This is a genomic window from Anaerostipes hadrus ATCC 29173 = JCM 17467, from assembly GCF_030296915.1.
In the GTDB taxonomy this organism is placed as follows: Bacteria; Bacillota; Clostridia; order Lachnospirales; family Lachnospiraceae; genus Anaerostipes; species Anaerostipes hadrus.
This window is the reverse complement of sequence record NZ_AP028031.1, coordinates 822,401-937,743: the sequence shown is the minus strand read 5'-3', so window position 1 is coordinate 937,743 and position 115,343 is coordinate 822,401. Positions and strand designations below refer to the sequence as shown.

The 115,343-nt window shown below is 37.0% G+C and carries 104 protein-coding genes, 24 tRNA genes, 1 pseudogene, 1 riboswitch and 3 other annotated features (2 of these 133 running past the window's edge); of the genes and pseudogenes, 12 read left to right on the top strand and 117 right to left on the bottom strand.

The features are described from left to right. The 22 genes from QUE18_RS04565 to licT form a co-directional block, all read right to left on the bottom strand. A protein-coding gene (locus QUE18_RS04565) for a C40 family peptidase (RefSeq protein ID WP_009202824.1) crosses the window boundary here: on the bottom strand, positions 1-847 show its 5' portion. The gene continues 278 nt to the left of window position 1, outside the view; the window shows 847 of its 1,125 coding nt (coding positions 1-847); the start codon lies at positions 845-847; the stop codon falls past the left edge of the window. 509 nt (positions 848-1,356) lie between these two features. Beyond that, positions 1,357-3,033: an aryl-sulfate sulfotransferase gene (locus tag QUE18_RS04560; protein WP_009202809.1), complete on the bottom strand. Its 1,677-nt coding sequence runs from the start codon at positions 3,031-3,033 to the stop codon at positions 1,357-1,359. Positions 3,034-3,142: 109 nt separating this feature from the next. Further along, complete coding sequence (locus tag QUE18_RS04555; RefSeq protein WP_237967950.1) at positions 3,143-3,814, bottom strand: hypothetical protein; 672 nt, start codon at positions 3,812-3,814, stop codon at positions 3,143-3,145. A 190-nt stretch (positions 3,815-4,004) separates the two neighbouring features. Next, a complete protein-coding gene (locus QUE18_RS04550; RefSeq protein WP_009202807.1) occupies positions 4,005-5,243 on the bottom strand; it encodes a leucine-rich repeat protein in 1,239 nt (412 codons plus the stop codon). Positions 5,244-5,312: 69 nt separating this feature from the next. Further along, positions 5,313-6,470, bottom strand: a complete 1,158-nt coding sequence (locus tag QUE18_RS04545) for a helveticin J family class III bacteriocin (protein WP_009202806.1) — start codon at positions 6,468-6,470, stop codon at positions 5,313-5,315. 177 nt (positions 6,471-6,647) lie between these two features. Continuing rightward, positions 6,648-7,094, bottom strand: coding sequence for a hypothetical protein (locus QUE18_RS04540; RefSeq protein WP_009202805.1), 447 nt, complete (start codon positions 7,092-7,094; stop codon positions 6,648-6,650). Between the two features lie 28 nt (positions 7,095-7,122). Beyond that, a complete protein-coding gene (locus QUE18_RS04535; protein ID WP_226797185.1) occupies positions 7,123-8,502 on the bottom strand; it encodes a M56 family metallopeptidase in 1,380 nt (459 codons plus the stop codon). Positions 8,503-8,513: 11 nt separating this feature from the next. Beyond that, positions 8,514-8,891 carry a BlaI/MecI/CopY family transcriptional regulator gene (locus QUE18_RS04530; RefSeq protein WP_009202803.1) on the bottom strand — a complete coding sequence of 126 codons (378 nt, stop codon included), beginning with the start codon at positions 8,889-8,891 and terminating at the stop codon, positions 8,514-8,516. Between the two features lie 217 nt (positions 8,892-9,108). Beyond that, positions 9,109-10,434 (bottom strand): sodium-dependent transporter, encoded by a 1,326-nt coding sequence (locus QUE18_RS04525; RefSeq protein ID WP_009202802.1) that lies wholly within the window; start codon positions 10,432-10,434, stop codon positions 9,109-9,111. 23 nt (positions 10,435-10,457) lie between these two features. Continuing rightward, the gene (locus QUE18_RS04520) at positions 10,458-11,306 is read right to left on the bottom strand and encodes a hypothetical protein (protein ID WP_009202801.1); all 849 of its coding nucleotides are present in this window, start codon (positions 11,304-11,306) and stop codon (positions 10,458-10,460) included. Continuing rightward, positions 11,299-11,523: a helix-turn-helix domain-containing protein gene (locus QUE18_RS04515; RefSeq protein ID WP_009264431.1), complete on the bottom strand. Its 225-nt coding sequence runs from the start codon at positions 11,521-11,523 to the stop codon at positions 11,299-11,301. Before QUE18_RS04515 ends, QUE18_RS04520 begins: the two co-directional genes overlap by 8 nt. Positions 11,524-11,537: 14 nt before the next feature. After that, positions 11,538-12,509 (bottom strand): hypothetical protein, encoded by a 972-nt coding sequence (locus tag QUE18_RS04510; RefSeq protein ID WP_009202800.1) that lies wholly within the window; start codon positions 12,507-12,509, stop codon positions 11,538-11,540. A gap of 190 nt (positions 12,510-12,699) precedes the next feature. After that, entirely contained in the window at positions 12,700-15,120 is a 2,421-nt protein-coding gene (gene pheT, locus QUE18_RS04505) for a phenylalanine--tRNA ligase subunit beta (protein WP_009202799.1), read from the bottom strand. Between the two features lie 56 nt (positions 15,121-15,176). Continuing rightward, positions 15,177-16,196 carry a phenylalanine--tRNA ligase subunit alpha gene (pheS, locus tag QUE18_RS04500; RefSeq protein WP_008391788.1) on the bottom strand — a complete coding sequence of 340 codons (1,020 nt, stop codon included), beginning with the start codon at positions 16,194-16,196 and terminating at the stop codon, positions 15,177-15,179. Between the two features lie 91 nt (positions 16,197-16,287). After that, positions 16,288-16,518 (bottom strand) — a binding site (T-box leader). Positions 16,519-16,555: 37 nt separating this feature from the next. Further along, positions 16,556-17,437 (bottom strand): DMT family transporter, encoded by an 882-nt coding sequence (locus tag QUE18_RS04495; protein WP_009202797.1) that lies wholly within the window; start codon positions 17,435-17,437, stop codon positions 16,556-16,558. 166 nt (positions 17,438-17,603) lie between these two features. Next, complete coding sequence (locus QUE18_RS04490) at positions 17,604-19,694, bottom strand: PTS sugar transporter subunit IIABC (RefSeq protein ID WP_009202796.1); 2,091 nt, start codon at positions 19,692-19,694, stop codon at positions 17,604-17,606. A 58-nt stretch (positions 19,695-19,752) separates the two neighbouring features. Beyond that, complete coding sequence (manA, locus tag QUE18_RS04485; RefSeq protein WP_039862186.1) at positions 19,753-20,688, bottom strand: mannose-6-phosphate isomerase, class I; 936 nt, start codon at positions 20,686-20,688, stop codon at positions 19,753-19,755. 36 nt (positions 20,689-20,724) lie between these two features. After that, a complete protein-coding gene (locus QUE18_RS04480; RefSeq protein WP_009202794.1) occupies positions 20,725-21,111 on the bottom strand; it encodes a DUF956 family protein in 387 nt (128 codons plus the stop codon). 167 nt (positions 21,112-21,278) lie between these two features. Further along, the gene (locus QUE18_RS04475) at positions 21,279-22,193 is read right to left on the bottom strand and encodes a PTS system mannose/fructose/sorbose family transporter subunit IID (RefSeq protein ID WP_009264439.1); all 915 of its coding nucleotides are present in this window, start codon (positions 22,191-22,193) and stop codon (positions 21,279-21,281) included. Between the two features lie 20 nt (positions 22,194-22,213). Then, a complete protein-coding gene (locus QUE18_RS04470; RefSeq protein WP_009264440.1) occupies positions 22,214-23,011 on the bottom strand; it encodes a PTS mannose/fructose/sorbose transporter subunit IIC in 798 nt (265 codons plus the stop codon). A 32-nt stretch (positions 23,012-23,043) separates the two neighbouring features. Further along, positions 23,044-24,027, bottom strand: a complete 984-nt coding sequence (locus QUE18_RS04465; RefSeq protein ID WP_008391780.1) for a PTS sugar transporter subunit IIB — start codon at positions 24,025-24,027, stop codon at positions 23,044-23,046. A gap of 224 nt (positions 24,028-24,251) precedes the next feature. Next, positions 24,252-25,082: a BglG family transcription antiterminator LicT gene (gene licT / locus QUE18_RS04460; RefSeq protein ID WP_008391774.1), complete on the bottom strand. Its 831-nt coding sequence runs from the start codon at positions 25,080-25,082 to the stop codon at positions 24,252-24,254. 416 nt (positions 25,083-25,498) lie between these two features. Between licT and QUE18_RS04455 the strand changes: the two genes are divergently transcribed. Then, positions 25,499-26,368, top strand: a complete 870-nt coding sequence (locus QUE18_RS04455) for a YihY/virulence factor BrkB family protein (protein WP_009202791.1) — start codon at positions 25,499-25,501, stop codon at positions 26,366-26,368. 35 nt (positions 26,369-26,403) lie between these two features. On the opposite strand, the gene QUE18_RS04450 is transcribed toward QUE18_RS04455, so the two are convergent. Then, entirely contained in the window at positions 26,404-27,624 is a 1,221-nt protein-coding gene (locus QUE18_RS04450; protein WP_008391771.1) for a 6-phosphofructokinase, read from the bottom strand. 218 nt (positions 27,625-27,842) lie between these two features. Here QUE18_RS04450 and QUE18_RS04445 point away from each other — a divergent pair, with 218 nt between their 5' ends. Then, on the top strand, positions 27,843-29,615 hold the full coding sequence (locus QUE18_RS04445; protein WP_009202790.1) for an aminopeptidase P family protein: 1,773 nt from the start codon (positions 27,843-27,845) through the stop codon (positions 29,613-29,615). A gap of 80 nt (positions 29,616-29,695) precedes the next feature. Here QUE18_RS04445 and QUE18_RS04440 read toward each other — a convergent pair whose 3' ends face one another. Then, complete coding sequence (locus tag QUE18_RS04440; protein WP_015530555.1) at positions 29,696-30,526, bottom strand: substrate-binding periplasmic protein; 831 nt, start codon at positions 30,524-30,526, stop codon at positions 29,696-29,698. 145 nt (positions 30,527-30,671) lie between these two features. Here QUE18_RS04440 and sigG point away from each other — a divergent pair, with 145 nt between their 5' ends. Further along, a complete protein-coding gene (gene sigG / locus QUE18_RS04435) occupies positions 30,672-31,448 on the top strand; it encodes an RNA polymerase sporulation sigma factor SigG (RefSeq protein ID WP_015530554.1) in 777 nt (258 codons plus the stop codon). A gap of 12 nt (positions 31,449-31,460) precedes the next feature. Here the strand turns inward: sigG and QUE18_RS04430 are convergent, their stop codons facing one another. From QUE18_RS04430 to rpiA, 3 genes are all read right to left on the bottom strand, one after another. Further along, positions 31,461-32,408, bottom strand: a complete 948-nt coding sequence (locus QUE18_RS04430; protein WP_015530553.1) for a magnesium transporter CorA family protein — start codon at positions 32,406-32,408, stop codon at positions 31,461-31,463. Between the two features lie 127 nt (positions 32,409-32,535). Next, positions 32,536-33,501: a Gfo/Idh/MocA family protein gene (locus QUE18_RS04425; RefSeq protein ID WP_009202789.1), complete on the bottom strand. Its 966-nt coding sequence runs from the start codon at positions 33,499-33,501 to the stop codon at positions 32,536-32,538. Positions 33,502-33,519: 18 nt separating this feature from the next. Further along, positions 33,520-34,137, bottom strand: a complete 618-nt coding sequence (gene rpiA, locus QUE18_RS04420; protein ID WP_009202788.1) for a ribose 5-phosphate isomerase A — start codon at positions 34,135-34,137, stop codon at positions 33,520-33,522. Positions 34,138-34,277: 140 nt separating this feature from the next. Here rpiA and QUE18_RS04415 point away from each other — a divergent pair, with 140 nt between their 5' ends. After that, on the top strand, positions 34,278-34,601 hold the full coding sequence (locus QUE18_RS04415) for a hypothetical protein (RefSeq protein ID WP_009202787.1): 324 nt from the start codon (positions 34,278-34,280) through the stop codon (positions 34,599-34,601). A gap of 60 nt (positions 34,602-34,661) precedes the next feature. Here QUE18_RS04415 and QUE18_RS04410 read toward each other — a convergent pair whose 3' ends face one another. From QUE18_RS04410 to addB, 8 genes are all read right to left on the bottom strand, one after another. Continuing rightward, a complete protein-coding gene (locus QUE18_RS04410) occupies positions 34,662-36,173 on the bottom strand; it encodes a fibronectin type III domain-containing protein (RefSeq protein WP_009202786.1) in 1,512 nt (503 codons plus the stop codon). 62 nt (positions 36,174-36,235) lie between these two features. Then, a complete protein-coding gene (gene hslO / locus QUE18_RS04405) occupies positions 36,236-37,117 on the bottom strand; it encodes an Hsp33 family molecular chaperone HslO (protein WP_009264451.1) in 882 nt (293 codons plus the stop codon). Between the two features lie 11 nt (positions 37,118-37,128). Next, on the bottom strand, positions 37,129-37,863 hold the full coding sequence (locus tag QUE18_RS04400) for a class I SAM-dependent DNA methyltransferase (RefSeq protein ID WP_009202785.1): 735 nt from the start codon (positions 37,861-37,863) through the stop codon (positions 37,129-37,131). Between the two features lie 9 nt (positions 37,864-37,872). After that, positions 37,873-39,435, bottom strand: coding sequence for a cardiolipin synthase (cls, locus tag QUE18_RS04395; RefSeq protein WP_008391756.1), 1,563 nt, complete (start codon positions 39,433-39,435; stop codon positions 37,873-37,875). Between the two features lie 69 nt (positions 39,436-39,504). Continuing rightward, a complete protein-coding gene (locus QUE18_RS04390) occupies positions 39,505-40,062 on the bottom strand; it encodes a thiamine phosphate synthase (RefSeq protein ID WP_008391754.1) in 558 nt (185 codons plus the stop codon). Between the two features lies 1 nt (position 40,063). Continuing rightward, a complete protein-coding gene (locus tag QUE18_RS04385; protein ID WP_015530552.1) occupies positions 40,064-40,282 on the bottom strand; it encodes a small, acid-soluble spore protein, alpha/beta type in 219 nt (72 codons plus the stop codon). A 59-nt stretch (positions 40,283-40,341) separates the two neighbouring features. Then, complete coding sequence (gene addA, locus QUE18_RS04380) at positions 40,342-43,908, bottom strand: helicase-exonuclease AddAB subunit AddA (protein ID WP_009202784.1); 3,567 nt, start codon at positions 43,906-43,908, stop codon at positions 40,342-40,344. Beyond that, positions 43,874-47,230, bottom strand: coding sequence for a helicase-exonuclease AddAB subunit AddB (gene addB / locus QUE18_RS04375; protein ID WP_242852682.1), 3,357 nt, complete (start codon positions 47,228-47,230; stop codon positions 43,874-43,876). The genes addA and addB overlap by 35 nt, the downstream gene beginning before the upstream one ends. 112 nt (positions 47,231-47,342) lie before the next feature. On the opposite strand from addB, the gene QUE18_RS04370 reads away from it, so the two are divergent. Beyond that, complete coding sequence (locus QUE18_RS04370; protein ID WP_009202782.1) at positions 47,343-47,774, top strand: hypothetical protein; 432 nt, start codon at positions 47,343-47,345, stop codon at positions 47,772-47,774. A gap of 18 nt (positions 47,775-47,792) precedes the next feature. Here the strand turns inward: QUE18_RS04370 and QUE18_RS04365 are convergent, their stop codons facing one another. From QUE18_RS04365 to pcrA, 25 genes are all read right to left on the bottom strand, one after another. Continuing rightward, the gene (locus tag QUE18_RS04365) at positions 47,793-48,278 is read right to left on the bottom strand and encodes a hypothetical protein (RefSeq protein WP_008391747.1); all 486 of its coding nucleotides are present in this window, start codon (positions 48,276-48,278) and stop codon (positions 47,793-47,795) included. A gap of 113 nt (positions 48,279-48,391) precedes the next feature. After that, the gene (locus QUE18_RS04360) at positions 48,392-49,054 is read right to left on the bottom strand and encodes a methionine ABC transporter permease (RefSeq protein WP_008391746.1); all 663 of its coding nucleotides are present in this window, start codon (positions 49,052-49,054) and stop codon (positions 48,392-48,394) included. 1 nt (position 49,055) lies between these two features. Then, positions 49,056-50,066: a methionine ABC transporter ATP-binding protein gene (locus QUE18_RS04355; protein ID WP_008391745.1), complete on the bottom strand. Its 1,011-nt coding sequence runs from the start codon at positions 50,064-50,066 to the stop codon at positions 49,056-49,058. Between the two features lie 197 nt (positions 50,067-50,263). Next, positions 50,264-51,106 (bottom strand): MetQ/NlpA family ABC transporter substrate-binding protein, encoded by an 843-nt coding sequence (locus QUE18_RS04350; protein ID WP_009202781.1) that lies wholly within the window; start codon positions 51,104-51,106, stop codon positions 50,264-50,266. 171 nt (positions 51,107-51,277) lie between these two features. Then, positions 51,278-52,108, bottom strand: coding sequence for an Ig-like domain-containing protein (locus tag QUE18_RS04345; RefSeq protein WP_009202780.1), 831 nt, complete (start codon positions 52,106-52,108; stop codon positions 51,278-51,280). Positions 52,109-52,266: 158 nt separating this feature from the next. Then, positions 52,267-52,339, bottom strand: a tRNA-Lys gene (locus QUE18_RS04340). 40 nt (positions 52,340-52,379) lie between these two features. Then, a tRNA-His gene (locus QUE18_RS04335) sits at positions 52,380-52,453 on the bottom strand. Between the two features lie 49 nt (positions 52,454-52,502). Next, positions 52,503-52,576 (bottom strand) — tRNA-Arg (locus tag QUE18_RS04330). Positions 52,577-52,606: 30 nt separating this feature from the next. Further along, a tRNA-Gly gene (locus QUE18_RS04325) sits at positions 52,607-52,677 on the bottom strand. 6 nt (positions 52,678-52,683) lie between these two features. After that, positions 52,684-52,758, bottom strand: a tRNA-Pro gene (locus tag QUE18_RS04320). A gap of 109 nt (positions 52,759-52,867) precedes the next feature. Then, a tRNA-Leu gene (locus QUE18_RS04315) sits at positions 52,868-52,948 on the bottom strand. A gap of 339 nt (positions 52,949-53,287) precedes the next feature. Continuing rightward, a tRNA-Lys gene (locus tag QUE18_RS04310) sits at positions 53,288-53,360 on the bottom strand. A gap of 18 nt (positions 53,361-53,378) precedes the next feature. Next, positions 53,379-53,450, bottom strand: a tRNA-Gln gene (locus QUE18_RS04305). Between the two features lie 24 nt (positions 53,451-53,474). After that, a tRNA-His gene (locus tag QUE18_RS04300) sits at positions 53,475-53,548 on the bottom strand. A 42-nt stretch (positions 53,549-53,590) separates the two neighbouring features. After that, positions 53,591-53,664 (bottom strand) — tRNA-Arg (locus QUE18_RS04295). 30 nt (positions 53,665-53,694) lie between these two features. Then, positions 53,695-53,765: transfer RNA gene (locus QUE18_RS04290), tRNA-Gly, on the bottom strand. Positions 53,766-53,771: 6 nt separating this feature from the next. Next, positions 53,772-53,846, bottom strand: a tRNA-Pro gene (locus QUE18_RS04285). Positions 53,847-53,924: 78 nt separating this feature from the next. Continuing rightward, positions 53,925-54,005: transfer RNA gene (locus QUE18_RS04280), tRNA-Leu, on the bottom strand. Between the two features lie 4 nt (positions 54,006-54,009). Further along, positions 54,010-54,082 (bottom strand) — tRNA-Lys (locus QUE18_RS04275). A gap of 48 nt (positions 54,083-54,130) precedes the next feature. Further along, positions 54,131-54,204, bottom strand: a tRNA-His gene (locus QUE18_RS04270). A gap of 13 nt (positions 54,205-54,217) precedes the next feature. Next, positions 54,218-54,291, bottom strand: a tRNA-Arg gene (locus QUE18_RS04265). A 5-nt stretch (positions 54,292-54,296) separates the two neighbouring features. After that, a tRNA-Gly gene (locus tag QUE18_RS04260) sits at positions 54,297-54,367 on the bottom strand. Between the two features lie 6 nt (positions 54,368-54,373). Continuing rightward, positions 54,374-54,448, bottom strand: a tRNA-Pro gene (locus QUE18_RS04255). A 281-nt stretch (positions 54,449-54,729) separates the two neighbouring features. Next, complete coding sequence (locus QUE18_RS04250) at positions 54,730-55,011, bottom strand: hypothetical protein (RefSeq protein WP_008392446.1); 282 nt, start codon at positions 55,009-55,011, stop codon at positions 54,730-54,732. A gap of 66 nt (positions 55,012-55,077) precedes the next feature. Next, positions 55,078-57,279 carry a DNA helicase PcrA gene (pcrA, locus tag QUE18_RS04245; RefSeq protein WP_009203049.1) on the bottom strand — a complete coding sequence of 734 codons (2,202 nt, stop codon included), beginning with the start codon at positions 57,277-57,279 and terminating at the stop codon, positions 55,078-55,080. A gap of 142 nt (positions 57,280-57,421) precedes the next feature. Between pcrA and QUE18_RS04240 the strand changes: the two genes are divergently transcribed. Beyond that, the gene (locus tag QUE18_RS04240; protein ID WP_009203050.1) at positions 57,422-58,033 is read left to right on the top strand and encodes a DUF1836 domain-containing protein; all 612 of its coding nucleotides are present in this window, start codon (positions 57,422-57,424) and stop codon (positions 58,031-58,033) included. Positions 58,034-58,041: 8 nt separating this feature from the next. On the opposite strand, the gene QUE18_RS04235 is transcribed toward QUE18_RS04240, so the two are convergent. After that, positions 58,042-58,329, bottom strand: a complete 288-nt coding sequence (locus QUE18_RS04235) for a YerC/YecD family TrpR-related protein (RefSeq protein ID WP_015530549.1) — start codon at positions 58,327-58,329, stop codon at positions 58,042-58,044. A 74-nt stretch (positions 58,330-58,403) separates the two neighbouring features. Beyond that, on the bottom strand, positions 58,404-59,831 hold the full coding sequence (locus QUE18_RS04230; protein WP_009203051.1) for an alanine/glycine:cation symporter family protein: 1,428 nt from the start codon (positions 59,829-59,831) through the stop codon (positions 58,404-58,406). A 120-nt stretch (positions 59,832-59,951) separates the two neighbouring features. After that, positions 59,952-60,046, bottom strand: a riboswitch (glycine riboswitch). Between the two features lie 272 nt (positions 60,047-60,318). Between QUE18_RS04230 and QUE18_RS04225 the strand changes: the two genes are divergently transcribed. Continuing rightward, positions 60,319-61,686 (top strand): sodium-dependent transporter, encoded by a 1,368-nt coding sequence (locus tag QUE18_RS04225; RefSeq protein WP_009203052.1) that lies wholly within the window; start codon positions 60,319-60,321, stop codon positions 61,684-61,686. Between the two features lie 76 nt (positions 61,687-61,762). Here QUE18_RS04225 and purD read toward each other — a convergent pair whose 3' ends face one another. From purD to QUE18_RS04100, 25 genes and pseudogenes are all read right to left on the bottom strand, one after another. Further along, a complete protein-coding gene (purD, locus tag QUE18_RS04220) occupies positions 61,763-63,034 on the bottom strand; it encodes a phosphoribosylamine--glycine ligase (protein WP_009203053.1) in 1,272 nt (423 codons plus the stop codon). A 33-nt stretch (positions 63,035-63,067) separates the two neighbouring features. Then, positions 63,068-63,691 (bottom strand): phosphoribosylglycinamide formyltransferase, encoded by a 624-nt coding sequence (gene purN, locus QUE18_RS04215; protein WP_009203054.1) that lies wholly within the window; start codon positions 63,689-63,691, stop codon positions 63,068-63,070. Continuing rightward, entirely contained in the window at positions 63,685-64,710 is a 1,026-nt protein-coding gene (gene purM, locus QUE18_RS04210) for a phosphoribosylformylglycinamidine cyclo-ligase (protein WP_009203055.1), read from the bottom strand. The genes purN and purM overlap by 7 nt, the downstream gene beginning before the upstream one ends. An 18-nt stretch (positions 64,711-64,728) precedes the next feature. Continuing rightward, positions 64,729-65,439 (bottom strand): N-acetylmuramoyl-L-alanine amidase family protein, encoded by a 711-nt coding sequence (locus QUE18_RS04205; protein WP_009203056.1) that lies wholly within the window; start codon positions 65,437-65,439, stop codon positions 64,729-64,731. Further along, a complete protein-coding gene (purE, locus tag QUE18_RS04200) occupies positions 65,432-65,935 on the bottom strand; it encodes a 5-(carboxyamino)imidazole ribonucleotide mutase (RefSeq protein ID WP_008392456.1) in 504 nt (167 codons plus the stop codon). The genes QUE18_RS04205 and purE overlap by 8 nt, the downstream gene beginning before the upstream one ends. Before the next feature lie 75 nt (positions 65,936-66,010). Then, positions 66,011-68,014: an aminopeptidase gene (locus QUE18_RS04195; protein ID WP_009203057.1), complete on the bottom strand. Its 2,004-nt coding sequence runs from the start codon at positions 68,012-68,014 to the stop codon at positions 66,011-66,013. Between the two features lie 30 nt (positions 68,015-68,044). After that, a complete protein-coding gene (locus tag QUE18_RS04190; RefSeq protein ID WP_008392458.1) occupies positions 68,045-68,383 on the bottom strand; it encodes a DUF6142 family protein in 339 nt (112 codons plus the stop codon). Then, positions 68,380-68,865 carry a VanZ family protein gene (locus tag QUE18_RS04185; RefSeq protein ID WP_009203058.1) on the bottom strand — a complete coding sequence of 162 codons (486 nt, stop codon included), beginning with the start codon at positions 68,863-68,865 and terminating at the stop codon, positions 68,380-68,382. Before QUE18_RS04185 ends, QUE18_RS04190 begins: the two co-directional genes overlap by 4 nt. A 2-nt stretch (positions 68,866-68,867) precedes the next feature. After that, positions 68,868-69,551 carry an orotate phosphoribosyltransferase gene (gene pyrE, locus QUE18_RS04180; protein WP_008392460.1) on the bottom strand — a complete coding sequence of 228 codons (684 nt, stop codon included), beginning with the start codon at positions 69,549-69,551 and terminating at the stop codon, positions 68,868-68,870. A gap of 20 nt (positions 69,552-69,571) precedes the next feature. Beyond that, the gene (locus QUE18_RS04175; RefSeq protein WP_009203059.1) at positions 69,572-69,991 is read right to left on the bottom strand and encodes a CBS domain-containing protein; all 420 of its coding nucleotides are present in this window, start codon (positions 69,989-69,991) and stop codon (positions 69,572-69,574) included. Positions 69,992-70,013: 22 nt separating this feature from the next. Next, positions 70,014-70,916 carry a dihydroorotate dehydrogenase gene (locus tag QUE18_RS04170; RefSeq protein WP_009203060.1) on the bottom strand — a complete coding sequence of 301 codons (903 nt, stop codon included), beginning with the start codon at positions 70,914-70,916 and terminating at the stop codon, positions 70,014-70,016. Beyond that, on the bottom strand, positions 70,916-71,683 hold the full coding sequence (locus tag QUE18_RS04165; RefSeq protein ID WP_040343958.1) for a dihydroorotate dehydrogenase electron transfer subunit: 768 nt from the start codon (positions 71,681-71,683) through the stop codon (positions 70,916-70,918). Before QUE18_RS04165 ends, QUE18_RS04170 begins: the two co-directional genes overlap by 1 nt. Positions 71,684-71,737: 54 nt before the next feature. Further along, a complete protein-coding gene (pyrF, locus tag QUE18_RS04160; protein ID WP_009264467.1) occupies positions 71,738-72,661 on the bottom strand; it encodes an orotidine-5'-phosphate decarboxylase in 924 nt (307 codons plus the stop codon). 142 nt (positions 72,662-72,803) lie between these two features. Continuing rightward, a complete protein-coding gene (locus QUE18_RS04155) occupies positions 72,804-73,463 on the bottom strand; it encodes an HAD family hydrolase (RefSeq protein WP_008392465.1) in 660 nt (219 codons plus the stop codon). A 22-nt stretch (positions 73,464-73,485) separates the two neighbouring features. After that, positions 73,486-74,132, bottom strand: a pseudogene (locus QUE18_RS04150) (family 1 glycosylhydrolase). Positions 74,133-74,322: 190 nt separating this feature from the next. Next, on the bottom strand, positions 74,323-75,489 hold the full coding sequence (gene thiH, locus QUE18_RS04145; RefSeq protein ID WP_009203064.1) for a 2-iminoacetate synthase ThiH: 1,167 nt from the start codon (positions 75,487-75,489) through the stop codon (positions 74,323-74,325). A 2-nt stretch (positions 75,490-75,491) separates the two neighbouring features. Continuing rightward, on the bottom strand, positions 75,492-76,262 hold the full coding sequence (locus tag QUE18_RS04140) for a thiazole synthase (protein ID WP_008392470.1): 771 nt from the start codon (positions 76,260-76,262) through the stop codon (positions 75,492-75,494). A 58-nt stretch (positions 76,263-76,320) separates the two neighbouring features. After that, entirely contained in the window at positions 76,321-76,515 is a 195-nt protein-coding gene (gene thiS, locus QUE18_RS04135; RefSeq protein WP_015530548.1) for a sulfur carrier protein ThiS, read from the bottom strand. Positions 76,516-76,909: 394 nt separating this feature from the next. Beyond that, positions 76,910-76,981, bottom strand: a tRNA-Glu gene (locus QUE18_RS04130). A gap of 77 nt (positions 76,982-77,058) precedes the next feature. Next, the gene (locus QUE18_RS04125; protein ID WP_009203066.1) at positions 77,059-77,643 is read right to left on the bottom strand and encodes a cytidylate kinase-like family protein; all 585 of its coding nucleotides are present in this window, start codon (positions 77,641-77,643) and stop codon (positions 77,059-77,061) included. Positions 77,644-77,660: 17 nt separating this feature from the next. Further along, positions 77,661-78,353, bottom strand: a complete 693-nt coding sequence (locus QUE18_RS04120; protein ID WP_009203067.1) for an LrgB family protein — start codon at positions 78,351-78,353, stop codon at positions 77,661-77,663. Then, on the bottom strand, positions 78,346-78,705 hold the full coding sequence (locus tag QUE18_RS04115; protein ID WP_009203068.1) for a CidA/LrgA family protein: 360 nt from the start codon (positions 78,703-78,705) through the stop codon (positions 78,346-78,348). The genes QUE18_RS04120 and QUE18_RS04115 overlap by 8 nt, the downstream gene beginning before the upstream one ends. Positions 78,706-78,850: 145 nt before the next feature. Next, on the bottom strand, positions 78,851-81,937 hold the full coding sequence (locus QUE18_RS04110; RefSeq protein ID WP_286259230.1) for a glycosyl hydrolase 53 family protein: 3,087 nt from the start codon (positions 81,935-81,937) through the stop codon (positions 78,851-78,853). A 14-nt stretch (positions 81,938-81,951) separates the two neighbouring features. After that, the gene (locus QUE18_RS04105) at positions 81,952-85,041 is read right to left on the bottom strand and encodes a glycosyl hydrolase 53 family protein (protein WP_286259225.1); all 3,090 of its coding nucleotides are present in this window, start codon (positions 85,039-85,041) and stop codon (positions 81,952-81,954) included. Between the two features lie 42 nt (positions 85,042-85,083). Further along, entirely contained in the window at positions 85,084-86,397 is a 1,314-nt protein-coding gene (locus tag QUE18_RS04100; protein ID WP_022091543.1) for a hypothetical protein, read from the bottom strand. Positions 86,398-86,468: 71 nt separating this feature from the next. Here QUE18_RS04100 and QUE18_RS04095 point away from each other — a divergent pair. Then, positions 86,469-86,541, top strand: a tRNA-Thr gene (locus tag QUE18_RS04095). A 60-nt stretch (positions 86,542-86,601) separates the two neighbouring features. On the opposite strand, the gene QUE18_RS04090 is transcribed toward QUE18_RS04095, so the two are convergent. From QUE18_RS04090 to QUE18_RS04055, 8 genes are all read right to left on the bottom strand, one after another. After that, positions 86,602-87,204 carry a sigma-70 family RNA polymerase sigma factor gene (locus QUE18_RS04090; protein WP_009204155.1) on the bottom strand — a complete coding sequence of 201 codons (603 nt, stop codon included), beginning with the start codon at positions 87,202-87,204 and terminating at the stop codon, positions 86,602-86,604. Between the two features lie 3 nt (positions 87,205-87,207). Next, complete coding sequence (gene rlmB, locus QUE18_RS04085) at positions 87,208-87,948, bottom strand: 23S rRNA (guanosine(2251)-2'-O)-methyltransferase RlmB (protein WP_008391852.1); 741 nt, start codon at positions 87,946-87,948, stop codon at positions 87,208-87,210. Next, entirely contained in the window at positions 87,938-88,393 is a 456-nt protein-coding gene (locus tag QUE18_RS04080) for a Mini-ribonuclease 3 (protein ID WP_008391851.1), read from the bottom strand. Before QUE18_RS04080 ends, rlmB begins: the two co-directional genes overlap by 11 nt. Then, positions 88,378-89,781, bottom strand: a complete 1,404-nt coding sequence (cysS, locus tag QUE18_RS04075; protein WP_009204156.1) for a cysteine--tRNA ligase — start codon at positions 89,779-89,781, stop codon at positions 88,378-88,380. Before cysS ends, QUE18_RS04080 begins: the two co-directional genes overlap by 16 nt. Beyond that, on the bottom strand, positions 89,778-90,470 hold the full coding sequence (gene epsC / locus QUE18_RS04070) for a serine O-acetyltransferase EpsC (protein WP_172622401.1): 693 nt from the start codon (positions 90,468-90,470) through the stop codon (positions 89,778-89,780). The genes cysS and epsC overlap by 4 nt, the downstream gene beginning before the upstream one ends. A gap of 105 nt (positions 90,471-90,575) precedes the next feature. Next, positions 90,576-90,831 (bottom strand) — a binding site (T-box leader). 71 nt (positions 90,832-90,902) lie between these two features. Next, the gene (locus QUE18_RS04065) at positions 90,903-91,460 is read right to left on the bottom strand and encodes a biotin transporter BioY (protein WP_009264478.1); all 558 of its coding nucleotides are present in this window, start codon (positions 91,458-91,460) and stop codon (positions 90,903-90,905) included. A gap of 150 nt (positions 91,461-91,610) precedes the next feature. Next, positions 91,611-91,790, bottom strand: a complete 180-nt coding sequence (locus QUE18_RS04060) for a hypothetical protein (RefSeq protein ID WP_009264479.1) — start codon at positions 91,788-91,790, stop codon at positions 91,611-91,613. Further along, on the bottom strand, positions 91,747-92,352 hold the full coding sequence (locus QUE18_RS04055) for a sugar O-acetyltransferase (protein ID WP_009204158.1): 606 nt from the start codon (positions 92,350-92,352) through the stop codon (positions 91,747-91,749). Before QUE18_RS04055 ends, QUE18_RS04060 begins: the two co-directional genes overlap by 44 nt. A gap of 118 nt (positions 92,353-92,470) precedes the next feature. On the opposite strand from QUE18_RS04055, the gene QUE18_RS04050 reads away from it, so the two are divergent. Next, the gene (locus tag QUE18_RS04050) at positions 92,471-92,707 is read left to right on the top strand and encodes an HPr family phosphocarrier protein (protein WP_009204159.1); all 237 of its coding nucleotides are present in this window, start codon (positions 92,471-92,473) and stop codon (positions 92,705-92,707) included. A gap of 119 nt (positions 92,708-92,826) precedes the next feature. Here the strand turns inward: QUE18_RS04050 and QUE18_RS04045 are convergent. The 5 genes from QUE18_RS04045 to QUE18_RS04025 all read right to left on the bottom strand — a co-directional run bounded on the left by QUE18_RS04045 (position 92,827) and on the right by QUE18_RS04025 (position 93,717). Then, a tRNA-Lys gene (locus QUE18_RS04045) sits at positions 92,827-92,899 on the bottom strand. Positions 92,900-92,903: 4 nt separating this feature from the next. After that, positions 92,904-92,974: transfer RNA gene (locus QUE18_RS04040), tRNA-Gln, on the bottom strand. Between the two features lie 90 nt (positions 92,975-93,064). Continuing rightward, positions 93,065-93,137 (bottom strand) — tRNA-Lys (locus QUE18_RS04035). A gap of 4 nt (positions 93,138-93,141) precedes the next feature. After that, positions 93,142-93,212 (bottom strand) — tRNA-Gln (locus tag QUE18_RS04030). Between the two features lie 73 nt (positions 93,213-93,285). Next, positions 93,286-93,717 (bottom strand): hypothetical protein, encoded by a 432-nt coding sequence (locus tag QUE18_RS04025; protein ID WP_009204160.1) that lies wholly within the window; start codon positions 93,715-93,717, stop codon positions 93,286-93,288. 99 nt (positions 93,718-93,816) lie between these two features. Further along, positions 93,817-94,061, top strand: a binding site (T-box leader). 138 nt (positions 94,062-94,199) lie between these two features. Between QUE18_RS04025 and QUE18_RS04020 the strand changes: the two genes are divergently transcribed. Then, the gene (locus tag QUE18_RS04020; protein WP_009264481.1) at positions 94,200-95,861 is read left to right on the top strand and encodes a 2-isopropylmalate synthase; all 1,662 of its coding nucleotides are present in this window, start codon (positions 94,200-94,202) and stop codon (positions 95,859-95,861) included. 705 nt (positions 95,862-96,566) lie between these two features. Here QUE18_RS04020 and QUE18_RS04015 read toward each other — a convergent pair. The 5 genes from QUE18_RS04015 to QUE18_RS03995 form a co-directional block, all read right to left on the bottom strand. After that, the gene (locus QUE18_RS04015) at positions 96,567-98,942 is read right to left on the bottom strand and encodes a homocysteine S-methyltransferase family protein (RefSeq protein WP_009204162.1); all 2,376 of its coding nucleotides are present in this window, start codon (positions 98,940-98,942) and stop codon (positions 96,567-96,569) included. Then, the gene (locus tag QUE18_RS04010) at positions 98,924-99,580 is read right to left on the bottom strand and encodes a Vitamin B12 dependent methionine synthase activation domain protein (RefSeq protein WP_009204163.1); all 657 of its coding nucleotides are present in this window, start codon (positions 99,578-99,580) and stop codon (positions 98,924-98,926) included. The genes QUE18_RS04015 and QUE18_RS04010 overlap by 19 nt, the downstream gene beginning before the upstream one ends. A 1-nt stretch (position 99,581) precedes the next feature. Further along, on the bottom strand, positions 99,582-100,469 hold the full coding sequence (gene metF, locus QUE18_RS04005) for a methylenetetrahydrofolate reductase [NAD(P)H] (RefSeq protein WP_009204164.1): 888 nt from the start codon (positions 100,467-100,469) through the stop codon (positions 99,582-99,584). 100 nt (positions 100,470-100,569) lie between these two features. Continuing rightward, complete coding sequence (locus QUE18_RS04000) at positions 100,570-101,226, bottom strand: YigZ family protein (protein ID WP_008392150.1); 657 nt, start codon at positions 101,224-101,226, stop codon at positions 100,570-100,572. Then, on the bottom strand, positions 101,207-101,506 hold the full coding sequence (locus QUE18_RS03995) for a DUF6514 family protein (RefSeq protein ID WP_009204165.1): 300 nt from the start codon (positions 101,504-101,506) through the stop codon (positions 101,207-101,209). The genes QUE18_RS04000 and QUE18_RS03995 overlap by 20 nt, the downstream gene beginning before the upstream one ends. 128 nt (positions 101,507-101,634) lie before the next feature. Between QUE18_RS03995 and QUE18_RS03990 the strand changes: the two genes are divergently transcribed. Then, positions 101,635-104,172, top strand: a complete 2,538-nt coding sequence (locus QUE18_RS03990) for a transglycosylase domain-containing protein (RefSeq protein ID WP_009204166.1) — start codon at positions 101,635-101,637, stop codon at positions 104,170-104,172. An 84-nt stretch (positions 104,173-104,256) separates the two neighbouring features. Here QUE18_RS03990 and spoVAE read toward each other — a convergent pair whose 3' ends face one another. The 6 genes from spoVAE to QUE18_RS03960 form a co-directional block, all read right to left on the bottom strand. Continuing rightward, positions 104,257-104,613 (bottom strand): stage V sporulation protein AE, encoded by a 357-nt coding sequence (gene spoVAE, locus QUE18_RS03985; protein ID WP_008392146.1) that lies wholly within the window; start codon positions 104,611-104,613, stop codon positions 104,257-104,259. 2 nt (positions 104,614-104,615) lie between these two features. Beyond that, complete coding sequence (locus tag QUE18_RS03980; RefSeq protein WP_009204167.1) at positions 104,616-105,629, bottom strand: stage V sporulation protein AD; 1,014 nt, start codon at positions 105,627-105,629, stop codon at positions 104,616-104,618. Further along, entirely contained in the window at positions 105,626-106,099 is a 474-nt protein-coding gene (gene spoVAC / locus QUE18_RS03975) for a stage V sporulation protein AC (protein WP_008392144.1), read from the bottom strand. Before spoVAC ends, QUE18_RS03980 begins: the two co-directional genes overlap by 4 nt. 12 nt (positions 106,100-106,111) lie before the next feature. After that, positions 106,112-106,435: a stage V sporulation protein AB gene (locus tag QUE18_RS03970; protein ID WP_286259201.1), complete on the bottom strand. Its 324-nt coding sequence runs from the start codon at positions 106,433-106,435 to the stop codon at positions 106,112-106,114. Positions 106,436-106,515: 80 nt separating this feature from the next. Beyond that, entirely contained in the window at positions 106,516-107,139 is a 624-nt protein-coding gene (locus QUE18_RS03965; protein WP_207641998.1) for a stage V sporulation protein AA, read from the bottom strand. After that, the gene (locus QUE18_RS03960; protein WP_022091448.1) at positions 107,084-107,272 is read right to left on the bottom strand and encodes a hypothetical protein; all 189 of its coding nucleotides are present in this window, start codon (positions 107,270-107,272) and stop codon (positions 107,084-107,086) included. The genes QUE18_RS03965 and QUE18_RS03960 overlap by 56 nt, the downstream gene beginning before the upstream one ends. 122 nt (positions 107,273-107,394) lie before the next feature. Here QUE18_RS03960 and QUE18_RS03955 point away from each other — a divergent pair, with 122 nt between their 5' ends. After that, positions 107,395-107,928: a DUF4364 family protein gene (locus tag QUE18_RS03955; protein WP_008392139.1), complete on the top strand. Its 534-nt coding sequence runs from the start codon at positions 107,395-107,397 to the stop codon at positions 107,926-107,928. On the opposite strand, the gene yihA is transcribed toward QUE18_RS03955, so the two are convergent. The 6 genes from yihA to QUE18_RS03925 all read right to left on the bottom strand — a co-directional run. Continuing rightward, positions 107,929-108,531: a ribosome biogenesis GTP-binding protein YihA/YsxC gene (gene yihA / locus QUE18_RS03950; RefSeq protein WP_009264492.1), complete on the bottom strand. Its 603-nt coding sequence runs from the start codon at positions 108,529-108,531 to the stop codon at positions 107,929-107,931. It lies immediately after the preceding gene. A gap of 57 nt (positions 108,532-108,588) precedes the next feature. Next, positions 108,589-109,359 (bottom strand): polysaccharide deacetylase family protein, encoded by a 771-nt coding sequence (locus tag QUE18_RS03945; protein ID WP_009204170.1) that lies wholly within the window; start codon positions 109,357-109,359, stop codon positions 108,589-108,591. 172 nt (positions 109,360-109,531) lie between these two features. Further along, positions 109,532-111,649 carry a glutamine synthetase III family protein gene (locus QUE18_RS03940; protein ID WP_008392136.1) on the bottom strand — a complete coding sequence of 706 codons (2,118 nt, stop codon included), beginning with the start codon at positions 111,647-111,649 and terminating at the stop codon, positions 109,532-109,534. A 199-nt stretch (positions 111,650-111,848) separates the two neighbouring features. Then, a complete protein-coding gene (locus QUE18_RS03935; RefSeq protein WP_242852741.1) occupies positions 111,849-113,654 on the bottom strand; it encodes a PQQ-binding-like beta-propeller repeat protein in 1,806 nt (601 codons plus the stop codon). A 20-nt stretch (positions 113,655-113,674) separates the two neighbouring features. Beyond that, the gene (locus QUE18_RS03930) at positions 113,675-114,307 is read right to left on the bottom strand and encodes an ECF transporter S component (RefSeq protein WP_009204172.1); all 633 of its coding nucleotides are present in this window, start codon (positions 114,305-114,307) and stop codon (positions 113,675-113,677) included. Beyond that, positions 114,301-115,343 carry the 3' portion of an ABC transporter ATP-binding protein gene (locus tag QUE18_RS03925; RefSeq protein WP_009204173.1) on the bottom strand. The gene runs 511 nt beyond the window's last position, so the window shows 1,043 of its 1,554 coding nt (coding positions 512-1,554); the start codon falls outside the window, past its right edge — the gene reads right to left on this strand; its stop codon occupies positions 114,301-114,303. The genes QUE18_RS03930 and QUE18_RS03925 overlap by 7 nt, the downstream gene beginning before the upstream one ends.

Here is a 115,343-nt window from a genome sequence, read left to right as displayed (position 1 = left end):
AACAGTCAATTCCGCTGGTTAAGCTATTTCCACCATATCGGTATGGATTTCCAACAAACTGCTGCGCATAACTTACGATCCTGCTTCCTGTTGCTGATGAGCCACTAGATGATACGGATACGGAAGCTTTCTTTGTTGTCTGTGTGGAACCTGTTGTACTTCCAGATGTTGTTCCAGTATTAGAAGTATGACTGCTTGATGTTGTGGATACTGGCTTATTTCTGGCTGCTTCTTCTGCTCTTTTCTTCGCCTCTTGTTCTGCCTGAATCTGCTTCATGGATTTCGCTTTTCCAAAAGAGTATGTTACTTTGGCATAATCTTTTGACACATATCCTGTCTGGCCATCAACCTTGACTTTTGCCCAGTCATCGGTCTGTTTCTTCACTTTTAATTTATCATCTTCAGATACCAATGTAACAATCTTTGAATCCGTAGATGCTTTCTTACGAACTCTTAATGTTTCCGTCTGAACTTTCGCCACCTTTTTCACATTTTGTTTCGCAAAGTTTTCAATCTCATCGCCAAATACAAGATACTGATTTTTTACATATCCTGTAACATTTCCTGATCTTACTTTTGACCATTCAGATCCTTTCTTCAGCACAGTTGCAATATTACCCTTTTTCATTTTTCCTACGATCTTTGCATTTATACTACCCTTTTTTCGGATATTTAATGTTGTTGTAGAATAAATATCTGCAACTGCTTTATTCGCATATTTACTTTCCGTTGCTGTATTTGTTTCTTTTGTTGTATCTTTCTCATCTGCTTTTATATTTCCTGTCGTCAACACACTCGCAGCAATCGTAAGCATCGCCATCGACAGTCTCATTTTCCTCGTTATCATAATGTCCCTCCTGTAAATGTTACAATTTTGTTAACTCGAGTATGTGTGTATTATAGCACTTATATGTAGTATGTCAATACTTTCGATTATTATTTTGTAATATTTTTGTAATATTTAGTCTATTTTTGTAATATTATGTCGAGGATTGTTTTTTCTTGATACTTATACTCCGACAGAACCGATAACATTCAACATACACACTCACTTAAATTGTCCAATCTTGTAATTGTCCACACTCCAGACTTCAGGTATATGATAAAAATTAAATAAGCAACCGAAAACGCAGCATTGGAATTTTGCCATATTTTGAACAAATTCGCAGCCCAATTGGACGAATGTCTGAGCTTCAAAGACTTTTGTCTAAAACAAAACTTCAGAGCGAGTTCTCGTAGGAAATTGGGCGGATAAGCGATTTGTTCAAAATGTGAGCAAAATTCCACCGCTGCGTTTTCGGTTGCTTATTTAATTTTTATCATATACTGAAAGACTATAGTTGGCCAACTTACAACTTAAAATTCATACTTCATCACGCGATATGAATATTTATCTGCTTCATATTCAAAGGACTTGATCAGTTTTCCATCTTTATCATACTCTCCAAATGTCTTACTCATTCCACTACTAAACGGAATATTCCCCCCTAAATGCTGCACACTGCTTACGATTGCCGAATAAGGCAAACTAAATTGCTGTGCAAGTTTATAAGTCCTTGTCTTCTCATCTACAAGAAATTTTGAGTAATAAGAAGTTCCACTTTTAAAGTTTCCCACATTCGGATACATACTCCAGTCAAAAGTTGGAATAGATGTTGCCTTTCCATAGTTGTTATTAAACATATATAAATAATATTGTCCTTCTGGAAGGGAATCGTCATATTCTACAGTGATCATATGCTGTCCTGCATTTGCAACGAAGTCTCCTTCTCGTTTTAACTGATATTTGGCAATATCTGTTCCATTATAGATTGTTCCACGATGGATCACATAGTCTAATTCTGGTTTTGTGTAAATATTTTTAATCTTAAGGATTGAACTTTGTTCTCTGCTGCTTAAGACCAAACTATTACCATCATCTAGAAAATCAAAAGAATTAATGTGTATCCAGTCTAGTTCAGTTCCTCCATAAGTATTTCTACCACCTTTTCTCTGGATCGCCAGTTTTCTCATTAACGGCAGAATTTTTTCACAGTCAAAGAGCATACTTGTCTTTCCTGTCTTTACATCCACCTGTACGATCGTATCTTCAATCGTATCTTTGTCCAGATTATTTACCAGACAAATGATCTTATCGTGTTTCTTGTCATAACGGAAATCGTGATGAAATTGATAATTCCCAATATCAATGGTCCTTGTCACTTTTCCTATACAATTCGTAAATGCAATTTTATTATAGTCATAAGAATATACCAGCTGTCCTTTGATAAATAAAAAGCGGTCTGTACGATATTTGTTCAAAGGCATTCTTCCCCTGCTCACTCCATTATTATCATACAGATAGATGTTTGACACATCCGCTTTATCATGTCCAAACAGGCAAAACAGGCCATCGCTCATCTTTGCTTTGCTTGTCCCTGTATTCTTCTTAAGAATTGCAGGAATGACATCATCTTTCAGTGCTGTCACGTAGAAATGTGTTTTCCCGACAGCTCTTCCATTTTCATTAAAGAATTGCATTGTGATCTTATTCTTCGCTCCTGGAACAAGTCCTTTGATCTGATATTCATGTGTTGTCACATATTTCTTTCCAGATACAGATTTCAATGTACGTTTGTATGGACTCGCACCTGCTTCGCTGGCTTCTACAGTACATACTGCATAAGATGCACGATCATTTTTTGCATAATAGTACAAAGATGTTGTGTATGTTCCATATGCATTCCAGACGATTAAGGGCTTATTGAAAGTATAATTTTTGCCTTTCTTTAATGCTTTCAACTGATCATCCGTTTCTTTTTGATAACTTTGTGTAAAGATATCTGTCTGTTTGTGCGTTATGCTTTTTGGAGTTACTTTGATTTCTTTTTCTTTCACACTCTTGAAGAATTCCTCTTCCTTGTAATTGTGATAAGCTTTGGTTCCAAAGAAAATTGCTGTTGCACATAAAGCGATCAATACGATCATAATCCCCACACGTCTTCTTCTCTTTTGACGTTCCCTCTTTACAATTTCCTTTACAGTTTTCATCATGTTGTCCTCCTTAAAGTTATTTCTATGGTATTATGTCATATTTTTGTAATATTTGCAACTTTTTTGTTATATAATGAAAAAATTTCCTGTATTTGTATGTTATCCAAACTTAGATTTTAAATACACCTACTGCGTTTTCCAAAAAGAAAAGAAGATCTTCCACGTCAAAAACTCTCACGTTCTTTACTGCATCTTTTGGTACTTTCATATATGTTTTTAATTCTTTTAACACCTGCTTTACATCCTCATAATCAACTTCTTTGATCCCAGGATTTGATATATTGGGATCAAGTGTTGTCGGAATCTGATAACGATTTACAAGGTACATATTCATCTTTGTGTAGTCCCCATAGTAGTATTTCTCTGAGAAAAAATCCTGCTTTGATAATCTTTGTCCTGTCCGTTTTAATAAGACATCTTTTACCATATCTCTTCTTTCTTCTCTCTCATCTTGTGCATTTCGAAACTCTACGATCCTTGGCATATAGTATTTGAAAAATCTTCGATCGATGTAGAGATGAAAGAGATATCCGACCACACTGCTGTTTGATAGAAGATGCTTATATTTCTTGATAAACCAGCTTGTTTCCGGGTATTCTATCATGCGATCGTGATATTTTGGATCTCTGAAATGGGATCTTGCTTTGATCTTTGTTGTATCTGGCAGAAGATTTCCGATCAGAAAATTATTTTTATCTTGTTTTGTCTTTAAAAATTTCTGTCCTTTTTGTGTCTTTAGAAACATCTGGGCAGCAGTTAAATGTAAAATGTATCCTGGCATGATTGTTTCGTTTCTCCTTTGTTGTATCAGTTTGTTTTCCATTCCATATTACAGATTGATTCACTTTGAATATTCCTAATTCTACCATTTGATATTGCAAATAACAAGGAATGCTGCATAAGAAAACACAGGACATCCCTGCTTTCGCTGGAATGTCCTGTTCTACCATGTATCTTTACTTTATTGTTTCCTATTTTACTTTCACGTTCACTTTATATGTCTTTCCTGTTGTACGAAGTTTTACTGTGACCGTTGCTTTTCCTTTCTTCAAGCCTTTGATCGTTCCTTTTGAGGATACTTTCACTACTTTTTTATTGGATGTTGTGAATTTTAAGATCTCTGGATCTAAGTATCCTTTTTTCAGTTTCTTGGAAATGTATACTCTAGTCTGTAGTTTTGTTGTCTTTCCTTTTTGGATCGTTACTTTGCTTGTTTTTGCTTTAATCTTTGTAATTCTGGATGCTTTGTATGTGACAGCTTTTTTGCCAGATGCTTTGATTGTGGCTCTTGCTTCGTAATAAATAGCACCTGAGTCTCTTTTGAATTTCTTCAAATAAGATGGTTTACTTAATTTTATACTCTTGTCAATTACATCAATTTTTACAACAGATCCAGGGATTGTCAGCTGTTTAATTCCTGTTCTATAAAATACTCCTACTCCAATACTTTGAAGTCCTTCTGGCAGTTTGATTTCTTTTAATGCTTTACATTCAAAAAATGCATAATCATTAATAAATCTCAGACCTTTTGTAATTGTAACTTTATTTAATTTGTTGCAATTTTCAAAACTGCTTTCATCAATACCGCCTATCTGGCCCGGAATTGTTACAGATTCAATACTACTGTCATTACAGCTTGGTGTTACTGATAAATTCTTTGATAATGTAAGATTCTTTAAATATTTAAGATTTATTAGGGCATTGAATTCTTCTACTTTTTTTACAGAAGCAGGCATGTTATATGTTTCGGACTTTTTAGATTTTGGATAGCTAAACAATTGTTTCTTATCTTTGCTATATAAAACTCCATCTTGTGCCTGATAAGACAGATTATCTTTTGCTACACGAATCTCTTCCAATGTTTCAATTTCATTTAGCACTTCCAAATCTCTGTGTGTTTCTTTTGCTGGTGCAATATTTTTTGATAATATAATACTTTTTATTTTCAGATTTTTTTCAAATCCCTGTGAAATTGCTTTTACCTGTAATCCATCCAGTTCTTCTGGAATGACAAGATTTGTCTCACTTCCTCTATAGCTTGTAAGCACTGCATAGGAAGTCTTTCCATTGCTTTCTTTCACATAAGTATAATCCCCACTTGTTATCTCTTTATCTGCTGCCTTTACATTGTTAGTCACTGGAACTGTCGTCAGTACTGCTGCTGCCATCATTAAGCTCATGACTGTTGATACCATACGTTTTCTTACCATCTTGCTACCTCCTTATAATTTTAATTTATTAATGTTTATATTATATATTTTAACATAGCCAGACTTAAATTAAAACGCACTTTTTGGAATAGAATAAATACAGGCTTTATCGCTACTTTGTTTATCACTAATCCCGAAATATACGTAATCTCCCTTTAATTGAATTCCTTCAGATTCCGCATTACCTCCAAAATTATTATGTGTAGCTGTAACAAGGCAAGAATATTTATAACTTGATCCACTTCCTGTTAACTTTGCTATTCCCGGTTTTTGTCCGGCAGCACCTCCAATAATATAAATAGAATCTCCATCAGAAAATTCTAATCCCTGACATGAATCATTCGGTAATACACGATTACTTCCAGATTGTCTAAACGATCCATAACAAGCTGATTTTACTGCACTTGATGTACATGGAACAAATTTAGATTCTTCAGATTCTTTTTTATCCAATTCAGCATTTAATTTTTCCGCATTATAAAAACTATATTGAATTTCTCCTGTATTATCCATTACCCAGAAAAATACTTTTTTCCTATCACTAGACAATGCTGCATCTACACGTTTCACTTCTCCAATCGATGTCCCACTTTTATTTGCATAACTCATATGAGAAAATCTTGGGATTTCTGTATAATCTACACTTCCTTTAGCTTTATATTGTATTCTTCCAATTTGAGTTCCCCATTTAAATTTATACGCTTCATTTGCTTTACATGTAACCCAGAAATATGCTTTAGAATTATGTTCAAACCATTCCAAAGTCTGTCCATGACCAAAGTTTTTTAATGTCATATGATCTTGATATGTAGCTGTTGACCCATTAATCAAACATCTTGATAAACGTGAGTCTGAGCCAATTCTCTGAATCACATAAATATATGTAGATCCAATATATGTTTTTTGAATTGCAGCTGTATTTGTTAATCCTTTAATTTTATATCTTAAAGTAGCTGCTGCTTTTACATTTTTATTCGCTGATACACGACTTTGCCGTGTCTGTACTTTTGGGTGTGTCTCTAAATATTTCTGATATTCTTCTAGTGTATCAAAATCATCTTGTTCCAAAATACCCGCAACACCATCGTCATCATGTGTATCTAGTGCTACTGTACTTTCTGTTGCTTTCGTATCTGCCTTAACATTCACTGAAACTACAGTTGTTCCAATAATCATAGCACACATTGCAATACTTGCTGCTTTACATACAAATTGTTTTAATTTCATAAACTTTTTCCTTTCATTCTTTTATTTTCCCTCATTTTCTGCTATCATTATTGTATCCATGTGATACAGCTATCTGTATATATTACAGATAGGTAGGTGGCAGCCATTCGTATTACATGGATTTTTTAATTGTTCATATTGCATCACCTCTTATAAAATACATTTATAAATAAAATATTACTTAGTATAAGTTCCACTTGCCGTTACAGTTTTTCCACTACTATTTTCAACAAACACCTCTATATATCCTGTTTTTTGTATTATAAAATTGTGATTGATTTCTGCTTTAACAGTTTTATAATGTTTTACTTTATCTGCATCTAAATATCCTACTTTGACACTTTTTGTTTTTGGAGCTATCTGTAACCTAATATTGATACTACTTCCTTTCTTTTTATAAAATTCTTTAGTTTTCTTTCTAACTCCATTTTTCACTGTCCAATTAACTGTTATCGAATTAGACAACAGTTCAAAGTCTTCCTCTCCAACTTCATCAATAATATTTTCTGATATATCTATCTTTTCTTCTATAACATCATTCGTATCACTTGCAAATATATTTGTCACTGAACAACTAATTAAAAGTGTAAATACTGTTACCATTATTTTTATATATTTTATCATCGTTTTCTCCTCCTATTCCTCCATCTCTTTAATCATCATCAATATTAATCATTCCAACAATTTTTACATCTTTCTTATCCTCCATTTCAATAAACACATCATATTTCCCCTCTTTTTCTATCTTAAATCTATGTTCAACTAAATCTCTCCCTCTGTCCTGTATGTATCTAATCCTATTCTGTGAATCAATAATCCCAACTTTTATCCCCTTAAAATTTTTTTGACTTGTTATAAAAATTTCTATATTTTCATTTCGTTTCGGAGTTAATCCTTTATATCGAAGCCTTTTTCCTGCCTTTACATAAGTCTCCAATGTCATCGCATCCATCTTTTTAAAATTTATCTTCTTTATCGTTTCACTCTTATCATTTCCCAAAACTCCCGTTTTTTCTTCATACGATATTCTCTCCTCTTCCTCATCATCTGGTTCTTCTATTTCTACTTCCGTTTCTTGTACCCATTTTGTATACGCCTTTTGATATCCCTTACTTGCAGCCAAAATACTGGTTACACTCATTCCACAAAATATCACGGTCATTGCAATCACCGCAGCATATTTTATCTTCTTTTGTTTTCGATACATCATTGCATAGTAGATTCTTTGTTCTAAACTATCTCGGCTTTCAAACAGACATGCTGCCCGATATGCTTTGATTCCCTGACTTTTCTGACTCATCTCAAAAATCGTTGTAAAATAACGCTTCGCTGATCCTACATAACCAATCGCTGATAGATCACAGATCACCTCGCTCCATTCATCGTTCTTACGAAATACAGTTCTGATCCATGGGCAATACCAGTGAATACATACCATCAGACATGCTATATAATTCCAAAATATATCGTGCTTCTTATAATGTGTGAGTTCATGGTAAATACACGTTTTTAATTGTTCTTCTTCCATATCTTCCACAGGTAAAAACACACATGGTTTTAATATTCCTGCTGTCATTGGAATCTGAATGCGATATCCTTGTAATACTTCTATTGATCTGCGAATTCCAAGCTCTCTTTTACAATCTTCAAAGATCTTTTGCACATACATCTTGCATGGAAAGCATCTTTCTTTTTCTCTTCTAATTCGAAAAGTTCGTTCTCCAAACTTCAGAACTGTTGCAATTGCTCCAGCCAGCCAGAACAACGATATAGCATAAAAAGCCTTGATGATAGTACCTGTAAAATCAAATACATACCCATTATCAAAAAAAATATTTACCAACAGATATCCTGCCGGAACATAGTAAGCAATTAGAATGATCTTTAATATCAAATCATAGACTTTTGGACGAATCTTATCTGCAAAAAACTTTCTTAGTGCCATCCAGAAAACAAACATACAGCTTCCAGTGCACATGGATAAAAATATCGCACTAAATATCCTAACCAATATCTCTCTTATGTCTATCATATCTTCTCCTGTCAATCATCGATTTCTTCTAACAACTTTTTGAGTTTCTTTAGTTTCCCCTCATTTAATTTTCCTTTATATAATGTCTTCACCAGATCAAATCCAGATTCTTTGTACCAGAAATTCTTTGTCTTTTCCAATTCCTGTTCTTTATAATCCTGCTCTTCGATCAGATAATTAATATAAGAATATTTCCCAATCTGATATGTTGTCACATATCCTTTCTCTTCTAAATGAAGGACAAATGTACGGATCGTTGTTCTTTTATAATCTTTTCCGTAATCTTGTTTTAGATTTTCAATCAGCTGCTGTAATGGCATATCCTTTCCATAATCCCAGATACATTTCATCACAACCTGTTCTGCACTTGTTAATTCTTTTAATTCCATAGCTAAATCCCCTTTATCTTTGTTATTTATTCTATATTTATAGTCATATCATATTCGATGATACTTCTACTTTGATAGTTATATCATAACAAAAATCTTCTTAAATGTAAATATCCTTTTCTTGCAATTTCGTATGATTTCTTGGAACTTAATTTGTTTACTTTCATATAAGAAAAAATCGCAGCCAAGATATACCTTAACTACGATTCTTCATTCCTCACCCAATTCCGCCTAACGCAATCCCAAGCACCAATACCAAAATACAAATTGGTACATAAATATATTTGCAGATTGGATAATACATCTTTGTAAATTTTGTTTCTCTTCCTTTGTTTATCTGTGTTTCTACATATTTCTTTCCGGCGATCCAGAAAAACATGATTCCTGCGAGTCCTGCTCCTAGTGGGCAGATGTAAATGGATAGGATATCCATCCAGTCAGATACGATGCCCTGGATCAATAAGGAGACGATCACGCCGATCACTGCGATGATCACGCAGGCGGTCTTTCTTCCTACATGAAGCTTTTCCTGTACGGTTGCAATTGGTGCTTCGTAGAGATTGATCAGTGATGTCATTCCCGCAAAAAGCACTGCAACGAAAAAGATGATCGCGATGATCGTACTTCCTGGCATGGAGCTGATCAAGTTTGGAAGATAGATAAATAACAGCCCCGGTCCTCCTTGATCCAGTGTTGCTCCAGTTGTTGCCATAGCTGGGATGATCACGAGTGCTGCAAGCATCGCAGCGAGCGTGTCAAAAAATGCAACTCTTGCCGCAGATGATGGGATGTCTTCTTCATCGGATAAATACGATCCATAGATCAATGTTCCATTTCCTGCGACGGATAAGGAGAAGAAGGCCTGTCCTAGTGCAAAGATCCATGTCTTTGGATCTAAGATGGCCGCCTTATCGACTCTGAAAATATATTGATATCCCGTTGCTGCCCCTGGCTGAAATGCCACATAGATTCCAAGGATCACAAACAGCGCAAAGAAAATTGGCATTAAAATCTTATTGGCTTTCTCGATCCCTGCTCCTACACCAAAGATCAAAATACACATACATAAGATCAAAGCAAGAATCTGCCAGATGTTATTTCCAAATGCAGATGCCATTGTTCCAAAACGTCCACCAAATTCTTCGATCGTCTTTGGTGCAAGTGTTGCCCCTGTGAAAGTTCCAACAGCATATTTTAAGATCCACCCCATCACAACTGTATATCCGATTGCCATAGCAAGAGAACCAAGAACTGGTATCATTCCTAACCCTTCCCCGACTTTTCTCTTTCCTTTCTTCTCACAGACCATCCCAAATGCATCAATCGGTCCAGACCTTGCCGCACGTCCAAAACTCATCTCTCCGATCACACCAGTGGATGCGATCACAACGACAAAGATAAAATATGGGATCAAAAAGGAACCCCCTCCATACAAAGATACCCTTGTCGGAAACATCCATATATTTCCCATACCAACTGCCGAACCAATGCAGGCGAGGATAAATCCCCACCTGCTGTTAAATGATTCTCTTTTATCTTTCATATTTTAATTTTATCCTCCTGATTTTACTTTTTAAACTTCAAGTCTGTCGGTGTCAATACTCCATTATCTCCAAGCTGCTTCCATTTATATGTGAAATTCTTCTTTGCTGAATGTATCTTCTGTCTGTTGATCGTTTGACCTTTCATACCGATCAGCTGTTCATTTATAATAACATATGCTGTATCTTTTTGCATCTGGTATTGTTTTATTTTAGGTGAAATATAGGCTGTTTTTTTGATCTTGACATCATCTTTGTTCATTTCGATAATCTGAATCTTTCTTACTGCATGGTCTGCTTTAAATTCCACTTCATAACTGATTTTTTTATCTCCCACATCCGATGAAAAGTTTAGTGTCATTGACTGACCTTTTCCAAAATCCTGCACTGATGCACATCCCATAAATCCATCTGCATTCTTTAAATAAACTGTTCCATCTGATCTTTTACAAATCATTCCCAGACTTGTTGTTACTATGCCTTTTGTTTCTTGAACATACATTGTTGCCTTTACTTTTTGTTCTTTTTCCTTCGATGTGATATTATTTTTATCATCCATTTGTCCATCAACGTTTGATACGAAATTAAAATGTGTCAACTGTGGATCTCCATCCATACTGACAGTATCTTTTTCTGGCATATATTTATATAGAAAATATCCTTTTATTTTCTTAAAATGCACAAATCCTTTCTTATCTTTCACTCCAGCTATCTTACCGTCTGGTATCCTGTCCCCTACAACTGCATAAGCTCCATATAATTCTTCCTTCGCCTGTCCACTTTCGTCCTTCTTTGCAATCTGGCATCCTGTTAAGACTACTACCGTAAGCATAACCGCTATAAATATTCCTGTTTTTCTGATTCCCCTACTCATCTTCTTCCTCCAATCTCCCGTCAAATTTCAAGATATCTCCAACATCGCACTCAAGATAATAGCAGATCTTATTGATCGTTGAGAAACGCACTCCTTTTGCCTTGCCGCTTCTTAAGATTGACAGGTTTGCTTCTGTAATATGGACTTTTTTACATAATTCTTTGGATGTCATATTTCGCTCTTTTAAGATGTCATCCAAATGTATTTTAATTGCCATAACTATCATTCCTTCTATATAAACTGGTCATTTTCTTCTTTTAGTTGTTTGGTCCGCTTGAAGTATTCATAGAAGATCAATGCTCCAAATGCTATGATCAATGGTTCCATGGATACATCTGGTGCAAATGTAACATTTACATTCTGTAAGGTTGCTCCTAATAAAAACTGATAAAAATTCAGGATAAAATCTGATATGACTGTAACCACTGCGGTAACCTTTGCAACACTTGCGAGTCTTGCCACTGTCATCATCTGCTGCTCTTCCTTATGATCTTCGATTGCTTTTACTACATGAATGATGTTGATAAATAGCAGGATTGTCATAATGATTGGTAATAACTGTAATACTGATTTAAGCCATTCTATTGAAGATACATTTTGCAGTTTATTTTCGCTCTTATGAAGCAGTTCGAATGTCTTTGCATATGTGATCAAAAGCGTATAATAACTGACTAGCGCAGCAATGAGTCCTTTCATCCCAAAATATAAGCGGCTTTTCCAATTCTTCTGGCTGTCATCTCCAAGAAAACGGATTGCTTTCATGATCAACCACATAATCAGGACGCTGTAAATGATGAATGCGTAAATAATTTTCATTACAATCAGACTATTCTGGTCCATTGAAAAAATGTCTGGCATTTTCTGATACATGAGTCCTGGATTGATGAACATATACATGGAATAAAATAATAGCCCTGTGAATGCAACAAGTAATATGTCTTCTTTCTGTGTTCTTCCTCTTTTTCTCTGATAGATGATATAGATTGCTGGTATCATTGAAATGACTGCGTATATGATGATCGCGATGACATTTCCTATTGCTGAACTTAGGGATAGAAATCTTAGCCCTTTTCCTATGAGTTCAAATGGTAAGTACATGATCTGTAGTGCTGCTGTCATATGTAGGATTTTGCTTGCTATAAATGCAAAAAGGATTCCTGCGATGACTTCGATCAGGATTAGTTTATTTATGTTTGATTTCATCCTATCTACCTCCAATTATTGTTTTTCGATAATTTCAAGATTATTGTAGCATAAAAATTATTGAAAAACAATAATTTTTAGAAAAAGTTTCCTTTGGAATATAAACTTCTTTCTGGTGAACAAAAAATCCCCTGACACTATTATCTGCCAGAGGATTTTAATTCTCACTTTATTTTGTTTTCGATCACAATTAAGCACGTAATTCAACGCCTAATTTCTTCAGTTCATCAAGAATCTTCTCAACGATCTTAGATACTTCTGCGTCCTCTAATGTACGGTCTTTTGCTCTGAATGTTAAGGAGTATGCTACGGATTTATATCCTTTTTCGATCTGGTCTCCTTCGTAGACATCGAATAATTCGTAGGATTCGAGAAGTTTTCCACCTTTATCTTTGAAGATCTTCTCAAGCTGTCCAACAAAGATGTCTTTCTTCATAACCATACTTAAGTCACGTTTCATTGCTGGGAATTTGGCTACTCCTTCGTATTTGCGGTCGAAGGTTGCTTTCGGTACTAATGTTGGCATGTCAATGACCGCTACATAGACTTCACCTTTCATGTTATAGTTATCCATAACTTCTGGATGAATCTGTCCGATGTAGGCGATTTTTTCTCCATCGATCGTCACATCTGCTGCTCTTCCTGGGTGTAAGAATGGATGTTCACCTGTTGGTGCATATTCAGATCTTCCACCTAATCCTAAGGAATCAAGCATATCTTCTACAACACCTTTTAATGTGAAGAAATCACATTCTCCGTACATTCCAAGTGTCATCTGCATTCTTTCATCTGGTAATTCTGTTAATGGTAATGATTTTGGAATGTAGATATTTCCAAATTCATATAATCTTACATTTTTATTTCTGTGTGCTAAGTTTGTAGACAGAGATGTTAACATTCCGTTTAAGGAAACTGTTCTCATAATACTGAAGTCTTCTCCTAATGGGTTTGAAATCTCGATTGCCTGACGTTCTTTTGCATTTTCATCTAATAATAATTTATCGAATACTTTTGGACTTTCGAAGGAATATGTCATTCCACCACAGAATCCGTTCTGTTCTGCTACATTTCTGCAGACATCTTCAACACGGATCTTGAATGGTTTCTTACCGGCTGTGGATTCTCCGTTTGGTAATGTAACTGGGATGTTATCATATCCGTAGAATCTTGCAACTTCTTCTGCAAGGTCTGCCATACGGTGAAGATCCTGACGGAAGGATGGTACGATGACTTCATTTGTTGCTTCATCATATCCAAGGTCGATTCTTCCGAAATATTCTAAGACTTCTTCTTTGGATACATTTGTTCCAAGAAGGGCATTCATCTTGTCTACTTCTAATGGAAGGCGGATCTGTTTGACTGGATTTGGATAAACATCAACGGCTCCTCCAACAACTTCTCCTGCTCCTAATTCTTCGATCAGCTGGCATGCACGATCCATCGCTGCCATTGCATTTTCTGGGTCTAATCCTTTTTCGAATTTACCAGATGCATCGGTTCTTAAACCGATTCTCTTAGAAGAAAGTCGGATATTGGTTCCATCAAAGCATGCTGCTTCAAATAATAATGTCTTGATATCATCTGTTACCATAGAGTTTTCTCCACCCATGATACCTGCGATACCAATTTCTTTTTCTCCATCACAGATCATTAAGACATTTTCATCCATTGTTCTTTCTTCACCATCTAATGTAGTGAATTTATCTCCTGCTTTTGCACGGCGTACGACGATCTCTTTGTTTGCGATCGTATCAAGATCGTATGCATGCATTGGCTGTCCGAATTCTTCCATCACGTAGTTTGTGATGTCAACCAGGTTATTGATCGGGCGGATTCCCATCGCAGCTAATCTTCTCTGCATCCATTCTGGTGATGGTGCTAATTTGATATTTTTTACAACTCTTGCTGTGTATCTTGGGCAAAGATCCTCGTCTTCGACTCTTACTTTGATGTAATCATTGACATCTTCATCATTTCCAGTCTTTGTGACAACTGGTGGAAAGAAGTCTTTCTTAAATGTAGCGGCTGCTTCTCTTGCCATACCGATCATGCTGAAGCAGTCTACACGGTTTGATGTGATCTCGAATTCGACAACTGCATCGCGAAGTCCTAAAGCTTCAACTGCATCATCTCCTGGTTTTACGTCTTTATTGAAAATGTAGATTCCATATTCCGGTGCTTCTGGGTACATGTCTCTGGAACTTCCAAGTTCTTCAATAGAACACATCATACCAAAAGATTCTACTCCACGAAGTTTTCCTTTTTTGATCTTAATTCCGTCTTCTGGGTTCTTTCCACCGTCATGTCCTCCGGCAACTCGTCCACCGTCTAAGACAACTGGTACTAAGTCTCCTTCTGATACGTTTGGTGCTCCTGTTACGATCTGAACTGTTTCATCTCCAACATTCACCTGACAGATGATCAGTTTGTCTGCGTCTGGATGTTTTTCGATCTTCTCAATCTTTCCGACTACGATCTTTTCTAAGTTTTTATCTAAATATGTGACACTTTCCATGTTGGAACCAGATAATGTCATTTTATCTGCATATTCCTGTGGTGTGCAATCAAGATCAGGCACATAAGCTTTGATCCATGAAATTGGTGTATCCATTACTTTTATTCTCCTTTATTCTATCTTCTCTATTCGAAATATTCTTATCGTTTCTCTTAGAACTGTGATAAGAATCTCTTATCGTTTTCGTATAACAGACGCATATCGTCGATCTCGTATTTTAATAATGCGACACGCTCTAAACCGATTCCAAATGCAAATCCTGAATATACTTCTGGGTCGATTCCGCACATTTCAAGCACGTGTGGGTGAACCATTCCACATCCTAAGATCTCGATCCATCCGCTTCCTTTACACATACGGCATCCTTTTCCACCACATTTGAAACATGTCACGTCTACTTCCGCACTTGGCTCTGTAAATGGGAAATGATGTGGACGGAATTTTACTTTGGTATCTGGTCCGAAGAATTCTTTTGCAAACTGTTCTAATGTTCCTTTTAAGTCTGCAAATGTGATTCCTTTATCTACAACTAATCCTTCTACCTGATGGAAAGATGGAGAATGTGTTGCATCTACTTCGTCAGAACGGAATACTCGTCCAGGTGCGATCATACGAATTGGCATCTGTCCTGTTTCCATGATACGAGCCTGTACAGGAGATGTCTGTGTTCTTAACACGATATCTTTGTTGATATAGAATGTATCCTGTTCATCTTTTGCAGGATGATTTGCAGGAATATTTAACATTTCAAAGTTGTATTTATCGTATTCTACTTCTGGTCCTTCGACAACTTCGTATCCCATACCGATAAATACTCTCTCTAAATCTTCCAGCGCGATCTGGTTTGGATGACGATGTCCTTTTTCATGAGTTTTTCCAGGTAATGTAACGTCGATGACTTCACGTTTCATCTTTTCTTCACGAACTTTTTTCTTTAATAATGTCATCTCTTTTTCTAATGCTTCTTCGATGACTGCTCTGGTATCATTGACCATCTGTCCAACGATCGGACGTTCTTCTTTGGCTACGTCCTTCATTCCTTTTAATACCTGAGTTAATTCACCTTTTTTACCCAGTACAGATACACGGATATCATTTAAACTATCCATTGCATCTGCTTGCTCGATTTTCTCCAAGGCAGCTTTCTTGATTGCCTCTAATCTCTCTTTCATCTGCTTAGTTCTCCTTTATTGATCTTTTCTATATTCTCGGATCAGGTTACTTTTTCTTCTGTATTCAGGCAAAAGAAAAAGAACCCGTCCGCAAAGGGACGAGTTCTTAATATATACTCGCGGTACCACCCTAATTCCTATGGTATCGTTAAACTTCTTCTTAATTACCATAAGCACTTAAGTCTCTGCATAACGGGCAGACTCCGTTATCTCCTACTGATACATGATATGAAAATGATTGTTGCATCGCATTCAGAGATACAGCTACGGTGTGAAATTCGGAAACTTTTGGTTTCTTACTGTGCACCATCAATGCCTTTAACGTTATTATTCTATAACATTCTTATGGCATTTGTCAATTAAATTTTCTGTGGAAGTTGTGCCAATACGATTGCTATAAACATCAACCCACACCCTATCAACTCTCTATGGCTCAAATTCTGATGCAGAACTAAAAAGCCAGCGATCACAGAGGTCACAGATTCCAGACTAAGGATCAACGATGCTACCGTAGGATTCATATTCTTCTGCCCCACGATCTGTAATGTATAAGCAACTCCACATGACATCACTCCTGCATATAAGATTGGTTTCCATGCAAGTAAGATCATGCTAATCTCCGGATGTTCAAAAAGCATCATTGGAACAAAACAAAGAATCCCGCAGATAAAAAACTGAATACATGACATTTTCACTCCATCATTAAATTGTGTAAAATAATCGATCACTAAAATATGAATCGAAAATGCAATTGCACCTAAAAATACATAGATATCCCCTTTTCCAATCGAAAATCCGTCCGTAATGCATAAAAAATAAAGTCCTGCAAGTGCGATCACAACGCTGATCCAGACGGATAATCCGCACTTTTTTCCTAAAAATAATCCCAAAATTGGAACAATGATAATATAAAATGCTGTAATAAATCCTGCTTTTCCTACAGTTGTATACATGATTCCAAATTGCTGCAAGGTGCTTCCTGTAGCTAATGCGACTCCGCAACAGATTCCGCCTAATAGCAATCTCTTTTTCTCCGTGAAGTATGTTTTCTTCCTTACTTTTCCTCTGTTTAGAAACGCAATACACGGAATCAATACAATGCCTCCGATCAATGTACGAACACAATTAAATGTAAATGGTCCAACATAATCCATTCCAACACTTTGTGCAACAAATGCAGCGCCCCATATGATCGCAGCTAAAAATAATGATAATGATCCTTTGATCTGTTCTTTTTTCATACTTTTCAAACCTTCTCTTTCGTTAGCATATTGAATTTATTTTACTACGGTAGTTTTTTGTCTGCAAGTAAAAAGAAAGAATGCATCTTATGATCTGATATCGATCATAAATACATTCTTTCTTTTTAAGTTTAAGAATTGTATCTATATTTAATTTTATAGTTACCTATTTATAAAGGGTCAGTATTTCTTCCCCTACGTTACACTCTCCAATATGTTTCAATGAAATACTTGCGTATTCCGCATTATTACTGATAACTACCGGAGTCGTCATAACATATCCATCTACTCTCATATCTTCTAAGTCGAACTCACAGATGAGCTCTCCTTTTTTTACTTTCTGACCAGCTTCTACTTTCATATAGAAGCCTTTTCCACCTCGCTTTACTGTATCAAGCCCAAGATGTATCAAAACTTCTGCTCCATCTTTGGATTCCATAGCAAGGGCATGTTTTGTCCTAAACACTGCTGCGATGATCCCATCTACTGGTGCATATAGTTTTCCTTCTTCTGGTTTAACTGCAAAGCCTTCCCCTAACATTCCACCAGAAAATGCCTCATCTCCAACTTCTTCTAGTTCAATCACGCATCCTTTGATCGGACAGGCGATACTTTCCTGTTGCATTTTATCTTTGGAATGTGTATTTTCTTTTAGTAATTGTTTGATTTCTTTCTTTGCTCGTCTTGTCCTTAAATAATCTTCCAGTTCTGATTTTAGCACCGTTACATATGGACCATAAATGATCTGAATGCTGTTTCCTCGTTTCAAAATTCCCCTTGATCCTGTTTCTTTGATCATGGCATCATCCACCAGACTTATATCTTTCAGTCCACATCGAAGTCTTGTAACACAACAGTCAATATCACCGATATTCTTTTTGCCTCCAAGTCCCGCTGCGATCTTTGCTAATAATTCTTCTGAAAAATCTTCTCTGTATTCATATTCTGGCTCTTCTTCATATTCTTGTGCTGGTTCTTCTTCCCTTCCTGGTGTTTTGATATCAAATTTCAAGATCAGAAAATGGAATAAGAAATAATACACTATGAAATAAACAATTCCCAGTGGAATGACCATCATCCAGTTTGTTTTTTCTTGTCCTTGCATGATTCCAAAAAAGAACAGATCGATAAGCCCTCCAGAAAATGTTAATCCAACTGTAATCTTCAATACATGCATCATCATATATGCAAGTCCTGCAAAAACACAATGTATTCCATATAATCCAGGTGCAATAAATAAAAATGTAAATTCCAACGGTTCCGTAATTCCTGTGAGCATTGATGTTAATGCTGCTGAAATCATAAGTCCACCGACAACTTTTCTCTGTTCAGGTCTGGCACAACGGTAAATTGCAAATGCCGCTCCTGGCAATCCAAAGATCATCAATGGGAATTTTCCTGCCATAAATCTTGTTGCTTCCACATTAAAATGTGTTGTTGCTGGATCTGCTAATTGAGCAAAAAAGATATTTTGTGCCCCATCGATCATTTTCCCAGCAACTTCCATCGTTCCACCTAGCGATGTCTGCCAGAACGGGAGATAAAATACATGATGAAGTCCAAATGGGATCAATGCACGTTCCATCACTCCATAAATAAACGTCCCTAAATAGCCTGAAGCTCTCACAATTCCTCCAATGGAATACATCAGATTCTGGATCGGAGGCCAGATAAAGAACATTAATATTCCAACTCCAACATATACAATGGTACAAATAACCGGCACTGCCCTTGTTCCGCCAAAAAACGATAAAACTTCTGGAAGTTTTATTTTATAAAAACGGTTATGAAGATACCCGACACCAAGTCCGACAAGAATTCCTCCAAATACACCTAACTGTAGTGATGTTATTCCAAGAATCTGATCCGTTGCTCCCGCATGCATTGTATATGTATCACCATACAATGATAACATCGATGAAATAGCTTCGTGCATAACGAAAAAAGACAATGCCCCTGATAATGCTGCTACCGCTTTCTCTGCCTTTGCCATCCCAATTGAAACTCCCATTGCAAATATCAACGGAAGATTGCCAAATATAATACTTCCACAATCACTTCCAACTTTAATTACTCCATACAAAATAGTCCCCGGACCCATGATCTCCATCAGATGATAGGCCCGAAGCATTGTTTCATTTGTCAAAGATCGTCCAATTCCAAGCAAAAGACCTGCAACTGGCAAAACAGCGATCGGAAGCATAAATGCACGTCCGACTCTTTGCAAGACGCCAAATACCTTTCCTGTTTCCTTCATATAAAACTTCCTTATTCTATATATTCTTATAATCCTTCTTTATCTATTATGGTCATGATCATAATGTGGAGATCATGACTTCCATATCTCCATCAAAAGTAACTTCTTTCTGATCGGAACAGATCACAAAATGGTCACCTTTCTTTACTTCATTTCCTTCAAAAATTCCTGTTCCCTCTATGATGCTTACCATCATAAATGGTTCGTCATTCTTGATCACATTTTTTCCATTCAACTGATAACGATCCACTTTAAAGAATTCACTGTCAACATATCTTGTCTTTGTACCATTCTCAAGAATTGTCTGCGGAAATTCTTTGTTCTGATCAATATCTGCTGGTACATTTGTCACATCAATAGACTGCTGTACATGAAGCTGCCTTTCATTTCCATCCGCATCTTTTCTATGATAATCATAAACACGATATGTAATATCAGAAGACTGTTGTGCTTCATAGATCAGCGATCCGCTGCAGATCGCATGTAATGTTCCAGATGGAATATAGAAGAAATCTCCTGCTTTGATCTTGAATGAATTTAACAGATTGTCATAATCATCATTCTCGATCGCTTTGACGAATTCATCTTTTGTCTTTGCATGGTGTCCCATGACCATCTTTGTTCCTTCATCCGCTTGAAGAACAAACCAACATTCTGTCTTTCCTAAAGAATTCTCATGTTCCTTCGCATACACATCGTCTGGATGCACCTGTACAGACAGGTCATTTTTCGCGTCAATGATCTTTACAAGTAATGGGAACTGGTCTCCTTCGATATTTCCAAATAATTCTCTGTGGTTTTCAAATAACCAGGATAATGTTTTTCCTTTATATTCTCCATCTGCGATCGTACAATCTCCATTCTTATGTGCAGAAATTGCCCAACACTCTCCTGTGTGATCACTCGGAATCTCATATCCATAAATATCTTTTAATTTTGTTCCACCCCAGATCATTTCTTTAAAAACTGGATTCATTCTTAAAATATGTCCCATAGCTACCTTCTTCACCTTTCAACTCTAAAACTACATTTATTTCTTGATTTTCGCATTCTTCTTTGATGGTATAAAATTACGTTTCAACACATCAAAAAAGCTTAGAGAACGCACCAGACGTTCGGATGGTATATACTGATTGATTGCACGTAACACTTTCTTAGGTTCTTTTGATGCAAATGAAAATGTTCCATTTTTCTTTGTCTGGATCGCATAACGTGGGATTTTCTTTCCTTTAAACATCACAGATGCGATCACATAATCAACTTCTTCCCATGGAATCTGAATATAATCATTGACATTTCTTGTATTAAAGAATTCAAATCCTTTGTCTCCAACCATGATCTTTCCATAGTTTGTAAGTCCCTGATACGATGTTGCTTCCACAACAACATCAACTCTTGTATTAATTGATTGTGCCATAAGCTTTCCTCCGATTCTGTAGGTTCTTCTTTATTTATTCTATACAATTTTCTTTGCTTATACAAGATGACTTTTCGTTCATTCTTACCGATATATTTTTTATATTCTTCTTATATAAGCAAAAAGCCCGGACTTCCGGGCCTTTTGTATATGTGCTAGATCATCTCTTATAATAATCCGATAACGTGTCCACCAATACCAATAATAAATAATGCGATGATGATGATGATTGGAGAAACGTTTTTCTTTAATAACCACATGCATAACAGTGTTAGCAGTAATGGTACAAATCCAGGAATCAATGAGTTTAAGTTATCCTGAAGAGTTGTAACTTTTGTTGGATCAAGTGCCATACCGGATGCCTGCTGTGTTAATGCTGTTTTGATTCCTTCTGCTCCTGCTGGAAGTTTAGCCCAATCGATGTAAGCTCCTTTACTTAATGTAACCTTAGATACTACAGGTGTAAAGTTGATACTTACCCAACGTTCGATCAAGGCACCAAGGACGAACATACCAAGGATAGATGCTCCTTTTGTTACTTTCTGAAGTAATCCACCTGATAAGTCTTCTGTGATCTTTGTTCCTACATTGTAACCAAATTCCTGTGTATACCACATGAATGCCCAACGAATTACATTCCATAATACGAAGAATAAGATTGGTCCAAGGATACTTCCACCCATTGCAAGGGAAGCTCCTAAAGCTCCAAGGATAGGTCTTGCTGTGAACCAGAATACTGGATCACCAACACCAGCTAAAGGTCCCATCATTCCGACTTTAACACCTTGGATCGCACTGTCTTCTACAGGTGCACCATTTGCTTTATCTTCTTCCAGAGCCAGTGTAACACCGATAACTGGAGATGCAACATATGGATGTGTATTGAAGAATTCCAGATGACGTTTTAATGCTGCGATCTGATCTTCTTTTGTTGTATATAATTTCTTGATAGCTGGGATCATTGCGAAACACCAACCACCATTCTGCATACGTTCATAGTTCCAAGAACCCTGAAGGAAAGTAGAACGTAATGCTACAGACAATCTATCTTTTTTACTTAATTGAACTTTTTTCTCTGCCATTTTTCTTACCTCCTTCTTAATCAATAATCATTTAAAATATCGCCTAATGGGTCACCAGTATTGCTTCCACCGTTACCAGATCCTGCATTCTCAGACAGTTTCAGGTAAATCAGTGCCATAGATACAGCGATAACACCTAATGCGATCAGTGTTAAGTCTGAAACAGCAGCCAGACAGAAACCAATTGCGAAGAAAGGCCATACTTCTTTTGTAGCCATCATGTTGATAACCATTGCGTAACCTACGGCTACGACCATACCACCACCGATGGACATACCATCTGTTAACCATGCTGGCATACTATTTAATGCTGCAGCTACGGCAGATGATGGAATTGCAAGTAATGCTGCTGCTGGGATCGCGATACGGATACCCTGTAAACAAACTGCAATGATATGCCATGCTTCTACACCTTTGAAGCTACCTTTTGCAGCAGCTGCATCCATCTGATGAACACAGATAACGGAAAGTGTACGAACGATCATTGTTAAGAATAATCCTGCTACTGCTAATGGGATTGCTACTGCGATGGCAGTATCAACACCAGCTCTTCCCTGTCCACCCTGAACAAGAATGATTGCAGATGCAACGGCTGCTAATGCAGCATCTGGGGCAACGGCTGCACCGATGTTAGCCCATCCTAAAGCGATCATCTGAAGACTACCTCCAAGGATGATGCAAGGAACAAGCTGTCCGGTTACAAGTCCGATTAATGTACAAGCTACTAATGGCTGATGGAACTGGAATTCATCCAAAACACCTTCCATACCAGCCAGGAATGCAACGATAACAACTAATACCATTGAAATAACTGACATGATAATTCCTCCTATATATTTTTCTAAATTGATTATTTAAGTTCTGCTTTCGCTTTCTTAAGCATTTCACCCATGTTTTCTGGAGAATCGCTTGGTACTTTACGTACATTAAATGTAACACCTTTGTCGATCAGTTTCTCGAAAGTTTCTACATCTTCTTTACCCATCGCAACAGCTTTTGTTACTACTACTTTACCTGTTGAATGTGCAAGTGATCCTAAGTTAACCTCTTTGATGTCAACTCCACCTTCGATTGCTTTTAATACATCCTGAGGTGTTTCAAACAGAAGCATTGCTTTTGTCTCACCAAATCTTGGATCTTTTGATACTTCGATCATCTTCCAGATTGGGATAACGTGTGCTTTTACTCCTGGAGGTGCTGCCTCAATGATCATTCTCTTACGAAGATCATCTTTTGATACGGCATCAGATACAACAATGATACGGTCTGGATTTACCATCTTTGTCCATGTTGTAGCCACCTGTCCATGTAATAAACGTGTGTCGATACGAGTAAGACCGATCTTGATGTGACCGTCTCCAAGTACTGTTCCTTCTGGGATTGCTCCCTGAGGTGCTGCCACAGCAGCTGGTGCAGCTTCTTCTTTCTTAGGTTCTAGAGATTCTGGATAGATTCTCACACCTTCTTTTCCACTTCCGGAAATCTGAGCTGCAACTTCATGTGCTGTGTCCATCATCATACGAGATGCGTATGCATCGATCAACATTGGAAGATTTAATCCAGCAACGATTGCCCATTTATCCTCATGTCCGGCAATTAATCCGTTAGCCTGATTAAATGGAGTTCCACCCCATAAATCAACCATAATCAGCACTTCATCCTGGTTTTCGAATCCGGCAATGGCATCTTCCATCTGTTTTTTGATGTCTTCTGGTCCCATACTTGGCTGTAATGTACAAGCCGCAACATTTGGCTGGTCACCAAAAATCATGGACCCGGACTGTAAGATACCCTTGGCGAAATCACCATGTGTAGCAAGAATAATTCCTACCATTTTTTATTCCTCCTTTTCTATATTTTCATAAGCTAATTAATTATATATATTATAAGAAAATTCTTATAAATAAAAAAACCTGATTCAAACCTGTAAATCTCCACCATCCAAATTCCCCTGCAAAAATACTTTCACAAAGAAACCTGGACTCTCTGGAAAATCCATGATTCAAATCAAGTTTAGCCTGCATTACCAGTAACAATCCTGATCAACAATATAAACTTTTATCTTGTCGTAACTCGCTTGATATGTACGGTTAAATACATAAGTTCTTCATCTGTAATATCATGATTGCAAGTCTTCTTCACGTAGTCTTTGATCTCATCTACGCATTCAATACATTCGTGATACTTATTCCTTATGATCTCCTGGAATTCTGTATCATCACTTTTCACTTCTTTGCCAATATAAACTCTTTGTGCAAAGAACTTCAGATGCGTGATAAATCTCTCATAGAAAACAGACTCCTTATCAATCTGCTCTCCAAAATGTTTATCCACGATCTTCAAAATATCATTCACAAGCTTCGTCATAGAAACCATCTCTGTCATGTCCAGATCAAGTTCCGCATTCACAATATGCAATGCAATGAACGCTGCTTCATCCTGTGGAAGCGTAACCTTCAGTTCTTTCTCTATCATACCGATCGCTACTTTCCCGATCAGATATTCCTGATAATAAAACTTCTTGATCTCCCATAAAAATGGATTCTGGAATGGTACTCCCATCTCAACTCTCTCAATCGCAAAATTGATGTGGTCTGTAAGTGAAACATATATATTATCATTAATATTCTTCTGTAATGTATCCTTCGCATACTGAATGATCTTATTACAAATCTTCACTCTCTCGATCGGAATATCAGTTAACATCTCCTGAAAACGCTGTGTCATACCATGATCTTTCATGACATAAGTCTTCTCAATCTGACTCAACTTAATCTCATCTCCCTTGTGCTTTTGAAAGCCAAGGCCCTTTCCCATCAGTACAACTTCTTTATGATTCTTGTCCTCTGAAATTACAATGTTATTATTTACAATTTTTGTAATCTGCACAACTTTACCTCATACTTCTCTAACGAAAAGACTTCCTGTTGCGCATTCACAAAAAAATAAACCTCACTTATAAACTTCCCTTCTGTGAAATTCAATAAGTTGGTTTAGCCTGCACTACCAGTAACAATCCTCCTCGTAATCTCCTGTTAACTTATGTCTACATTTTAACAAGGTATCTTCACTTTGTCAATAGAATATTTAAGAATTATTTTATAATTTATTTATTTTTTTTAAATAATTATAATTCTTTTTTGACTCCGTTAGGAACTATATCACAATTTTCTTTACTATGCAATAGGTCTTTTTGTCTGTTTTAGATATTTTTTCTCTTTTGGCGCAATTCCTTTGCTTTTAGAATGCTTGTATAATCAATCAAATTATGATATTATGAGGTATCAATTAAGAGGTATGATATTATGTTAAAATTAATTTCTATGATTGGATCCGTCATCGATAAAGCTCAGAAAGACCACGTTACAGCGTTTTCTGCGCAGGCTGCATTCTTTACGATCCTATCATTTTTTCCATTTATGATCGTATTGCTTAGTCTTACAAGATATTTTCCTATCACACCGAATGATATGATCGAACTGGTACGCACCTATCTTCCACCAAAGTACAGTGGTATGGTAGTCCCGATCATCCGATCTTTAAACGGAAAACTTACTACTACGTATATGTCGATCACAATTCTTACATTATTGTGGTCTGCATCCAAAGGGATCTTATCCTTGATGACTGGACTTAATACGATTCATGAAATTCCTGAAAAGAGAAACTATTTTGTTTTGCGTTTTATCTCAAGTATTTATATTGGACTTTTCGCGATCGCAGTATTATTCGGTCTGATTCTTTTATTATTTGGTAATTCCCTGCTCATTCAGTTATATCGCTTTGAACCAGTCCTCGAGAATAAACATGTATTTTTTGCAACGATCCGTTTTTTCCTTGCATTTTTTACATTTATGGTCGTTTTTATCATTATGTATCGTTTTTTACCGAGTGAAAATTTCAAAACAAAGCAGATCCTTCCTGGAGCATTTTTTAGTTCTGCTGCATGGTTTGTATTATCATTTTTCTTTTCAATGTATTTTGATAATTTTTCTTTCTTTAGTACTATGTACGGAGGATTGACCAGTATCTTGTTAACTTTGTTCTGGTTGTATTTTTGTATGATGATGCTTTTTATCGGTGCAGAGATCAATCATTATTTCATCTCACAATCGTCAAAAAAGCCTGTAAAACCAAGAAACAAAAGACCTGACATTCCATATGAACTTAAATAGAAAGAATCCTGCACCGCAGGATTCTTTCTTGTCTTTTATAAAATAAATCGTTTTGGAATTCCATTTTCATATGGAATCTGTACTTCACCTTGGATCAACGGTTTTAAATATGTCAGTAATTCGTCTTTAATATCATTCCCTTCTTCATTGATCCATTCCATCGGAACTTTCTTTTCATAATTCGCAATCTTTGACAGATCAGAAAGTACGATTTCTACCTGATATGGATCATCTGAAATTCTTCGCACTGCAGACATTTTTCCACTCTTTCCGCGAATCGCACTGACAGCTGCAAATGCTCCAAGATTTCTTGATTCCATGATATCAGTCTCACTTAACATATATCCAGCACATCTCTGAAGGATGTTTAATTCTACAGATCTGACTTTACATCCGATCTTCTCTCCTACCAGTCCTTCCAGATATTTACCAACACCAGAAAGATATTTATGTCCAAATACATCTTCTTTTCCTGATTTTGTTTCTTCTCCAACGTAATTTCCGTCAGCAGTTTTTACACCTTCACTTACTGCAATGATGATGTTATTTTCTTTTTTTAATGCTTCATTTACATCTTCAATAAATCGATCTTCATCGAATGCTTTCTCACAAAGATAGATCAACTGAGGAACTTTTCGCCCTTCGATCCTTGCAAGTGCAGATGCGGCAGTCAACCATCCTGCATTTCTTCCCATAACTTCTACGATCGTTACGGATGGGACATCATAAACAAAGCAATCACACGCAATCTCGGTAAACGCAGTCGCGATAAATTTGGCTGCAGAACCAAATCCAGGGCAATGGTCAGTCTCTCCAAGATCATTATCGATCGTCTTTGGAGCTCCCATTACCTTAATGTCATCAATATTATGTTCTTCACAGTAAACAGACAGTTTATATACGGTGTCCATAGAATCATTTCCACCAGTATATATAAAATATCCTATGTCATTCTTTCTTAAAATACGGATGATCTCTTCAAATTCTTCTGCATTTTCTTTGGGATTCCCCAGTTTCCATCGACAGGAACCAAGTGCCGCTGCCGGTGTGATCGCTAATAGATCTCTTTTTTCTTTTGTGTCACATACTTCATCGAGATTTACAAAATTCTCGTTCAGCACACCTTTAATTCCATTCAGAGCACCATAAACATGACCCACACGTCCACTCTCAATTCCAGCATCGATCACTCCTGTGATCGTCGCATTGATTGCTGCAGATGGTCCTCCTGACTGAGCAACTAGTAAATTCTTCATAAGTTTCTCCTTTATACTTTTATATTTGTTCAATCCCGATTATACCGTATTTCTTTTATTTTTTTCAACTTTTTTGACAAAATACCATATATTTTTACATTTGCTTTTTCTTTACGAATCCCTATTCATCTACTATAATTAACATAAACCGATCCTGAAATCCTATATAAAACATATATTTTCAGGATTTTAATACGACAAAATGGAGGTTTTTGGACATGAATCTAAATTTTATGAAACTTCGCGAACAAATGAAAAACCAAAAGGTTTCTTATTATCTTGTTCCAAGTGAAGATCCACATCAATCCGAATACGTAGATGATTACTTTAAATGCAGACAATACATTTCTGGTTTTACTGGTTCTGCTGGTACCTTTCTAGCTGGATGCGAAGAAGGATGGCTTTGGACTGATGGACGTTATTTTACGCAGGCCGAAGGACAGATTTCTTCTGATATCACATTGATGAAACAAGGGGTTTCTAGTGTTCCTACGATTCTTGAATTTTTGAAAGAACACCTGCAGGAAGGTGATACACTTGGGGTAAACGGCTTTACGATCTCAGCTTCTTACGGAAAAAAAATCGCAAAACTAGTGAAGCAGCATGGTGCATCTTTTCGTTTTGATCTTCGTTTTGTAGAAGAACTCTGGGCCAAAGATGATCGCCCCGCGATCACAAAATCCACAATTTACCGTCATGATATCAAATACAGTGGAGAACATACTGATTCAAAACTGGCACGTGTCAGAGAAAAAATGAAAGAACTTGATGCCAATGCATTTTTCTTATCCTCTCTTCCTGATATTGCATGGCTTTTTAACTTGCGTGGAGATGACATTGCATGCACTCCATTATTTTATAGTTATGCATGGATCACGATAGACAAATGTTTTCTTTTTCTTCGAAAAGATTGTATTTCAGCAGTTGCTTTTCAACGGTTTAAGGAACACGGCATTTCCATCCTCGATTACACAGAAGTTAGTGCTTTCTTAAAAGACCAACATGAAACTGTTTTGTTAAATCCAGATCTTACAAACTATCTGCATTATAATCTCTTATTCAAATGCAAGATCATTGAAGATAAGAATCCAACAGAACTAATGAAAGCTATAAAAAATGACATTCAGATCGATCATTTGAAAGCATGCCATATCAATGATGGGATCGCTATGACAAAATTTATGTACTGGCTTAAGAAAAACGTCGGAAAAATCCCTATGACAGAACGTATGATCTCTGACCATCTCGAGGAAGAAAGAAAAAAACTACCCGATTACATGGGCCCTAGTTTCGAGACGATCTGTGCTTATAAAGATCATGCTGCAATGATGCATTATCAATCCACTGAAGAATCCGATGTCGATGTCAAAGCTGAAGGTATGCTTCTCATTGATTCCGGTGGACAATATTATGGTGGTACAACCGATGTCACAAGAACTTTTATTCTTGGACCAATTTCAGAGGAAGAAAGGAAATACTTTACACTGGTATTAAAATCTATGCTGACTCTTGCCAATGCAAAATTCCTGTTTGGCTGCAGAGGAAGTAATCTTGATATTCTTGCAAGAGAACCTCTCTGGGAAGATGGCGTTGATTATCGTTGTGGAACCGGACATGGTGTTGGATATTTTCTTGGTGTTCATGAAGGTCCAAACGCTTTTCGTTGGAGATCGAATCCCGAAAATCTTGACGCAGTACTACAGCCAGGTATGGTCATCACAGATGAACCAGGTGTTTATGTTCCTGGAAAATACGGAATCCGTACAGAAAATATGCTGATCTGTAAAAAATGGCAGCAAAATGAATACGGTGCTTTCCTTCATTTCGAACCCCTGACACTTGTACCGATCGATCTTGACGGTGTTGACCTTTCTTTATTTAACGAAAAAGAAAAACAATTGTTAACTGATTACCAGCAGTTCGTATATGATACACTTTCTCCACACCTTAACGAGGAAGAATCTGCATGGCTTCATACACTCACACTTTGAATCTTACAAGAGCCTTTCTTAACAAACAAAATGGCAGGAACTTTTCATCTTACATATAGTTCCTGCCATTTTCTTATCTTTTATTCTTTTGTCTTGATCCACTGCTCCTTAAGCTTCTGATACGTCCCATCATTATTGAGAACCTGAAGTGCTACATTAAACTGATCCAGATATTTGTATCCCTTCACAAACATAATCCCATAATTACTTTCCTCAGAATTAAGTTGTTCATTCAACACACTAAGATTCGTATTATCTGCGTGTTCTTGCATATAATTCTGGATTCCTGTTGTATCATAAATCGTTGCATCGATCGTTCCTTTTTCAAGATCGTTCCATACTTTTGTAATGTTTTTATAATATGTGATCTTGTTATCCTCTGACAAATAATCCTCCGCATATTGTGCACTGGATGTTCCTTCTACAACACCGACCTTCTTCTCTGTAATCTCCTTACGATCTGTGATCTGGCTGTCTTTTCTGACCACGATCTGAAGATATGTTTCATAATAAGTGTCTGTAAATGAAAACTCTCTCTGTCTTTCATCTGTGATTGAAATTCCTGCGATTGCAAGATCTAATTCTTTGTTCTTGATCTTTTGCTCTAATTTCTTCATATTCATTGGATATAATTCATATTCAAAGCCCAGATATTCACTAAGTTTATCAAGAAGATCAATATCAAACCCTGTGATCTTCTTCTGCTCACTATCATAATATGAAAATGGTGCCATATCATTCGATACACCAACCTTTAATTTCATTCCTTTCATTGTCCCTTCAACTTTATCTGCCTGAATAACTTTCGCAGCCTTCGTTTTCTCTGTCTTTTGTTTCATCCATGGAACGTTGCATCCACCAAGACAAAAAATAAGTCCAACCATCATAAGCGATGCTAATATCTTCTTCATCTTTACTCTCCTTTGATCGTATTTATCCTCATCATAGCACCTGAAAAAATATAAGTCAATTTCCTCTTCCATTTTTTTCAACGTATAAATTCCACCAGATCTGTACATGATTTTATTATACGAATCACAAACGGAGGAACTTATTATGGCACGAAAAAAAGTAGAAATCTGTGGCGTTAACACTTCTTCTCTCCCTTTACTTTCTGAAGAAGAAAAAGAAGATTTATTTGAACGGATCGAGCAAGGTGATCTTCTTGCCAGAGAACATTATATCAAAGGAAATCTACGACTTGTTCTCAGTATCATCCAACGATTTTCAGGAAGTAATGAAAATGCAGATGATCTTTTTCAAGTTGGCTGCATCGGTCTTATGAAAGCTATTGATAATTTTGACCGGAATCTAAATGTGAAATTCTCTACTTATGCTGTTCCCATGATCATTGGTGAAGTCAAACGCTATCTTCGCGATAATCATAGTATGCGTGTAAGTCGTTCTCTTCGTGATACCGCATATAAAGCGATCAATGCAAGAGAAGTTCTTACCAAAAAATTAAATCATGAGCCTACGATCGACGTCATTGCAAAAGAAATCGATATGAAAAAAGAAGATGTTTTATTTGCACTTGATGCGATCGCAACCCCTCTTTCTCTTTATGAACCTGTTTATCAGGATGGAGGTGATACTCTTTACCTTATGGATCAGGTAAAAGATAAAAAAAACAAAGAAGATAGCTGGGTGGAATCCATTGCCTTAAAAGAAGCAATGGAACATCTTCCAGATCGAGAATATGATATTATCAAAATGCGATTCTTTGAAGGAAAAACACAAACAGAAGTTGCAGACGAAATCGCCATTTCCCAGGCACAAGTCAGCCGTCTGGAAAAAAACGCCCTAAAACACATGAAGAACCACTTAGTGTGATTCTTCAATATCTTATAGTATATGTTTCTTCTTCAAAATATACACCGCGATCAAACAGACGATCAAAGAAAAAATCGAGATTGCTGCAAACCCATATGCTTTCGTCGCAAACGGCATTCCAACACCATTGACGTTCATACCATACAATCCCGAGATCATCGTTGGTAATTCCAAAATAATCGTGATCGCTGCCAAGAATTTCATAACCTGATTCAGGTTATTATCAATGATCGATCCAAACAAAGACATTGTACTTCGCAGGATATTATGATAAATATCCGTCATCTCCATCGCCTGTTTATTCTCAATGATGACATCTTCCAACAGTTCTTCATCTTCTTCATAATGTCTAAGGCCAATATGTTTTCTTAATTTCTCCAACACTACTTCATTTGATTTTAATGCTGTTGTAAAATAAACTAGGCATTTCTCTAAATCATACAATTGGATCAAGTCTTTGTTCTCATATGTCTCATGCAACAGATCTTCCACTTGATTTGCTCTCTGGTCGATCACACGCAGATAATACAGGAACAACGCTGCATTATTGTAAAGAATCTGATATACAAATCTTGTCTTCATAAATGTATAAAAATTTGATACCAGTCCATCAACAAATTGTTTTAAGATATTCGTCTGCTCCAAACAAACAGTAAAGACGATCTTATTAGTAATAAAAATCCCAAGCGGTATCGTCTCATACCATTTCTTTCCTTCCTCTTCCTCTACAACCGGAATATTCACAAGAATCATTGTATAATCATCTTCATTCTCCAGTCGGGAACGTTCTTCCGTATCCAGTGCTGCCTTAAGATCATCCATATCAATCTTATAATCTCTCGAAATATTCATGAGTTCCTCCATCGTTGGATCTGTGATCATCACCCATGATTCCAATTCGATATGATCTAATTCTTCTAACTCTTTATGTCCTTCATAATTCTTATAAATCTGGATCATCTTACCGCTCCTTCCTGCTTCATTCTTATTAAGTATAACTGATAGCAAAAGCTTCGTCCAGTAAAAAAAGAAATGTGTGTTTGGCACATTTCTTTTTGATAAATTCTTATATGATCATCTCAGATCCTTATTCAAATGGGTATTTCATTCCCCACTGTGTCTTAATACTTGTTAAAATTCGCATCGTATCTTTTGTAATGATCTGGCAATCATCCTCCAAGTTTCCTTCGATCGCTGCTTCCATTGCTTCTACCTCATATTTTAAAGCATCTTCTGTCTTTCCTGCTTCAACTGTCTCAACTTCTCCAGTTGCCGTATTGGTGATCGTTGCTTTGCATGCTCTTGGATATTCATATACTTCAATATATCCCTTATCACCTGTCACAACTCCTCGTTTTGGCTGTTTTGCACGAAGTGTCAGACACATAACAACCATCTCCCCTTTTGTATTCTTCATAATGATCCCAGATTGTTCATCTGCACCTGTCTCTAAATATTCTACAGTCGTAAGAATCGTATTTGGCATCTCACTTAAAAATGTTCTCGCAAATGCTGTTGCATATACTCCAATATCCAATAAAGCTCCGCCAGCTGCTTCTAATGCAAAAAATCTCTGTGTAGAATCATAACCTTTGTTACTTCCAAAATTTACCTGTACCATCTTTGTATTACCGATCGCACCTTCTTTGATTCGTTCTTTTAATTTCTTATATAAAGGCATATGTGAAATTGTCATTGCTTCTCTGACTACCACACCTTTTTCTTCAGCAAGTTCCAGCACTTCTTCTAACTGTGCTGCATTCACTGTGATCGCTTTTTCACATAAGATATGCTTTCCTGCATTGACTGCCTGCTTCATATTTTCATAATGCATACTATGTGGTGTTGCAACATAAATGATATCGATATTTTCATCTGCCAGCATCTCTTCGTATGTTTTAAAAACATGTTTTACTCCATATTTGTCTGCAAACTTTTCTGCTTTCTCTGGTGTACGATTGGCTACTCCGTAAATTTCATGTCCCATCTTCTGAAATGTTGCTGCCATCTCATTCGCAATTGTTCCACAACCTAAAATGCCCCATGTACTCATCTTATCTTTCCTTCTTTCCTACTTGATCACTCTGATTCCTTCTTCACCTGCAACCAATGCTTTTGTTGCAACCTGATAAAATAATGATGTCTCGATCACCCCTGTGATCATCTTTAAGTTTTTGTCAATCTCTTCTAGTTCTGGTAAAGTGTCATAATAAACTTCCAGTAAATGTTCATCACGTTTCTTCACTGTTGCACCCATTGCTTCCACCTGACTTGTCACATAGTTCACTGCTTCTGGAATAATATCTAATACAACTGGTACTTTATTATTTAACTTATCTGTTACTTTCGTTTCATCGACCAGTAATACATATTCTTTTGCCATCTTTGCAATAATCTTCTCTAATGTGTGAATTCCGCCTCCACTTTTATATGCATCAAGATCAGAATCAACCTGATCACACCCGTCAAATGCAATTTCGATCTCTTTTACTTCTTTGGTATCAACAATTTCTAATCCAAGCTTTTTACATACTTGTGCTGTATGATCTGATGGTGTCACAACTTTGACATCTTTCTCAGCTTCTTTGATATCTTCTGCAAGATAACTGATCGTCTCTCCACCACCAAGTCCGATAATCCCATGATCTGGCACAAGATCAAGTGCCGCTTTTGCACATAAACGTTTCACTCTATTCCTCCTCTATGTTTTGCAAAGTTTTATTTTATAAATTTATTTTATCATGAAATTTTATTTTGTCAATCCTGCATTGCATTTTTTTTTGATTCATTATAAAATAATAATAATAAAAAAGAAAGGAGTTTTTCGTTATGAAGAAAACCATAAAAGACCTTTTTAAACTGATCACTGCCATCGCTACCGTTGCTGGTATTTTATATGTTGCCCGTGATCAGATCAAAGCGATCATTGCAAAGATTAAAGAAGTATCCGATGATGATTTTGACGATGATTTCGATGACGAATCTTTTGATGATGATTCTTTTGATGATGATGAGATTTTCCCTGAACCATCAAAAGATGACAGAGATTATGTTTCTATCAACATCACAGATACTGATGATGATCCATCCGTAGCTGAAGAAGAAACACAAGAAACAGAAACTCCATCCGAAGAATCTGACGAAAAAGAATAATTCGTAAATCGAAAAAGACAGATGAGAAGAATCACCTCATCTGTCTTTTTTCTCACATCATCACTTCTTTGGAATTTTGACTTTTTTCGTTTTTGAATATTTTCCAAAGTATTTCTTGGATTGATATGTTTTATATGCACGTACTTTCACATAATACATCTTTTTTCTTTTTAACTTTCGACTCTTATACGTACGGGGCCGATTGCCTTTATATGTTTTAACAACTTTATACCGGCCTTTCTTTCCCTTCCTTAAATATACTTTATATCCACTGGCTCCGCTTACTTTTTTAATCTTTACTTTTATTCTTCTTCCCAATCTCTTTGCCTTTATCACTGGTTTCCCCGGTTTTGTGATACATTTTGCGATATTGGAAGATGAACCATTCACAACCTTGCATAAATTTCCAGCATTTGTATATGTAATGGAACGATATGGCACAATTTTATAATAATATGTCTTCCCAGATTTTAACTTAGAATCTGTATAGGAAGTCTCCTGTGTTGAAACTGTTTTTATCTTTTCATATCGCTGTTTCCCAGAATCATAACGATAGATCGCATAACCACTGACACGATCAAGTTTCTTCCACTGAAGAAAAATCTTTGATGTAGATTTTATATTTGCCTTTAATGTCATCTTATCTAACGGCTTGATCGTTGCCTGATGTCCTAGTCTCACAAAATCTGTGACTTCTCCGATGATACATCCGTCTTCATATTCAATCATCAGATCATCGAACACACACTGCTTTGTATCTAAACTGTATTGATACAGGTCATTGACCAGTTCTTCTTTTAACTGCTTGATATAAGTTGGTTTCAGACGGATATTCACTGTATTATAAGCCTTGATACCTTGATTCTGAGCCTTGATATCGTATGATCCATCCGAAAATGTATAATTCCCACTTTGGTATAAATGAAATGCTTTCACTCCCTGATTTCCTTGTGACTGATAGGTAAAAGAAATCTGTGCATTATCCTGATACACATCAATAATCCCAGAGGAGCGATATTGCTCTCCATCTAAAACGCCCCATGTACCAGACCATGAACTTAACGTTTGAAATCCTGTATCATGCACATCTCTTATGTATGGTGTCATATAAGCGATCGCAATCTCCCTGATCACGTCATTGCCTTTTTTTACAAGAATCTTCCCATCCCAGTTTAAATCAGTCGAAACATACCGATTCGAAAAATTCACACAAATCTTTGCGGTATTCTTAGACGCAGATATAAGCTCAACCTCAAGATCCTTTTTGGCCTGTTCATTTGAATCGTCGATCAAAACTTCGATATCACTTAGATCAACCGTCTCCGAAGTAAGACATAAAATACGGTCTTTCGGCATCATGATCGCACCTTCTCTGTCCCTTGTAGTTGCAGACAATGTATATACTGTCTCTCCTTTACTATTCGTAAACGGCACATCTTTATCATTCTCAGATTCCTGTGTTACCTTGACCGGATTTTCTGTCTTCTCTCCATTCTCCTGTGCATGTACTGTTACATTCAAACTTATGATCAGTATGAAGACAAACAAAAGTATATTCTTCGCTGTTCTCATCAGTTTTCCTCCATTATTCAAAAAGAATCCTGCAAAGCAGGATTCTCCACATTTAAAACGGCTTATCTTGTTGCCTCATTTAACATTCTCTTAAGATCATCCACACTGTAATGATAATGTGTATTACAGAAATGGCAGTTTACTTCAATTGGCTCTCCATCATCGATCATGTTCTGAATCTCTTTTTTTCCAACAGAAATCACTGCTTTTTCTACTCTCTCTTTGGAACAGTTACAATGAAATTGTGTTGGAACTTTCTCATAGATCTTCATATCCATATCACCTAAGAGATCCTCCATCATCTTCTCTGGTGTATGTTCATGCTCTAATGCATAAGTTACGGATTTGAATTCTGCGATCTTCTTCTCTAACTTACTGATCGTCTCTTCCTCTGCATATGGCATCATCTGAATGATAAATCCACCTGCCTGACGAACCGTGTTATCTTTGTTCATTAAAACTCCAAGTGCTACAGATGTTGGAATCTGCTCACTTGCCGCAAAATAATATGTTAAATCTTCTGCGATCTCTCCAGATACTAAATGTGTCTGTCCTGAATAAGGCTCTTTTAATCCAATATCCTTAATCACTGTCAAAACACCTAGATCTAATGCTTTCCCAACATCTAATTTTCCTTCTTTACTTGGAGGAAGCATCACATCTGGATTATTTACATATCCTTTCACATTTGCCTTAGAATCAGCTGTTACTGTCAACCCACCGATCGGTCCACTGCACTGAATCTGTAATGTGATCACATCACTGTCATTCTTACACATACTTCCCATCATAGCTCCGGCTGTTAATAATCTTCCAAGTGCTGCCGTTGCTACCGGACTTGTATTATGTTTCTGTCTTGCTGTCTCCACGACATCTTTTGTATATGCAGCAAAAAAACGAACCTGGTCATTTGCTGCTGTTCCTCTGATAATATAATCGTTCATCTTTTTTCCTTTCAATTTGCAATATAATATAATCTTTGTGTATCTTCTTTAACTTCATCCATTGTCTCTGCATCCAGAACACGCACGGATGAAAATCCCGCTTCATAAAGAAAGCTTACAACCTCTTCTTGTTCGTAAGCTTTCTGTAAATGTAATTCTTCGTACTTGTTATATGTACCTTGCTCATTCTGAATAAACAGGCTCAACTGATATTCATTGATACGTTCTTCTTCATCATAAAAATTATCCCAGATAAAGCTCGCATCCTCACGGTCTTCTGCAAATGTATTGCACGCAAGGATCTCTTTATACTTATAATGACTGTTCATATCAAATACAAACACACCATCTTCTTTTAAAAATTCTCTGACTCTTCTGAATGCTTCTTTTAAATCTTCTTCCTCTAGAATATAATTCATACAATCGCAGATACTAACCGCTGCATCTACCTGCTGCGGAAGCTCTAATGACACCATGTCCTGCAATACATATAAAATATGATCCTCCTCTTCACTAGCCGCGATCTCCAGCATATCCATAGAATTATCAACAGCCGTAACCTGATAACCTTCTCTTGCAAGCTTTCGTGCCATCTTTCCTGTCCCACATCCAAGATCTAATACCTGTGCATCTTTATCAATCTTATATTCTTTGAATATATTTAAAATATTTAAAAGCCATTCATCATATGGGGTCTGATCCATAAATTCATCATACACCCTTGCAAAATCTCTGTAACTTTCCATCTCATCCTCTTATAGTAATGGTGCCAGTAATCGTAAGACACTCTGCGTCAATGTTTTTCTTAAATTTCCTTGACACATCTCTTTTGTAATCCTCTGGCTGATCTCAAATGTTTTCTCCATATCATGTTTTAACTGCATAACTGCATCATTCTTATACATAAAAACACCATTTTCAAAATGCAGATAAAGGCTTCGATAATCCATGTTGATCGTTCCAACTGTTGCCACCTTATCATCACTTGCAAAACACTTTGCATGAATAAACCCAGGAGTATATTCATAAATATGAATTCCAGCTTCCACCAACTGCTTATAATAAGATTGTGTCAATAAGAATACTAACTTCTTATCTGGAATTCCAGGAGTTACGATCTTTATATCAACTCCTCTTTTGGCAGCAAGGCAAAGAGCTGTTGTCATCTCGTTGTCAATGATCAGATATGGGGTGTAAATATAAACATAATGATTTGCAGTATTAATGATATTTAAATATACATTTTCTCCAACAATCTCATGATCTAATGGATTATCGGCATAAGGTTGTATAAATCCCTTTCCTTTAAAGGCATCTTCATAATGCTTATGTGGCAGAAAGGCTCCATATCCTTCATCTGTCTTACGGATCGCATTCCATACCTGCAAAAACATAACAGTGAAATTCCACACTGCATCTCCCGTCACCTTAAGTCCGGCATCTTTCCAATATCCAAAACGTTCAACCTTATTAATATATTCATCAGATAAATTCAATCCACCAGTATATGCTGTATGCCCATCGATCACAACTACTTTTCTATGATCTCTGTTGTTCCATGCTGTTGAAACAAATGGTTTGATCGGATTAAATGGCATCGCCATGATCCCAAACCGCTCAAGCTCTTTGTAATATTTATAAGGGAGCAGATCCACACATCCTACATCATCGTACATAAAACGTACTTCAACACCATCATTGACTCTGTCTTTCAGAACTTCCAAGATCGTATCCCACATATATCCTCTTGAAACAATAAAAAATTCCATAAAGATATAATGCTTTGCCTTCTTAAGGTCCTCGATCAGTTCTTCAAACATTGCCTCTCCCGATGGATAATACTTCGCATCGGAATTCTCGTAAATCGGATATCCACCATACTGATCTATATACTTTGCCTGTCCTGCGACCTGATAATCTTCCTGTTCCAATCTTTCCATCACTCCATAATCCTGTCCAAGCAGAAATTCTGTATCCTCGATCGACTGTTCAAGTTCCATACGGAGCTTCTTCGCTGGCTGCTTATCTCCCAGGACCAGATATAAAAATCCGCCAAAAATCGGAAACAAAAGGATTGGTATCGTCCATGCAAGTTTATACGCCGGATTATCATCTTTATTCGCAATATAGATCACAACAGTAATGCTAAATATGCGAAATACCCATTCGATCGCTTTGGAATATTCTCCGATCACCACAACCATATAGGTCATCCAGATCATCTGTAAAATGATCGCAACGGTCACGAATACCAGTCTTCGAAGTAAAAATTTAAGAATTTTTGAAATTGGTTTTGTTAAATGTTCTGCTATCTTCATCTTACGTCCTTACCTTCTTCAAAAGCTACTTCTTTTCATCTTAACATAGATACCATTCAATTTCAATTTTTATTTCATGAATCCTGACATCATGCAGCCTCCCGCTGCCCCGCATTCCATGATCTTTGTAATATTTTCTTCATTAATTCCACCAATTCCATACACCGGAATCTTGACCGCATTTACCACATCCGTCAAAAATTCAAGTCCCCTTGGTGGCAGACCTTTTTTACAATCTGTCACAAAGACATGTCCTGCAAACACAAAATCCACCCCCAGTTTCTGTGCTTTTATCGCCTCTTCTGGCTTATGGATCGATGTGCTGACAGATTCAAAATCAGACAGATTCCCCGCTTCTTTTAAAAATACCGGATATGGAAGATGAATCTTCTTGATTCCAAGTCTTCTTGCCACATCGATAAAATTATGAATGGTTAAGGAAGCACCGTTTCTGTCACAGATTTCCTTACATTTCTCTGCGATCTCATAGTACTCTTCTTCTGACAGATCCTTTTCTCTTAATACGATCGTTTTCACATCTTTCTTTGACAGATCCTCGATCACATCAAAAAATGGTCGTTTACATAGATTTCTATTTGTCACTGCGATAAAACATGGTTTGTTCATTTTAACTTCCTTTCGTATTTTCCTGACTTTCCTTCTGCTTTCTTATCTTACGGTTCATGATCCCGCCTAATCTTCCTGTTTCACTGGCTGATAATGACTTCCATCCACTCTTCTTTAGTTGATCAAGCAGACCAAGTTCTGCAGCAGTTTCATATTTTAACCGTTCCATCTCATTCATTTCTTCGAATGTCTTTTCTATAAAATCCTTTTCCTTTGGCATGATCTTCTTCCTTTCTGATTTGTCATTTTCTATTCTTAGAATATGACAAATCAGAAATTTCATACATGCACGGGAATTGTTTTTTGCAGGGTTACAGAATAAATGTAAATTTCTTTTACACACTTTCCTGTGATCTTTTCCAATGCTTGTTGGTAAGATTCCATCTGTGCACGATAACGTCTGATCAAAATATCCTCTTCCCCTTCTCTGACCCGGTCTGTTTTATAATCTACCAAAATAATTTTATCTTCTTCCTCAAAATATACATCAATAATTCCCTGAACAACAACAAAATCATCCGTTTTTGCATCTTTGTTCATGTCAGAAAATGGAATTCCCGTCACAAACTGCCGTTCTTTATAAAGCAGTTTCTTCTGTGCTGCCTCTTTCATCCTCTTCCCAAGTTCTGATCTCGTCAGAGCGAGGATTTCTTTTCGATAGATTACTTTTTCATATTCTTTTTTTAATTTTCCAAGAGAGATCCATCTTTCGATATCTTCGTTTAAACTTTTCATTGTATAGTCTTTGGAAAAATCTAGTAATTCAAAAACTTTGTGAATGATCGTACCTTTGGATGCCGCTGAAATCTTTTCAGTTTTCTTGACAAATGATGGTATCCTTTTTTCTTTCTCCATAAAAACAGATGAATACATCACTTCCTCAGTATCTGCTGCCTGACTCATACGTTTGATCTCTGATACAGAATATTTTAAACGACCTTTTGTCTCTGCCTCATTGCGGTAATGATATGCAAAACTCTCTTTCAGCGCTTTTACATTTTCGTTTGGAATCTGATCATTTAGACGTTCATAGAAGATATGGCGGTTCATCTCATGAAGAAGTTCATTTCCTTCCTGCTGCCACAAAAGATCTTCCAGAGTATAGAGCTTCAATCGATAATCCTGTTTTGGAATCATCGGAAGTGCCTTTTTGATCCAGTCAAAATAACTCCTTCCGCTCAAACGATCAATTGCTGTGACCTCTCCTTTTGCATTCCAGTCAATATCATCTTTCTTGATCCCAGTCAAGATCAGTTTTTCTTTTGCTCTTGTCATTGCAACATAAAGAACTCTTAATTCTTCTCCTAAAGACTCTCTTGTCATCTGATTTTTGATCAGATTCTTTAAGATCGTCTTCTTTCTTGTACGATAAACGGGATCAACATGATCTGCTCCGATAAAATAATCTCCGTGGAAGATCATACTTCCATTCCCATCCCTTAAATTAAATTTCTGATGGATCTTTGATACAAAAACAATCGGATATTCCAATCCCTTACTTTTATGGATACTGGAAATACGGACCAGATCCTGATCTTCGCTCATCGTATTTGCCTCTCCATAATCCATATCGTATTCCCTGCACTGTTCGATAAACCGCACAAAATGAAACAATCCCTTAATCTGGCTGCTTTCAAAAGCTTTTGCCTGTTCAACGAGCATCAGGATATTTCCTTGTCGTTTCTTTCCTTGCGGCATGGCTCCTGCATAATGATAATACCCACTTTTTTCCAGAGCCAGCCAGATCAACTGTGTTAATGGCAGATATGTCTTGGCATCCCGTAACAAATCAAGCAATTCCAGTGCTTTCTTTGATTTTTCCATCTTATCTTTCGTCTCACAAAGACATTCATAGATAGAATCTTTTTCTCCATCTACCTTTAATCGTCCTAGTTCTTCCTCTGACATCCCGATCATTGGAGACCTTAAGACAGCTGCAAGATCAATATCCATATATATATTATCAACTACAGACAATAAACTTAATAACGTGCGGATCTCCACCGTATCAAAATACCCTTTCTGATTATTTGCAAATGCTGGGATTCCCGCATTCATCAATTCTTTCTGGATCACTTCCGCATTTGTCTTCATAGAACGAAGCAAAATAACGATATCACTGTATTGGGCTTTTCTTAAAATCATATTGCCTTCTTCATCTTTTCCAGTGACCATCATTGGATCTTCTCCATCGATCATCTCATGAATCCTTGTTGCGATCATTCTGGCTTCCAAAACAACTGCGTCTTCTTCCGAGTCTTTGACTTCATTAGATTCTAACAGTAACAGTTCTGTCTGTGCATCACATCCCTGTTCAAATTCCATCGTTGGAACAAGAGCAACATTTTGAGTATATTCGATATTTCCAAGATCTTCATGCATGATCTGGTAAAACACGTCATTGACAAATGTAAGGACCTCACTGCGGCTTCGGAAATTATTACGGAGCTCAATGAGCTGATATTCTTCCCCCTTTTGCTGATATCCATGATATTTTTCAAGAAACAGCTCTGGCCTTGCCAGTCGGAAACTATAAATACTCTGCTTAACATCCCCTACCATAAACATATTATGACCGCCTTCGGATTCTTTGGATACACTCCTTAAGATCGCATCCTGAATATAGTTACTGTCTTGATATTCATCGATATAGATTTCTTCGTATCCATCGGACTTTTCTCTTGCGATCTTACTTGGCACTGGATTGCCTTCCTCATCATAATGATCGATCAAAAGTTCCAGCGCAAAATGTTCCATATCATCGAAATCCATGATATTTTCATTCTTCTTTTTCTCATCATAACGGATCATAAATTCTCTCGTCAGACCGATCAATCCTTTTAATGGACTTTTGATCTTTCTTAATTCATGAAAAATTTCTGACTCATTTTCATAAAAATATGCTGCTTTCAGATCATCAAGCAGATTGTACGCCTGATTTCTTTCATACTTACACTGATCCTGAAGCATTTCATCAATCTCATCTGTTTTTTTCTTACGTCCAGAAAGTCGTGGTTTCTCCATCTTTACAAAGCTTTCACATAATTCAGAAAATGTCTGTGCTTCTTTGATCTTTATGATGATCTCTAAATCTTTTCGCAGTGTTTTTTCATAAAAATATGGTCCACCAGGAGAAAGTGCCAGTTCTAATGCTTCCTGAATCGTATCATATGCACCATCTATCGAAAATCTTGCATCTCTTAAGATGATCTTCATAAATGGTGCCTGATCAAACTGTTCTTTTGTCTCTACTGAAATATTTTCTTCTGCCTGATCAAGCCATTTTTCTGGTTCTCTGTGGCTTCTTGCATTTTCATATAACTTTAAAATATATTCACTGATGATATTATCATTTTTTCCTGGAGAATAAGATTCGATCAGATTGATAAAATCTTCTTCTTTTTTCTCATAAGCTTCTTCCAACAGATCATCCAATATTTCTTTTCTTATTGCAGATAATCTTCCTTCATCCCCCGGTGCTGTATTCGGATCAATACCAAGCACATAAAAATAATCACGGATCAGATTCATACAAAAACTATGGATCGTTGTGATCTGTGCCTTGTGGATCAATGACAGCTGCTTAACAAAATGCTGATTTCCTGGAAATTCCCGCACCTTTTCATCAAGTGCCGCCATAATCCTTTCTTTCATCTCCCCTGCTGCTGCTTTCGTAAATGTCACGACAAGCAGATGATCCACATCGATCGGATGTTTTTCGTCCGTGATCTTTTGTATAATACGTTCTACCAGTACCGCCGTCTTTCCAGAACCTGCCGCAGCAGATACTAAGATGTCGGCATCTCTTTGATCAATGACTTTCTGCTGTTGTTTGGTCCAAGGCATGTTTTCCCTCCTCTAGTGATACTTTCTTAATCTTCTCTACCTGATCAACACCATCTTCATAGGCGCAGATATTCTTAAACTCACAATACTCACAAGGTTTTCTTCCTTCATATTCATATGGCTTTATAGAAATATCTCCATGCATCAATGAATTTCCAAGCTCTGTCATTTTCTTTTCCACAATTCTTCCCAGATTGAACAACTGTGTTGTATTTAAAACAGAAGATCTCTTGTCATATCCATTCTTCGTTGCACGAACCGGCAGTGTCAGATATCCTTCTGATCCCGTATGTTCCATATGATCGATCAACTGAAAATCTTCATTGACGACGCCACTCATCTTAAGATCTTTTAAAATCTTATCTTCCGCCTCATTCTCGTGTTCTACATTGACGATCGGATCATCCAAATGAAAATAAAACATTCCTGCCGGATATACCCGCTTTCCTGTTTTCTTTTCGTATAATTCCATCATTGCATTCATATAAATGATCAGCTGCATCTGCAATCCATGAAAAATCTTGGCAAAATCAAACTTCTGTTTACCTGATTTGTAATCGATGATCTTTAAATATTTATTTTCATCATCTTCTATACTATCCATACGGTCAACCACTCCAGAAAAGAACATTTTCTCTCCATCTTCTAAAGCAAACGTCATGGAATCTAAATGATTTTCCTCTCCAAAGGCAATCTCATATTCTTCTGGTGTAAAATCACCCCTCTTGATATGTTGTTCCATCGCCCATACCGCTCGTTTAGAGATTCGTTTCATCCGCTCCAGGACATATTCATTTCTGTGGCTGCTCTCAAACAATTCTTTTTGGATATCCGTAACTGCCTGCTCGACCATCAGTTCTACAAATTCATCTCTTGATGTATCATCCGCAAACTTCCAATCACTCCGCTTTCCAACTAATTCCATCGTCTTATGAAAAACTTTTCCCATATCGGTCGGCAGGATTTCATGCACCAGACGTTTTCGAAGCCTTAATCCATACTGCATAAAATGAGAAAATGCACAACCGGCAAATTTCTCCATTCTTGTTACACTTCCTGAAATCGTATCCCCATACAGATCATGGATCAGTTCCTTGCTCAATGGCAATGCCTGATTGGTGTAAAATCTTGCATCTACATAATCACCCACAGGTTCCAACTCTTTTAAAGCATGATATAACGTCTGCATCCATTTCATTTTCTCCGGATCATCGTCTCTTTCATCAAATTCCATCTCCTGCAGACAAAGAATCATCTGATCTAACGCTTCTTCCCTTGTATAGCCCGTCTGCACTTCTTCTTCCTGCATCGTAACCTTTAATTTTGGAAAAATGCGTTGAATCCTTTCAATAAAATAGGACGGACGGTTATTATTTCCTGCTGCATCCATCATGCGATAGGATAAATACAAACGATCGGTTGGTTTTGACACCGTAAGATACAAATAAAACTGTTCCATATAGGCAGACTGTTTGATGCCAGGCGCCAGATTTATTCCATAGGTTTCAAGCACTTCTCTTTGATGGTCATTGACAACCCCTCCACCGCCATTGGCTGCAGGAATCACACCTTCATTGATACCTAGGAAAAATAAGATTTTTACTTCTTCGGTTCTCGTTCGTTTCATATCACCGATCATGACCTGATCAAGACTTGGCGGGATCACACCAATCTGCATCTCTTCCAGTCCACTTTCCAAAACACTTAAAAAGTCATCATAAGAAAGCTTTTCTTCTCCCAAAATCTCTGCCATCTGTTCTAACAGGTCAATGACCTGTTCATAAACCTTTGCATAGGTTGCTGCCGCAATGAGATCTCCTGACGCCTCAAACATCTCCTGTTTCTTTACCATCTTTCCTTCAACATCCAATGTTTCCAGAAATTCATATAGATAGATAAGCTTTCTCTTGACCGTACTGCCTCTTCGCTTTAATCCAGTTTTTAATGTTCCAACTTCCTCAATAAAACGAATCCTTAAGGCTTCCGCTCTTCCAACATCTTCATCAGAAAATAACTTAGATGCAAATGGGCGGTTCCATCTGGCAAATCCACGAATTCCACAAGCCAGCACATAATTTTCCAGAAAATCTGCTTCTTCCATTGTAAAATTCGAGAAACCTGATTTTAAATAACGAAATACCATATCATATGAAAAATCTTTCTGGATCATCTTCAGAACAGAAAGGAGTGTTTCTATACATGGATTATTTAACAGTTTTCGATTCACATCTACGAAATATGGAATATGCAGATCATTAAAACTTTTTTCCAATTCATTTTGATAGCTGTCAAGATCCGCTGTTAATACAACAATATCTTTATATCGATATCCTTCTTCCCTCACAAATCGTTCAATCTCATTTGCCACTGTTCTACTTTCCTGCCTTGGATTCATAAAACAACGGATTTTAATATCTTCTGGTTCATCCTTGTATATCTCATATGGATAACGCTCGATATTCTGCTCCAGATGGCGTAATTCCTTAGAATCTCTCTCATCCGGCCAACAGATGATATCTGGCATCACCGGAGTTCCTGCATCCTGCGCAAGTTTGATCAGTTCATATTTTTCTTTCTTTGACATGGCGAATAGTTCGTATTCATGGTACTGACTTCTCACATAACGTCCATCTAAAGTCAATCCAACATATACATTTTTCCCGATCTTTAATAACTTTTCCAGAACTTTTCTCTGGATCGGTGTAAATCCTGTAAATCCATCAAGATAAAATGTTGCATTCTTTAATTTCTCTGATCGTTCCACTTTCTGTGCCAGAACATCTAACAATTGTTCAGAGATCAAGTACCGTTCCTTGATATAATCTTCAAAATTCTCCATCACAAGAAGAATATCTTCCATCTTTGAGCGTAATCCTTCTTCTTTCATCCCATCTGTAATCTTCTTTAAATCTTCCATGGACACGTCATACTGATAGACCTCTGCAAAAAAAGATTTTAATTCATCAATAAATCCCTGTTTTTTCATGCTGGACGCAAATACTTTTAATTCTTCTTTATGCTGCTCCATAATCTTTCGGATCACCATAGATTTTCCTTCATCTTCCAAAAGGTCTTTCGGAATATATGATAATTCTTCGAATACACGATAAGTTAATCTGAAAAATCCCACCACATCAATGTTAAACGTTCCATGACGTGGATGTCTTGTGACCAGTTGTTTTTGTGCATTTAGCGTTGACTGGTCCGGCACAATAAAAAAGAACTCCTCATCTTCGTGTTCCATGGAGTCTTTGATCATCTGATCATAAATAAAATCTGTTTTTCCGGATCTCGCAGACCCTAGTATAAACTGTAATGCCATATCATTTCCTCCATTTTCTATCATTATATCTTATCCTTTATTTTCCGTAAAGATGTTCTAAATATCTCATTCCATTCATAAACTATAGATAGAATCTTTTAGGAGGATAACTATGTCATCAAAAACGAAAATTGTCGTATTAAAAGCACGGGAACTTATTTACACCGGAATCTTTATCTTACTTGGAATACTTTTGATCTTACTTTTAATCTTTATGTTTGTTCCTTCCCATAAATCAAAGAAAACAAAAGAAACTTCCGGTTACACACAAGGTGTCTATTCTTCTCCATTAAAACTTGGAGAAAACGAATTAGAACTTTCGGTCACGGTAAAGGACGGCAAAGCAAGATCGGTTTCTTTAAAACATTTAAATAAATCGATCAAAACAATGTATCCTCTGATCGAACCTTCTCTAAATGAGATCAATAAACAACTTCCAAAAGTTCAAAATATTGATGATATCAAATTTGACGGGCAAAGCCAGTATACGTATACATTATTAAAACAAGCGATCAAAAATGCATTAAAGAAGGCACAGGATTAACACCCCTGTGCCTTCTTTTTATTTCTTATATTCTTCTAATTTCTCTGTTTTTGTATTTCGTTTGTAGATCTTTCCTGTATCTTTATCTACATAGAAATCTCCGTATTTCTTCCCAGAATCATCGGATGTATCATAGATTTCAAAATGATATCCACTGGCTCCATCCCTGTATTCCTGTTCGTCTTTTGTCTCATTTCGAACTTCATACTTACCATCTTTATCGTCATTTTGCAGACGGTTTAATAAATAATCATGTGCATCGTCATAGTTATCAAAACCATTTGCGATATCATCTACCGCATCTCCAACTCCATCTGCCACATCATCAACGGCATCCTCAGCATCGTCTACCAGATTATCTTCCGTTGTAGCTGATGCATTATTATTTTCTGTTGTTCCTTTTGTCGTAGAATCCTTTCTGCCGTTGCCACATCCAGTAAATACAACGGATACTGCAAGGATCAGTGTAAACAAAAGACTCGTAAGTTTTAACGTCTTTTTCATCTTGTATCTCCTTTTCTCTTTAACATCTTGATACTTATATTCTGTCCAGAAGAAAAGAAAATATTTATTTTGATATGAAAAATTCTTATTTTTGTTTTATATTTTGGCTGATCTTATTTTCTTGTAAGCTTCAGTGCGATCTTATCTCCGATCCATTGTCCAACCTGAACAATGATGACAAGTGCAACAACTGTTACTAATAATACTCCTGTCTGATAGCGGTTATATCCATACATGATCGCAAGATTACCAATTCCACCGCCTCCAACAGCTCCAGCCATTGCTGAATATCCAATCACACTAACAAAAGTTACAGTTAAAGCACGAACCAGTGCTGGTGTTGCTTCTACAAATAAAACCTTACGAATAATAAGAGGCATACTTGCTCCTGTTGCAACCGCTGCTTCAATCACACCCTTATCAACCTCACTAAATGCACCTTCCACAAGTCTTGCATAGAATGCGATTGCTGCGATTGCCAAAGATACAGATGCTGCGATTGGTCCGATACTTGTTCCTACAACCAGTCTTGCCAACGGCTGTAATACAATGATCAAAATGATAAATGGCAAAGACCTGATCACATTGATGATCGTTCCTGTAATGCCATTAACTACCCTGTTTTTATAAAAAATCGGATTCGATGCCAAATGTAATACTAGTCCTAAGATCGTTCCAAGGATTGCTGCTGCGATCATGGAGATCAATACCATCTCAAAGGTCTCAAAAGATGCTTGGGCAAATTCTGACTGGATGATCTCTAATGTTTCATTCATATTATCTTCCTCCTAACCTCTCTAATTTATATACATTCTTACTAATGTATTCTAATGCTTTCTTACGTTCTGCATCTTCTCCTCTAAGGATTACGATCAACATACCAAATGGTTTATTCCTGATGTAATCGACTTTCCCATTGATGATATCCATTGTAATATCATAGTTCTTAGAAGCAACACTGATCACAGGATCATAAGAATCATCTCCTGTATAACTTAAACGAAGGATCTCTTCATTTGTTTTTGCTTTTAATCCCTCTGGAACCTCTACATTTAATACGCGTTGTACCAGACTCTTTGCAATATCTGACTTAGGATTTGCAAAGGCAGAATAGATATCTGTAACTTCTTTCAGCTTTCCATCTTCCATAAATGCAATACGATCAAATAATTTCTTTGCTACATCCATCTCATGTGTGATAAATACGATCGTGATATGTGTTTTTTCATTGATCTCTCGTAATAATTCCACGATTTCTTCTGTATTCTCAATATCCAATGCGGAGGTTGCTTCATCGCATAACAAGATATCTGGATTGTTCGCCAATGCTCTTGCAATCGCAACTCTTTGTTTCTGTCCTCCACTTAAGTTTGCTGGATATGCATCTGCTTTTTCTGGAAGATGTACGATCTCTAAGAGTTCTTTCACTCTGTCTTTGATCTTATCCTTTGGATAGTTATTGGCATACAATGAAAATGCAACATTTTCAGCGATCGTTGATCCACTGATCAGATTAAAATGCTGGAAGATCATTCCAATATTCAATCTTGTTTTTCTTAATTGCTTTCGGTTAAACTTCGTAATATCTGATCCTTCAATGATCACTTCTCCATTCGTTGGTCTCTGTAACAAATTGATCACACGTACCAGAGTACTCTTTCCAGCACCACTTGGTCCTACGATTCCAAAAATCTCTCCTTTGTTGATCTTTAAGCTTACATTATCAACTGCTTTGAATTCATGACTGCCATTTTGGAAGGTAACATCTATATTTTTTAATTCAATCATGACTTTATCCTTTCTTATTTTTCATTGTCCTTTGATCACTTCATCGGACTTTCTTCTTATCCTGTAAAATCAGATAAGCTATCGCCTATCAGTTTTCCTGACAGACAATAGCTTAATCATAACAATTTCAGTTGATTTTTTCAATAATTTCTTGTTACTTCCATAAATTATTTATGGTTTATAGCAATCTTCTGCTCTTAGAACAGAGGTACAACAGCTCCATCATATTTGTCATTGATATATTTTTTCACTGTATCACTCTTTAGAGCTTTGATCAGTGCTTTTGTTGCATCTGTTTTTTCATTTCCCTTTTTCACTGCTACAACATTTCCATATGTTTTAGCTCCGATAGAATCAGCATCTTCTGTTGCTAATGCATCTTTGTTGACTTTTAATCCTGCTTCTAAAGCATAGTTTCCATTCACAACTGCGATATCAACATCTTTTAATGATCTTGGAATCTGAGCCGCTTCGATTTCTTTGATTGCTAAATCTTTTTTATTCTCTACGATATCTTTCTTTGTTGCTGTTAATCCTGCTCCGTCTTTTAATTTGATAAGTCCCTGATCCTGTAACAATAATAACGCTCTTGCTTCATTTGTTGTATCGTTAGGAACTGCAACTGTTGCACCGTTCTTTAATGCTTTTAATGCCTTTGTCTTTCCTGGGAAGATTCCAAATGGTTCATAATGGATTGTTCCAGCGGATACTAAATGTGTCTTCTTTTGTTTGTTGAAGTCATCTAAATATGGTTTGTGCTGGAAATAGTTTGCATCTAAATCTCCAGATTCGAGTGCTGTATTTGGCTGTACGTAATCAGAGTATTCTTTAATTTCTAATTCGTATCCTTCTTTCTTTAATTCTTTCTTCGCTACTTTTAAGATATCAGCATGTGGAGATGGACTTGCTCCAATAACGATCTTCTTTGTTTCTTTTTTATCACCGCTATCTTTCTTTGCTCCGCATCCTGCGAATGCTCCGACTAAAACTGCTCCTGTCAGTGCTAATGCTAATGCTTTTTTTAATGTTCCTTTTCTCATACTTTTCACCTCATACTCTTTCTATTATTTTTGTTATTTATATTGTATTGTTTCAACTGATTGAGTCTAGTATAACAGTGTATTAGGATTTTGTAAAATATGTATTTCTTTTAGTTCGATATAGTTTTTGGCTATAGCAGATTGTTTGTATATAAATGATGCTATATTATGTTAAAATTGATATTTTACCCAATATGGTGCAAGTTTTCTTGTATATAGCTGGTTACTAAATGAGGTCATTTCATCTGGAACCCAGAGAGCTTCGTACATTTTACTGCTTGCTCCTGTATATAAATTCAGATTTGTTGGTATCATTGCTTCATAACCTTCTGATAAATAGAAACTTTCTATATTCTTTATATTTTTCGAGCATGTTCCATCATATAGTGCATAGGAATTGATGATATCCAGACCATTTAATGGATAAGCAGCAAACCCATTCACAGCCTGCACATCATAAACAAACAGTACTAAGGTTGTTCCTGTATGTTCATATTCTCCTTGTTTGATTTCTTCTAATGATTGATTCATCTGTAATAATCGGTTTTCTGCTTCTTGTCCCTTTAAAGTTTCTGTCAGTTTGAAGTAAACGGTTCCTCCTGTTGTATCTAATGTGATTCCTGTTCTTGGATCAGCCGGATTGACTCTTGTCCCTATCGGATTCGGCTCTGTATTAGTCTTTGTCGGTTTCTTTGTTGTTTTCTTCCATACTTTTACTTTACATTTGTATTTCTTCTTTCCGATCTTGGCTGTGATCACTGCTGTTCCTGGCTTTTGGGCTGTAACTTTTCCTTTTCTTGTTACAGTTGCGATCGTTTTCTTGTTGCTTGACCACTTTACTTTTTTCTTTGTTCCTTTTACTTTCAAGGTGTAAGTTTTCCCTCTTTGTAAAGAAATCTTTGTTTTGTTCAATTTGATCTTTGCCTTTGCCTGAGTGTTCATTGTTGGAGTAAATGTCAATATCAGCATTGCAATGAACAGCCTTGTGAGTAATTTTTTCATACGTATTTCCTCCCTTCAATTGATCATATGTATATATTTAGTATATTCGTTTCTTTTTGTATATTCAATATGTTTTTTACTTTTTTGGTAAAATTTCCTATGATATAAAAAAAGACAGAGTTCTAAATTCTTTAAAACTCTGTCTCTTCTTAAAATAGTGAGCGTGCGGGGATTCGAACCCCGGACAACTTGATTAAAAGTCAAGTGCTCTACCACCTGAGCTACACACCCATATATTATTGTCTTTTAGCTAAAATAAGTAAAATAACAGGGTGGGTAATGGGATTCGAACCCACGGCCTCCAGAGCCACAATCTGGCGCGCTAACCAGCTGCGCTATACCCACCGTAATTGTATTGCTTCTATCTATCAAAATATGTTTAAACATAGAAAAACGAGCCTGAAGGGATTCGAACCCCCGACCCACGGCTTAGAAGGCCGTTGCTCTATCCAACTGAGCTACAGACTCAAACTTTATAGAATTTCTATAAAATTAAAAAGCGGGTGATGGGAATCGAACCCACGTGATCAGCTTGGAAGGCTGGAGTTCTACCATTGAACTACACCCGCTTATAATCGGGGTGACAGGATTCGAACCTGCGACCTCTTGATCCCAAATCAAGCGCTCTAGCCAAGCTGAGCCACACCCCGTAAGTGTTATGTGTTTTTGTCGCTCACAACAAAATATATTTTACTATGTTCTGTTATGATTGTCAAGAACTTTTTTCATTTTAATTTTCTTTGTTAGACAAAAAAATACTGCGGATGACAGGAGTTGAACCTGCACGTCGTAGACACTAGAACCTAAATCTAGCGCGTCTGCCAATTCCGCCACATCCGCATATTGCAAAACAACAAGCATTTGTTTTCTTGTCGACTGCTTGAATAGTATATCAAGTATTGGTATTCCTGTCAAGTATTTTTATACAAAAATAGCTGTGTCTACTTAATTCCCGCAGATACAGCCATTTTTGTGTTTTTAGTACTGGTTCTTACTTTGTTTTTGCCGATTTTACATTCAGCCATTTTGAATAGACATTTTTGAATCCAACTTTCTTATAGGTACGAATGCGTACATAATATTTCTTCTTTGCTTTGTTAATTTAATGATAGCATATTTCCATACATCAAAAAAGAGACATGATCCTAGATCTCTCTAAAATCATATCTCTTACAACAATGAGCGTGCGGGGATTCGAACCCCGGACAACTTGATTAAAAGTCAAGTGCTCTACCACCTGAGCTACACACCCTTATATAATTATCAAGAACTGGGCTAGCTGGACTCGAACCAGCGAATGCAGCAGTCAAAGTGCTGTGCCTTACCACTTGGCGATAGCCCATCATCATTAAAATTTAATGATCAGGGTGGGTAATGGGATTCGAACCCACGGCCTCCAGAGCCACAATCTGGCGCGCTAACCAGCTGCGCTATACCCACCATATGTGTTACTTCTATATAATATATACAGATATAGAAAAACGAGCCTGAAGGGATTCGAACCCCCGACCCACGGCTTAGAAGGCCGTTGCTCTATCCAACTGAGCTACAGACTCAAATCTTATAGGTTACCTATAAAATTAAAAAGCGGGTGATGGGAATCGAACCCACGTGATCAGCTTGGAAGGCTGGAGTTCTACCATTGAACTACACCCGCTTATAGTCGGGGTGACAGGATTCGAACCTGCGACCTCTTGATCCCAAATCAAGCGCTCTAGCCAAGCTGAGCCACACCCCGTAAGTGTTATATGATTTTGTAACTCATAACAAAAATATTTTATCATATCTTGTTATGCTTGTCAATCCTTAAAAGAACTGCGGATGACAGGAGTTGAACCTGCACGTCGTAGACACTAGAACCTAAATCTAGCGCGTCTGCCAATTCCGCCACATCCGCATAGTGAGCGTGCGGGGATTCGAACCCCGGACAACTTGATTAAAAGTCAAGTGCTCTACCACCTGAGCTACACACCCTTATATAATTAAATTACTTCACCACATATCTATTAGGCAAAATAATAGGGTGGGTAATGGGATTCGAACCCACGGCCTCCAGAGCCACAATCTGGCGCGCTAACCAGCTGCGCTATACCCACCATATATAAAAAACGAGCCTGAAGGGATTCGAACCCCCGACCCACGGCTTAGAAGGCCGTTGCTCTATCCAACTGAGCTACAGACTCATGAAAGCGGGTGATGGGAATCGAACCCACGTGATCAGCTTGGAAGGCTGGAGTTCTACCATTGAACTACACCCGCTTACAGTCGGGGTGACAGGATTCGAACCTGCGACCTCTTGATCCCAAATCAAGCGCTCTAGCCAAGCTGAGCCACACCCCGTAAGTGCTTTGCTGTTTCTCTATTTCCTCAACAGCAAGATTTATTATATAGAATCGTCCTTTAAATGTCAACAACTTTTTTCAACTTTTTTTATTTTTCTTGAACACTTTGTCGCAAATCCCCTGTTTATGCGGTTTCTGATCTTATATTTTTTTATTATCCTTTTTTATTTTTCTTAGACTTACTAAAAAAATCATAGGAAAAAGCCGCTAATTGTATCAAAAAAAGAACACCAAAAACAGGTGTTCTTTCTTCGTTTCAGTTTCCTATATGAAGCTTTCTTATTCTACTTCCTCGATGTCTTCTTCTTTCACATCCGTATCATCTTCTTCATCGAAGAAATCATCGTCAAAATCATCATCAAAGTCTTCATCAAAATCATCCATATAATCTGGTGTCAGATATTTATATACCGCAAATGCGATTCCTGCAACTGCTGCGATCGCTCCGATGATCGCTAACGCCCAAACGATTTTGTTATCTTCTTTTTCTTTTTTTGTTGCAATGATGTCTGAAACTTTTGCCATTTCTAAAAGATCACTTAATTTTTCCATGCCGCTCATTCCTTTCTTATGCGTTTTCTTTATTATATCACTTCTAACTATATTTTACTAACTTTTTCGTTCATTTTATTCGACTTTTTTTAGTTTTGCAAAGGATGCGAACATTTTTTTCACTCCTGCTTTCTCAAAGTCTACTGTTACCTCGTAATCACGGCCTCCAGAGACAATTTCAAGCACTTTTCCTTTTCCAAATTTTATATGTTTCACCATATCTCCAACATCATATGGTAAAGTATCCATTTTCGTTGAAGTAAATGATTTTGCTTGATATGGTTTTCTAAATCGATTACTGCGATTTGATGAAAACAATGCTTTATCTGGACGTTTTTCTTTGAAGTTGACCCCTGTGTCTAACTGTAATAGCTGTTCCGGAATCTCATCGATAAACCGTGAAACTTTATTAAACTGAGTTCTTCCTTGCATCATTCTTCGTTTTGCCGCACTTAAATAAAGCTTTTTCTTTGCTCTTGTGATTCCTACATAGCAAAGACGTCTTTCTTCTTCCATATCGTCATCATCTTCAGACATCACCGTCATATAACTTGGGAAGATTCCATCTTCCATACCACAAATAAATACGTATGGAAATTCCAGACCTTTTGCACTATGCAGTGTCATTAATACAACCCTGTTATCTGAATCTTCTAGATTATCAATATCTGCAACCAATGCGATCTCTTCTAATAATTCTGACAGACTCGCTTCTTCTGCTTCCTGTTCATATGTTACAACTTTATTTAAAAGCTCATTGATATTTTCAATTCTTCCTTCAGCTTCTTCCGTTTCTTCAGCTTTAAGATTCGCAATATATCCTGTTTCATCTGTAATATACTTAAATAATTCTTCCAGCGATCCTTCCTGCATCTTGCGTCTGAATTCACGGATCAGATCAGCAAATCCATTGATCTTTTTCTTTGCATTTCCCAATGTATCAATGCTATCCGCAGAAAAGCATGCATCTAAAAAACTAATATTATGCTCAACTGCATACACATTGATCTTCTCGATTGTTGCTGCACCGATCCCTCGTCTTGGAACATTGATGATCCTTCGCACTGCCAGATCATCCAGCCCATTATCAACAACTTTTAAGTAACTCAAAATATCTTTCACTTCTTTTCTCTGATAGAAGTTTGTGCCTCCCACAATACGGTATGGAATATTTTTGATCATAAAACTTTCTTCAAATACACGAGACTGCGCATTAGTACGATAAAGGATTGCCATATTTTTATAATCATAGCCTTCTTTGGATAGATCTTCAATCTCATGAATGATCTTTCTTGCTTCTTCGTATTCTGTTCCATACTGATGGAATTCGATCAGATCCCCTTCTTCGTTCTCAGTCCAAAGTTTCTTCGTTTTTCTTCCCTTATTGTGTTTGATCACCTCATTCGCTGCATTTAAGATATTCTTCGTGGAACGATAATTCTGCTCGAGTTTGATCGTAACTGCTTCTGGAAATACATTTTCAAAGTTTAAGATGTTCTTTACATTCGCACCTCTGAATTTGTAAATAGACTGGTCATCGTCACCTACAACGCAGAGATTCTGATATTTTCTTGCAAGCATACTGACTAACTGGAACTGGATCGTATTTGTATCCTGATACTCGTCAACCATGATATAACGAAATCTCTCCTGATAATAATCAAGCACTTCTGGATGGAACTGAAATAATTCCACGGTCTTAAAGATCAGATCATCAAAATCCAGTGCATTATTTGCCTTTAACTGCTTCTGATATTCTTTATAAATCTGTGCGATCTTTTTCTTCTTAAAATCATACTGATGTCTTGTTTCGTACTCGGAAGGTGTCATAAATTCATCTTTAGCAGAAGAAATCTCATTGATGATCCTTCTCTCTGGCATCATCTTTGTATCAATCTTATACTGCTTGCAGATCTGTTTGATCAGGGATTTCTGATCATCTGCATCATAGATCGTGAAACTGTTTCCATAACCAAGCTTATCAATATGCCTTCTTAAGATTCTCACACAAGTTGAATGGAAAGTACTGACCCAGATATGCTCTGCTCCAAATCCGACCAGATCATCGACCCTCTCTCTCATTTCCTTCGCTGCTTTATTTGTAAATGTGATCGCCATAATATGATAAGGATTCACACCCTGATCCATCAGATAAGCAATCCTGTGCGTCAACACACGAGTCTTTCCAGACCCTGCACCAGCAAGAAGCAAAAGCGGTCCCTCCGTACAAAAAACGGCTTCCTGCTGCTGTTCATTTAATGTATCATAAATTCCCATAGATAAATTCCTTTCTCAAAGCTTAACTGCTATTATACCTTATCAAGCGAAGCGAGTCCAGTCCGTTGCACCTGATGTTTTTTCTCTTGTCATATGGTTTGAATAACCGTATAATATAGTCATAAGATAAGGAGAAATCATTATGGAATTTGAAAAACAACTCGAAGAATGGATGAAACTCGATTATGTGCTTCCAGAAGACCTTCCAAACATCGAATTGTATATGGATCAGGTCACTACTTTTTTAGAAGAACAGCTAAAGAATACGAAGCGTTTCGAAGAAGATAAGATATTTACAAAAACCATGATCAACAACTATACCAAAAACCATCTTCTTCCACCTTCTAATAAGAAGAAATATTCCAGGAATCACATGATTCTTTTAATTTATATTTATTATCTGAAGAATTTTTTATCAATTTCAGATATTAAGAATCTGTTAGATCCTTTAAATGAACATTTTGATGATCAGGACTCAAAGAATTCTTTTTACACGATTTATAATGAGATTTTCAAGCTGGAACATGATCATAATACGGCGATCCGAGATTCGATCGCAGATGTATTTCATAAATCTGAGGCTACTTTTGCTGAATTAAAGGAGTCAAAGGAGAAAGAACAGCTGCAGCAATTTGCTTTTATTACACTTCTTGGATATGATATCTATCTAAGGAAACAGGTGATTGAGAAAATGATCGATGAACTCTATCAACCAGAGTCAAACAATAAATCAGAAAAGAAAAAGAAGAAATAGGCATCTGCCTATTTCTTCATTCGTTTAAATACCATATCATAGCCATCACTTCCATAATTCAATGAACGATTCACTCGGCTGATGGTTGCCGTGGAAGCACCTGTCTTATCTGCAACTTCTAAGTATGTATGCTTATCATATAACATCGAAGCCACCTCAAATCTCTGAGCTAACGATTCTAATTCATTTACTGTACAAAGATCTTCAAAAAATGTAAAACATTCTTCTTCTGTCTCTAATGTCAGTACTGCCTGAAATAATCTTTTTGCCGCTTCTGTCTTGATTTTCTTGCTCATTAGCATTTACTCCCTTTCTGATCTTATAGTTCCACTATACTATATCAGAGTGTTAAAGTAAAGCAATATTTTCTTTATGCTTCTCCTACTGTTGTTTTCACAATACCAACTCTTTCAAGATATCCTCTTGTCTCAGATACAACATCTCCGTTCAACGCAAGCAGTGCTACAAGGTTCGGGAATGCCATTAATCCATTACAGATATCCGCAATAGTCCATACAGCACTAACTGTCATAAATGGTCCAATAAATACTGCTAAAATATAAAACCATTTGAACGCTGTGATAACGAATTTCTTTCCATTTACCAGGTATTCCAGACATCTTTCACTATAATATGCCCATCCAAGAATTGTTGTAAATGCAAAGAATACAAGACACATCATTAATACAAATGCTGATGCTTTTGCAGGGAATGGAAGTCCTAATGCAAATGCCTTTGTTGTGACTGCAACTCCTTCAAGTCCCATATCCCATGCACCTGTCATAACGATTGCAAGTCCTGTCATTGTACATACGATGATCGTATCAATAAATGTTCCTGTCATAGATACAAGTCCCTGACGTACTGGTTCATTTGTCTGAGCTGCTGCCGCTGCGATCGGCGCTGATCCAAGTCCTGCTTCGTTAGAGAAGATTCCTCTTGCAATACCTTTCTGCATTGCAACTGTCATAGCTCCGATTGCTCCACCTGCAACTGCTTTTAGTCCAAATGCTGACTGTACGATCTCAGCAAATGCTGCTGGTACCTGTGGTAAATGTGTGAATACAATGATCAGACAGACACCAATATATGTCACTGCCATAAATGGCACGATAACCTCTGATACCTTAGAGATTCTCTTGATTCCTCCAATGATAACAAGTCCTGCACAGATTGTTACGATAATTCCTGCTACAACAACGCTAATAGAATAATTCATTCCAAATAAGCTGATCGTATGTACATTGGATGGGTCAAAGAAGTTATTCACTGCTGATGTGATTCCATTTACCTGTGTAAACGTTCCGATTCCAAACAAACCTACCATTGTTCCAAATACACAGAACAATTTTGCAAGCCATTTAAAATTCTTACCCATTCCTTTTTCAATGTAATAGAATGGTCCGCCAAGTGTGTGACCATCTTCTGCGATCACTCTATACTTAACCGCTAACATTCCTTCAGCATATTTTGTTGCCATTCCAAAAAAGGCTGCAAGCCACATCCAGAATAATGCTCCTGGTCCACCTGCAACGATTGCTGTCGCACATCCTACGATATTACCAGTTCCGATCGTTGCTGAAAGTGCCGTACATAATGCACCAAAACTTGTAACTTCTCCTTCTCCATCATCTTCATTATGAAATACATAATGTAGTGCCTTTCCAAGATGTCTGATCTGTAGTCCTCGAAGCCTGACTGTCAATAAGATTCCTGTAAAAAGGATCAAGATGATGAGGGGCATCCCCCAGATAAAATTGTCGACGTTGTTTAGTACATCGTTTAGCGTGTTTAACATTTTTCATTCCTCCAAAAATAGATCTTTGCGAATGTAACCTTGAACAGCTTGATTTTTGCATATCTGAGTATACAAAAAAGAGCTGATTAAATCAGCTCTAAAGAGTATCGAATACATTGCTTATAAAGCTCTGTCCTTTTGCCTGAGAGATTAGTTTCCTAATAGAAACTGTACACCTTCGGCGCTCACTTATGAGACTCTCCAGAGTTCATTTCTTTTTGTTCATCAGAAAGAAATGCCTATGTTTATTTTTCTTATCCGCAATATTTACTTTATATGATGATTCTGATATTTGCAAGTATTTTTTTTAATAATCAGTCACTTTCAGCACACTATACAAAAACACTTGTCTTTCTATGGCATACATATGTAATATTTTCCATACAATATTTTTATCAGTTTCTTTGCTTTTTTCCTGCTGCTGTGTTAAACTGATTCAGATACGCTCAATGCGTATGGAAACATTAGTTAAAGGAGACAACTTATAATGAAGAAACACAAAAGAAGCACTTTCTCTGGAAAGCTTGGCTTTGTATTATCAGCTGCTGGTGCTTCCGTAGGGCTTGGAAACATCTGGAGATTTCCATATCTCGCTGCTAAATATGGCGGTGGAATCTTTTTACTTGTTTATATCATACTTGCACTGACCTTCGGTTACACCTTGATCATGGCGGAGACTTCTCTTGGACGCATGACAAGAAAAAGCCCTGTTGGAGCATTTGAAAGCTTTGGAAACTCACGTTTTATATCTATTGGTGGTTGGATCAATGCAATCATTCCGATCCTCATCGTTCCTTATTATTCTGTGATCGGTGGATGGGTGATCAAATACCTGATCGAATATTTTGCCGGACATAGTAAAACTTTAGCTGGCGATGCTTATTTTACGACATTTATTTCCAATGGGTGGTCTACAGAAATCTGTTTTATCATTTTTACATTATTTACACTTGGTATCATTTACGCTGGTGTACGAAATGGAATTGAGCGTGTATCAAGATTTATGATGCCGATCCTGATCGTTTTATCACTGATCATCGCTGTGTATTCTGTAACCAGACCAGGTGCTATTGAAGGGGTAAAATACTTTCTTGTGCCAAACTTTGATCATTTTTCATGGATGACCGTTGTATCTGCAATGGGACAGATGTTTTATTCTTTATCCATTGCAATGGGAATATTGATCACATTTGGTTCTTATATGAAGAAAGATACTTCCATTGAAAAATCTACAGAGAATGTTGAGATTTTTGATACTGCGATCGCGATCATGGCTGGACTTATGATCATTCCTGCTGTTTTTGCTTTCTCTGGCGGTAATGCCGAAACATTAAAGTCTGGACCTGCCTTAATGTTTATCACAATCCCGAAAGTTTTTGCAAACATGGGATTTGGAACTGCGATCGGTATTGTATTTTTCTTATTAGTACTGTTTGCAGCTGTGACAAGTTCGATCGCACTGACAGAAAGTGCTGTTTCGACGTTCGAAGATGAACTACATTGGAGCCGTAAAAAATCAACTGTGTTCATGGGAATGGTTATGTTACTGCTTGGAACGCTTTCCTGCCTTGGGTATGGACCTCTTGCGAATTTTAAGATTCTTGGAATGCAATTTCTTGATTTCTTCGATTTCATAACAAACTCTGTGATGATGCCGATTGCCGCGATCGCAACCTGCCTTCTGGTGTCAAAAGTTGTTGGAGTTGATAAAATAGAAGAAGAGATCACAAAAGACGGACAGGCATTTCGCCGCAAGAAGATTTTCTGTTTTATGATCAAATATCTGTGTCCGCTTTTTGCAGCGATCATTTTGATCAGCTCAGTTGCAAATGCTTTTGGAATTATCACAATGTAATTTCATATATGTGTACTACTACAAAAAGGATGGCTGATTTCTCAGCCATCCTTTTTATATGATCATCCTTTAAAGATTATGCTTCATCAATTGCTTTTCCGATGTCATTTCTCTTATATTTGTTTGCAAAATCAATCCATTCTGTTGCTTTGTAAGCATTTGCTCTTGCAGCCTTTAGATTTTCTCCTTTTGCTACAACACCTAAGACACGTCCTCCATTTGTCACGATCTGATCACCATCAAACTTTGTTCCAGCGTGGAATACATAATATCCATCTTTGTCTTTGAATGTATCTAATCCTTTGATTTCGAATCCTTTATCGTATTTCTCTGGATATCCGTCAGATGCTAAAACAACGCATACTGCTGCATTATCTTCAAATTCCAATTCTACATCAGATAATTTTCCATCAATGCAGGCTTCCATCACGTCGATGATATCATTCTTCATTCTTGGAAGAACAACCTGTGCTTCTGGATCTCCAAAACGTGCATTGTATTCTAAGACTTTTGGTCCGTCTTCTGTGATCATCAATCCTGTAAATAAGATTCCTGTAAATGGTCTTCCCTCAGAAGCCATCGCATCGATCGTTGACTGATAGACATATTTTTCACAGAATGCTTCTACTTCATCATTGTAGAATGGACTTGGAGAGAATGTTCCCATTCCTCCTGTGTTAAGTCCCTGATCTCCATCTTTAGCACGTTTATGATCCTGTGCGGATGTCATACATTTGATCGTTTTTCCATCACAGAATGCCAGAACAGATACTTCTCTTCCTGTCATAAACTCTTCAATAACGATTTCATTACCAGCATCGCCAAACTGTTTGTCAAGCATTAATGTCTTAACACCTTCTTTAGCTTCTTCTAATGTGTTACAGATCAATACACCTTTTCCAAGTGCTAATCCATCCGCTTTTAATACGATTGGCATCTTAGCTGTTTCTAAATATTTGATAGCTTCATCTGGATCTGTAAAATTCTCATATGCAGCTGTTGGAATCTTATATTTCTTCATCAGATCTTTAGAAAATGCTTTGGAACCTTCGATGATCGCTGCATTCTTTCTTGGTCCAAAAACACGCAGTCCTTCTGATTCAAATGCATCGACAACACCACCAACTAATGGATCATCCATTCCAATGATCGTAAGATCAATTGCATTTTCTTTCGCAAATGCAACCAGTTTATCAAATTCCATTGCTTTGATATTTACACATTCCGCAAATTCTGCAATTCCTGCATTTCCTGGTGCACAATAAATCTTGTCTACTTTTGGGCTTTTAGCGACAGACCATGCGATCGCGTGTTCTCTTCCACCGCTTCCTACGATTAAAACTTTCATCTTTCATTTCCTTTCTTTCGTGATCTGAATGATTTATAGATAAATGACTTTTCCTTCTTCGACTTTGATCCTTCCATTAGCAATGTCATCAATGGCTTTCGGCATAATAACCCATTCTGCCTGCTCCATGATTCTTTGCTGAAGAACTTCTGGAGTATCTCCCTGTTTGATCTCTACTGCCTTCTGGGCAATGATCGGACCTGTATCCGTTCCTTCATCGACAAAATGAACGGTTGCTCCAGAAACTTTAACTCCCCTTGCCAAGGCTTTCTCATGAACCTTCAATCCATAATAGCCTGTTCCGCAAAATGATGGGATCAATGATGGGTGAATATTGATGATCCTGTTTTCAAATTCATGAATGATCTTCTCCGGAATCACAACCAAGCATCCCGCAAGAACGATCAGATCAATCTTACGGTCTACAAGCTCGTTATACAATGCTTCGTTAAATAAATCTCTTGTCTCAAAATCTTTGGGAGAAAGTGCAACTGCTTCGATATCATGTTTCTTCGCACGCTCAAGTGCATATGCATTCTTATTATTGCTGATCACAACATCAATCTTCGCATTTGTAATGCTTCCATTCTCGATTCCATCGATAATGGCCTGAAGGTTTGTTCCTCCTCCGGAAACAAGTACTGCCACTTTTAGCATAAAGTAACTCCTTTTTCTCCAGCTTCCATATGCCCTACGATATATGGTGTATCTCCTGCTGCTTTGATTGCTTCCATTGTTTTATCAACATCTTCTTTATCAACCGCAACAACCATTCCAAGTCCCATATTGAATGTGTTGTACATCATCTCTTCTGCGATATCTCCTTCTTTGGCAAGAAGTTTAAAGATTGCTGGTACTTCATAGCTGTCTTTCTTCACAACTGCTTTCATTCCTTCTGGAAGCATACGTGGGATATTCTCATAGAATCCACCACCTGTGATATGACTGCATGCTTTAACTGTAACTCCTGCATCTTTCACACTCTTTAATGCTTTTACGTAGATTCTTGTCGGAGCAAGTAATGCTTCTCCTAATGTTTTTCCTAATTCATCATAATATGTATTTAAAGATTCTTTACTCATATCAAATACTTTTCTTACTAAAGAGAATCCGTTGCTGTGAACTCCTGTAGATGCCATACCGATCAAGACATCTCCATCTTTTAAGTTTTCTCCTGTGATCAGGTCTTTTCTGTCACATACACCAACTGCAAATCCTGCAAGGTCATAGTCTTCTTCTGGCATAAGTCCCGGATGTTCTGCTGTCTCTCCACCGATTAAAGCTGCATCTGACTGTACACATCCTTCTGCTACACCGCTTACGATCTCAGCGATCTTTTCAGGATAGTTTTTACCGCAGGCAATATAGTCTAAGAAGAACAGAGGTTCTCCTCCTGCACATGCAATATCATTTACACACATAGCAACTGCATCGATACCGATCGTATCATGTTTATCAAGGATCATTGCAAGTTTTACTTTTGTTCCACATCCATCAGTTCCTGAAAGTAAGACTGGATCATCCATATCTTTGATCTTCTTTAAAGAAAATGCTCCGGAAAATCCTCCTAATCCACCAAGTACCTCTTCTCTCATGGTTCTCTTTACGTGTTCTTTCATCAGTTCTACAGATTTGTATCCTGCTTCAATATCCACGCCTGCTTTCTTGTAATCCATTGTTACTTCTCCTCCTGATTATTTAAAATATTGATCAATACCATTTGCAATGCCGTCTACCATCTTCTTCTGTGTCTGCTTCTTCTGCATCTGTTTATCTTCGGTCTTATTTGTCATAAATCCCATCTCTATCAGTGCCACTGGAATCTTACTCCAGTTTGTTCCTGTAAGATCGTCACGTTTTGATAAACCACGTTTCTTGAATTTGGTTGACTTACAATAACTGTCCAGTATATTCTTTGAGAGTTTTTTACTCTTCTTGCTTAATTTTGCTACATAAGGATTCTGCTGTGATGGGTATAGCACAGAAACACCACGAACATTCGCTGATGCTGCATCCGCATGCAGTCTGATACAGATATCAGCACCACTTTTATTTGCACGGATCGCTCTTTGCTTATTGCTAATGTTTACATTCTGTTTTCTTCTTATCATATACACATCATAACCGCGTTTCTTTAACTCTTTCTCAAGCTTTAATGCAATCTGCAGAGTTAATTTGGATTCTGGTACTTTCGTTTTGACTCCCTGCGTTCCGTATGCTACTTTGGGTTTACGCATCTTCGCGCCCGGTCCGATAGGTTCTGTCTTACTGTTTCCCTTTCCCTGGTGTCCTGCATCAATTGCAATCTTGTATGTCTTCTTTGTTTTTGCTGCACTTACTGGAAAACTTCCTGTAACTACAACCATACATACGCATAAAAACGCTGCAAGAATCTTCTTATTCATAATCTTTGTATCCAACTTTGTCAAGTTTCTCTGCTTTCTCTACAACTGACTGTTTCATCTCTTCGCTGTAAGCTTCTAATTTCTCAAGTAATTTCTCGTCTGATGTTGCAAGGATCTTCGCTGCAAGGATTCCTGCATTAAGTCCTCCATTGATCGCTACAGTCGCTACTGGTATTCCAGATGGCATCTGTACGATAGAATATAAAGAATCAACACCACCGAGGTCGGAAGTCTTCATCGGAATACCGATAACTGGCATTGGGAATAAAGCTGCACACATACCTGGAAGATGTGCTGCCTTTCCAGCACCTGCAATGATCACTTTCACTCCACGGTCCTTCGCACCTTTTGCCCACTCAAAGAAAATATCTGGTTCTCTGTGTGCGGAAATGATCGTCATCTCAAAATCGATCCCCATCTGATCTAAAAACTCTGCTGCTTTTTTCATGATAGGCATATCAGAATCGCTGCCCATTACAATTGCTACTTTTGCCATGTTCTTTCTCCTTATCTTATGAAATTAACAAAAACTTCCCTTTCAGGATTTTATCTTTCTTATCATTGTACTGATTTAACCGATTTCCGTCAATGGTTCATTTAATGTTTCTGTACCAGAAAGTACAAATTTACCATCTTTGATCAGTAAAATCTCATCTCCGCCAAGGGTGATCGCACAAATAGAATCCAGTTCTTCATATGGAATCGTAATATCTGTGTGGCACTGGAAATACTCGCCTTCTTTGGAGCATTCATTATATTTTGCAACAATTTCCTTGCCATCTGGATTGTGAACTTCAGTTTCTTCACAATGACTGTAGCAAGTATCTCCCACTGCAAAATGAGGTCCCATCTTCTCAACGATCAGGATCGGAAGCTGATATAAGATATCATATGTCTTCGCCATCACATATGCTGTTGTGTTTGTTCCGATCGCAAACTCGCCCATTGGGAGCGTATCTCTGTTATATAAGAGATTCTCTTTGATAAATGCCTTATTTTCTTCCTCTGTTTTAAAGTTTTTGCATGTATATTCAGAAATCATTCCATCTTTAAAAGTAATTTCAAGATCAATGAATTTCAGATCATTTAAATAGACTTCTCCAACATGCAGTACTCCATTGGTCCCTGTTAATTTTGGTGAGGTAAACACTTCTCCAACTGGAATATTGACATCTGCAAGGCAGTTTTCAAAATTCGTTTCTTTGGATGGGTCATCCATCTCATGCATCGCTACGTATAGGTCGGTCTTATTCTTTCCTTTTCCTTTGATATGAACTTCCACTGCCTGATTCAGGGCATCGATCAAATGTTGCTGAATCTGTCTGTATTTGTCTTTATCCAATGTATTAACTTTCACGACTTCTTTAAAAATCTCTTCAAAGTTATCCCCGATCTCAGGAATTGGATATGAAATGATCGTAAAGCTCCTCTGCTCTGGTTTGATATATTGATTCATGATCTCTGAGGCTTTCATCTGAAATTCCACAGAAAGCTCCTGCTGCTTCTTGCTTAATTTTAAATTCTCTTCTTTATTCTCTGGTAAAAAAGGTATTTCCCCAAATGTTTCCATGCAAGCTGGTCCAGCAAACACATATGCTTCATCTTTATAATGTTCATATGCATTATGATAACATTCTAATTTGTGTTTCATAAAACGATTATCAAAGAATATCGCCTGATCATATCTGTGGTCATATTCATACTGTGGGTTTGGAGAAGATGAAACATAACCAATCTTATGAAGTCCTCGTGTTAAAACAGATACACCACTTCTATAGATGATCGGTGCAAGCCCAATTTCTGAGAATAAACGAACTGCCTCTCTGACAACTGGTTCAAATCCGATCGTATAACGGATATTAACACTTCGTTTTGGGCTCATATCAATGTTATTGATGATAAATCCTTCATGAAATCCATCAACATATGTTTTGGCCATTGCTGTAATCTCTTCTTGTGGTAATTTATTTAAAAACTTTAAAGTATCAATTTCATTTTCGGAAATATATTCTCCATATTGATACAAAATATCTGGATCACTGAGATCAGATTCCATCACGATCTTTGTTGCAAAATCAAGTTCTGGGTCTAACTGTTCTCTGATTCTGTACTCAAAAACATCCTCGCTGTAATCTCTCATATGATCAAAAACAATATGCTTGATCTTCTGCGGATGTTCTTCTCCTGACAAAAATAAATTGCTGATTTCCAAGAACAATTCATTGTTGATCACAAGGTCAAACAGTCTTCCTTCGATCGCATAGATAAATCCACTGCGCATCTCTGCATATAAAAATGCGAAGATCTGACCATACTCTTTTCCAAACTTTTCTGTACAAAATTCTGGATTCCCAAAACTATGTGCATATTGTTCCTGGCTGATCTCTTCATACCATATTCTATTCCACTGTTTTAACTGTTCTAATGTCCTCTCTTTGGTATCGTAAATCTCATTTACATATAATAAAAGATCTGCCATTTTAGAAAAATATGAAGAAAATTCTCTTGTTTCTTCTACATCTTTCTTTAATTCTAACAGTGCGATCTTATTTAATTCATGTCTTTCTGATAACATTGTATTCAAGTCATCTCTTCCTTTCTTTACTTAGATCATTGCAATTATTCCAATCACAAAAATGATCACAGATACTGCCAGCACAATTCCGTTGCAAGTACATCCAATGATCTTCCATTTCATCACTGCTGCGGTATCTTTCATACTTTGTATTCCAAAATATAATCCTATAGCTGATACTACCAGCAAGATCCATCCTCCAGCTCCACTTAATGGACTGCTTGTTCCTCCTGTCTTTATGGAACCGAAAAGCAGCAGGTAATATCCAATGATCCCTGCTGCTCCTAAAATCACAGAAACAATTGATTCCCGTGAAATAATCTTGTCAGATGGACGATATGCAAATGTTTTTCTTTTGTTTCTCTTCATTTTGCCGCCCTCTTTCTGTTATATAAATCATATACTGCTACTACGACCCTGTATATCATATACCCGATCAATCCACCAACCGTATTCATCAGAAGATCATCTACATCAAATACCCCTACTTTCATGATCAATTGACTTGTCTCGATCACTAAACTAAAAAAGGAAGTTGCAAACACTGCACGAAAAAATGCCTTTTTCTTATTGATCACGATCGGGATCATAAAACCAAATGGACTGAATGCAAAAATATTTCCAAACAGATTTGTGACCACTGCTTCGGTGGACAAAAGATGTCTGTATGTCCAGAACCTGTTGATTTCTTTGAATAAAACTAAGTTCATATGGGAGGTATCATATCCTGTATCCCTCCCATATCGTTCACTCAATAATACAAAATAAAATATAACTATGATATAAAGATAAAATATAACTTTTATTCCTCGTCTGGCTAACTTCTTTTTCTCAACCGTCACAAGAACCATCCTTAATGTTTTGCACCATACTGTTCATAGTATGCATCAATTGCTGCTTTTAATGTATCATCAATCACAACTTTTCCATTACATTCTTTGTTATATAAACATTCTACAACTTCTTCCATATCAACGATCGCTGCTGTATCAAATCCATATAATTCTTTCACTTCATCCAGTGCACATTTTTCTCCGCCTTTACCGATTTCCATACGGTTTAAGGATACCATTAATCCAACGATCTCTACGTTTGCTGCTCCTTTTACTTTTGGAACTGTCTCTTCCATGGATTTACCAGATGTTGTAACATCTTCGATCATGATCACGCGGTCACCGTCTTTTAATTCGCTTCCAAGGAAGTTTCCTTTATCTGCACCATGATCTTTTGCTTCCTTACGGTCAGAACAATAACGAACTTCTTTTCCATATAATTCGCTGTATGCGATCGCTGTTACAACTCCTAATGGAATTCCTTTGTATGCAGGTCCGAATAACACATCAAAATCATCTCCATAAGTACTATGGATTGCTTTTGCATAATATTCTCCAAGTCTCTTTAACTGAGATCCTGTCACATAAGCTCCTGCATTCATGAAAAATGGAGATTTTCTTCCACTCTTTAATGTAAATTCTCCAAATTTTAATACATCACTTTCTACCATAAATTCGATAAACTCTCTCTTATACTGTTCCATCTTCTATTTAAACCTCCATCTTATTCATTCTTTGCTAATTTGCGGTATTCGTCATAATAAAAACGAATCACATCTTTTCTTGTCACGATCCCGATAAATTTCTCCTGATCATCAATGACCGGAACAAAATTCTGATCTGTGATCACATCGACAAGATCATCCATATCTGTGCTGATCATCACTGCCTGAATGTTTCTCTTTCTCTTTACATCCATAAGTTTGACTTTCTCAGCTTCTGATATATTCCAATGGCACATAGATTCCATGGCACGCAATACATCACCTTCTGTGATCGTTCCTGCGTATTTACCATCATCAGTTAATGTCGGCACTGCTGAATATCCATGATATTTTAGTTTTTCAAATGCCTGCCTTAAACTTTCATCGGCAGGGATATAGGCAACCTCACTTTTCGGAGTCAGGAAAAATAAAATATTCATACCCTCATCCTCCTTTTATTATCTATTTGACACATCCGATCAATTCGTTAATATCATTGATCTGATGTCTTTCCATGTAAGTTTTGATTCCATCAACAACTTCAAGTGTCGTTGCAGGATTGATAAAGTTTGCTGTTCCTACTGATACCGCTGTTGCACCAGCCATGATAAACTCTAATGCATCCTCAGCTGTTGAGATTCCACCCATACCGATAATTGGCACATCCACAGCGTTAGCAACCTGATATACCATACGGACAGCAACTGGTTTGATCGCTGGTCCGGACATCCCACCTGTCTTATTGGCAAGCACAAAATCTCTTCTTTCAATATCGATCTTCATTCCTGTTAATGTATTAATCAAAGAAAGTGCATCACTTCCTGCATCAACTGCAGCTTTTGCCATCTCTGTGATATCTGTGACATTCGGACTTAACTTCATGATGATCGGCTGTTTTGCTTTTGCTTTCACTGCCTTCGTAATATCATATAACGCTTTTGGATCCTGTCCAAAAGCAATCCCGCCTTCTTTCACATTCGGACAAGATACATTGATCTCTAATAAATCTACTGGCTGGTCAGCAAGTCTTTCTACAACCTCGAGATAATCCTTTTCGGATTTTCCACAAACATTAACAATGATCGTTGCTCCGGCTTTCTTAAGGTATGGAATATCTCGTTCAACAAACACATCGATCCCAGGATTCTGCAATCCGATCGCATTTAACATACCACCATATACCTCTGCAACTCTAGGCACAGGATTCCCCGGCCATGGAACATTAGCAACTCCTTTGGTTGTCACTGCTCCTAATTTGGAAAGGTCGACAAATTCACTGAATTCTTCTCCGGAACCAAATGTTCCTGATCCTGTTGTCACAGGGTTCTTCATTGTTACTCCGGCAATATCAACTGATAAATTCATTATAGTTCCACCTCCCTGGCGTCGAATACTGGCCCATCTTTGCAAACACGTTTGTTATGAACATGTGAATGGGAATCTACGTCTTTTGACTTGCAAACACAGGCTAAGCATGCACCGATTCCACATGCCATTCTCTCTTCCATGGAAATCTGTGCTTCGATCCCCATCTCTTCTGCATATGCTTTGATTCCTCGAAGCATTGGTGTTGGACCACATGCATAGATGATGCTTCCTTCCACGCCCTGCTCTTTGATCGCATCAATGACATTTCCCTTCGTTCCAAAAGATCCGTCTTCTGTAGAGATCACAACATCTCCAACTGCCTCAAATTCGTCTTTTAAGAACATATCACTGTCACGGTATCCTAAAACTGCTGTTTTGTCGCAATCTAACTGCTTCATTAATTCTAACATCGGAGGTATTCCGATTCCTCCACCGATTAAAATTGCTTTTTTGTCTTTCAGTGTAAATCCGTTTCCTAAAGGTCCTAAGATTTTGACCATCTCACCTTCTTTGTAATCGGATAATTCCTTCGTTCCATCTCCAACCGTACGATAGACGATCCTTAATGTCCCTGCTTCTTTATCGATCCCACAGATACTGATCGGTCTTGGAAGGATCTTACTCTTGTTATTCAGATATACAGAAATAAACTGTCCTGCTTTTGCTTCTTTCGCAATCTCTTCTGCTTTCAATGTCATATCAAAGATTCCGTCTGATAAAGATGTATGACGAATGATCTCTGCCATTACCTGTTTCTTACTCATCTTGCAATTCTCCTTTATCTGGCTGTTTTCTTTACTCACAAAATAGGTGATCTTTTATTTTACCCAGGCCTGTTTTAAATCTTCTTTCATATCAAGAACAGCCTGTCTTGATGCATCTGCGTAATTTTCTTCTCCAAACTGACTGTAAGCATCCTGTTTATATGCACAGATGATTCCTCTGGAAGAATTAATGATCGCACCTAATCCATCTTCGTTAAAGAATGGCGCAAGATCCTTTGCCTGACCACCCTGTGCTCCGTATCCTGGAACTAAGATGTATGATTTTGGCATGATCTTTCTTAATACTTCTCCCATCTTAGGATAAGTTGCTCCAACAACGGCACCGATATAGCTGTAAGAATCTCCCATCAGTTCTTCTCCCCAGGAAGCAACTTTCTCGGCTACCATCTCATATAACGGTTTTCCATCGATCTCCTGATCCTGGAATTCTCCGCTGGATGGGTTTGATGTCTTAACTAAGATGAACATTCCCTTCTTCTCTTCTTTACATACTTCCATAAATGGACGGATTCCATCACTTCCAAGATATGGATTAACTGTTACAAAATCTTCACAAAATCCGCTGTATGTCTTGCTTCCCACTGCAACCTTTCCTACATGACCGATCGCATAAGCTTTGGATGTTGATCCAATATCTCCACGTTTGATATCTCCGATGATCACAAGACCTTTGCTCTTTGCATATTCACATGTCTTATTAAATGCAACAAGTCCTGGAACTCCAAATTGTTCATACATAGCAATCTGTGGTTTAACTGCTGGAATCAGATCATAAGTTGCATCAATGATTCCTTTATTATACTGCCAGATTGCCTCTGCTGCTCCTTCTAAAGTCTCACCATATTCAGCAAATGCTGCTTTCTTAATATATTCTGGTACATAATCAAGCATTGGATCTAATCCAACAACAATAGGGGCATCTAATTTTTTAATATTGTTTACTAACTGATTGATCATCGAACTCTCCTTTATATCTTTCTTCTTATATTTCAAAAGATTATACCCTTTCTCATTTATTGATTAAGGTATATTCAATTTATCTTATCACAAAAAGGGAGTTTCGTCTACGAAACTCCCTAAAATCAATTTTAAATTTGTATTACAATTCTTTTGCAAAGGAAAAATCCTGCATAACTTCTATAACTCCTGGACGTTTTAAAAATTCTTCTTCATTTTCCTTGTCACAGATCACAACGATCTGTTCACATCCTGCATCATATGCATTTCGGATTCCAGAATTGGAATCTTCATAAATTCTGATGTCTTTCATATCAATGCCGATCACATCGGCTGCTTTATGAAACATTGCGATCTTATTCTCATATGTTCCATCATCATAAACGATATCTTCTGGCTTGATCCAGCGGTCCAGTCCAAAGGACTCAATAAAGAAATCAATATTTTCTTTGATTGATGCACTGGCAATCGTAAATGGAATATCTTTTTCTTTCAAATGATCAAAAAACTCACATACACCATCTACCAGATGAAATTTTTCCGTATCTTCTTTACAGAATTGACGATAATATTCTTCTTTTTTCTGAGAATATTTTTCTAATTCTTCTTTTGTTGCTTTCCCATCTGTAAAATATAAAATATTTTGTATATTTGGTGTTCCGTTTAGTTTCGTATGTAATTCTTCTAACGTGATTTCTTTTCCTCGTAAGATCTTAGAGATCTCATTCCATGCTTTCACATGTTTATCATTGTCAAAAAATAATGTTCCATTGAAATCAAAAATGATTCCCTGATATTCCATTTCTCATTCCTCCATTGCAATTTTACAGTTCTTTTGTCTTGCTTACTTCGCGATACCAGTCTGTCTTTGGAATTCCTTCTTTATCCATACATTCTCCGACACCTTTTAAGCAGAATCTTGAAGTACCTTTTTCTCCTGTTCCATTATGAAATATATCATTTTCCCCATCATAATATCTGATAAAACGGCTCTGGTAATAGTTGATTCCAAGATAATCATTGTAAGATGCAGCTTCTTTTAAGATCTCCATATCATCTTTGCTTGCATGAAAGCTTCCGTTGTTTAACTCTACCAAACGATTGATGATCTCCATTGTTTCATCCCTGTATTTCCCAAGGAATGTTGCATCTAACAAGCACTGATTATTTAATACATCTTCATTTTTTGCCGCTTTAACATCTTCGTCTTTCGTTTCATCATAAGGATATTTACTTTCTAACGAATGAACGATACCTATCTTCCTTCATAGCCTGCTTCTTTGTATGCAATAACAGCTTTTGCATGAGCCACCATCATATTGTGCATTAACTGGATCGCACTTGCCATATCATATTGTACACCATTCGGGAAGGTTCCTTCAATATATATATTGGTTGCAACCGCCCAGATCTCGGTGACATGCTCCCACCACTTAAATCCCTGATTTTGAAGTGGTGGCTTCTTGCTCAATGGCTCTACTGAGCCAAGTATCTACAAGCTATATTATGTTAAAAATCCTTGATCTTTCTCTATATTCTTCTTTTTAGGAGCGGCGAGCTTTTTATTACATAGGGGATTCCATCGGATTTTCCTAGGATAAAAAATCCCGGATCTTTTATTTTGATCCGGGATTGTGTATACTATATACTTTTTTGTTTTCTTATACATAAATATAATCTGTCATAACTGGCTGCATGCCATTGTCCTCGATCATTTGATAAATCTCATCAACTGATCTTCCATCACTGATTTCGAACTGTTCATCACCTTTTTCTTCTTCCTGACTGTGTCCACCGATTCCAACATTTACTCCTGCTGAAATCTTCGTCGCTGCGATCTGAATGATGTTGTCACGGAATCTTTCACATTCACGTGTTGAGATCGTAATACTTGCAAATGGCATAAAGATTCGATATGCACAAATGATCTGTAGAAGCTGTGGTTCATGAACATCTTTTGGATTGATCTTATCGTTATTAATGATCGGACGTAATCTAGGACATGAAAATGCGATTTCTGCATGTGGATATTTTTTCTGTAAAAGATATGCATGCATTCCTGTTGCCAGTGCATCTTTTCTAAAATCATCCAATCCTAAGAGAGCAGCAAATCCGACACCTCTCATTCCACCCATGATCGCGCGTTCCTGAGCATTGAGACGGTATGGGAAGATTCTCTTTCTTCCACCCAAATGCAGTGTCTTATATTTGTCTGAATTATATGTTTCCTGGAAGACTGTAACAAAATCTGCCCCACATTCATGCAGATATGCATAATCTTTAGAATCCATTGGATATACTTCAAGACCGATCAGTTTAAAATATTTCTTCGCGATCTTACATGCTTCTCCGATATATTCAACACTTGATTTGTTTGGACTTTCTCCAGTCAGGATCAAAACTTCTTCCAATCCTGTCTCTGCGATCGCCTGCATTTCTTTTTCAATCTCTTCTGCATTAAGCTGTGCACGTTTGATCTTGTTGTGGCAATTAAATCCACAGTAAACACAATAATTTTCACAGTAGTTTGCAATATATAACGGAGTAAAGATCGCTACAGAGTTTCCAAAATGTTTTCTTGTCTCTTTCTGTGCTTTCTGTGCGATTTCTTCCAAAAACGGCAATGCCGCTGGCGATAATAAAGCTTTGAAATTATCAACAGAACAAGTTTCTGCTGCCAATGCTTCTTTGACATCTTTTGCTGTATAAATGTCTGCATCATAGCTGTTCATCTCTGCGATGACACGGTCCATGATATCTGAATCAATCGCTTCCATGTCATCCGTATATTTCATATGATCTGTATTCTCATCAATTCTTACACTCATGATTAATCCTCCAAAAATCCTGTTAATGGTGATGATGCGCTAGAACCTTTTTCAATGACTCTTCCAAGTCCTGCCAGATATGCGCTTCTTCCTGCCTCAATTGCTTTCTTAAATGCTTCTGCCATGGCTGGAATATCACCTGCAGTTGCGATTGCTGTATTCGCCATCACTGCAGCTGCACCCATTTCCATTGCTTCACATGCCTGAGATGGTTTTCCGATTCCTGCATCTACGATGATCGGAAGATCGATCTCATCGATCAAAATCTGGATAAAGTCTTTCGTACAGATTCCTTTGTTAGATCCAATTGGAGACCCAAGAGGCATAACTGCAGCTGCCCCAGCATTTACAAGATCTCTGGCTGCATTTAAGTCTGGATACATATATGGCATAACAACAAATCCTTCTTTGGCAAGGATTTCTGTTGCCTTGATCGTTTCATAGTTATCTGGAAGCAGATATTTAGAATCATGAATAACTTCAATCTTAACGAAATCCCCGCATCCTACTTCTCTTGCAAGTCTTGCAATACGAACTGCTTCTTCTGCATTTCTTGCTCCAGATGTATTTGGAAGAAGTGTGACACCTTCTGGAATATAATCAAGAATATTAGCTGTATCATTTGTGTTCGTTCTTCGAAGTGCTAATGTAATGATCTGTGCTCCTGCATTCTGCACTGCTGCATTGATCAGATCTAAGGAATATTTTCCTGATCCTAAGATAAATCTTGAATCAAATTCATGTCCACCGATGATTAACTTGTCCTGTTTCATGTTATTCTCCTTTATATATGCATAATTTTCTTATCTCTTTGTACCTGTTATCTTCAGATCATCCGCCACCGACAAAGGCTACGATCTCTAATGTGTCACTGTCACTTAAGATCACATTCGCATATTCCCCTTTAGGAACGATTTCTCCATTTCTTTCCACTGCGATTCTCTTATCTGAAAATCCTTCCTGTGTTAAGAAATCAGATAATGCGACAGGGTCTTTTAATGTTTTTGTCTCTCCATTTAATCTCATCTGCTTTCCTCCTTGACTGACTTTCCTTTTATCTTTAAAAGGAACAAAAAAGGGTCCACAAAGAAGCATCACACCCGAGGTGGTGTGCCCCTTCGTGGACCCGATAGTTCAGATTCACTCTTGTTGTAGATTATCATATTGATATTTTTTTGTCAAGTGATTATTGCATTTTGTTTTTTGTGTGATATAATATCTTTGTGCTTTAATCAGCACTTTGACATTTGTTTGAATCCTCTTTGGCATTTTATATGCCAGGGGGATTTTTTATTTCTTGATCGTTATATTTTTATTCCAGATTTAATATTTCAAAAACTTTAACCCTTTTCTTTAACCAATTCAAATATAAACAAAATAAAAAAGCTACAAACCGCATAAATACGAAGTTTGTAGCTTATGACTCCAACGAGAATCGAACTCGTGATTCGACCTTGAGAGGGTCGCGTCTTAACCGCTTGACCATGGAGCCAGATTTATATTCGAGGTGGTCTGTTGCAACCACCTCTATCTATTATACATATTATTTTTGTAATGTCAAGAACTTTTTTAAATTAAATTTCTTATTTTCAGATAGTCCAAAATCATTTTTACACATCCATCGATTCCAAGGATTCCTTCGTCCAGACATAATTCATATCCATTGGACATTCCCCATATTTCATTTGTGTAATATTTATGAAATTCATAACGTTTTGAATCTTCTGTTTCTATTTCTTTTTCAGCTTGTTCTTTGCTTATTCCAAGATATTTCATAAGATTTTTAATTCGAATGTTCTTATCTGCATGCATAAAAATTCTTACTGTATTCGGACGTTCCCTGAAAAGATAATTTCCACAGCTATCCATCACGACGCCTCCCGTATTACCAATAATCTTTTTGATAATCCCGAAAGGTACCTCATTAGAACTCACATTTTCACTCATTGCAATTGCATATAACAGACTGTTTACTTTTCTGTCATTAAAAAATGCATTTAATTCATCATAATCATCTGTTCCTTCTACTACTCTTAGAAGATGTGCCTTGTCATAAAGTGGCAGTTCAAATTGTCTTCGAATTTTTTCTGCGACTTTATCTCCCATTGTTCCATGTTCTCTTCCGATCGTGATGATCATTTTCTCATCTGCCATGATTTCTTCCTCCTATTTTAAATAAGCTGAGCAAATCCTGATACAAATACAACAGTCAAAAGTCCTGCTACTGCTACTGCCAGACTGCTCATTGCACCTTCGACTGGTCCCATCTCAATTGCTCTTGCTGTTCCGATCGCATGAGATGCTGTTCCAAGTGCCAGACCTTTTGCCAATGGATTTTTTATTTTAAAGATATGAAATACTGTATCTGCGATCACATTTCCAAGAATTCCAGTAATAATGATCACTGCAACTGTAATTGTCACGATTCCACCTAATTCTTCTGATATTCCAATTCCGATCGCTGTTGTGATCGATTTAGGAAGCATTGTTACATACTGTTGGTGGTTGAATCCAAATAACATACAAAGAACAAAAATTCCTGTTAAACTTGCTAATGTTCCTGATAATATCCCACAAACAACTGCAACCTTATTTTTCTTTAGTAATTCTAACTGCTCATATAGAGGTACAGCAAGACACACTGTTGCTGGCGTCAACAAATAAGATATGTATTTCGCACTTGCGTTATATACTTCATAACTGATTCCAAATACTTTCAATGCCAGGATCACAATAACTATAGATACTAATAATGGATTTAATATTGCTAATCCCAGCTTTCTCTTTAAAAATAGTCCGATCTCATATGCGATCAAACTGATCGTTACTCCTGCAAACAATGATTGTCTGAACATTTCATTCATTTTTGATTCCTCTCTTCTGTGCTATCATTTGTGCTATTTTTCCTGTGACTACCATAACAAATATTGTGATCACTACAGTTATGACTAGTATTGGCAGTAATAATGGCTGTAAAACTTTCCACGAATCAATTAATCCAGCTGCTGCTGGAATAAACATAACGGGCATGATCTCAATCAGAAAAAATGCTGCCTCTTTAACTTGACTCGTCTTCAAAATACCAGTCACCAGACATAACAACATTAACACCAGTCCATACACACTTGCCGGAATTGGCAATGGTATGAACATCTTAAGCACTTCTCCCAAAAAAGAGAGTAGTAAAATAATCATAAATTGTCTAAGAAATTTCATACACTCCTCCAGTTTTTCATATTAAGTCTTTTTTCTTGTATACAATATTATGGTACTACCAACTTTTAATGTCAATACTTTATTTATTGTCATTTTTAAAAAAAATAGAATCCTGCATCGACAGAATTCTATTTTTTCACCTAAATTATTTTACAACTTTTGCAGCTTTGGCATTGATATATCCAATGAATTTTCCTGATTTGGTATACAATGCAAGATATTTGTTTCCATTTTCATGTTTATATCTGTATTTTGCCACATATGTCTTTTTATAAACTTTTGTTTTTGATTTCTTCCATTTAAAATTCTTATATAGTTTATATTTTTTACTCTTGATCTTTACACGTTTTCCATAAGTGTATGCTTTTCCTTGCTCTGGCTGTGTTGCTGATCCTAATCGTTTTACCGCTTTCTTATTAATGTACCCAACAAATTTACCACCTTTTGTATAAAGAGCAAGATATTTATTTCCATTCTTATGGTCATATCTATATTTTGCTACATATGTCTTTTTATAAACTTTTGTTTTGGATTTCTTCCATTTGAAATTCTTGTAAAGTTTATAATTTTTCTTTGTAACTTTCACTCGGTAATTATAACTGATCGCAGGTCCTGCTGCTGTTCTTGTATATACAACTTTCTGTACTGTATTACCTTCCTGTGTTCCCTTTAATGTCATATTATATTTTTTATTCTTTGGATAATATCCAGAGAATTTTGGTAATGTGATCTTGCGGGTCTTTCCTACTTCAACTTTGACATACTGGGTAGGATATACTTCTTTTCCATTTTTATCAACGCTCTTCAATGCTATGATCTGTTCTTTTCCTTTGGATACAGAATCTTTATAGAATTTTAATGACTGTAATGGATATCCATTGGAATCAAATAACGTCTGGTTATCCCAGCTGCTTCCGCCCCATGCTGGTTGTCCATTATAATACATCTTGTTATCTGGATAGTATCCTTTTGCTCCCTGAGCCGCCCATCCAGTTCCATAACGATCAGACATATCCTTATTGTGCTTCCAATTAGTCCATCCCGCTTTTACCGGAATCCATGCTCCCTCCCAGTAAAAAGCTCCAAGCCCATTATCATTTGATAACAATGTCTGATACATATCCGTCAATGCATCCACCTGTCCCTGTGGATCATCAGAATATACTTTTGCATTTGCATGTCCTTCACCAATGACATTTGATGTACCATCCGCATCTTTTAAACTGTTAAGCCAACTTGTTTCCATAACCGCATACATTTTTCCTCTTGACTTGGCAAGATTTTCTATTTTCTGAAGTCCAGCTAATGCATTTTTACTGGAATTTCCTTGCCAGAATTGATAAAATGAGCTACCGAAAACATCATAGTCCACTCCATTTCGTTCCCATGCATTCATGATTTCTGAACATTTTCCATAACCCATACTTTCAAGATGCAGTGTAACTAATGCTTTTGGTGTGCATTCTCTGACTGCTTTGATCCCTGCTTTTAAATATCCACATAAAATCTTGGCATTCTTTGCATTTCCCCATGTATCTTTATAAGTTTCTCCCTTTGAATAATCTGGCATGATATCAAGCATTCCATTTGTAATCTCATTTCCAACTTGTACCATTCCGATATCTGCTCCAACTTCCTGGAATTTCTTTATCGTATCCTTTGTAAAATCGTAAACATTTTGTTTCATCTTTTCTGTATCATTTTTATCTTTTTCCCAAGCTTTTGGTATCTTTTGAAGTGCTGGATCCGCCCAGAAATCAGAATAGTGGAAATCTAGCAGAAGTTTCATATCATACTGTGCAGCTTCTTTTGCAATTTCAAGACCAGCTGCCACATCATTCGCACCACCTCCGTATGTTTCTCCTTTTTCATTTGTTGGATCATTCCAGATACGGATTCGAATATAATTAACTCCATTATCATGCAATACTTTTAACAATGATGTTTCTTTTCCGTCAAAATCATAGTATTTTACGCCTGCTTTCTTTAGTGCTGTATAGGATGAAATATCCATTCCTCGAATGGAACTTTGTGACATATTATTAAGTTTTTTGACAGAAGCTGTTAGATTCTTAAGTCCTGTATCTCCACCATATTCCCATGGATCTTTATAAGTGCTTACATCGACCTGATTTCCCTGTGCATAAGCAAAGATTGCAAGTGAAGACATTGCTTGTCCATTTTCATCAAAGAACGAGTCCCATGCCCCGACAAAATCTGCATCATTATAGATCAATCCACCTGCATTTTTCTCATCGATCGTTGCCTGAAGATAATCATAAATGCTCTTTGTCTGTGTCGTTATACTGGCTTTTCCTTCTGAATCTTTCCATGGACATTTGACACTGGAAATGATCATCTGCTTTCCTGCTGCCTTTTCTTCTACTGTATTCTTTAATGTTTTTACATAATTTTCATTGTGTGTATCCGGATAGATGTTTACTCCAATATAATCATATCCTGCACCCTCATATTTTTCACAGGCATATCCAAGCTGTTCTATAATATATTGGATATCAGAAGCCTTTTCTGGTGCTGCAAAACTGAATGCCGTTTTTATTCCAGCATCTTTTACGGTCTTTGAAATCTCTGCCATCGCACAATATCCATCCCAGCTGCTCAGATTCAGAAAGTTATAGTTAACTTCATTTCCGATCGTAACCATAGTTGGAGTCGCGCCTGCCCTCTTTAATTCTTCCAATACCGTTTTCGTATATTTATTTGCTTCTTCCGCGGCCTTATCTACACTCCAGCCACCTGGAAGTTCCTGTGAATTTCCGTAAGTTATCTTATCAGAATATAACAACACCACATTGGTCTTTAATCCTGCTTTTTTTGCTTCTTTTAATGTTTCTTTTGCATATTCCAATGATAAATAACTGTCATCTTTTGCTGGGTTCACTGCAACTTTCACAGAAATCGTATTGATTCCCTGTGATCTTACATATTCAAACACATTGGAAACTTCGATTCCTTTGTAATTTTTCCAGACTTTTTTCCACGCATTTTTTTGCAGTTGATAATGGGAAAAATCTGCTCCTAGAACCGTGTTATCTCCAATTCCATTGACTTTTTTATATTTCGTCAGATCATTCTCTGCCTGACTGGTTTGTGAGACAGTATTCGTATCTGCTTTTACATGATGTGATAACGGTAAAATTGTTGTTCCTTCCATCGCCGTGATCAATGCTGCGATCATTATAGTTGTTACCAGTTTTCTTACCTTTTGCATAAACTACCCTCCTGTTATTTGACAACTTTTGCAGCCTTCGTATTGATATATCCAACAAATTTTCCTGATTTTGTATACAATGCAAGATATTTATTTCCATTCTCATGTTTATATCTATATTTTGCTACATATGTTTTCTTATAAACTTTTGTTTTTGATTTCTTCCATTTGAAATTCTTATATAGTTTATATTTTTTACTCTTGATCTTTACACGTTTTCCATAAGTGTATGCTTTTCCCTGCTCTGGCTGTGTTGCTGATCCTAATCGTTTTACCGCTTTCTTATTAATGTACCCAACAAATTTACCACTTTTTGTATAAAGAGCAAGATATTTATTTCCATTCTTATGGTCATATCTATATTTTGCTACATATGTCTTTTTATAAACTTTTGTTTTGGATTTCTTCCATTTGAAATTCTTGTAAAGTTTATAATTTTTCTTTGTAACTTTCACTCGGTAATTATAACTGATCGCAGGTCCTGCTGCTGTTCTTGTATATACAACACTTTGCGTTGCATTTTCTTCTTTCACACCTTTTACGGTCAGTTGGTAATTCTTATTGCTTGGATAATATCCAGAGAATTTTGGTAATGTGATCTTGCGGGTCTTTCCTACTTCAACTTTGATATACTGGGTAGGATATACTTCTTTTCCATTTTTATCAACGATCTTCAATGCTATGATCTGTTCTTTTCCTTTGGATACAGAATCTTTGTAGAACTTCAATGACTGCAATGGATATCCGTTAATATCAAACAGTGCCTGATTATCCCAGCTTGTTCCACCCCATGCTGCTTTTCCTTTGTAATACATTTTAGAATCTGGAAAATATCCAAGTGCACCTTTCGATGCCCATCCTGTACCATACTGATCTGCGATCTGCTTATTATATTCCCAGTTTTTCCATCCTGCTTTTACTGGAATCCATGCACCTTCCCAATAGAATGTACCTAATCCATTATCCTGTGATAACACGGTATCATAAAGATCTGTAAGTTCATTTACCTGTCCTTGTGGTCCTACTTCATATGCACCTGTATTTGTACTGTCTCCGATAGAATTTGGTGTACCGTCTCCATCATTTAAACTATTAACCCAGCTTGTCTCAAATACTGCAAACATCTTTCCATAGGAAGCGGCCAGTGTCTGCACATCTTTCAATGTCTTTGGCGTATTTGCTTTTGCTGCAATGGACCAGAATGGATAATATGAAGATCCTAAAACATCATAGTCCACATTATCTCTCTTCCATGTATTCATGATCGTTTTGTATTTCCATACATTTGGTGTTTCAAGATGTAATGCAACCAAAGCCTGCGGTGTATATTCTCTGACTGCTTTAATTCCGGCTTTTAAATATTTATTTACTTCTGTTGATTTCTTTTTATCTCCCCAGATGACATTAAAAGATTCTCCTTTGTCTCTGTTAGAGTATATTCCAAGAAGTCCGTTGGTAATTTCATTTCCTACCTGAACCATTCCAATGTTTGCCCCAGCATCTTTAAATTTCTGAATAGATTCTTTGGTGAAATCATATACATCTGAACACATCTTTTCTGTATTATTTACATCCTTTTTCCATGCTTTTGGAACTAACTGAACCGCTGGTTCTGCCCAGAAATCCGAATAATGAAAATCAAGCAGAACTTTCATATCATATTGGGCTGCCTCTTTTGCGATCTCTACACCTGTGGAAACATCATTTCCACCACCGCCATAGGTTTTCCCATCTGCATTAAACGGATCATTCCAGATCCTGATCCTGATATAGTTGATTCCATTATCATGAAGTACTTTTAATAACGGTGTCTCATTTCCTTCATAATCATAATATTTCACTCCTGCTTTCTTTAATGCAAGATAAGATGAAATATCCATTCCTCGGATAGAACTCTCAGACATTCCTTTGACTTTTTTGATCGTTACTTTTTGATCTTTTAATCCTGTATCTCCACCGTATTCCCATGGATCTTTGTAGCTACTTACATCAACCTGATTTCCTTGTGCATAAGCAAAGATTGCAAGTGAAGACATTGCTTGTCCATTTTCATCAAAGAATGAGTCCCATGCCCCGACAAAATCTGCATCATCGTAGATCAATCCACCTGCATTTTTCTCATTGATCGTTGCCTGAAGATAATCATAAATGCTCTTTGTCTGTGTCGTTATACTGGCTTTTCCTTCTGAATCTTTCCATGGACATTTGACACTGGAAATGATCATCTGCTTTCCTGCTGCCTTTTCTTCTACTGTATTCTTTAATGTTTTTACATAATTGTCATTGTGTGTATCCGGATAGATGTTTACTCCAATATAATCATAATCAACATCAGCATTTCCTAATTTTCCAATGATCCATTGAATATCTGAAGCATCTGCTGTTGGTGCCGATACACTAACAGCCGGTTTGATTCCTTCTTCTCTGATCATTTTCGAGATTTTGCTCATTGCAACAAAGCCTTCCCATCCATCTCCACTACTCATATTTAAGAAATTATAGTTTACTTCATTTCCAATCGTGATCATCGTTGGGACTGTATCTGCTGCCTTCAATTCTTTGATGACATTTTTTGTATACTCCAGCGCTTTTTCTTCTGCTGAATCAGTATCCCAACCATCTGGTAATTTCTGCACCCCTGCATACGTTATATCATCAGAATATAACAATGTAACATTTGTTTTTAATCCTGCTTTCTTGGCTTCTTTTAATGTCTTCTTAGCGTTTTCTAAAGACAGATAGCTTTCATTACCCTCTTTATCTTTTGTTGGATTCACTGCAACTTTCACAGAAATCGTATTGATTCCCTGTGATCTTACATATTCAAACACATTGGTAACTTCGATTCCTTTGTAATTTTTCCAGACTTTTTTCCACGCATTTTTTTGCAGTTGATAATGGGAAAAATCTGCTCCTAAAACCGTCTGACTGCTGATTCCATTTATTTTCTTATACTGTGACATATCATTCGTATCACTGCTTATTGTTTCTGCCTTTGACTCCGCTTTTACGTTATGTGCAAACATTGGCATGGATGTTAATCCTGTTGAAACAGTTAATGTTGCTGCCATCAATGTTGTCAATATCTTTTTAACTTTGTTCATTTAACTTCTCCTTCCCTATCCTTTGTTATTTTTTCTTACATTTTAACGCATGTAAATCATAAATGTGAATAAATCCTTCTGAAATTGTATTCCTTTTGCACTTTCATATTTCCATGCCTGTCCTGGCACCCCATAAATATAATATGCAGATGATGTCAACCCTCCTCTCTCTAATCGTTCTCTCTTAAACCAGTTTCCAAAAGAGCTGGTTGGTCTGCTCTTGATCGGATGAGAATCTAAGACCAGATATTTTTTTGTCTTGGGATTAAAATCAGCAACTGTTACATAATGTCCTGGTACATGCGAGATTGCTACACAACCTTTTTTCAGATATTCTCTTACTTCTGATGTACTGTAAGTTGTCTTAATATAAGTGAACCCATATGTGTCTCCAAATTTCTTCGCTGCCGCCTTAAAAATCCCATCATGTGTTCCGGCACCTATGATCCTGTAATGTTTCTCCACTGCATAATCTGCAAACAACATTGGATCAACAAATTGCCCATTCAATGCATATACTGCATTTGTGATCGCCACAACTCCGCAGCCTGCTGCTGCCATTTTCCCACTGTAATCCGAAACATTTCCATAATCTTTTCTGGCCCATGCAGGATCAAACTGCATAAAATCACGATACGGATATACATTTTTATTGTTAAGACGCATTACCTGCCATTGATAGGACTTCTGTGCTGCTTCTTTCTGTGGTTTTGTGAAACAGTTGTTCATATCTTTTATTTTACCGTCTGTCAAGGTACCATTTTCATCCATTGACAGATATTTTTCATTTTTCATATTTTTGATATAAAAATGATCGTACTCACGTATTAGTTTCCATGTGTGATCTTCTTTGCTTTGATTCAAAATCGAAACTTGATATTTCTGATTTCCCAGAAAAATGATCTGTACACGAATTCCTTCTCCAGAAGCTTTATTTTGTATCCAATAAGTTCCATTTCCTAGCAACTGTTTTTCATTCCCATTATATGGAATAGCTTCCTTATGATACAAACCTCTATCAATCCATCCAATTCCATATGCTTTCTTTTTCTCATAGATCACCTGAACATGATCGGATGTTTTACTAACCACGATCACTCCTGAATATCTTGGCGCTACCCCTATCTTTTTACTTCCTGAAGATGTTTCAAAAACATTCATCTTTTTTTTCAAAAATGCATAACTCTTTTTGAATGAACGATCATAAATCTTCCCAGCAAATTCATCATAGACCGTCTGGGGATTATCAAAATATCCTGGCTGTGCTGCCTGTATTTTGATGCCTGAGATCATGCAAAGAACAAGGCATATCACTACACAGATTCTTCTCTTATTTTTCCTGTATTGTTTTGTCATTTGATTTTCCTTTTATTTTGTTAATTCTATTGACAGTATATCATTTTCATGATAAATTATTAATCAGTTCTGCTGCTGTGGCACAGGAGGTAGCGCACCTCATTGGTAGTGAGGAGGTCACGGGTTCAACTCCCGTCAGCAGCTTTATAAAGAAGACTTAAAACATCTGTTTTAAGTCTTCTTTTTATTTCTCTTATCTTTACTTTAACTTTCCTGATCATTTCTGATCTTCCTGCGAATCCTCTGAATCGCATTATCAATGGATTTATCACTTTTTCCAAGTTTTTTTGCAATCGTTGTATATGTTTCTCCATTCAGATAATGATACATCACCTGTTTTTCGAATTTACTTAAATTCTGGTCAAGCATTTTGTAATAATCATTTAATTCTTCCTTTCGAAGCATCATCTCCTCCGGAGTTTCCTCCGGAGTTTCTAAGATTTCATCCAATGATAATTCTTCTTCCTGATTCTTTTGTTCAAACAGAGAGATTGCTGTATTCAACGGAATATGTTTTTTTCTGTTAAATGCAGTGATCGTTGTATAGATCTGTCTTTGCACACACAGATAAGCAAACGTTGAAAACGAAGTGTTTTTTTCTTCCTGATAGGATGTCACTGCTTTAAAAAGCCCGATCATTCCTTCCTGGATCAGATCTTCTTCATCCCCACCTGCAAGAAAAAAGCTCCTTGCCTCTTTCCTTACCATATCCCTGTATCTCTCTAACAGACATTCCATCGCATCATCATTACCGCTTTGGATCTGTCTGAGCAATTTCTCATCAGAAATTGTTTTTAATTCTTTCATTCTTTATTTTCCCAGTCGTTGTCTTACAACTTCAAACGCCAGAACACCTGCTGCTACAGAAGCATTCAGTGAATCAATATCTCCTTTCATTGGAATAGATGAGATAAAGTCACACTTTTCCTTTACCAAACGGCTCACACCGCTTCCTTCATTTCCAATAACAAGCCCGATCGATCCTGTCAGATTCTGACGATAAATCACTTCTCCATCCATATCTGCACATGCAAACCACATACCACGTTCTTTTAGTTCATCCATTGTTTTTCCAATATTTGTTACTTTCACAACTGGTGTATAATTGATCGCACCTGCAGATGTTTTTGCTACGGTTGGTGTAATTCCAACTGCACGATGCTTTGGAATGATCACTCCATGTGCACCTGCAAGATTTGCTGTACGAATGATCGCCCCAAGATTATGAGGGTCTTCAATCCCATCTAACAGGATAAAGAAAGGATCCTCACCCTTTTCTTCTGCTCTTTTAAACAGATCCTCAATCGTTCCATATTCATATGCTGCGACAATTGCAACAACTCCCTGATGATGTTCATTTGTCAGCTGATTCAAGCGTTCTTTATCTACAAATTTAAGAATCGCATCTGTTTTCTTTGCCTCTCTTACGATCGTACGGATCGGTCCATCCTGACATCCATCCAATACAAAAATCTTGTCGATTGGTTTCTTTGCTCTTAAAGCCTCGATCACGGCATTACGCCCTGCGATCAGATCTTCTTTATGATTCATGTTCTTCTCCTATTTCTTCTTTTTTATTCAAATCAAAACCGATCCCGATCAATTCGATGATGCGGTCCATATCTCCTGCCAGATATAAATATCCAACCAAAGCTTCCACTCCAGTTGCTTTTCTGTAATCCATCATAGATGCATTCTTTGCAACAGAACCTGATTTGGAATTTCTTCCACGTTTATAAACAGCCATTTCTTCTTCTGTCAAAAATGGCTCGATCTTTTCAAACACTTCTTTTTGTGCAGAAGCTTTGACCATACTGCTTGATTTTTTGTGGTACTTATTCACACTCATATTCCCTGCAGACATAACGATCGTTCGGATCACGATCTCATAGATCGCATCTCCAATGTAAGCAAGAGATAATGGAGAGTAACTTTTGGGATCCAATCCATCAAGATACAATCCTTCTTTGATCTTTTGAATTAAGCTCTGCTCCATTTTACACCTTCTCTTGTATCTTTTAATACGATACCCTGCTCTAATAACTGGTCTCTGATCTCGTCTGCTCTTGCAAAATCTTTGTTCTTTCTTGCCGCCTGACGTTCTTCGATCAGTTTTTCGATTTCTTCATCTAGGATCTCTTCTTCTTTTGTTGTTTCAATTCCAAGAACGCTGCAAAGATCTTCTAATACTTTTAGTACTTTCTTTGCATAGTCTGCACTGAAGTCTTTCACTGTTGAGTTTGATTCACGCACGATCTCAAAAATAGCCGAAACTGCATCTGCTGTGTTAAAGTCATCTTCCATTGCATCTTCAAATTTCTTTACAAGTACTTCTATATTAGCAAAATGTTCTGTTTCTTCTTTGCTTAAAGAACCTGTTTCTTCTTTAGCTGCCATCTCTCTGCATAGATCGATCGCTGTCAAGATACGGTCTAATCCTGTTTTTGCACTTTCTACTAAAGTATCACTGAAGTTTAATGGGGTTCTGTAGTGTGCACTTAACATGAAGAAACGGATCACCTGTAATGGATACTTTTCTCCAATTTCACGCACTGTAAAGAAGTTTCCTGCTGATTTAGACATTTTCTTATTGTTGATATTTAAGAAACCATTATGCATCCAGTAATTCGCAAACTTCTCCCCATTGCATGCTTCACTCTGTGCGATCTCATTTTCATGATGAGGGAAGATCAAGTCTTCTCCACCTGCATGAATATCAATTGTATCTCCGATATATTTCTTAGACATCTCAGAACACTCAATATGCCATCCTGGTCTTCCTTCTCCCCATGGAGAATCCCATGCGATTTCTCCTTCTTTCTTTGGTTTCCATAATACAAAATCAAGAGGATCTTCCTTTCCTTCTTCTCCTGTTACCTTGATCTCGCGATGTCCTGCTTCTAGATCATCAATATTTTTCTTGGAGAGTTTTCCATAATCTTTAAAAGATCTTGTCTTAAAGTATACAGTTCCATCTACTTCATATGCATGCCCTTTTTTGATCAATGTCTGAATCATTTTGATCATTCCACCGATTTCTTCTGTCGCTCTTGGCTGGTGGGTTGCAGGTTTGATATTTAACGCTTCCATATCTTGTTTGCATTCCTTAATATATCTTTCTGCGATCTCTGTTGCTGTTACACCTTCTTCATTTGCCTTCTTAATAATCTTGTCATCGACATCTGTGAAGTTTGAAACATAATTTACTTCATATCCTTTATATTCAAAGTAACGGCGCACCGTATCAAAAATGATCATTGGTCTTGCATTTCCAATATGAATGTAGTTATACACCGTTGGCCCACAAACATACATTCCAACTTTCCCTGGATGCACCGGTACAAATTCTTCTTTTTGTCTTGTCAGTGTATTGTAGATTTTCATTTTTCTTTTTCCCTTCTGATTGCTTCTGAATTTTGATAATGTATAATAAATGTTTCCAGTGCCTGTCGTAATTCAGCATTCTCTCTTGCGAGCTTTTCGATATCCATATCGACTGGATTTGGAAGATCGATCTGGTCAAGCACAATACTCTGAATGCGATTGACTCTCTCTCCATCCTGTTTAACTACCTTACCTGGAACTCCGACAACAGTAGAATTCGGCGGTACATCAGATACAACAACACTTCCTGCACCAATCTTTGAGTTCTTTCCAATTGTGATAGAGCCCAAAACCTTAGCACCTGAACTGATCATAACATTATCTTCAATCGTTGGATGACGTTTTCCAGTTTCATTTCCAGTTCCACCTAATGTAACACCTTGATATAAGGTCACATTATTTCCGATGATCGTCGTCTCGCCAATGACCACTCCATGCCCATGGTCAATAAAGAACCCTTCTCCGATCTGTGCACCTGGATGAATCTCAATTCCAGTTTTTCTCGCCCATTTCTGAGAAATCTTTCTAGCTTTGTAAAACTCTCCTTTCTTATATAATTCGTGTGCAACACGATGCCAATACAGTGCTTTTACATAAGGATACAAAAAAACTTCTTTCTCTTCCCTTAACGCAGGATCTCTTAGTTTGATCGTATCATATTGGCTTTTCGCAAATTCTCGAAAACCCATCATAATTTCTAAACCTCCAATATATAGTATGTAATTTACAGGACTTTTTATATCATAGAGGATTCCATCAAAATTTTCTATAATACAAAAAACTCCGTCTCTAAATAAAGAGACGGAGTATATCCGCGGTTCCACTCTTTTAAAAGTTCCTGATCTTCTTATTATATATCTGACTAATATCACTTGATCAGGATACTTTCACTCGAATCCGTTAACGCCGGCAACGTACAAAACTACTTTATTCATCTTGTCTGCTCCCAGATGCATTCCAGACATCTTCCCTCAAAGCCGCTTCCAGCCGATGGCAGCTTCTCTCTGACAGTTCCAACTTGTCTGTACTAATTCTGTTCATTGCATTTAACTACGAATAGTTTATGCTTTTTCATACAAAATGTCAACAGATTCTTATTTTTCATACAAAGTATTTGTTATTTATTCTGGTAAAACTCTCGCCTTCACAACAGCCTTCTTCACTGCACTTCCTACAATGATCGCGATCACGATCTTTGCCGCATCTCCTGGAAGATATGGAATCACACCTGCATATAATCCCTGTACAAATGTTAAATGCATCTGTGCACACAGCCAGATCGTTCCAAATGCATATGTTACTGCTGTTCCAAGTACCATACCAATTACTGCCATCACTATGTTCCCTGAGAATTTTTCTACAAAGAATCCACTGATCAATGCCAAAAAGATAAACCCAACCAAATATCCCCCTGTTGGTCCTGCAAGTTTAGCAAGCCCACCACTAAATCCTGAAAATACTGGAAGTCCTACTGCTCCGATCAGAAGGTATACAAGATAACTGATTGTTCCACGTTTCATCCCAATGACCATTACTGCAAAATAAATCACCAAGTTCGTAAATGAAATCGGTACTGGTGTAAATGGCAATGTGATCGACATTGGTCCTAAAATACAAGTTAATGCTGCCATTAATGCAATCAGTGTTAAATCCTGAATTTTCATTGTTTGTTGTTCCATAATAAATTTCTCCCTCACTTTTATTATTTTCCTGTACTGACTGCCATTATATATCATCAATTTCTTATTGTCAACTTTGTTTTTTTAAAAGTTAACAATAGGGAATCTTTTGATCATCCTAAAAAAAGAAAGGCACCACCGATGCCTTTCTTAATCTTCGTTCTCTTCTTCTAAAATCCCAAGTTCTTTGATCCGCTCCTCAATCTTTTTTAAAGATTCTTCATAAGTTCCTTCTTTTGTCTCTTCCCTCTCCTGATTCATTCCATCAAGTAATTCGTCAATATTCTTACTTAATGGATTGCTGTCCGTTTTTCTCGTCAATAATCCCATATCTGTCTCCTTCTTCCGCTTCTTTGATGATCCTGCATGGATTACCTGCAGCAACTACATTGGCAGGAATATCCTTTGTTACAACACTTCCTGCACCGATCACACTATTGTCGCCGATCGTAACTCCAGGAAGAATCGTAACCCCTCCGCCAATCCATACTTTATCTCCAATCTTAACTGGGAGGGCCCATTCATATCCCTTTTCTCGTCTCCTCACATCTGCTGGGTGGTTCGCAGTATAAATTCCTACATTCGGACCTATAAAAACATGATTCCCGATTTCAACTCCTCCGCCATCTAAAATCGTCAGATTAAAGTTTGAGAAAAAGTCACTTCCAATCGTTGTCCTATATCCATAATCCAGATAAATGGGCGCTTCCAGATGAACATTCTTCCCAAGACTTCCAAATATCTGTCCTATCAGATAATTCCGACGTCCTTTATCTTCCCAATGTTCATTAAACTGTCTGGTTAGAGATTTTGCATGGTTCCTCTCTTCTATCAGAGCTTGATCCTCTGCATTATATAAAATTCCCATCAACATTTTTTGTTTTTCCGTCATCTTCTTCCCTCCGTTGTCTTATATTTTATCATACTTCTTTTCTGTTATCTATCGAATTTGACTTTCTATCAAAAAAATTGTAGGATAAAAGAGATTTAACCATTAAGGAGGTTTAAACATGGATACCAACTTTATTATTTCTCTTGATTCCATTGCAGACGTGAATGCATTTGCAAATACGATCGCACATTTTAAATCTGAGATTGATCTTTCTTCTGGAAGATATATCGTAAATGCAAAATCGATCATGGGAATTTTCAGCCTTGATCTGACAAGACCTTTGACTTTAACCGTACATGGTAAAGATGAACTTGAAGAAATCAGCTCTGCAATTGCACCATACTTGAAAAAATAAGTTTACTTGTGATCAATGCGAGCATTTGAAGTCTCTGTTTTTAGAGGCTTCTTTTATTTTGTATTTGGTAAAAGAAAAAAAGCATGATCTAAGTTCATTCTTAAATCATGCTTATCAACTGAGCGTGCGGGGATTCGAACCCCGGACAACTTGATTAAAAGTCAAGTGCTCTACCACCTGAGCTACACACCCTTAACTGGGGTAGCTGGACTCGAACCAGCGGTGCAGGAGTCAGAATCCTGTGCCTTACCACTTGGCGATACCCCATCAGTGCAACAACTATCTTATTATACATAATCTGTCGTTCTTTGTCAAGAACTTTTTTATATTTTTTAAAATTTATTTTAAAAAATATAGTGAGCGTGCGGGGATTCGAACCCCGGACAACTTGATTAAAAGTCAAGTGCTCTACCACCTGAGCTACACACCCTTAACTGGGGTAGCTGGACTCGAACCAGCGGTGCAGGAGTCAGAATCCTGTGCCTTACCACTTGGCGATACCCCATCAATGCGACAGCTTGTTTATATTATCATATGTTTCCGACAACTGTCAACACTTTTTTTGAATTTTTTTAAATTTATTTTTCAAGAGTGAATTCTTTCAGATATTGACTGTTCCAGAAACGGTCCGTTACTGGCTGCCAATATTCAAATATGATCTTCCCCTTATTCCCTTGTTCTGAGAATCTCCCTTTATCTTCTCCCTTTCCAATATAAATTTCGAGAATCTCTCCTCTTCCAGATTCTTTTCCTTGATTATCATAAAAGCAAAGTGTCATTCCCTCACTCAACTCTCCTCTGACAAACTCAACTTCCATGGAGCCTTTCCCTTCTTCGATGATTTCCATTCGTTCAATATAAGTAAGGCTTCCTTCTAATTGATGCAGCTTATAAATTCGTTTTCTTGCTTCTTCATTTTCTTTTGAAGGTTCCTGTTTTTTTAAATATTCAAAAAATCTCATGTTCTTTCCTCCATTGCTCTGTTCTACTTTATCATAATTTCTTTCCATATGAAAGTCTTCTCTGTAAAGAAAGTTCTCTTTATATTTTACATTTTAGCAGTTGACACTTCCTGATTTTTATGTTAGATTGTCATTATTGTAAATGATTTAAATACAATGATAAGGAATAGTAGAATATTTAAGACATTCAGAGAGTTGCTGGATGGTGCGAAGCAATTGTTGATGATATTTGAACTCGCCTTTGAGTAGCATGCTGAACTTACAGTAGGTATTGCCGGAGTCCAACCGTTACAATGGAGAGATATCGGTTTTATAACCCGTATCAGTAAGAAGTGCACGTTTCTTTATAACGTGAATTAGAGTGGTACCGCGGAAGTTTCTTCGTCTCTATCCTGATAAGGATTAGATTCGGAGTTTTTTTTATGCTATCGTACATTTATTTCATCCGATACATGATACCCCGTATCCACCTTTCAATACTTAAAACATACCTACAACAATCATTAATTTTTGAAAGGAGCTTCACAGCAATGATGAACCCAAGCAAATATGAAAGACAATATTTTATGCCACCTGAAACGTCCCTTGACTGGACAAAGAAAGAATATATCACAAAAGCACCTACATGGTGTAGTGTTGACCTTCGTGATGGAAATCAGGCTCTGATCATTCCGATGAGTCTTGATGAAAAAGTTGAATTTTTTAAACTTTTAGTAAAGGTTGGTTTCAAAGAGATTGAAGTTGGTTTCCCTGCTGCTTCAGAAACAGAATATACATTTTTACGTACTTTGATTGAAAATGATCTGATCCCTGATGATGTTACCATTCAGGTTTTAACACAGGCAAGAGAACATATCATTAAAAAGACTTTCGAAGCTTTAAAAGGCGCAAAAAGAGCGATCGTTCATGTATATAACTCTACTTCTGTTGCACAGCGTGAACAGGTATTTAAAAAATCCAAAGAAGAGATCATGAAAATTGCAACAGACGGTGCAAAATTATTAAAACGCCTGGCTGATGAGACAGACGGTAACTTCTTATTTGAATACTCTCCAGAAAGTTTTACTGGTACAGAGATCGACTATGCATTAGATGTATGTAATGCCGTTCTTGACGTATGGCAGCCTCGGCCAGACTGGAAGGTCATCATCAATCTTCCTGTAACTGTACAGCTTTCAATGCCTCACGTATATGCCAGCCAGATCGAATATATGAGCAAACATATGAAATACCGTGAAAACGTAGTTTTATCTCTTCATCCACATAATGACCGTGGATGCGGTGTTGCTGATACAGAACTTGCCTTACTTGCAGGTGCTGATCGTGTCGAGGGTACTTTATTTGGAAATGGTGAACGTACAGGTAACGTTGACATTATCACTCTTGCATTAAATATGTATACACACGGTGTTGATCCAAAACTGGACTTCTCTAACTTACCAGAACTTACAAAAGTCTATGAAAGATTAACAAGAATGTCCGTTTACGAACGTCAGCCATACACAGGACAGTTGGTATTTGCTGCCTTCTCTGGATCTCATCAGGATGCGATTGCCAAAGGTATGCACTGGAGAGACGAAAAACATCCAGAGCACTGGAATATCCCATATCTTCCAATCGATCCACACGATGTTGGACGTGAATACGAAAGTGATGTTATCCGTATCAACAGTCAGTCTGGTAAAGGCGGTATCAGCTATGTACTAGAAGAAAACTTTGGATTCCATATTCCTGGAAAAATGCGTGAAGATGTAGGATACACAGTCAAAGATGTATCTGATAAACGCCATCAGGAATTAGTTCCAAGAGATATCTTAAAAGTATTCAAAGAAGTTTACGTAAATATTGATGATCCATGCAAATTAAAAGAAGTGCACTTCGTACAGAAAGACGGTGGCATCGAAGCAGAAATCTCTTTAGAGAAATCTGGTGTTCCAAAACTTTACCACGGAAAAGGAAATGGTCGTCTGGATGCTGTAAGTAACGCTTTACAGAGACACAGTGATATGCATTACTCTATCGTTACTTATCAGGAACACGCTTTAAATGTTGGTTCTAACTCTCAGGCTTGTGCTTATGTTGGAGTTCAAGAACCAAATGGTAATGTTACTTGGGGATCCGGAATCCACGAAGACATCATTACTGCTTCTGTATTAGCACTGATCAGCGCTGTAAACCGATTAGATCAGTAGATTGTGATTTGTAGGTAGTGTTGGTCCTATATGAGTCAGAAAGAAGATAAGAAGAAATATTTATAAGAATAAAGGGTGACACTCCGCATTTTTGAAAGCATTTTTTACAAATCGCCGATCCGCGCCTGTTTCTTTGATAACTCCCTGGCTGCGAGCCAAAATGCCCGCAGCTACGGTCAGACAATCAACCACAGGGCGCTGCGAATTTGTAAAAAACGCATTCAAAAAGTGCTCATGTTGTCGCCCTTTATTCTTATAAATATTTCTTCTTATCTTCTTTCTGACTCATATAACAAAACACTATTCAAACCACCATACAGTGTGTATGTTTTACTGTATGGGTATGTATAATAAACATCTGTCTGCCACTATATAAATTGAAGCTCGATAACAGTTAACATACACACCACTTAAATTTTTCAATTCTTGTAATTGTCCACACTTTAGACTTCTGGTATATGATAAAAAATAAATAAACGATCGGAAGAGCAGCATTAGAATTTTGCCACGTTTTTTACAAATTCGCAGCCGGCTTGGTGCGCTGTCTGAGCCTCAAAGAGTTCTGGTTTAAATATCTTTGAAGGCGAGTTCGCAAGGAAAGCCGGCGGATCAGCGATCTGTAAAAAACGTGAGGAAAATTCTCTAGCTGTTCTTCCGATCGTTTATTTATTTTTTATCATATACTCAAAATCTAAAGTTGGCCAACTACAAATCTAAAATTTCATTTTCCAGCAGATTCACCGCTGCCATCGCATCTTCTGTATAATAATCTGCTCCGATATTGTGTGCGATATCTTCCGTCACAACAGCTCCCCCAACCCAGATTGGTTCACTGCATCCTGCTTCGTGAAGTGCTTTGATCGTTCTTTCCATTGATGCAACGGTTGTTGTCATTAATGCACTTAGCCCAATCGCTTTTGGCTTGTATTTCTTATAAGCTTCTACTACCTTTTCAACTTTAACGTCTTTTCCAAGGTCGATGATCTTATATCCATAACTTTCCAGTACAACTTTCACGATGTTCTTTCCAATATCATGAATATCACCTTCTACGGTTGCTATGATGATCGGTCCTTTTTCTTCTCCGTCATTTGCTGAAAATGTTTCTTTAACAACTTCAAATGCTTTCTTCGTTGTCTCTGCTGACTGAATTAACTGTGGCAGGAAGATCTTTCCTGTCTCATAATCTTTTCCTACGATATTTAACGCTGGTATGATCACTTCATTAATTACTGTCAGTGCTTCTTTATCTTTCAGTTCTTCTTTTGTGACTTTCTCTACTTCATCTTTTAATCCGTGAATGATCACATCTTTTAATGTGAAGTTTGTTGTTGCCGCCGCTGTGGCTGGTTTTGTTTCTTTATCTTTGGACTGGTTTTTAATATAAGTCTGACTATCCACGTCTTTGTAGAACAGCACATGAAATGCATCTATGGTTCCCATCAATTCTGCATCTAACGGATTGATGATCGGTAAATCCAATCCTGCTTCCATTGCTAATGCTAAAAATGTTCTATTTAATAACGGACGGTTTGGCAATCCAAAGGATACATTCGATACCCCTAATACGGTATGGACACCTAATTCTTTTTTTACCATCTTGATCGCTCGGAGTGTTTCTTTTACTTCTTTTTGCTGTGCAGATGCTGTTAATGTCAGACAGTCGATGATGATATTCTCTTTACCGATTCCGTATTCAGCTGCTTTATTGACAATCTTCTTGGCGATTTCAAATCGTTCTTCTGCTTTCAGCGGAATTCCGTCTTCCAGAGTCAGTCCGATCACAACTCCTCCATATTTCTTAGCAATCGGGAAGATTTTTTCCATGACTTCGTCTTTACCATTTACAGAGTTGATCAATGGTTTTCCATTATAATAACGACAGGCATTCTCAATCGCATCTGCTTCGGAACTGTCAATCTGTAATGGAAGTGTGACAACTTCCTGCAACAGACGTACAACCCGTTTCATTGTCTCTGGCTCGTCAATTCCAGGAAGTCCAACATTAACATCTAGTACTTCCGCTCCAGCTTCTACCTGTTTAACTGCTTCCACCACAAGTTCATCATAGCGCTCTTCTAACAACGCTTTTTTCATCTTTTTCTTACCCGTTGGGTTTAGACGTTCTCCGCAGACGATCACATGATCTCCAAACGTAACTGTCTGTGTCTGACTGGATACTCTTGTTTTCTTCTCAACTGTTCTCTCTGCCACTGCTTTAGGCGCAGCTTCTGCAAGTTTTCCTATAAATTCTGGTGTTGTTCCACAGCATCCACCAACGATTGCTGCACCTCTTGCCATATAATCTTTCATAGATTCCACATATTCTTCTGGTGTCACATGATAGTGTGTTTCTCCATGTTCTAAACATGGAAGTCCGGCATTGGGCTGTAACATCACTGGAATACTTGCTTTTTCTAAGATTTCGTCAATAATCGGTTTTAATTCATCGGGTCCTAAAGAACAATTAACTCCCAATGCATCAACTCCTAAGCCCTCTGCAACATTAATAAATGTTTCCGGATCATTTCCAGATAACGTTCTTCCATTTTGCTCGAAGGTCATTGTAACAAACACTGGAAGGTCTGTGTGTTCTTTGACCGCCAGAACTCCAGCTTTCACCTCATATAGATCACTCATTGTCTCAAACAGTACAAGATCTACTTGATCTTTTACTGTTTCTACCTGCTCGAGGATGATGTCATATGCTTCATCGAATGTCAATGTTCCCATTGGCTCTAACAGCTGACCGATCGGTCCAATATCAAGAACAATATAAGAGTCATCTTCTCTTCCAGCTTCTGTTCTTGCAGCTCTTGCATTCTCTACTGCTGCTAACAGCATATCTTTCGCCTCGTATTTTGCTTCTTCCATCTTTAATCGGTTACACCCAAATGTATTTGTTGTAATAAAGTCTGCTCCCGCTTTCAGATAGTTTTTATGAATCGATCTTAATAAATCCGGGCGGTCAATATTTAATTCTTCTGGGATATCCCCTGCACTTAATCCTGCGTTCTGGAGCTGTGTTCCCATCGCTCCATCAAATATTAAAAGTTCTTTTCCTAATCGGTTCTGTAACATCTTTGTCCTCTCTTTCTAAACGGGCAATCTTCTTTCATCACACAATTTCCACATGATTTCTTTCGTTTATCACTTCCGATCCCAATCAATCCTAACATAGACTTCTGTGGGATCAAAAGATTATTTGGCGTGATCGTGACTCCGATCTTCCTTGGTATATCTAGTAATATAGCAATTCTTTTGTTGAATTCAAGTGGAAAATCTCCATATCCGGGACATGCACGATATGTTCGGTTATCAAACCCAAGTGTTTCTTCATATCTGTCACAATATTCTTCCAGATAAGCACTTGCCGCAGCATCCATAACCGTAGATTTTGTCATGTTAACCTTTGCATAAAACTTGATTTTACGCTCCATAACAATCCCAAGAGTACATCCGATCAATATACATTCTTCACAATCTTCCAGCATATCTTCCATCTGCTGCCCTAAAATCTCATCCCCCGATTCCTCTAATCTCAATGGATCTTTCGCCAGTTTAAATCTCTTCACTATCACTTTGGGCTGTGCTATCTGTTTGATCTCTTCTATACATTCACCCAAAAGACTTGAAATTCCTGGAGTCAAACCTTCAAACATTGGTGCCTGATATCCAAGATATTTCAAGGCATTTTCTCTTACAACCTGAAAATTCATCTTAGTTTAATTCTTTCAATACAGCTGGAATACTGTCAAATACACGCTGCGCTGTTTCTGCACGATTCATTGTGTAAATATGAATCCCATCAACTCCATTTGTGATCAGATCAATGATCTGTTGTGCTGCGTAGTTGATTCCGATTTCTTTCATAGCTTCTGGATTATCATAATGTGCCTCGATCATTGTAGATAACTGATATGGGATCGTACATCCACACATCTTTGTTGTCCGGATCAGAGATTTCGCATTCGTAATTGGCATGATCCCTGCAAGAATTGGTACTGTGATACCGATCTTCCTTGCTTCTCTGACTAATCTGTAATAATAATCATTGTCAAAGAAAATCTGTGTTACTAAATATTCTGCTCCTGCATCTACTTTCTTCTTTAATGCTTCTAAATCTTTCTTAAACCCATCAGCTTCCTGATGTGTCTCTGGATAACATGCTCCTGATAAGCAAAATTGTCCTTTAAAATGTTCTCCGATAAATTCATTTAATTCACTTGCATAGTGAAATTCCAGATTCTCAGGATCAAAGTTTGTTGCATCTGCAGGATAATCTCCCCTTAATGCTAAGATATTATCGATTCCTGCTTCTTTCAGACGTTCACATTCGTATTTGATATCCTCTTTTGTAGATGAAATACAGCTTAAATGTGCTACAGATTCAATTCCATATTCATGCTTAATGACTGATGCGATTTCTACTGTCTTACCTTTTGTAGATCCACCTGCACCATATGTAACACTAATAAAATCCGGGGATAATTTTGCTAATCCCTCAATCGTACTATAAATGGAAGAAATATCTCCTTCTTTATTCTTTGGAGGAAATACCTCAAACGAAATTGTTGACTTATTTTTTAAAATTTCTGATATTTTCATAGAATTTTGCTCCTTTTCATTATTTCTGACTAATTAACTATGATAAATTTTAACATGATATTTTATCACTGTAAAGTAATGAAATCATATCATTCTTCGTCTATAGATCGTAACTGATCTTACCATCGATTTCAGCGTAATAAGTTTCTTCTCCTTTTTTAAGAACTGCTTTCCCCATAGATGCTTCCATAAACTTTTTCTCAACACTTCCAACTTCTTCCACTGGTACGATCATTTCAAATGTTACATTATCCGTATACACTGTATCAAGCACTGGGATATGCTCTGTTGCTGTTAAATACTGAATCTTTCCAGATGTCGTGTAATCACAAGTGAGGCTGAGCATTACCCCAAGACATTTCTCGATCACCATACTTTCCTTGATCCCTTCTTGCGTACTTTTTGTGTACGCACGAATCAATCCTCCAGTTCCAAGAAGTGTTCCACCAAAATATCTTGTTACAACTGCTACCACATTATGTAGTTCCTGCCCTGTCAGCACCTCAAGCATTGGCTTCCCAGCAGTTCCACTTGGTTCCCCATCATCACTACAACGCAAGGCTGGTTGCTTTTCTCCGATACTGTATGCCCAGCAATTATGCCTTGCATCCCAGTATTGTTTTTTTATCTTCTCTATGAATGCCTGTGCTTCTTCTTCTGTCTGCGCTGGAGCAATATGCGCAATAAATCTTGATTTCTTTTCTGAAATCTCTGCTTCTCCCTCTTTATATAAGATTTTATATTTTTGAACGTCCATCTTCTTCCTCCCTGGTCATGATCTCATCTAAGGACTCTGCCAGTGAGATCGGTGTTACTTTATATTTTATCAGGTTATGGATCACACGATCTACTAATTCCATAGATTCTGATATACTTGGAACTGCATCCCACTCGATCACATTCGTTTCTTCCTGATATTTTTCCAGTTCGACTCCATACATCGTGTGTTCCTGATCTTCCATCAAATAGTAGGATACTACATTTTCCCTTTGTTTGTCATCATAAAATGACTGCTTCCCCTTTAATTGTTTTTTCATATTCTTCTCCTTTATACTTTATACTTTTGCCCCTTACATCATCATATTGTTGATTGTATCGTTTATAGTTACACGGTCGGTTTACTTGAACTTTTTTATTTGGTATAATACATAACAGGAGGTTTTTTATGAAATATACCAAACAAAACATTCAGAAAAAGAGACAGATCTTATCTTCAGAAAAAATTCGTAGAAATTCTAATATTTCTCTCTTTCTTTTTAAATATGCTTTTATCATCTCCATTGCCTTGATCGTTACTGGGCTCGGCCTCGGGGTTGGTTTCGTACGTGGGATTTTAAAAACAACCCCACAGATTACAAAAGATTCCGTCCATTCCAAAGGATATATCACAACTATTTATGATAACAAAGGATCAACGATCAAAACACTTTCAAACCATGATTCCAACAGGATCTACACTCCTCTTTCTTCCGTTCCAAAGAATCTTCAGCATGCTTTTATTGCGATTGAAGATGAACGTTATTACAGCCATAATGGAATTGATCTGTATGGAATTATTCGAGCAACCTTCCTTGGTATCAGAAACCAATCTCTAAGCCAAGGGGGAAGTACTATCACGCAACAGTTGATCAAGAACAATGTACTTGGAATTCAGCCGGAAAAAACCACAATGGAACGTCTGGAACGAAAGATCAAAGAACAATCTCTTGCTCTTGAACTAGAAAAGATTGCTTCTAAGCAATATATCTTAGAAGAATATCTAAATGCGATCAATCTTGGAGAAGGAACACTTGGTGTTCAGACAGCATCACAAAAATATTTTAATAAAGATGTTTCTGAACTCACATTGTCCGAATGTGCTGTACTTGCAAGTATTACTAAGAATCCGACACGTTTAAATCCTGTAACCCATCCGGAAAACAACGTTTCCAGAAGATCACTTGTTTTACAAAATATGTTAGAGCAACATTATATCACAAAAAAAGAATATCGAGAAGCACTTAGTGATGATGTATACACAAGAATTCAAAAAAATGCTGCTGCTGCACCTGCAAAAAAAACAACAAATTCTTATTTTGAGGACGCATTAATCCTTCAAGTTGTAAAAGATTTAAAAAAACAACTGGGGTATGACGAAACAAAAGCTTATAATGCTATTTACAGTGGCGGATTGAAAATATACTCTACTCAGGATCAACAGATCCAGAAGATTGCGGATAGCGTCACAAACGATACTTCAAACTATCCAAAAGCCACAAAAATCGCGCTTTCTTATTCTTTATCTGCAAAAACTGTTTCAGGAAAAGACGTTGTTTATTCTGATCACAATCTGCTTGATTATATGAGAAAAAATAACCTTGGAAATCAGTTGATTTTTACAGATGAAGCAAGTGCAAAGACAGTTGTTACAAAGTTTAAACAATATATTTTATCAAAAGGTGAAACCATTACAAATGAATCTTTCCAAACAACGATCCAGCCTCAGATATCCATGACGATCATGAATCAATCTAACGGAACTGTAGAAGCCTTAGTTGGTGGACGTGGAAATAAGACTTCCGATCTTTCCTTGAATCGTGCTACTGGTACTACAAGACAACCCGGTTCTACTTTTAAGATTCTTTCTGCATTTTTACCTGCACTTGACAAGAATCATATGACACTTGCAACCGTATATGAGGATGCTCCTTATAACTATATTGACACTAACAGACCAGTACGCAACTATTACAAAGGTTATAAAGGTTATTCAACGATCCGCGAAGCGATCACAAACTCCATGAACGTTGTTTCGGCCAAAACCATTGCTGACGTTACACCTAAGACTTCGTTTGAATATTTGATGAATCTTGGTTTTTCCACTTTGGTGTCTAATGAGACAACTTCAAATGGAAATGTATATACCGATATTACCCAGTCCTTATCTCTTGGTGGCCTGACTTATGGTGTTACAAATATGGAATTGACTTCTGCATATGCTTCCATTGCAAATGGCGGAACCTACCAGAAACCTGTTTTATACACAAAAGTCGTAGATCATAATGGTAATATTCTTCTTTCTAATACTCAGAAAGGTAAGCGTGTCATGAAAGAAAGTACTGCTTTCCTTTTAACCGACGCTATGAAAGACGTTATTACAAAAGGAACTGGAAAATCAGCAAAACTTTCTTCATCTATGGCTGTCGCAGGAAAATCAGGAACTACTTCAAACAGTTACGATTACTGGTTCAGCGGTTATACTCCTTATCATACAGCTTCTGTCTGGATGGGCTATGACAAGAATACAAATTTTGCTTCTGATAACACTCATAAAAAAATATGGGCAAAGGTTATGAATGAAATCATAAAAACAAAACAAGAACAAACTACAGATTTTAAAAAACCATCTGACATTGTAAAAGCAAAAGTCTGCAAAGAGTCTGGAAAACTTGCTATTAAAGGGGTTTGTGATCACGATCCAAGAGGCAGCCGTGTGATCACAGAATATTTTGAAAAAGGAACCGTTCCTACCCAGACCTGTGATATCCACGTTGCAGTTGAAGTATGTAAAACAAGCGATAAACTCGCCACAAAGAATTGTCCTGCAAACAAAAAACAAAGAAAAATTTACATTGTCCGCAAAAAGGGCAGTCATGGAAAAACAGCAGACACTCCTTATCTGCTTCCAAAAAAATATCAATCTGTTTTCTGCAAGAAACATTAACCGTTGATCTTCTATATTTTTATATTAAAAAGGGATTCTCTCAAATCAGAATCCCTTTTTTCTCTTTATTTCATACTCCTGCCTTTATTTTTTGATCTTCGGCTGAAAGATCAAAGATGCCAGATAAGAAAAGATCAATGCTGCTGATGTTCCGACTGCTGCTGCCGTGAATCCTCCTTCGAATAACCCTAGAAACCCATGATTGTCAACTGCCTCTTTCATTCCTTTCCATAAACTGAATCCAAAACCAGACAACGGAACGGTCGCACCACATCCTCCAAACGCTTCGATTCTTTTATAAATCCCCAGTGCCCCAAGAATAACACCTGCAATAACTAAGAGTACCATGATCCTTCCCGGCTGTAATGTCGTATGATCCATCAATATTTGCACCAGGATACAAATAATGCCTCCTACTAAAAACGCCCTGATATATTCCATTATTATCTTACTCCTTCCAGAAAGATCGCATGTGCGATCCCTGCAACATTTTCACCTTCATTAAAACTTGTCTTTGACATTAATGCTCCTGTTGGCACAAACAATACTTTCTTCCACGTTCCATCAATGAGCTTCGGTATGATCATCGATGCAAGAACCACTGCACTACAGGCACAGCCAGAGCCCCCAGAATGAGTATCCTGTGTCTCATTCTCATAGATTTCAATTCCACAATCCCCATGAACTTTCGAAAGATCATATCCATTTTCACGAAGCAAATGCAACAAAATCTTCTTGCCAACTTCTCCAAGATCTCCTGTATATACTGCATCATAATCTTCAGGCTTCGACCCAAAATCCACAAAATGCTGATAGATTACTTCTGCCGCTGCTGGCGCCATGCAAGCCCCCATATTCATCGGATCTTCCATCCCATAATCAACGATCTTTCCTGTTGTGATCCCTTGAATCTTTACAGGACCAATTTCTTTTGACACAATAAAACCTCCAGATCCTGTCACAGTCCATGTCGCAGATAATGGTCTCTGATTTCCATATTCTAACGGAAAACGGAACTGTTTTTCAGCACTTCCGATATGACTGGAAGCAATTGCAAGTGAATGCTTTGCAAACCCTCCTGCAACGCTCATCGCTGCCAGAGACATCGCTTCTCCTACCGTTGAACATGCTCCAAAAAGTCCAAACAACGGTATCCCTAGTTCTTTCATTCCAGAAAACGTTGCTGTATTCTGTTCCAAAAGATCACCCGCAAACGCGTAACGGATATCCTTCTTATGAAGATCAGCTTTACTGATCGCAAGCATTGCTGCCTGTCTCATAAAACGGCCTTCTGCCAATTCCCAGCTTTCTTGTCCAAAGTATGGATCTTCAATGATCTGATCGATCAGATTTCCCAGAGGACCTTCCCCTTCTTTCTTCCCTGCAACTGATGCCCAGCCTTTTAAGTACGGCGCATTCTCAAACTTTAGACTCTGCATACCACAAATCGATGTCATAGAAACCACCCCCATTGCTTTGTGAATAAATAAATCAATCCAGTAACAAATGATGAGAAGATTCCATATAAGATCACTGGTCCTGCAATCGTAAAAATCTTAACGCCAATACCAAAAACCTGTCCTTCTTTCTGATATTCGATTGCAGCTGAAGCCACTGAATTTGCGAATCCCGTAATCGGCACAAGCCCACCTGCACCGCCAAATTTTGTAATTTTTCCATAGAAATTAAATCCTGTTAATAAGACACTTAGTAAGATCAATTCAATTGTCACATATAATAATGAATCTTTCTTGGAGAGATTCAAATATTTCATCATTAACTGCTTCATAACTTCACCAAGAACACAAAATGTCCCACCCGTTACAAACGCTTTTGTGCAATTTAACAAACTATTATGTTTTGGTGTAAGATTTTTCACGATCTGTTGATATTCTTCTTTGCTTGGTTCTTTTTTCACTTGTATCACCCTTTCTTCATTTTATGAAAATATATAAAAATAAAGCCAACATCCTAGCATTTTTCCAAATGCGATCCCATAGATTACATATGGAATCCCTGATCTCAAATTTAATCTTCTTGAAAAGATTGGAAGACTTTTGATCGTTTCTGCCAAAGCTCCGATCATACATCCCACAAAGATTCCTCCAAACAATCCATACAGTACAAGAAGCGGGTATCCAGCTTTGATCTGCCATCGATAAAGAAAGACCAATGTCCCAAGAATCCCTCCAAGTGCCACAAAACTTTCATACATTCTGGCGTTTTTCATACTCTTCGTCAATCCTGCTAATCTCGGGATCACACCTAACATACTCAAAAATGCCAGAAAAACTGGCTGCGATCAAGCCGCCTGCACACAATCCGTAAAAGATCAGAAAGAAACTACGAATCCACATCTGCTTCTTCCCCTTTCCGCCCTGCATTGATCATCAATGTATCATTCACATCTCTCTCGTAAAGCCTCATCTGTACTTCAAATGGTGTTGGATCATCATTTAACTTGATCTTACCTGCATGATCAAAAAATAGAATGATCCCAATCGCCAATCCTACTGCATAAGAAATATGAAGAATATTTGGACCATCTGGTGCCTGTCCCATGATCATTTCATAAACGTTATAAAACAATTCTTCGATCCCAACATCCGTGTTATATGTCATAATTGAAAAACTTGCACCAAAAAATGCGACTAAAATTACAAAGACTATCTTTCCATAATGAAAAATCTTTGATTCTTCCTGTTTTCTCTTGTAATATACAATAAAATCTTCGGCACCTAAATTGATCACATCTAATGTCTTATCCACCTGTTTTATCACTTCAACTAACATCAAAACAGAAAAACATTTTCTCTGATCATGATCTCCTATAAAATGATAAACACTTTGATTCTTTATTTTCTGTTCCAAATCCTTGTCGGTGCAGTACAGGGACATGATATCCTTTATTTTAATCTCTGGATGCACAAGACATACACTTTCTTGCGCTTTGATATAAACATTCACTTTGATATCCTCCTTCTCTTACAAATGCACCTTTCACTTCTTCCTTGTTATCTTTGGATACTAAGACACAAAACGCTGCGATCACAAAAATGATCAGTCCTGCACATAGGATCCACTGGTACTTTCTTTTCATTCTTATCACCTCAGCGTTATTATCTGTCATTTTTAACTTTTCATTCATAAGTTGCAAGAAAAATCATGTGGTGTTATAATTTTTCATAGTGACTTTTATCGATAAATCAAAGGAGATCAGCCATGGAACAAGAACAATTAACACTTTATAAGCTTATGATTTTATATTTAATTGAGAAGGTAGATTTCCCTTTGAGCAATTCACAGATTTCTGAATTTATCCTTGATAAGGGATATACCAATTATTTTACTGTTCAGAGAGCTTTTCATGAGTTAGAGGAAGAAAATATGCTCAGAGTCAAGCAGATTCGTAATATGAGCCACTACGCGCTCAGTGACGAGGGATCTGAAGCAATTGAGATGTTTGAATACCAGATTCCAAACTCTATCAAAGAAGATATCGCTCAGTTTTTAAAAGAAAAAGAATATGAGCTTCGTAAGGAAGCCAGTGTGACTGCTGATTTTTATCCATCCAAAGGAGACGAATATACCGTAAATCTTAAGATCAGAGAAAAAGAAAACCTGCTCCTTGAGATCAACTTAAATGTTGTCTCAAGAGACCAGGCAGTTTACATATGTGACCATTGGGAGAAAAAACACTCCGATGTCTATTCTATGCTAATTGAAAAATTGTTATTTGACGAGCCGAATAAATAATTATTCGGCTTCTTCTTGTTGAAGCACCATTGACTCAATGAAATCCCAGATCTCATCTCTTCCCTGTTTTGATAATGCTGAGAATGGGAAAATTGGTGTTTCCTTATCCATCTGAAGCTCTGTGCGGATCTCTTTTAAATGTTTTGGCACCTGGCTTCTCTTCAGCTTGTCAAGCTTTGTTGCAATGATCACTGGACGATATCCATTGTGAAGAATCCAGTCATACATCATAACATCGTTCTTTGATGGCTTATGTCTGATATCGATTAGTAAAAAGACCATTTTTAGCTGTTTTGATGTCTGCAAGTAATTTTCGATCATGTGTCCCCATTTTTCCTTGACGGATTGTGTTACTTTCGCAAATCCATATCCTGGAAGGTCTACATAATAAAGTTCTTCGTTAATATTATAATAATTGATCGTCTGTGTCTTTCCAGGCTGTGCTGAAATTCTCGCGTAAGATTTGCGGTTCATCAGTGCATTGATCAGTGATGATTTTCCTACATTTGATTTTCCAGCAAATGCCACTTCTGGCAATGTATTGTCTGGTAATTTACTTGTGATCCCACAGACGGTTTCTAAATTTACACTTTTTATGATCATGTCATTCTCCTCACGTAAAATAAATCCTTTACCGAACATATTCTACGTGAAAGCCCATTATTTGTCAATGGATACATGATGGATCGGCTTAGTATTTTTAGTGATCGGAAGGATCTGATACCCTTCTTTTTTCAATGTTTTGATCAGCGGATCTAATGCTTTCACTGTATTTGTTGTCTCATGAAGATCATGCATTAATACAATACTTGTTTTCTGTCTCCTGACATCCTTTAAAATCTTCTTGTTTAACTGCTGAGGACTTTGTTCAAAATTAAGCGCATCTTCATTCAATGCATTCCAGTCAAAATAAAGTAATCCCTTTTCGTTCACATACCGGATATACGGTTTTATATTTTTTGCGCAATGATTACTGCTGCCACCCGGAAACCGGTAAATATATGGCTTTACATCTGTTAGCTCATATAAATATTTCTGTAGTTTCATAAGGTCTTTCGAAAATGCACCTACATTCGCATAAATCTGATCATAATTATGACTGTAGGAATGCATTGCCAATGTATGACCTTCTAACACGATTCTTTGATACATTTTCTTGGCATGTTCCGTTTCTTTTCCTACGACAAAGAATGTCGCCTTCACCTTATGTTTCTTTAGAATATCAAGAATCTGTGCCGTATGATCGGATGGTCCGTCATCAAAGGTTAAATAAACTTTCTTTTGATTCAAATTACTGTTGGTTAAAAAGCCACTTTCCCCTTCACCCTGACTTGCAATCTGAAACCAGTATGTCTTTGTTTCCTTCCCTTGTGCCAGAAATGTGAACAGAAGAATCCCTATGATCATATATGCAAAAAATTTCTTTTTCATATTCTTCCTCTTTTCTAATTTTGTAAGATATTCTTTTTCTTTAGAATATGAAATTTCAAAAAATATATTCTGGAATATTTTTCAAACAATAGTTGATACACAAAAAGAAAGCAACAGATTTCTCTGCTGCTTTCTCTTTGTGTATTAAGAAGTTTTACAAACTATGTAATTATTATACTTCGAAAATCAGATCTCCGTAACTTGGCATTGGCCAGTCTTCTTTTGCTACTAACATTTCCAGTTTGTCTGCTGGTTCACGTACGGCACTCATATCTGTGAAAATCGTATCATGATAGCAGCGAGCCTGAGCTTCACTTTCTAATGCCTGAGCTTCTGGAATATCAGCTTCTAACTTGTTGATCGCAGCAAACAGATCTTTTAAGTTTGCTGTGATATCTTCTAACAATTTTTCCTGTACAGAGCTGTCAACACCAACTGTCTTTAATTCAGCAACGCCATTTGCAAGTTTTCTCTGGTATTTCATAACTGCTGGAACAATCTGTTTCTTAGCGATATCTAATGTTGCAAGTCCTTCAATGTTAATTGTATTAGAATACTGTTCATATAATACTTCAACACGAGACTCTAATTCTTCTTTTGTGTATACTCCAAATTTCTCAAACATCTTAACTGCTTTATCTGTTGTTAATGTTGGGATTGCATCTACCATGCTGTGTAAGTTTGGAAGTCCTCTTCTCTCAGCTTCAGCTACCCATTCGTCAGAATATCCGTTACCATTAAAGATAACTCTCTGATGCTGTGTTAATAATTCTTTTGTGATCTCGTGAGCTTCCATAGCTACTGCTTCAACTCCGCCTTCTACTTTCTCTAATCTGTCACATACATCTGCAAAGACATCTGCTACGATTGTATTTAATACAACGTTTGGATCAGAGATAGACTGTGTAGAACCTACCATACGGAATTCGAATTTGTTTCCTGTAAATGCGAATGGTGATGTTCTGTTACGGTCTGTTGCATCTTTCTCAAATGCTGGTAATGAATGAACACCAGATGCTAATTTGTCTCCATGTTTGGATTCTGTCGCCTCACCTCTTGTTACAAGCTGTTTTACAACATCTTCTAACTGATCTCCAAGAAAGATAGAGATGATTGCTGGAGGTGCCTCATTAGCTCCTAATCTGTGGTCATTTCCTGGTGTGGAAGCTGACATACGAAGTAAATCTGCATGTTTATCCACTGCTGCAATAATAGATGCTAAAATCAGTAAGAACTGCTGGTTTTCATGAGGAGTTTTTCCTGGATCTAACAGGTTCTTTCCTTCATTTGTTACCATAGACCAGTTGTTATGTTTTCCTGATCCATTAATTCCTGCAAATGGTTTCTCATGAAGTAAGCATTTTAATCCATGACGTCTTGCTACACGTCTCATTGTTTCCATTAATAACTGGTTGTGGTCTGTTGCCACGTTGTTTGAGTTATAGATTGGTGCTAATTCGTGCTGTGCTGGAGCTACTTCGTTATGTTCTGTCTTCGCACTGATTCCAAGTTTCCATGCTTCGATATTTAAATCTTTCATGAATCCTTCGATTCTTGGTTTGATGATTCCAAAGTAATGGTCATCCATTTCCTGACCTTTTGGAGGCATTGCTCCGAATAATGTACGTCCAGTGAAGATCAAGTCTTTTCTCTGTTTATATTTTTCTTCATCAACTAAGAAATATTCCTGTTCTGGTCCAACGGATGTGCTAACACGTTTCACATTCTTATTTCCTAATACATTTAATAATCTTGTTGTCTGGATATCTAATGCCTGCATAGAACGAAGAAGTGGTGTCTTCTTGTCTAATGCTTCACCTTTGTATGAACAGAATGCTGTTGGAATACATAAGATACAAGCATTATCTGTTTCTTTGATGAATGCTGGTGATGTACAATCCCATGCTGTATATCCTCTTGCTTCAAATGTTGCTCTTAATCCACCAGATGGGAATGAAGATGCATCTGGTTCACCTTTGATCAGTTCTTTTCCTGAGAACTCAAGTAAAACTTTACCATCGTCTGTTGGGTTAATGAAAGCGTCATGTTTCTCTGCTGTCACACCTGTTAATGGCTGGAACCAGTGAGTATAATGTGTAGCACCCTTTTCAATAGCCCATTCTTTCATCTCATTCGCAACTACGTCTGCAATTGCTGGATTTAATTCTGTTCCTTCTTCGATTGTCTTTTTCAGATCTTTGTAAACGGCCTTTGGAAGACGTGCTTTCATAACACTGTCGTTAAATACGTGGGATCCGAAGATTTCTGATACATTGATTTTTTCCTTCATAGAGTTCTTCCTTTCTTCTCTTACATTTGAAGCATAATCTATATATTTTTCTTCTATTATCTAACTGATAGTAGAAAAAAAGGGGCGACAAACAATATGAAACTAATTGTTTGACGCCCTTGTCAGTAACTTCACTGGTTATAGGATACAATGATTCTTTTTGAAAATCAAGCCCTTTTTTGTATTTTATCCAGTACTTCTATTTGATCACTACAGAAACTGTTTTTCCGTTTACCTTATTGATTCCTTTTAAGCGGAATTTGTAAGTTGTTCCTACTTTGGCTTTTTTCTTTGTATATGTGATCGTTCCGCCTTTGGTTGTTGTTTTTACTGTCTTATATGCTGCTTTTCCTGCTTTCATCTGCACTTTGTAGCTTGCATATCCTGTGACATTTTTAAATGTTACTTTAACTGTCTTGCTTCCGAATTTGGCTTTGGCTGCATAGGCTTTAAAATATTTCTTTTTGTTTTTCTTTGTTAGTTTGTATGGTTTTACTTTAAATTTGTAGGATGAGTCTTTGTTGACTTTGATCGTCTTTGATGTTTTCTTTCCTACGGTTGTTACTTTTTTGTATTTACCTTTTCCTGCTTTGGCGTAAATGACATAGCCTTTGGCGGATTTTTTCTTTTTCCATGTCAGTTTTACGCTTCTTGTACTTTTTACTGTTTTTGTGACTGGTTTTACTGTGATTACATCTGATTTTTTTGTATCTTCAACTTTTTTGCCTACTGACATAATATATTTAGAATCATTTGCAAAATAAATTGTACCATCTTCATCAACCACTACATCACTCATACATCCTGTATTCTTTATGTCCCCAGTTGGTTCATAAACTGTTTCCAATGTTGCTGATGTTGCATCTTTTGAATCTTCAATTGCATAAATTCCACCTGGTTCATCATTAATTGTGAAATATACACGCACAGAATTTTCCCCTGTTTTTACAATTGTTGGTTCACACTGAGAATAATTAGATAATTCTACTGTATAATTTACTTTATACTTATCAGAACTTACATCTGCAACTGCCATATATCCTTTATCTTGAAATGCTTTTCCTTTTGATCCAGATACATAAACTTTTCCATTATATACTTCTGGTGTAGTTGAGGAATATCCTGTTTCATATAATCTGACTTTTTTCTCATCTTTTAATTTTCCATCAGCTGATACTTTGATACCGTACAGATCATTTGTTCCTGCTACAAAATAAATTGTTCCTGTCATTTCATCATAAGTGATATTACCAGAAAAAGCTTCTCCAATATCCTTTGTATCTGTAACTTTATCATTTGTTGTATCGATCATTGTTAAAGTTCCTGCTGTATCAGAAATAACAATGTATTTTCCAAGAACTACACCTTTTTTCAAATAAAATTTTCCTGTTTTAGATTCTACTACTTTTTTCATTGTTTTTTCTTCATCAGGTTTTGTTTTATCATCATCTGATGTCGTTACAACATAATAAGAAAATGGTGCACCATTATCATACCAATCTGTTGTCTTGGCTGTTGTCCCAAAATATAATTTTCCATTTGTAAATACGAAATCAGAGTTAATTGCATTCTTATTTTCATCTGTAATCCATAAAGATTCTAATGTGTTCTCATCAAATGCCTGTACACGACCATTGTCGTATCCTACATAAACCTTACCATCTCCATATCCAATACTGCTGACATATCCCTGAATATAAGATTCATCACAATATTTCTGTTCTTTTAAAATTGTTCCATCTTTCTTATCAATTTTCATGATACGATGTTTTGCATCATCTGCTACATAAAGGTAGTTTCCAACCAACTTGATCTTAGATACTGTGTTATTTGCATATGTTTTCTCATCAAATGGTTCTCCAACTTTCTTTGCCCACTTAAGCACCGCCTCACTACTACTCTTCGCTGGCTGCACATCCGTCACTGCTGCTTTTGCACTAACCCCTGATGTCATCAGCACGACAACAGACAATGCCACTGCCGCTACACGTTTCATCGTTCTCATAAATTCCTCCTTGTTATGTCTCATTGATTGATTAGTTTCCTGACTTCTTCATCTTTGAAGAAACCATATTTATATTTAACCCTGTTTAGTTTCTTCACAAAAACAGGTGTTAAAATCCATAAAAATATCACATTCGATACGCAGTATTCAATCGTCACTGGAACCGAAGTTCCTAATACTGCCACATACCGCATCCACTGAAATCCATCTTCTGCTGCCAGAAGTGTCCAGATATCCATCACAAAAGAATATGAAATTCCTGAAAGAATCCCAAAAATCGTTAACAGTATCTTACTGTTTTCCAACCATTTTCTCTGATTTAAAATTCCTGAGATCCATCCGATCATTCCCCATGCAAGCATCTGAAATGGAGTCCATGGTCCTTGTCCAAAAAAGAAGTTCGATACCACAGCACTTAAAGATCCACATAAAAAGCCAGATTCTCTTCCAAATGCCATACCACAGATGATCACCATTGCACTAACTGGTTTAAATCCTGGTGAAAATGCAAATAACATTCTGGATGCAACCGTCAATGCGATCATCACCGCAAGCACGACACTTTCTCTTGTCTGTGGTTTCTTCTTTTCATATTTAAAATAGTATGGAATACATGATATACACACCATAAAAATGATCACCGCATTTAACATACGCTTACCACCTCCTGTGGCAGAATGATCACTTTCTCAAAATCTCTCGTAATCTTTGCACACTCTGTCGTATAGAAATAATTTTGTGCAAAAAACTTGGATGGCTCATCAATTCCCTCAATTTTCCCATCAAACATCATTCCAACGCGGTCAGCATACTCAGCACAAAATTCCAGATCATGCGATACGATAAATATCGTTTTTCCCTGATCTGTAAGTTTGCGTAAAAGGTCTCCAAACTTCCTGCTGTGTTCCCGATCCATTCCTTTGGTCGGCTCATCTAACAGCAAGATTTCTGGATCTGCAAGTAATACTTTGATCAACGCTGCCATCTGCTGCTGTCCTCCACTTAGATCATATGGATGTGACTTCTTTTCTCTCATTAGATCCGCCATTTCCAATAATTTATCGATTTTTACTTCTTTTTCTTTTCCCATCTCCAAAAGGTCTTCAAACAACTGATCTTTTACAAACAATAGTGTTGGATCTTGTGGCATATAGACGATTTTTTTCTTGCATTTTAATTTTCCATCAAATTTCATCTGCTTTACCATACAAGAAAGAAGCGTTGATTTTCCACTTCCATTTGCTCCGACAGCTGCAAAGATTTCACCTTCTTTAACTTCGACTGACAGATTCGAAAGAACATCCTTTCCTTTCTCATACCCTGCATATAAATGTGAAATTGAAAAAACTGTTTTTCCTTCAAAATGTGTTTTCTTTATCAACTGATATTCTTTTTTCCTGATCTGTTCCCTTGCTTCTTCCATCGAAAAGGTCAGTTCTATCTGAAATTTCTCTTCTAGCCGAAGAATCTGTGGTAGAGACTGTTCCAATGGATGATGTATTTTTTGAAGATGTCTTGCAACCTCTTTCGGATTTCCCTGTTCGATAACTTTTCCATCATCTAAGATCACACATTCATCTGACATTTCCATCACATCTTCCAAGTTATGCGATGTTAAAATAATCGTTAAACCAAATTCTTTATGTATTTTCTGAAGCATCACAAGAAAATCTTTCCTTGCCGCTGGGT

Bases quoted from the DNA above. Each gene is read 5' to 3' on its own strand.
- QUE18_RS04560 (WP_009202809.1), bottom strand. From the start codon at position 3,033: ATGATGAAAACTGTAAAGGAAATTGTAAAGAGGGAACGTCAAAAGAGA.
- QUE18_RS04555 (WP_237967950.1), bottom strand. From the start codon at position 3,814: ATGCCAGGATACATTTTACATTTAACTGCTGCCCAGATGTTTCTAAAG.
- QUE18_RS04550 (WP_009202807.1), bottom strand. From the start codon at position 5,243: ATGGTAAGAAAACGTATGGTATCAACAGTCATGAGCTTAATGATGGCA.
- QUE18_RS04545 (WP_009202806.1), bottom strand. From the start codon at position 6,470: ATGAAATTAAAACAATTTGTATGTAAAGCAGCAAGTATTGCAATGTGT.
- QUE18_RS04540 (WP_009202805.1), bottom strand. From the start codon at position 7,094: ATGATAAAATATATAAAAATAATGGTAACAGTATTTACACTTTTAATT.
- QUE18_RS04535 (WP_226797185.1), bottom strand. From the start codon at position 8,502: ATGATAGACATAAGAGAGATATTGGTTAGGATATTTAGTGCGATATTT.
- QUE18_RS04530 (WP_009202803.1), bottom strand. From the start codon at position 8,891: ATGGAATTAAAAGAATTAACAAGTGCAGAACAGGTTGTGATGAAATGT.
- QUE18_RS04525 (WP_009202802.1), bottom strand. From the start codon at position 10,434: ATGAAAGATAAAAGAGAATCATTTAACAGCAGGTGGGGATTTATCCTC.
- QUE18_RS04520 (WP_009202801.1), bottom strand. From the start codon at position 11,306: ATGAGTAGGGGAATCAGAAAAACAGGAATATTTATAGCGGTTATGCTT.
- QUE18_RS04515 (WP_009264431.1), bottom strand. From the start codon at position 11,523: ATGGCAATTAAAATACATTTGGATGACATCTTAAAAGAGCGAAATATG.
- QUE18_RS04510 (WP_009202800.1), bottom strand. From the start codon at position 12,509: ATGAAATCAAACATAAATAAACTAATCCTGATCGAAGTCATCGCAGGA.
- pheT (WP_009202799.1), bottom strand. From the start codon at position 15,120: ATGGATACACCAATTTCATGGATCAAAGCTTATGTGCCTGATCTTGAT.
- pheS (WP_008391788.1), bottom strand. From the start codon at position 16,196: ATGAAAGAGAGATTAGAGGCAATCAAGAAAGCTGCCTTGGAGAAAATC.
- QUE18_RS04495 (WP_009202797.1), bottom strand. From the start codon at position 17,437: ATGAAAAAAGAACAGATCAAAGGATCATTATCATTATTTTTAGCTGCG.
- QUE18_RS04490 (WP_009202796.1), bottom strand. From the start codon at position 19,694: ATGAAGGAAACAGGAAAGGTATTTGGCGTCTTGCAAAGAGTCGGACGT.
- manA (WP_039862186.1), bottom strand. From the start codon at position 20,688: ATGGGACATATTTTAAGAATGAATCCAGTTTTTAAAGAAATGATCTGG.
- QUE18_RS04480 (WP_009202794.1), bottom strand. From the start codon at position 21,111: ATGGCACAATCAATTAATACAAGAGTTGATGTTGTTGTGGAAGCAACA.
- QUE18_RS04475 (WP_009264439.1), bottom strand. From the start codon at position 22,193: ATGGCAGAGAAAAAAGTTCAATTAAGTAAAAAAGATAGATTGTCTGTA.
- QUE18_RS04470 (WP_009264440.1), bottom strand. From the start codon at position 23,011: ATGTCAGTTATTTCAATGGTATTAGTTGTTATCGTTGCATTCCTGGCT.
- QUE18_RS04465 (WP_008391780.1), bottom strand. From the start codon at position 24,027: ATGGTAGGAATTATTCTTGCTACACATGGTGATTTCGCCAAGGGTATC.
- QUE18_RS04455 (WP_009202791.1), top strand. From the start codon at position 25,499: ATGTTAAAATTAATTTCTATGATTGGATCCGTCATCGATAAAGCTCAG.
- QUE18_RS04450 (WP_008391771.1), bottom strand. From the start codon at position 27,624: ATGAAGAATTTACTAGTTGCTCAGTCAGGAGGACCATCTGCAGCAATC.
- QUE18_RS04445 (WP_009202790.1), top strand. From the start codon at position 27,843: ATGAATCTAAATTTTATGAAACTTCGCGAACAAATGAAAAACCAAAAG.
- QUE18_RS04440 (WP_015530555.1), bottom strand. From the start codon at position 30,526: ATGAAGAAGATATTAGCATCGCTTATGATGGTTGGACTTATTTTTTGT.
- sigG (WP_015530554.1), top strand. From the start codon at position 30,672: ATGGCACGAAAAAAAGTAGAAATCTGTGGCGTTAACACTTCTTCTCTC.
- QUE18_RS04430 (WP_015530553.1), bottom strand. From the start codon at position 32,408: ATGATCCAGATTTATAAGAATTATGAAGGACATAAAGAGTTAGAAGAA.
- QUE18_RS04425 (WP_009202789.1), bottom strand. From the start codon at position 33,501: ATGAGTACATGGGGCATTTTAGGTTGTGGAACAATTGCGAATGAGATG.
- QUE18_RS04415 (WP_009202787.1), top strand. From the start codon at position 34,278: ATGAAGAAAACCATAAAAGACCTTTTTAAACTGATCACTGCCATCGCT.
- QUE18_RS04410 (WP_009202786.1), bottom strand. From the start codon at position 36,173: ATGAGAACAGCGAAGAATATACTTTTGTTTGTCTTCATACTGATCATA.
- hslO (WP_009264451.1), bottom strand. From the start codon at position 37,117: ATGAACGATTATATTATCAGAGGAACAGCAGCAAATGACCAGGTTCGT.
- QUE18_RS04400 (WP_009202785.1), bottom strand. From the start codon at position 37,863: ATGGAAAGTTACAGAGATTTTGCAAGGGTGTATGATGAATTTATGGAT.
- cls (WP_008391756.1), bottom strand. From the start codon at position 39,435: ATGAAGATAGCAGAACATTTAACAAAACCAATTTCAAAAATTCTTAAA.
- QUE18_RS04390 (WP_008391754.1), bottom strand. From the start codon at position 40,062: ATGAACAAACCATGTTTTATCGCAGTGACAAATAGAAATCTATGTAAA.
- QUE18_RS04385 (WP_015530552.1), bottom strand. From the start codon at position 40,282: ATGCCAAAGGAAAAGGATTTTATAGAAAAGACATTCGAAGAAATGAAT.
- addA (WP_009202784.1), bottom strand. From the start codon at position 43,908: ATGCCTTGGACCAAACAACAGCAGAAAGTCATTGATCAAAGAGATGCC.
- addB (WP_242852682.1), bottom strand. From the start codon at position 47,230: ATGGCATTACAGTTTATACTAGGGTCTGCGAGATCCGGAAAAACAGAT.
- QUE18_RS04370 (WP_009202782.1), top strand. From the start codon at position 47,343: ATGTCATCAAAAACGAAAATTGTCGTATTAAAAGCACGGGAACTTATT.
- QUE18_RS04365 (WP_008391747.1), bottom strand. From the start codon at position 48,278: ATGAAAAAGACGTTAAAACTTACGAGTCTTTTGTTTACACTGATCCTT.
- QUE18_RS04360 (WP_008391746.1), bottom strand. From the start codon at position 49,054: ATGAATGAAACATTAGAGATCATCCAGTCAGAATTTGCCCAAGCATCT.
- QUE18_RS04355 (WP_008391745.1), bottom strand. From the start codon at position 50,066: ATGATTGAATTAAAAAATATAGATGTTACCTTCCAAAATGGCAGTCAT.
- QUE18_RS04350 (WP_009202781.1), bottom strand. From the start codon at position 51,106: ATGAGAAAAGGAACATTAAAAAAAGCATTAGCATTAGCACTGACAGGA.
- QUE18_RS04345 (WP_009202780.1), bottom strand. From the start codon at position 52,108: ATGAAAAAATTACTCACAAGGCTGTTCATTGCAATGCTGATATTGACA.
- QUE18_RS04250 (WP_008392446.1), bottom strand. From the start codon at position 55,011: ATGAGCGGCATGGAAAAATTAAGTGATCTTTTAGAAATGGCAAAAGTT.
- pcrA (WP_009203049.1), bottom strand. From the start codon at position 57,279: ATGGGAATTTATGATACATTAAATGAACAGCAGCAGGAAGCCGTTTTT.
- QUE18_RS04240 (WP_009203050.1), top strand. From the start codon at position 57,422: ATGGAATTTGAAAAACAACTCGAAGAATGGATGAAACTCGATTATGTG.
- QUE18_RS04235 (WP_015530549.1), bottom strand. From the start codon at position 58,329: ATGAGCAAGAAAATCAAGACAGAAGCGGCAAAAAGATTATTTCAGGCA.
- QUE18_RS04230 (WP_009203051.1), bottom strand. From the start codon at position 59,831: ATGTTAAACACGCTAAACGATGTACTAAACAACGTCGACAATTTTATC.
- QUE18_RS04225 (WP_009203052.1), top strand. From the start codon at position 60,319: ATGAAGAAACACAAAAGAAGCACTTTCTCTGGAAAGCTTGGCTTTGTA.
- purD (WP_009203053.1), bottom strand. From the start codon at position 63,034: ATGAAAGTTTTAATCGTAGGAAGCGGTGGAAGAGAACACGCGATCGCA.
- purN (WP_009203054.1), bottom strand. From the start codon at position 63,691: ATGCTAAAAGTGGCAGTACTTGTTTCCGGAGGAGGAACAAACCTTCAG.
- purM (WP_009203055.1), bottom strand. From the start codon at position 64,710: ATGGATTACAAGAAAGCAGGCGTGGATATTGAAGCAGGATACAAATCT.
- QUE18_RS04205 (WP_009203056.1), bottom strand. From the start codon at position 65,439: ATGAATAAGAAGATTCTTGCAGCGTTTTTATGCGTATGTATGGTTGTA.
- purE (WP_008392456.1), bottom strand. From the start codon at position 65,935: ATGGCAAAAGTAGCAATTGTAATGGGCAGCGATTCTGATATGCCTATC.
- QUE18_RS04195 (WP_009203057.1), bottom strand. From the start codon at position 68,014: ATGTTATCAGAAAGACATGAATTAAATAAGATCGCACTGTTAGAATTA.
- QUE18_RS04190 (WP_008392458.1), bottom strand. From the start codon at position 68,383: ATGAAGAGAAACAAAAGAAAAACATTTGCATATCGTCCATCTGACAAG.
- QUE18_RS04185 (WP_009203058.1), bottom strand. From the start codon at position 68,865: ATGGTTCTTGTGACGGTTGAGAAAAAGAAGTTAGCCAGACGAGGAATA.
- pyrE (WP_008392460.1), bottom strand. From the start codon at position 69,551: ATGGAACAGTATAAGAGAGAGTTTATCGAATTTATGGTAGAAAGTGAT.
- QUE18_RS04175 (WP_009203059.1), bottom strand. From the start codon at position 69,991: ATGAATATTTTATTTTTCCTGACTCCGAAAAGTGAGGTTGCCTATATC.
- QUE18_RS04170 (WP_009203060.1), bottom strand. From the start codon at position 70,916: ATGAATTTATCAGTTGATATTGCCGGAGTAACAATGAAGAACCCTGTG.
- QUE18_RS04165 (WP_040343958.1), bottom strand. From the start codon at position 71,683: ATGAGTAAGAAACAGGTAATGGCAGAGATCATTCGTCATACATCTTTA.
- pyrF (WP_009264467.1), bottom strand. From the start codon at position 72,661: ATGATCAATCAGTTAGTAAACAATATTAAAAAATTAGATGCCCCTATT.
- QUE18_RS04155 (WP_008392465.1), bottom strand. From the start codon at position 73,463: ATGGAATATCAGGGAATCATTTTTGATTTCAATGGAACATTATTTTTT.
- thiH (WP_009203064.1), bottom strand. From the start codon at position 75,489: ATGAGTGTAAGAATTGATGAGAATACAGATCATATGAAATATACGGAT.
- QUE18_RS04140 (WP_008392470.1), bottom strand. From the start codon at position 76,262: ATGAAACAGGACAAGTTAATCATCGGTGGACATGAATTTGATTCAAGA.
- thiS (WP_015530548.1), bottom strand. From the start codon at position 76,515: ATGAGATTAAATGGAGAGACAAAAACATTAAAAGACCCTGTCGCATTA.
- QUE18_RS04125 (WP_009203066.1), bottom strand. From the start codon at position 77,643: ATGGCAGATGAGAAAATGATCATCACGATCGGAAGAGAACATGGAACA.
- QUE18_RS04120 (WP_009203067.1), bottom strand. From the start codon at position 78,353: ATGAATGAAATGTTCAGACAATCATTGTTTGCAGGAGTAACGATCAGT.
- QUE18_RS04115 (WP_009203068.1), bottom strand. From the start codon at position 78,705: ATGAAATTTCTTAGACAATTTATGATTATTTTACTACTCTCTTTTTTG.
- QUE18_RS04110 (WP_286259230.1), bottom strand. From the start codon at position 81,937: ATGCAAAAGGTAAGAAAACTGGTAACAACTATAATGATCGCAGCATTG.
- QUE18_RS04105 (WP_286259225.1), bottom strand. From the start codon at position 85,041: ATGAACAAAGTTAAAAAGATATTGACAACATTGATGGCAGCAACATTA.
- QUE18_RS04100 (WP_022091543.1), bottom strand. From the start codon at position 86,397: ATGACAAAACAATACAGGAAAAATAAGAGAAGAATCTGTGTAGTGATA.
- QUE18_RS04090 (WP_009204155.1), bottom strand. From the start codon at position 87,204: ATGAAAGAATTAAAAACAATTTCTGATGAGAAATTGCTCAGACAGATC.
- rlmB (WP_008391852.1), bottom strand. From the start codon at position 87,948: ATGAATCATAAAGAAGATCTGATCGCAGGGCGTAATGCCGTGATCGAG.
- QUE18_RS04080 (WP_008391851.1), bottom strand. From the start codon at position 88,393: ATGGAGCAGAGCTTAATTCAAAAGATCAAAGAAGGATTGTATCTTGAT.
- cysS (WP_009204156.1), bottom strand. From the start codon at position 89,781: ATGAAAATCTACAATACACTGACAAGACAAAAAGAAGAATTTGTACCG.
- epsC (WP_172622401.1), bottom strand. From the start codon at position 90,470: ATGGGTTTTCGAGAATTTGCGAAAAGCCAATATGATACGATCAAACTA.
- QUE18_RS04065 (WP_009264478.1), bottom strand. From the start codon at position 91,460: ATGGAACAACAAACAATGAAAATTCAGGATTTAACACTGATTGCATTA.
- QUE18_RS04060 (WP_009264479.1), bottom strand. From the start codon at position 91,790: ATGGGATTATTGACGAGAAAAACGGACAGCAATCCATTAAGTAAGAAT.
- QUE18_RS04055 (WP_009204158.1), bottom strand. From the start codon at position 92,352: ATGACGGAAAAACAAAAAATGTTGATGGGAATTTTATATAATGCAGAG.
- QUE18_RS04050 (WP_009204159.1), top strand. From the start codon at position 92,471: ATGGATACCAACTTTATTATTTCTCTTGATTCCATTGCAGACGTGAAT.
- QUE18_RS04025 (WP_009204160.1), bottom strand. From the start codon at position 93,717: ATGGAAAGAAATTATGATAAAGTAGAACAGAGCAATGGAGGAAAGAAC.
- QUE18_RS04020 (WP_009264481.1), top strand. From the start codon at position 94,200: ATGATGAACCCAAGCAAATATGAAAGACAATATTTTATGCCACCTGAA.
- QUE18_RS04015 (WP_009204162.1), bottom strand. From the start codon at position 98,942: ATGTTACAGAACCGATTAGGAAAAGAACTTTTAATATTTGATGGAGCG.
- QUE18_RS04010 (WP_009204163.1), bottom strand. From the start codon at position 99,580: ATGAATTTTCAGGTTGTAAGAGAAAATGCCTTGAAATATCTTGGATAT.
- metF (WP_009204164.1), bottom strand. From the start codon at position 100,469: ATGAAAATATCAGAAATTTTAAAAAATAAGTCAACAATTTCGTTTGAG.
- QUE18_RS04000 (WP_008392150.1), bottom strand. From the start codon at position 101,226: ATGGACGTTCAAAAATATAAAATCTTATATAAAGAGGGAGAAGCAGAG.
- QUE18_RS03995 (WP_009204165.1), bottom strand. From the start codon at position 101,506: ATGAAAAAACAATTAAAGGGGAAGCAGTCATTTTATGATGACAAACAA.
- QUE18_RS03990 (WP_009204166.1), top strand. From the start codon at position 101,635: ATGAAATATACCAAACAAAACATTCAGAAAAAGAGACAGATCTTATCT.
- spoVAE (WP_008392146.1), bottom strand. From the start codon at position 104,613: ATGGAATATATCAGGGCGTTTTTAGTAGGAGGCATTATTTGTATCCTG.
- QUE18_RS03980 (WP_009204167.1), bottom strand. From the start codon at position 105,629: ATGACATCGATTTGTGGTATGCAGAGTCTAAAGTTTGAGAATGCGCCG.
- QUE18_RS03960 (WP_022091448.1), bottom strand. From the start codon at position 107,272: ATGAAAAGAAAGTACCAGTGGATCCTATGTGCAGGACTGATCATTTTT.
- QUE18_RS03955 (WP_008392139.1), top strand. From the start codon at position 107,395: ATGGAACAAGAACAATTAACACTTTATAAGCTTATGATTTTATATTTA.
- yihA (WP_009264492.1), bottom strand. From the start codon at position 108,531: ATGATCATAAAAAGTGTAAATTTAGAAACCGTCTGTGGGATCACAAGT.
- QUE18_RS03945 (WP_009204170.1), bottom strand. From the start codon at position 109,359: ATGAAAAAGAAATTTTTTGCATATATGATCATAGGGATTCTTCTGTTC.
- QUE18_RS03940 (WP_008392136.1), bottom strand. From the start codon at position 111,649: ATGAAGGAAAAAATCAATGTATCAGAAATCTTCGGATCCCACGTATTT.
- QUE18_RS03935 (WP_242852741.1), bottom strand. From the start codon at position 113,654: ATGAGAACGATGAAACGTGTAGCGGCAGTGGCATTGTCTGTTGTCGTG.
- QUE18_RS03930 (WP_009204172.1), bottom strand. From the start codon at position 114,307: ATGTTAAATGCGGTGATCATTTTTATGGTGTGTATATCATGTATTCCA.